The sequence below is a fragment of the Variovorax humicola genome, from assembly GCF_037889915.1.
Lineage (GTDB): Bacteria > Pseudomonadota > Gammaproteobacteria > Burkholderiales > Burkholderiaceae_C > Variovorax > Variovorax humicola.
Genome location: NZ_JBBKZV010000004.1, coordinates 1 through 113,163, shown reverse-complemented (window position 1 = coordinate 113,163; position 113,163 = coordinate 1). Strand labels below are relative to the sequence as shown.

Annotated in this window: 99 protein-coding genes, 1 tRNA gene and 2 pseudogenes (1 of these 102 only partly in view); 61 read left to right on the top strand and 41 right to left on the bottom strand. The window is 65.6% G+C overall.

The window, feature by feature from the left end:
* Positions 1 to 266 carry the 5' portion of a hypothetical protein gene (locus WKW80_RS09260; protein ID WP_340363276.1) on the bottom strand. 1 nt of this gene lie to the left of the window's left edge, so 266 of the gene's 267 nt are visible here — the first part of the coding sequence; it begins with the start codon at positions 264 to 266; the stop codon is cut by the window's left edge — 2 of its three bases fall inside, at positions 1 to 2.
* A 189-nt stretch (positions 267 to 455) separates the two neighbouring features.
* Here WKW80_RS09260 and WKW80_RS09255 point away from each other — a divergent pair, with 189 nt between their 5' ends.
* The 4 genes from WKW80_RS09255 to WKW80_RS09240 all read left to right on the top strand — a co-directional run bounded on the left by WKW80_RS09255 (position 456) and on the right by WKW80_RS09240 (position 4,334).
* The gene (locus WKW80_RS09255) at positions 456 to 1,370 is read left to right on the top strand and encodes an abortive infection family protein (protein ID WP_340363275.1); all 915 of its coding nucleotides are present in this window, start codon (positions 456 to 458) and stop codon (positions 1,368 to 1,370) included.
* A 190-nt stretch (positions 1,371 to 1,560) separates the two neighbouring features.
* The gene (locus WKW80_RS09250) at positions 1,561 to 2,568 is read left to right on the top strand and encodes a TIR domain-containing protein (RefSeq protein ID WP_340363274.1); all 1,008 of its coding nucleotides are present in this window, start codon (positions 1,561 to 1,563) and stop codon (positions 2,566 to 2,568) included.
* Between the two features lie 252 nt (positions 2,569 to 2,820).
* Positions 2,821 to 3,081, top strand: coding sequence for a hypothetical protein (locus tag WKW80_RS09245; RefSeq protein WP_340363273.1), 261 nt, complete (start codon positions 2,821 to 2,823; stop codon positions 3,079 to 3,081).
* A gap of 767 nt (positions 3,082 to 3,848) precedes the next feature.
* Positions 3,849 to 4,334: a hypothetical protein gene (locus tag WKW80_RS09240; RefSeq protein WP_340363272.1), complete on the top strand. Its 486-nt coding sequence runs from the start codon at positions 3,849 to 3,851 to the stop codon at positions 4,332 to 4,334.
* A gap of 144 nt (positions 4,335 to 4,478) precedes the next feature.
* Here the strand turns inward: WKW80_RS09240 and WKW80_RS09235 are convergent, their stop codons facing one another.
* From WKW80_RS09235 to WKW80_RS09220, 4 genes are all read right to left on the bottom strand, one after another.
* Entirely contained in the window at positions 4,479 to 4,862 is a 384-nt protein-coding gene (locus tag WKW80_RS09235) for a BrnT family toxin (RefSeq protein WP_340363271.1), read from the bottom strand.
* A 171-nt stretch (positions 4,863 to 5,033) separates the two neighbouring features.
* Positions 5,034 to 5,513: a hypothetical protein gene (locus WKW80_RS09230; protein ID WP_340363270.1), complete on the bottom strand. Its 480-nt coding sequence runs from the start codon at positions 5,511 to 5,513 to the stop codon at positions 5,034 to 5,036.
* 486 nt (positions 5,514 to 5,999) lie between these two features.
* Positions 6,000 to 6,677: a hypothetical protein gene (locus WKW80_RS09225; RefSeq protein ID WP_340363269.1), complete on the bottom strand. Its 678-nt coding sequence runs from the start codon at positions 6,675 to 6,677 to the stop codon at positions 6,000 to 6,002.
* A gap of 93 nt (positions 6,678 to 6,770) precedes the next feature.
* Positions 6,771 to 7,094, bottom strand: a complete 324-nt coding sequence (locus WKW80_RS09220) for a hypothetical protein (RefSeq protein ID WP_340363268.1) — start codon at positions 7,092 to 7,094, stop codon at positions 6,771 to 6,773.
* Positions 7,095 to 7,205: 111 nt separating this feature from the next.
* Here WKW80_RS09220 and WKW80_RS09215 point away from each other — a divergent pair.
* The 3 genes from WKW80_RS09215 (at position 7,206) to WKW80_RS09205 (ending at position 9,271) form a co-directional block, all read left to right on the top strand.
* Positions 7,206 to 7,297 (top strand) — tRNA-Leu (locus WKW80_RS09215).
* A gap of 19 nt (positions 7,298 to 7,316) precedes the next feature.
* On the top strand, positions 7,317 to 7,949 hold the full coding sequence (locus WKW80_RS09210) for a DUF6806 family protein (RefSeq protein ID WP_340363267.1): 633 nt from the start codon (positions 7,317 to 7,319) through the stop codon (positions 7,947 to 7,949).
* An 8-nt stretch (positions 7,950 to 7,957) separates the two neighbouring features.
* Entirely contained in the window at positions 7,958 to 9,271 is a 1,314-nt protein-coding gene (locus WKW80_RS09205; RefSeq protein WP_340363266.1) for an MFS transporter, read from the top strand.
* Between the two features lie 261 nt (positions 9,272 to 9,532).
* On the opposite strand, the gene WKW80_RS09200 is transcribed toward WKW80_RS09205, so the two are convergent.
* The gene (locus WKW80_RS09200; RefSeq protein WP_340363265.1) at positions 9,533 to 10,009 is read right to left on the bottom strand and encodes a PaaI family thioesterase; all 477 of its coding nucleotides are present in this window, start codon (positions 10,007 to 10,009) and stop codon (positions 9,533 to 9,535) included.
* Complete coding sequence (locus tag WKW80_RS09195; RefSeq protein ID WP_340363264.1) at positions 10,006 to 10,470, bottom strand: PaaI family thioesterase; 465 nt, start codon at positions 10,468 to 10,470, stop codon at positions 10,006 to 10,008. The genes WKW80_RS09200 and WKW80_RS09195 overlap by 4 nt, the downstream gene beginning before the upstream one ends.
* A gap of 182 nt (positions 10,471 to 10,652) precedes the next feature.
* Here WKW80_RS09195 and WKW80_RS09190 point away from each other — a divergent pair, with 182 nt between their 5' ends.
* The gene (locus tag WKW80_RS09190) at positions 10,653 to 11,417 is read left to right on the top strand and encodes a bestrophin-like domain (protein ID WP_340363263.1); all 765 of its coding nucleotides are present in this window, start codon (positions 10,653 to 10,655) and stop codon (positions 11,415 to 11,417) included.
* Here WKW80_RS09190 and WKW80_RS09185 read toward each other — a convergent pair.
* Genes WKW80_RS09185 through WKW80_RS09165 form a run of 5 tightly spaced genes read right to left on the bottom strand, consistent with a single transcriptional unit; the run spans position 11,362 to position 16,045 of the window.
* The gene (locus WKW80_RS09185) at positions 11,362 to 12,273 is read right to left on the bottom strand and encodes a DMT family transporter (protein WP_340363262.1); all 912 of its coding nucleotides are present in this window, start codon (positions 12,271 to 12,273) and stop codon (positions 11,362 to 11,364) included. The genes WKW80_RS09190 and WKW80_RS09185 overlap by 56 nt on opposite strands.
* 18 nt (positions 12,274 to 12,291) lie before the next feature.
* The gene (gene trmB / locus WKW80_RS09180; protein WP_422822878.1) at positions 12,292 to 13,065 is read right to left on the bottom strand and encodes a tRNA (guanosine(46)-N7)-methyltransferase TrmB; all 774 of its coding nucleotides are present in this window, start codon (positions 13,063 to 13,065) and stop codon (positions 12,292 to 12,294) included.
* The gene (gene gluQRS, locus WKW80_RS09175; RefSeq protein WP_340363260.1) at positions 13,035 to 13,928 is read right to left on the bottom strand and encodes a tRNA glutamyl-Q(34) synthetase GluQRS; all 894 of its coding nucleotides are present in this window, start codon (positions 13,926 to 13,928) and stop codon (positions 13,035 to 13,037) included. Before gluQRS ends, trmB begins: the two co-directional genes overlap by 31 nt.
* A gap of 34 nt (positions 13,929 to 13,962) precedes the next feature.
* Complete coding sequence (locus tag WKW80_RS09170) at positions 13,963 to 15,033, bottom strand: NAD(P)/FAD-dependent oxidoreductase (RefSeq protein WP_340363259.1); 1,071 nt, start codon at positions 15,031 to 15,033, stop codon at positions 13,963 to 13,965.
* A gap of 58 nt (positions 15,034 to 15,091) precedes the next feature.
* Positions 15,092 to 16,045: a LysR family transcriptional regulator gene (locus WKW80_RS09165; RefSeq protein ID WP_340363258.1), complete on the bottom strand. Its 954-nt coding sequence runs from the start codon at positions 16,043 to 16,045 to the stop codon at positions 15,092 to 15,094.
* Positions 16,046 to 16,186: 141 nt separating this feature from the next.
* Here WKW80_RS09165 and WKW80_RS09160 point away from each other — a divergent pair, with 141 nt between their 5' ends.
* From WKW80_RS09160 to WKW80_RS09120, 9 genes are all read left to right on the top strand, one after another.
* The gene (locus tag WKW80_RS09160; RefSeq protein WP_340363257.1) at positions 16,187 to 16,888 is read left to right on the top strand and encodes a pirin family protein; all 702 of its coding nucleotides are present in this window, start codon (positions 16,187 to 16,189) and stop codon (positions 16,886 to 16,888) included.
* A gap of 119 nt (positions 16,889 to 17,007) precedes the next feature.
* A complete protein-coding gene (locus WKW80_RS09155; protein ID WP_340363256.1) occupies positions 17,008 to 17,457 on the top strand; it encodes a DoxX family protein in 450 nt (149 codons plus the stop codon).
* A 21-nt stretch (positions 17,458 to 17,478) separates the two neighbouring features.
* Positions 17,479 to 18,042, top strand: a complete 564-nt coding sequence (locus WKW80_RS09150) for a flavodoxin family protein (protein WP_340363255.1) — start codon at positions 17,479 to 17,481, stop codon at positions 18,040 to 18,042.
* Positions 18,043 to 18,111: 69 nt separating this feature from the next.
* Entirely contained in the window at positions 18,112 to 19,029 is a 918-nt protein-coding gene (locus tag WKW80_RS09145; protein ID WP_340363254.1) for a pirin family protein, read from the top strand.
* Positions 19,030 to 19,090: 61 nt separating this feature from the next.
* A complete protein-coding gene (locus tag WKW80_RS09140) occupies positions 19,091 to 19,438 on the top strand; it encodes a hypothetical protein (protein ID WP_340363253.1) in 348 nt (115 codons plus the stop codon).
* Between the two features lie 146 nt (positions 19,439 to 19,584).
* A complete protein-coding gene (locus WKW80_RS09135) occupies positions 19,585 to 20,877 on the top strand; it encodes a TolC family protein (RefSeq protein ID WP_340363252.1) in 1,293 nt (430 codons plus the stop codon).
* Positions 20,878 to 20,925: 48 nt separating this feature from the next.
* Positions 20,926 to 21,480, top strand: coding sequence for a hypothetical protein (locus WKW80_RS09130; RefSeq protein WP_340363251.1), 555 nt, complete (start codon positions 20,926 to 20,928; stop codon positions 21,478 to 21,480).
* Positions 21,477 to 22,604, top strand: coding sequence for an efflux RND transporter periplasmic adaptor subunit (locus WKW80_RS09125; RefSeq protein WP_422822877.1), 1,128 nt, complete (start codon positions 21,477 to 21,479; stop codon positions 22,602 to 22,604). Before WKW80_RS09130 ends, WKW80_RS09125 begins: the two co-directional genes overlap by 4 nt.
* Before the next feature lie 9 nt (positions 22,605 to 22,613).
* Entirely contained in the window at positions 22,614 to 25,733 is a 3,120-nt protein-coding gene (locus WKW80_RS09120; protein WP_340363250.1) for an efflux RND transporter permease subunit, read from the top strand.
* Between the two features lie 33 nt (positions 25,734 to 25,766).
* On the opposite strand, the gene WKW80_RS09115 is transcribed toward WKW80_RS09120, so the two are convergent.
* Complete coding sequence (locus WKW80_RS09115) at positions 25,767 to 26,552, bottom strand: sulfurtransferase (protein WP_340363249.1); 786 nt, start codon at positions 26,550 to 26,552, stop codon at positions 25,767 to 25,769.
* Positions 26,553 to 26,721: 169 nt separating this feature from the next.
* Between WKW80_RS09115 and dnaE the strand changes: the two genes are divergently transcribed.
* A complete protein-coding gene (gene dnaE, locus WKW80_RS09110; RefSeq protein ID WP_340363248.1) occupies positions 26,722 to 30,246 on the top strand; it encodes a DNA polymerase III subunit alpha in 3,525 nt (1,174 codons plus the stop codon).
* A 70-nt stretch (positions 30,247 to 30,316) separates the two neighbouring features.
* On the opposite strand, the gene WKW80_RS09105 is transcribed toward dnaE, so the two are convergent.
* Positions 30,317 to 31,564: a flagellar biosynthesis protein FlhF gene (locus WKW80_RS09105; protein WP_340363247.1), complete on the bottom strand. Its 1,248-nt coding sequence runs from the start codon at positions 31,562 to 31,564 to the stop codon at positions 30,317 to 30,319.
* A 173-nt stretch (positions 31,565 to 31,737) separates the two neighbouring features.
* Between WKW80_RS09105 and WKW80_RS09100 the strand changes: the two genes are divergently transcribed.
* Entirely contained in the window at positions 31,738 to 32,376 is a 639-nt protein-coding gene (locus tag WKW80_RS09100; RefSeq protein WP_340363246.1) for a GSU2403 family nucleotidyltransferase fold protein, read from the top strand.
* 27 nt (positions 32,377 to 32,403) lie between these two features.
* Here the strand turns inward: WKW80_RS09100 and tolA are convergent, their stop codons facing one another.
* Genes tolA through WKW80_RS09055 form a run of 9 tightly spaced genes read right to left on the bottom strand, consistent with a single transcriptional unit; the run spans position 32,404 to position 39,020 of the window.
* Positions 32,404 to 33,402 carry a cell envelope integrity protein TolA gene (gene tolA / locus WKW80_RS09095; protein ID WP_340363245.1) on the bottom strand — a complete coding sequence of 333 codons (999 nt, stop codon included), beginning with the start codon at positions 33,400 to 33,402 and terminating at the stop codon, positions 32,404 to 32,406.
* A 3-nt stretch (positions 33,403 to 33,405) separates the two neighbouring features.
* Complete coding sequence (locus WKW80_RS09090) at positions 33,406 to 33,843, bottom strand: ExbD/TolR family protein (protein ID WP_340363244.1); 438 nt, start codon at positions 33,841 to 33,843, stop codon at positions 33,406 to 33,408.
* Between the two features lie 15 nt (positions 33,844 to 33,858).
* Positions 33,859 to 34,557, bottom strand: coding sequence for a protein TolQ (tolQ, locus tag WKW80_RS09085; protein ID WP_340363243.1), 699 nt, complete (start codon positions 34,555 to 34,557; stop codon positions 33,859 to 33,861).
* A gap of 31 nt (positions 34,558 to 34,588) precedes the next feature.
* The gene (gene ybgC, locus WKW80_RS09080; protein ID WP_340363242.1) at positions 34,589 to 35,038 is read right to left on the bottom strand and encodes a tol-pal system-associated acyl-CoA thioesterase; all 450 of its coding nucleotides are present in this window, start codon (positions 35,036 to 35,038) and stop codon (positions 34,589 to 34,591) included.
* Positions 35,035 to 36,219, bottom strand: coding sequence for a pyridoxal phosphate-dependent aminotransferase (locus WKW80_RS09075; protein WP_340363241.1), 1,185 nt, complete (start codon positions 36,217 to 36,219; stop codon positions 35,035 to 35,037). Before WKW80_RS09075 ends, ybgC begins: the two co-directional genes overlap by 4 nt.
* Positions 36,216 to 36,746 carry a transcription antitermination factor NusB gene (gene nusB / locus WKW80_RS09070; RefSeq protein WP_340363240.1) on the bottom strand — a complete coding sequence of 177 codons (531 nt, stop codon included), beginning with the start codon at positions 36,744 to 36,746 and terminating at the stop codon, positions 36,216 to 36,218. Before nusB ends, WKW80_RS09075 begins: the two co-directional genes overlap by 4 nt.
* Complete coding sequence (gene ribH, locus WKW80_RS09065; RefSeq protein WP_340363239.1) at positions 36,743 to 37,207, bottom strand: 6,7-dimethyl-8-ribityllumazine synthase; 465 nt, start codon at positions 37,205 to 37,207, stop codon at positions 36,743 to 36,745. Before ribH ends, nusB begins: the two co-directional genes overlap by 4 nt.
* Positions 37,208 to 37,209: 2 nt before the next feature.
* Positions 37,210 to 38,367, bottom strand: coding sequence for a bifunctional 3,4-dihydroxy-2-butanone-4-phosphate synthase/GTP cyclohydrolase II (gene ribBA / locus WKW80_RS09060; protein ID WP_340363238.1), 1,158 nt, complete (start codon positions 38,365 to 38,367; stop codon positions 37,210 to 37,212).
* Entirely contained in the window at positions 38,364 to 39,020 is a 657-nt protein-coding gene (locus WKW80_RS09055; protein WP_340363237.1) for a riboflavin synthase, read from the bottom strand. The genes ribBA and WKW80_RS09055 overlap by 4 nt, the downstream gene beginning before the upstream one ends.
* 132 nt (positions 39,021 to 39,152) lie before the next feature.
* On the opposite strand from WKW80_RS09055, the gene WKW80_RS09050 reads away from it, so the two are divergent.
* Positions 39,153 to 39,374, top strand: coding sequence for a hypothetical protein (locus WKW80_RS09050; protein WP_340363236.1), 222 nt, complete (start codon positions 39,153 to 39,155; stop codon positions 39,372 to 39,374).
* 60 nt (positions 39,375 to 39,434) lie between these two features.
* Positions 39,435 to 39,975, top strand: a pseudogene (locus WKW80_RS09045) (transposase); the annotation flags it as partial.
* Here WKW80_RS09045 and WKW80_RS09040 read toward each other — a convergent pair.
* A pseudogene (locus WKW80_RS09040) lies at positions 39,968 to 40,243 on the bottom strand (DDE-type integrase/transposase/recombinase); the annotation flags it as partial. The pseudogenes WKW80_RS09045 and WKW80_RS09040 overlap by 8 nt on opposite strands.
* Here WKW80_RS09040 and WKW80_RS09035 point away from each other — a divergent pair.
* On the top strand, positions 40,139 to 40,399 hold the full coding sequence (locus WKW80_RS09035) for a hypothetical protein (protein WP_340363524.1): 261 nt from the start codon (positions 40,139 to 40,141) through the stop codon (positions 40,397 to 40,399). The pseudogene WKW80_RS09040 and the gene WKW80_RS09035 sit on opposite strands and share 105 nt — an antisense overlap.
* A 519-nt stretch (positions 40,400 to 40,918) precedes the next feature.
* Complete coding sequence (locus tag WKW80_RS09030) at positions 40,919 to 44,431, top strand: patatin-like phospholipase family protein (RefSeq protein ID WP_340363235.1); 3,513 nt, start codon at positions 40,919 to 40,921, stop codon at positions 44,429 to 44,431.
* A gap of 93 nt (positions 44,432 to 44,524) precedes the next feature.
* Here the strand turns inward: WKW80_RS09030 and WKW80_RS09025 are convergent, their stop codons facing one another.
* On the bottom strand, positions 44,525 to 45,052 hold the full coding sequence (locus WKW80_RS09025) for an alpha/beta fold hydrolase (RefSeq protein WP_340363234.1): 528 nt from the start codon (positions 45,050 to 45,052) through the stop codon (positions 44,525 to 44,527).
* Positions 45,053 to 45,406: 354 nt separating this feature from the next.
* Positions 45,407 to 45,955: a DUF924 family protein gene (locus tag WKW80_RS09020; protein ID WP_340363233.1), complete on the bottom strand. Its 549-nt coding sequence runs from the start codon at positions 45,953 to 45,955 to the stop codon at positions 45,407 to 45,409.
* 82 nt (positions 45,956 to 46,037) lie between these two features.
* Here WKW80_RS09020 and WKW80_RS09015 point away from each other — a divergent pair, with 82 nt between their 5' ends.
* From WKW80_RS09015 to WKW80_RS09005, 3 genes are read left to right on the top strand one after another with little or no spacing between them, the layout of a single operon-like run.
* Complete coding sequence (locus tag WKW80_RS09015; protein ID WP_340363232.1) at positions 46,038 to 47,012, top strand: ABC transporter substrate-binding protein; 975 nt, start codon at positions 46,038 to 46,040, stop codon at positions 47,010 to 47,012.
* A 22-nt stretch (positions 47,013 to 47,034) separates the two neighbouring features.
* A complete protein-coding gene (locus tag WKW80_RS09010; RefSeq protein ID WP_340363231.1) occupies positions 47,035 to 47,796 on the top strand; it encodes an SDR family NAD(P)-dependent oxidoreductase in 762 nt (253 codons plus the stop codon).
* A gap of 42 nt (positions 47,797 to 47,838) precedes the next feature.
* Positions 47,839 to 49,830, top strand: coding sequence for a D-apionate lactonase family protein (locus tag WKW80_RS09005; RefSeq protein WP_340363230.1), 1,992 nt, complete (start codon positions 47,839 to 47,841; stop codon positions 49,828 to 49,830).
* 268 nt (positions 49,831 to 50,098) lie between these two features.
* On the opposite strand, the gene WKW80_RS09000 is transcribed toward WKW80_RS09005, so the two are convergent.
* The 3 genes from WKW80_RS09000 to WKW80_RS08990 all read right to left on the bottom strand — a co-directional run bounded on the left by WKW80_RS09000 (position 50,099) and on the right by WKW80_RS08990 (position 53,682).
* Positions 50,099 to 50,851: a carbonic anhydrase family protein gene (locus WKW80_RS09000; RefSeq protein WP_340363229.1), complete on the bottom strand. Its 753-nt coding sequence runs from the start codon at positions 50,849 to 50,851 to the stop codon at positions 50,099 to 50,101.
* Between the two features lie 69 nt (positions 50,852 to 50,920).
* A complete protein-coding gene (locus tag WKW80_RS08995) occupies positions 50,921 to 51,805 on the bottom strand; it encodes a sugar phosphate isomerase/epimerase family protein (protein ID WP_340363228.1) in 885 nt (294 codons plus the stop codon).
* A gap of 365 nt (positions 51,806 to 52,170) precedes the next feature.
* Positions 52,171 to 53,682, bottom strand: coding sequence for an FGGY-family carbohydrate kinase (locus tag WKW80_RS08990; protein ID WP_340363227.1), 1,512 nt, complete (start codon positions 53,680 to 53,682; stop codon positions 52,171 to 52,173).
* 123 nt (positions 53,683 to 53,805) lie between these two features.
* On the opposite strand from WKW80_RS08990, the gene WKW80_RS08985 reads away from it, so the two are divergent.
* From WKW80_RS08985 to WKW80_RS08900, 18 genes are all read left to right on the top strand, one after another.
* Entirely contained in the window at positions 53,806 to 54,024 is a 219-nt protein-coding gene (locus WKW80_RS08985) for a hypothetical protein (RefSeq protein ID WP_340363226.1), read from the top strand.
* Between the two features lie 93 nt (positions 54,025 to 54,117).
* Positions 54,118 to 55,149, top strand: coding sequence for an aldo/keto reductase (locus tag WKW80_RS08980; protein WP_340363225.1), 1,032 nt, complete (start codon positions 54,118 to 54,120; stop codon positions 55,147 to 55,149).
* Positions 55,150 to 55,283: 134 nt separating this feature from the next.
* Positions 55,284 to 56,285 carry an autoinducer 2 ABC transporter substrate-binding protein gene (locus tag WKW80_RS08975; RefSeq protein ID WP_340363224.1) on the top strand — a complete coding sequence of 334 codons (1,002 nt, stop codon included), beginning with the start codon at positions 55,284 to 55,286 and terminating at the stop codon, positions 56,283 to 56,285.
* Between the two features lie 7 nt (positions 56,286 to 56,292).
* A complete protein-coding gene (locus WKW80_RS08970; RefSeq protein ID WP_340363223.1) occupies positions 56,293 to 57,777 on the top strand; it encodes a sugar ABC transporter ATP-binding protein in 1,485 nt (494 codons plus the stop codon).
* Positions 57,770 to 58,768: an ABC transporter permease gene (locus tag WKW80_RS08965; protein WP_340363222.1), complete on the top strand. Its 999-nt coding sequence runs from the start codon at positions 57,770 to 57,772 to the stop codon at positions 58,766 to 58,768. Before WKW80_RS08970 ends, WKW80_RS08965 begins: the two co-directional genes overlap by 8 nt.
* Positions 58,768 to 59,757 (top strand): ABC transporter permease, encoded by a 990-nt coding sequence (locus tag WKW80_RS08960; RefSeq protein WP_340363221.1) that lies wholly within the window; start codon positions 58,768 to 58,770, stop codon positions 59,755 to 59,757. Before WKW80_RS08965 ends, WKW80_RS08960 begins: the two co-directional genes overlap by 1 nt.
* A 441-nt stretch (positions 59,758 to 60,198) precedes the next feature.
* Complete coding sequence (locus tag WKW80_RS08955) at positions 60,199 to 60,744, top strand: hypothetical protein (RefSeq protein ID WP_340363220.1); 546 nt, start codon at positions 60,199 to 60,201, stop codon at positions 60,742 to 60,744.
* 9 nt (positions 60,745 to 60,753) lie between these two features.
* Positions 60,754 to 61,452 (top strand): zinc ribbon domain-containing protein, encoded by a 699-nt coding sequence (locus WKW80_RS08950; RefSeq protein ID WP_340363219.1) that lies wholly within the window; start codon positions 60,754 to 60,756, stop codon positions 61,450 to 61,452.
* Between the two features lie 229 nt (positions 61,453 to 61,681).
* Positions 61,682 to 62,689, top strand: a complete 1,008-nt coding sequence (locus WKW80_RS08945) for a sugar ABC transporter substrate-binding protein (protein ID WP_340363218.1) — start codon at positions 61,682 to 61,684, stop codon at positions 62,687 to 62,689.
* A gap of 48 nt (positions 62,690 to 62,737) precedes the next feature.
* Complete coding sequence (locus tag WKW80_RS08940; RefSeq protein WP_340363513.1) at positions 62,738 to 63,700, top strand: ABC transporter permease; 963 nt, start codon at positions 62,738 to 62,740, stop codon at positions 63,698 to 63,700.
* 1 nt (position 63,701) lies between these two features.
* The gene (locus WKW80_RS08935) at positions 63,702 to 64,505 is read left to right on the top strand and encodes an ATP-binding cassette domain-containing protein (RefSeq protein ID WP_340363217.1); all 804 of its coding nucleotides are present in this window, start codon (positions 63,702 to 63,704) and stop codon (positions 64,503 to 64,505) included.
* 24 nt (positions 64,506 to 64,529) lie between these two features.
* Complete coding sequence (locus WKW80_RS08930) at positions 64,530 to 64,985, top strand: RbsD/FucU family protein (protein ID WP_340363216.1); 456 nt, start codon at positions 64,530 to 64,532, stop codon at positions 64,983 to 64,985.
* Entirely contained in the window at positions 64,982 to 66,199 is a 1,218-nt protein-coding gene (locus WKW80_RS08925) for an ROK family transcriptional regulator (protein WP_340363215.1), read from the top strand. The genes WKW80_RS08930 and WKW80_RS08925 overlap by 4 nt, the downstream gene beginning before the upstream one ends.
* A 93-nt stretch (positions 66,200 to 66,292) precedes the next feature.
* Positions 66,293 to 67,303, top strand: coding sequence for an HlyD family secretion protein (locus WKW80_RS08920; RefSeq protein WP_340363214.1), 1,011 nt, complete (start codon positions 66,293 to 66,295; stop codon positions 67,301 to 67,303).
* The gene (locus tag WKW80_RS08915; protein WP_340363213.1) at positions 67,300 to 69,078 is read left to right on the top strand and encodes an ATP-binding cassette domain-containing protein; all 1,779 of its coding nucleotides are present in this window, start codon (positions 67,300 to 67,302) and stop codon (positions 69,076 to 69,078) included. The genes WKW80_RS08920 and WKW80_RS08915 overlap by 4 nt, the downstream gene beginning before the upstream one ends.
* Entirely contained in the window at positions 69,075 to 70,238 is a 1,164-nt protein-coding gene (locus WKW80_RS08910) for an ABC transporter permease (protein ID WP_340363212.1), read from the top strand. Before WKW80_RS08915 ends, WKW80_RS08910 begins: the two co-directional genes overlap by 4 nt.
* A gap of 164 nt (positions 70,239 to 70,402) precedes the next feature.
* Positions 70,403 to 71,533: an ABC transporter permease gene (locus tag WKW80_RS08905; protein ID WP_340363211.1), complete on the top strand. Its 1,131-nt coding sequence runs from the start codon at positions 70,403 to 70,405 to the stop codon at positions 71,531 to 71,533.
* Between the two features lie 15 nt (positions 71,534 to 71,548).
* Positions 71,549 to 73,066 (top strand): efflux transporter outer membrane subunit, encoded by a 1,518-nt coding sequence (locus tag WKW80_RS08900; protein ID WP_340363210.1) that lies wholly within the window; start codon positions 71,549 to 71,551, stop codon positions 73,064 to 73,066.
* A gap of 344 nt (positions 73,067 to 73,410) precedes the next feature.
* Here WKW80_RS08900 and WKW80_RS08895 read toward each other — a convergent pair whose 3' ends face one another.
* The 5 genes from WKW80_RS08895 to WKW80_RS08875 all read right to left on the bottom strand — a co-directional run bounded on the left by WKW80_RS08895 (position 73,411) and on the right by WKW80_RS08875 (position 83,079).
* Positions 73,411 to 75,060 carry a hypothetical protein gene (locus WKW80_RS08895; protein WP_340363209.1) on the bottom strand — a complete coding sequence of 550 codons (1,650 nt, stop codon included), beginning with the start codon at positions 75,058 to 75,060 and terminating at the stop codon, positions 73,411 to 73,413.
* A 160-nt stretch (positions 75,061 to 75,220) separates the two neighbouring features.
* On the bottom strand, positions 75,221 to 75,676 hold the full coding sequence (locus WKW80_RS08890; protein ID WP_340363208.1) for a RidA family protein: 456 nt from the start codon (positions 75,674 to 75,676) through the stop codon (positions 75,221 to 75,223).
* Between the two features lie 76 nt (positions 75,677 to 75,752).
* Positions 75,753 to 76,751 (bottom strand): transglutaminase family protein, encoded by a 999-nt coding sequence (locus WKW80_RS08885; RefSeq protein WP_340363207.1) that lies wholly within the window; start codon positions 76,749 to 76,751, stop codon positions 75,753 to 75,755.
* A gap of 29 nt (positions 76,752 to 76,780) precedes the next feature.
* Positions 76,781 to 79,486: a circularly permuted type 2 ATP-grasp protein gene (locus tag WKW80_RS08880; protein WP_340363206.1), complete on the bottom strand. Its 2,706-nt coding sequence runs from the start codon at positions 79,484 to 79,486 to the stop codon at positions 76,781 to 76,783.
* 53 nt (positions 79,487 to 79,539) lie between these two features.
* Complete coding sequence (locus WKW80_RS08875) at positions 79,540 to 83,079, bottom strand: transglutaminase family protein (protein WP_340363205.1); 3,540 nt, start codon at positions 83,077 to 83,079, stop codon at positions 79,540 to 79,542.
* Between the two features lie 177 nt (positions 83,080 to 83,256).
* Here WKW80_RS08875 and WKW80_RS08870 point away from each other — a divergent pair, with 177 nt between their 5' ends.
* The 7 genes from WKW80_RS08870 to WKW80_RS08840 all read left to right on the top strand — a co-directional run bounded on the left by WKW80_RS08870 (position 83,257) and on the right by WKW80_RS08840 (position 93,280).
* Positions 83,257 to 85,662 carry a DNA internalization-related competence protein ComEC/Rec2 gene (locus WKW80_RS08870; protein WP_340363512.1) on the top strand — a complete coding sequence of 802 codons (2,406 nt, stop codon included), beginning with the start codon at positions 83,257 to 83,259 and terminating at the stop codon, positions 85,660 to 85,662.
* 83 nt (positions 85,663 to 85,745) lie between these two features.
* Positions 85,746 to 87,251 carry a circularly permuted type 2 ATP-grasp protein gene (locus WKW80_RS08865; protein ID WP_340363204.1) on the top strand — a complete coding sequence of 502 codons (1,506 nt, stop codon included), beginning with the start codon at positions 85,746 to 85,748 and terminating at the stop codon, positions 87,249 to 87,251.
* A 20-nt stretch (positions 87,252 to 87,271) separates the two neighbouring features.
* Positions 87,272 to 88,225 (top strand): alpha-E domain-containing protein, encoded by a 954-nt coding sequence (locus tag WKW80_RS08860; protein WP_340363203.1) that lies wholly within the window; start codon positions 87,272 to 87,274, stop codon positions 88,223 to 88,225.
* A 239-nt stretch (positions 88,226 to 88,464) separates the two neighbouring features.
* A complete protein-coding gene (locus tag WKW80_RS08855) occupies positions 88,465 to 89,250 on the top strand; it encodes a hypothetical protein (RefSeq protein ID WP_340363202.1) in 786 nt (261 codons plus the stop codon).
* Between the two features lie 524 nt (positions 89,251 to 89,774).
* The gene (locus tag WKW80_RS08850; RefSeq protein WP_340363201.1) at positions 89,775 to 90,437 is read left to right on the top strand and encodes a T6SS immunity protein Tli3 family protein; all 663 of its coding nucleotides are present in this window, start codon (positions 89,775 to 89,777) and stop codon (positions 90,435 to 90,437) included.
* Positions 90,438 to 90,517: 80 nt separating this feature from the next.
* The gene (locus WKW80_RS08845) at positions 90,518 to 91,171 is read left to right on the top strand and encodes a T6SS immunity protein Tli3 family protein (RefSeq protein WP_340363200.1); all 654 of its coding nucleotides are present in this window, start codon (positions 90,518 to 90,520) and stop codon (positions 91,169 to 91,171) included.
* 3 nt (positions 91,172 to 91,174) lie between these two features.
* The gene (locus tag WKW80_RS08840) at positions 91,175 to 93,280 is read left to right on the top strand and encodes a T6SS effector phospholipase Tle3 domain-containing protein (protein WP_340363199.1); all 2,106 of its coding nucleotides are present in this window, start codon (positions 91,175 to 91,177) and stop codon (positions 93,278 to 93,280) included.
* Between the two features lie 634 nt (positions 93,281 to 93,914).
* Here the strand turns inward: WKW80_RS08840 and glpK are convergent.
* Together glpK and WKW80_RS08830 are read right to left on the bottom strand one after the other, a co-directional pair.
* Positions 93,915 to 95,411, bottom strand: coding sequence for a glycerol kinase GlpK (gene glpK, locus WKW80_RS08835; protein WP_340363198.1), 1,497 nt, complete (start codon positions 95,409 to 95,411; stop codon positions 93,915 to 93,917).
* Complete coding sequence (locus tag WKW80_RS08830) at positions 95,408 to 96,175, bottom strand: DeoR/GlpR family DNA-binding transcription regulator (protein WP_340363197.1); 768 nt, start codon at positions 96,173 to 96,175, stop codon at positions 95,408 to 95,410. The genes glpK and WKW80_RS08830 overlap by 4 nt, the downstream gene beginning before the upstream one ends.
* 108 nt (positions 96,176 to 96,283) lie before the next feature.
* Between WKW80_RS08830 and glpD the strand changes: the two genes are divergently transcribed.
* The 7 genes from glpD (at position 96,284) to WKW80_RS08795 (ending at position 104,250) form a co-directional block, all read left to right on the top strand.
* Positions 96,284 to 97,885 (top strand): glycerol-3-phosphate dehydrogenase, encoded by a 1,602-nt coding sequence (glpD, locus tag WKW80_RS08825; RefSeq protein ID WP_340363196.1) that lies wholly within the window; start codon positions 96,284 to 96,286, stop codon positions 97,883 to 97,885.
* Positions 97,876 to 98,949: an ABC transporter ATP-binding protein gene (locus tag WKW80_RS08820; RefSeq protein ID WP_340363195.1), complete on the top strand. Its 1,074-nt coding sequence runs from the start codon at positions 97,876 to 97,878 to the stop codon at positions 98,947 to 98,949. Before glpD ends, WKW80_RS08820 begins: the two co-directional genes overlap by 10 nt.
* Before the next feature lie 13 nt (positions 98,950 to 98,962).
* Positions 98,963 to 100,033, top strand: coding sequence for an ABC transporter ATP-binding protein (locus WKW80_RS08815; RefSeq protein WP_340363194.1), 1,071 nt, complete (start codon positions 98,963 to 98,965; stop codon positions 100,031 to 100,033).
* Between the two features lie 10 nt (positions 100,034 to 100,043).
* Positions 100,044 to 100,934 carry a carbohydrate ABC transporter permease gene (locus WKW80_RS08810; RefSeq protein ID WP_340363193.1) on the top strand — a complete coding sequence of 297 codons (891 nt, stop codon included), beginning with the start codon at positions 100,044 to 100,046 and terminating at the stop codon, positions 100,932 to 100,934.
* Positions 100,935 to 101,285: 351 nt separating this feature from the next.
* Positions 101,286 to 102,098 (top strand): carbohydrate ABC transporter permease, encoded by an 813-nt coding sequence (locus WKW80_RS08805; protein WP_340363192.1) that lies wholly within the window; start codon positions 101,286 to 101,288, stop codon positions 102,096 to 102,098.
* A 13-nt stretch (positions 102,099 to 102,111) separates the two neighbouring features.
* Complete coding sequence (locus WKW80_RS08800) at positions 102,112 to 102,420, top strand: DUF2160 domain-containing protein (RefSeq protein ID WP_340363191.1); 309 nt, start codon at positions 102,112 to 102,114, stop codon at positions 102,418 to 102,420.
* A gap of 99 nt (positions 102,421 to 102,519) precedes the next feature.
* Entirely contained in the window at positions 102,520 to 104,250 is a 1,731-nt protein-coding gene (locus WKW80_RS08795; RefSeq protein WP_340363190.1) for an ABC transporter substrate-binding protein, read from the top strand.
* A gap of 51 nt (positions 104,251 to 104,301) precedes the next feature.
* On the opposite strand, the gene WKW80_RS08790 is transcribed toward WKW80_RS08795, so the two are convergent.
* The 5 genes from WKW80_RS08790 to WKW80_RS08770 are packed head-to-tail and all read right to left on the bottom strand — an operon-like array spanning position 104,302 to position 109,958.
* The gene (locus WKW80_RS08790; RefSeq protein WP_340363189.1) at positions 104,302 to 104,925 is read right to left on the bottom strand and encodes an HD domain-containing protein; all 624 of its coding nucleotides are present in this window, start codon (positions 104,923 to 104,925) and stop codon (positions 104,302 to 104,304) included.
* Positions 104,926 to 104,927: 2 nt separating this feature from the next.
* On the bottom strand, positions 104,928 to 106,022 hold the full coding sequence (gene mltB / locus WKW80_RS08785; protein WP_340363188.1) for a lytic murein transglycosylase B: 1,095 nt from the start codon (positions 106,020 to 106,022) through the stop codon (positions 104,928 to 104,930).
* A gap of 57 nt (positions 106,023 to 106,079) precedes the next feature.
* Positions 106,080 to 108,059, bottom strand: coding sequence for a transglutaminase TgpA family protein (locus WKW80_RS08780; RefSeq protein ID WP_340363187.1), 1,980 nt, complete (start codon positions 108,057 to 108,059; stop codon positions 106,080 to 106,082).
* Entirely contained in the window at positions 108,053 to 109,027 is a 975-nt protein-coding gene (locus tag WKW80_RS08775) for a DUF58 domain-containing protein (protein ID WP_340363186.1), read from the bottom strand. The genes WKW80_RS08780 and WKW80_RS08775 overlap by 7 nt, the downstream gene beginning before the upstream one ends.
* 10 nt (positions 109,028 to 109,037) lie before the next feature.
* The gene (locus tag WKW80_RS08770; RefSeq protein WP_340363185.1) at positions 109,038 to 109,958 is read right to left on the bottom strand and encodes an AAA family ATPase; all 921 of its coding nucleotides are present in this window, start codon (positions 109,956 to 109,958) and stop codon (positions 109,038 to 109,040) included.
* A gap of 75 nt (positions 109,959 to 110,033) precedes the next feature.
* Here WKW80_RS08770 and WKW80_RS08765 point away from each other — a divergent pair, with 75 nt between their 5' ends.
* The 3 genes from WKW80_RS08765 to WKW80_RS08755 all read left to right on the top strand — a co-directional run bounded on the left by WKW80_RS08765 (position 110,034) and on the right by WKW80_RS08755 (position 113,148).
* Positions 110,034 to 110,987 (top strand): histone deacetylase family protein, encoded by a 954-nt coding sequence (locus WKW80_RS08765; RefSeq protein WP_340363184.1) that lies wholly within the window; start codon positions 110,034 to 110,036, stop codon positions 110,985 to 110,987.
* Between the two features lie 20 nt (positions 110,988 to 111,007).
* Positions 111,008 to 112,285 carry a mechanosensitive ion channel family protein gene (locus WKW80_RS08760; protein WP_340363183.1) on the top strand — a complete coding sequence of 426 codons (1,278 nt, stop codon included), beginning with the start codon at positions 111,008 to 111,010 and terminating at the stop codon, positions 112,283 to 112,285.
* A 113-nt stretch (positions 112,286 to 112,398) separates the two neighbouring features.
* Complete coding sequence (locus tag WKW80_RS08755) at positions 112,399 to 113,148, top strand: electron transfer flavoprotein subunit beta/FixA family protein (protein ID WP_340363182.1); 750 nt, start codon at positions 112,399 to 112,401, stop codon at positions 113,146 to 113,148.
* Positions 113,149 to 113,163: the final 15 nt, after the last annotated feature.

Below are 113,163 nucleotides of genomic sequence, written 5' to 3'. Positions count from 1 at the left end.
TAGGCAGGAATTTGCTGGAACATCGTGGCTTCAATTGCCCCGGTGGCGGCGCAGAACGCTTGCAGTTCATCGGGTGCGGAGAACCCATAGACGATTGCGTTCCCGCCTATGGCACCTACCTCCGTCCAATTGCTGGGGAACGGTTGCATTGCAGGGACAAACGATTTGCCTTGGTGCCGTCGAGGTTGCGGCGACAGCGTTAGCCAGTGGGCGTCCGTGCGAGTCAAGTCTCCGACCTGCACGCACAGGTGAACGTCCAGATCCATGTCCTGTACGTGTGAGTTGGAATCAAGGAACACGAATTGACCGGGCCACGATGGGTCCGTCGTGCGGAAGAAAATGCGGTAGGTCATAAGCGTGAGCATAGCGTCCGCCGCGTGGCGGCGGGGCATGAGCTTTGCAGACCCGTGACGGCACGACCCACAATAGCGGCCCGCAGTCAATTCGCCCTGCCCATGGCTAAGCCTATTCCGTCCGCACTCCTCGCAATCGTTTCCGACATTGTCTCTACGGTCGAGACCCATGCCAGCATGGACAGTCTGTTCATTTATGCCGAGGCTCCGGGCGATCCTCCGGAGGGCAGCAAGCACGTCAAGGCCCAAGAATGGCTACGTAACACGAATAAGCAGCACCCCGAGCCGTTGGCGGTTGTCGGACGGATCATTAGCGGGTACATGGAAGACCCTGTGATGGCGGCCGACTACGCGCCGCCTGCTTGGACGAGGGAAGACGAATACACCTTGAAGAAGCGCGAGAGCGTTCGCAAGATTGAAACGGTACTTGCCAACAATGGGTTGCAATACCGGGTCGGCGGATTCATCACAGGCGGGGGTCTCGCGCCCAGCAAGACCCTGGGGCAACTGATCAAGGGTCGCGACATGCCGGCGATTCATCGCGAGTTTGATCGTGCAACGGAGACCGTGGAGGCTAAGCCTAGAGAGGCTGTGTCGGCCGCCTCAAACATCCTCGAATCGATTTTCAAGACGTACATCGACGACAACAAGCTGACGATGCCGGACAAGCAGGATTTACAGCCTGTATTCAAGGTCGTCCGTGCTGACCTCGGGCTCGAACCCGCGAGCATCGTGGACCGGGACTTGCAACGGATCATCACCGGGCTGTTTTCAATCGTTGACGGAATCGGCGCACTGCGTACCCATGCGGGGAGTGCCCATAGCGAAGGGCGCAGGGGCTACAAGCTTGAGCCACGTCATGCACGCTTGGCAGTCAACGCCGCACACACAGTCGCTACGTTTGTGATGGAGACATGGGATAAGAAGGTCGGGTTTCGGGCGACGCCTCCTGCGATCAAGCCGAAAGGACGACGACCACTTTCTTTCAGCGACCTCGACGACGACACGCCGTTCTAGTTCCCGAGTGGCGCTGGGGCCGCGTCGTGTCCGATGGTCGACCCCAGGGCATGGGGCATTGCGGCCGCGCGGGCGACGGTGGATCCTCGAATTTTTGGCATCGTGAATGGTCCAGCGGTTCTAGTATGCACAGTGCGGAGCAACGCAAGGGTTGAAAACATCATCGAGAGTAGTTTTGGGGGAAACTCAAATGTTCCAGTTGAGTCACCATCTCCGAAATCTAACTGCTCATTTCACGAGCAAGATGGAAGCCGAACGGGCAACCGTTTTTCTTTCTTACGCGTCAGAGGATAGGGATGTTGCGGAATCAATTCAGTTGGCGCTCGCATCATTGGAGTGTGATGTGTTCTTTGACGAGCGCAACCTTCCGCCTGGAGGGAATTTTTACGACCGAATTGAGCGAGCCATCAACCACTGTGATTTGTTCGTGTTCCTTGTCTCATCTGCATCGCTTTCCCCGGGCAAATTCACCCACAACGAACTCTCGTGGGCGCGGGATCGTTGGGCAAGCCCAGTAGATCGCGTTCTTCCCGTGAACCTCCACGGGCTGCCTTTGTCGGCACTGCCGCCTTATTTGCGAGCAGCCACGGTTCTCGCTGTCAAAGGTAACCCCGCAGCGGCAGTGCGAACCGCGGTCAAGGGGCTTCTCAGCAGGCAGATTCCAAGCAGGGAAAAGCGGCGACTTGGAAAGATCGCAATTACAGGCGCAGTGGGGGTCGCGGCAGTCACATGCTCATTCACGGTCACTATGCTAGGCCCTTCAGGCCCTGGTGGTCGCTTTCAACCTGCACTACCAATTTTTGTTCCTGCGCAGGACTACGTCCGAGGGATGAATGTCGCGATTGATCAATGCATTCCCGGTCCAGGCACACTTTCCAATGGGCCTCCGTGTAATCACGCGCCAAATGCCGCCGAATTTGAATTCGAAGCAAGCGAAGCTGGAACTTATCGAATGTCTATAAATTTCGCCGCTGACGAAGCGCGGCCGATAAAAGTGATTTTGAATGGAGATTTAATAAGCGACAATGCACTTGATGAAAAAACCGGGGGATGGCAGAACAACTTCTTGAAATGGGCAGAGGTCGGCGGGGTCGCTCTCAAGAAGGGTATTAACATCGTTCGATTAGAAAGGTCAGATGTATTTCCGCACATTCACGATCTGCGATTTGACCCTGTGATCGAGTTGCAGCGGCCTTGAGGCGACTTGCCGACCTCATCGGTCTCAACCAGTCGAGCGCAGCGTCTTCGGGCGCCATCTTTCGCAAGCGCTCGTCGTTCCACAGGCCCCGCGCGACCTCATCGAGTTCCTGGGGGTCTACGGTGTTGCGGTCGATCTGTCAATTGGGAATGGCCGCTGAGCAGAGCTAAATTTGCGAAGTGACTGTGATTTAAAACACGTACGTTCAGGCGCATACGACCTTAGAATAAGCCATTAACAATTGGAGACTACGTGCGTTCTACATTTACCCTATTCGCCGCCACATGCATTATCGCCCTTAGCGGCTGCGCAGCCGATGGGAGCGGCATCAAAACTGGCAACGATCAGCCCATGATCAACAATTTTGCGGTAGCGATGTTCGGCTTTCAAGAGAAAAAGTCCCCCGAGTATTTGGAGAAAATCAAGAATTGTGCCGATGGATCGCGTTCCTTTCCAGATGGAAATCCTTGCGCCGAGGACAAGGCAGCAGGCAAGACGACGGGCGGGAAATAAAGCCTCGGTCGCCGGCTCGACCCCGAGACCATCAAGGCCCGATCCCGGTTCGCGGAGGACATCGCAGATGCGGGCAAAACTCGACGCCGCTGGGAACGGCGCGACCGCTTCAATGAGTCGACTGGAGCACGGGAGCGTCTTGCCCGCTATGGACCTCGCGACCGCTACCCGCAAGAGCGCTGATGTCGAACGCCTTATCAAGTGCGTTCAACGAATCTTTCACTCCTTGCAAGGCGACGAGTTTCTCGGCGGCTGTTGCCGCTGGCGCCCCATTGGGCGGTTTCAATACATTCTGCAGGCGCTCACATGAGACTTCCCAGTGGAGCCTCGCGCGTAATTGTGCAGGTCTCATAGCCTTCCACCCCCCTTCCAGATGTAACCATTCAACAGATGCGGACGTCTGCAAACCAGGCCGCAGGACTTAGCACTTTAAGCTAAAGATTGGGCCATGCGTCCTCAAATGTGAAAAATTCACATTTGTTGCTCCGGGGTAGGACGAAGCCCAAATGTCACGCCAGGCGCTCACGGCTACGCATCCGCCCCGGGGGACCAAAGGGTCCGGGCCCGTCTACCCGCAATCTTGGTGGTGCGTCCTGCGCGGGGCGCCTGAGTGGACCCAGGTGACCCCGGCGGAAGCCAGGGCACTGGAGAGGCTCAGGGAGGCCAAGCGGATCGGTGCGTCGATGCACACCCACGGAAGTCGCCGAGCCTAAAGTCGAACTGGTATCGCACAAGAACTTTGCCTGTGCTCCCCGAGAATGGAAGGCATGGATTCCGATACCGTGAAGCTTGTGATCAGCGTCGTGTCTGCACTCGTTGCAGTCATAAGCGCGGTACTGGCCAATCGGACTCGGGTTCAAGCACGTAGCGACCTCTTCGAGAATCAGCGGGACTCGCTCGTACTTGCGATGGCCGACAACGACAACCGCATCGCGTACTTGGTCCTGAGTGCGGGCGCTCTCCGCCAGCAAATTTCCGATCTGCTTGAGCAGGCGAACAGCGATGACATTGCGGAGGCGAATCGGCTGATGAAAAATCTTGCGGAGATCGCGGCGGCAGCACAAGCGCTCGCCCGAAGGGAATACTCAGAAGAGTCACTGGAGCGCATCGCCTATTCCGAAGAATCAATTCAACTTCTTCGTCGGAACGCCCGCAGCGAGCAGATCATCGCCAAGTCGCTGCGGAATGAAGGTTATGGGCTCGTGTTCGACTACGCAAAAAACGTCATCGCGAAGCTGTCGCCCAGGCGGTAGCCCCCCCTCGGAGCGCCTGAGAGGACTCAAGTGTCCCCGGCGGAAGCGAGGGCACTGGAGAGAGCTAGGGAAGCCGGGGAAGCGGGGAGTCGATGCACTGTCACGCGGGGCGCCGGGGTCGCTGAGGGGCCGGCCCTGCAAGCCTCACAAATCCGCCTTTTCGCGGTACCCGGTAAGCTTAAATAACCGGTCTCGCTCCGAGGAACTCGCGCGGCGAAGCGAAATGACCCTTACCGATTCGTCTGGACGCATCGTCGTGACCATCAAAACCACCTTGCCCGAGTCGTCGGTGCATAGGTGCATGTGCCTAACTTCCCCCCCTTCGGCGAACCCGTCGCTCAAGGCATAGGGCGCCTTCGCGCCAAACCCGAGGAGAACGCGCTCTAAAAGAGAGGCAGCAAATTGGAGAGAATAACCATGCTTCTCCAAGTTCGCGGCATCCTTTGTTGGGTCGTACTCGATCCTGGTTGTGCCGAAAACGACCCGAAACTCCCATTCGGGGATACCCATCTTGAGCGGAATGTTCATTAGGACCGTCGGCTGTCAGAAGGCCGTCTACTTCATCGTTGAGCGCCGGCCCGTAAGGTCTGCACAGCACTGAGGGATGCGGCGAGCGTCACTGGACGTCTACGGGCTTGTGGGGGCCGGACCGACCTATCAGCCATAGCCGCGCTTGCTGCGTTGGGTTCGCGCGAGGACTCAGGGGAACCCGAAGGATCGCCGTGCCCTCGGGGAACGCTCGGGCTCCGGGTCGACCGGAAACGTCGCCTCGCACTTCTTGACTGTGCATCTGTACGTCCCCGCGTACACACGATTGTCCTGCAGGATCTCGATGCGGTCGTCGTTCATGCAATTGGGGCATGCGTAGTGCGCAGGCTCTCCTTTGAAACCCCAGACAAACGCGCCCCCGGCGGTCTTGGTGAGTTCGTATGCAGCCTTACGAGTCTCGAACGCCAGCCGCCGATCGGCCTCGCGCTTCAGCTTGTCGTTCTCAGTCTGGAGTCTGAACAACTCGTCGCGCATGACGTACAGCGCATCGGCGACTTCCCCAAGTTTCCCAAGCGCCTCGACTACTCTTTCGGACGACTTCGCGTCGACCTTGGCGTCAATGCCAAGCTTGACGATGTCTTGAAGCGCCTTCACTGAGGCGATACCCGCCTGAACCAACGACATGTCCATGTTGCGCCGTCTCCAACTGTTGTACAGCCCGCATTCTGGCCCATGCCGTAGGCTGTAGTCGCGGCCCCACCAGTGGCTCCGGCGATCTGTCGGGGCCATGGGAGTTCGGGACCCCATTGATTGCGACTGGCATGGCGACCACCAAGCAATACCACCACCAAGACAATCAATCAGGGGATGGTCGCCCAGCGACAGCGACCAAGGGGCTGCATGCGATTCGACCCATGCCCCTGGGTCAGCTTGGGTGGTCCCCGTTTTGGAACGGGGTGTGGTCGTGCAAAGGGTGCGGCGGTCAGCCGGGACCCGCTTGATCCTGCGGCGCCCGGCGGTCTGCCTGTCGAGCATTGATGCCAAAAGTGCAACAGTCGCACGCTCGCTGTCGCATTGCCCCATGCGTTGCTATAGCATCGGGCTGCAGGCCTTATGTATGCTCAATAGTTTGCTATCAAAAGTGTAGCAAACGGTTCATCATACCCCCGTTTTGATCTACACAAACACGCTTTCGCAGTGTTTGATTGTTGCAGTTTTGGCATCAATCCGTTCCTGCCGACAGCAGAAGTCACAGAAGCACGATGCATCGGCCCGCGCATTGGCCTGTCGGTTCTCCCAGAAACTGCCAACACTCGGCGGGCCCGCGAGCAGCGCCTCGAGGCCCCCGGGTCCCAGCGGTCTTCCAGGCTGCTCGGACGGGCTGCGGTTTTGCTCGGCGCTCCACTGGGCCTTGTGACCCATTGCGACGTACTGGCGGCGCGAATCGGCGCCGTCGATCAGGTCGCACCAGTTGAAGCCGGCGGTCAACTCTTCGGGCGCGGGGGCCCTGGCGGGCCATCGGCCCTTGTGGGGCACCTCCAGGATTGAGGTCGGTACGGTGTCGAACCCTTCCGGGCCCGAGCCGGGGACCATTCGGGTCTCTGTGCTCTGCAGCTGGGCGACCTCGGTAGCGATCTGCGCCAGGTCCTTGGCGACCTTGGCGACCCTGCGCCGCGCAGACACCCCGGCGGAGGTCTTGGCGTTCGTACACGGCCTGCAGCGGCCTTGCAGATACAGCGGCGGGCGTGAGGTGTCTCGGCCGAATCGATCCAGCGGCAGGGATGTCGAACAGGACGGGCAACGCTTGGTCGCAGGGGCGACCTGGGCGCCTTCGGTTGTCTCGGTGGGGGTCATGGGGCTCATGAAAGAGAAACCGGCCACGATGGGCCGGCTGGGTGATGTGAGGGGCCGCCGGGACCGTTGGGGTCACCGGGAGCCTGGGCGCGCCTAGTGGGCAGCGCGGCGCAGGGCACGCCATCCGCGCATAGCTGTGAACCGTGCGGCCTTGATGGCCTCCGGGAACTCCGAGCCCGGGGCGACGGCTGCGCCGTCAGGCGCCATGACCGCAGCGTCCCCCGGGACCCCGGGGCCGACCAGGATGGAGACCAAGGTGTCGGCGGACTCGTCGACGCACAACGCGGCCCATTGCTGGCCGCAGTCGGCTGCGCCGTATTCGGTCGTTATGAGTCGCTGGGTCCGCTGGGTGAGGTTGCGGCGCAGGGCTTCGATGTGATTGCGTTGGTCGGCGGTGAAAGCTATAGGTGTGGTCATGAGTTGCGGGGGAAATTGCGGGGGCTCGGGTCGAATTTCCACCGGTAATCCGTTGTTCACTAACCTAGGGCGCGGCTCAAAATCCAGCGATTACACTGGAGAGATACCTCCGCCCGGGTGGTGAAACTGGTATACACAGTGGACTTAAAATCCGCCGCTTCCTGCAAAGGGGCATGCCGGTTCGATTCCGGCCCCGGGCACCAACTTACAAGGGAGCAAGACATGCCACGCTACAACGCTCCGTTCGAAATACACGTGCACGGCGATGTGCCGCTGCGTGCCGACGTCAGCTTCGACCAGATCCAGGAGGCCTTGCGCCCGCTCTGGAAATACGCGGGCGCCAAATCACTGGCCGACGGCGCCGTCAGTGCCTATGAGGAAGAGCCCGGCATCCGCTTCGACCAGAAGGAGCACATGCTCCAGATGTGCTGGACCGTGCCCGGCGACGAAGATTTCCGCCAGGAACTCGACGAGATGTGCATGGCGCTCAACGAGTTGGCCGAGCAGGGCGCGGCCATCGAGGTCACGTTCTACGACACCGACTACGACGAGGAAGAAAGCGACTCCGAAGAAGAATCGCGCGACGACTTCATCATGCTGTTCGTTGGCCCGAACCCGGCCGCGATCATGCAAGTGCAGCGCGACTTGCTCGTGGAAGACGTGGTCGCGCTGATGGAGCGCCACTTCGACGGTTCGGAACTCGGCGGCGTGGTCGGTGAAATCGACAAGCTGTTCGGCGACCGCTTCGACGCACTGGTCAGCTCGCTTGAAATCGGCAAGCGCCCGCGCGGCAGCGGCGGTGCGCCGGGCGCGGGTGGCCACGGCGGCGGCCGTCGCCCACGTCACCTCCACTGATCCCGCGCTTGGAACTCTTCCCAACGTCCGCCCTGAACCCCGGCGTTCGCAAGCGCGAGGTGTTCGGCTGGGCGATGTACGACTTCGCCAATTCCGGCTACACCACGGTCGTCATTACGGCGGTGTTCGCCGCCTACTTCGTGGGTGACCTGGCCAAGGGCGCGCCCTGGGGGGCGTTTGCGTGGACGCTGTCGCTCAGCATCGCCTACGCGATCGTCATGTTCACCATGCCGGTCATCGGTGCATGGGCCGATTTGCGCGCGGCCAAGAAGCGGGTGCTGATGCTCGCGACCGCGGCTTGCGTCCTCAGTACCGCGGCGCTTGCGCTGACGCCTCGCGCCTCGGGCATCGCAGCAGTTGCGCTGGCGATGCTGCTGGTCGTGGTTTCCAACACCTTCTATTCGTACGGCGAATCGCTGACGGGGGCCTTCCTGCCTGAACTGGCCACGGCCGACGGCATGGGCAAGGTCAGTGGATGGGGTTGGGCCTTCGGCTACATCGGCGGCATGCTGACGCTGGGCCTTTGCCTGGCCTACGTCCTGTGGGCACAGGCGCAGGGCCTGCCGGCATCGCATTTCGTGCCGGTGACGATGCTGGTCACTGCCGCGATGTACGGCGTGGCGGCATGCGCAACCTTTGCGTTGCTGCCCGAGCGTGCGCGGCCCGTGGCGGATGCGGGGCGCGTCTCGTGGGGCGACTCGTGGCGCCAGTTGCGCCAGACCTTCGAGCAGGCGCGCGCGTTCTCGGACTTCATGTGGTTGCTGGCATGCACGGTGGCTTACCAGGGTGGCGTGGCAGTGGCGATCACGCTGGCCGCGGTGTATGCGGAGCAGGTGATCGGCTTCAAGCCGCAGGAGACGATGGTCCTGATCTTCGCGTTGAACCTCGCCGCGGCCATCGGGGCATTCGGCTTCGGTTATCTGCAGGACTGCATCGGCCACAAGGTCTCGCTCTCGGCAACCCTGGTGGCATGGATCGCGGTCTGCCTGATTGCAGGCTCGGTCACGAGCAAGGGCGGCTTCTGGTGCGCTGCCGCCATTGCCGGACTTTCGATGGGTTCGAGCCAGTCGGCCGGGCGCGCGATGACGGGGGTTCTGGCGCCGCCGCAGCAGCTCGGCCAATTCTTCGGCCTGTGGAGCTTTGCGACGCGCCTGGCCAGCATCATCGGGCCGCTGAGCTATGGCGTCATCACCTGGATGGCCGGCGGCAATCAGCGCGTTGCGATCTTCGCGACAACGGGTCTGTTCATTGCCGGCCTCCTGTTGTTGGTGCCGATCGACATGAGGCGTGGCCGCGTGGCTGCCCTGGGCGCGGCGCGCTGAAATCAAACACCCCCGATGCGCCTGCGGCGCCTCCCCCTCGAGGGGGCGATACCAGCGGCCCGGCGAAGCCGGTTCCGCGGTATCCCTGGTGAAATTGAGACACCCCCGATGCGCCTGCGGCGCCTCCCCCTCGAGGGGGCGATACCAGCGGCCCGGCAAAGCCGGTTCCGCGGTATCCCTGGCATTTGACGGCGCCGGTTTCATGGGCCGCGAGTCGGGCGAAGCGCGGCGGAGCAATTGATATGACGCGGCTGGCCCGGATCAGGGCGTCATCACCGACGCATCGGATGAGGAGTGCGCCACGTAAACGTGCGCGCGGCCAAGGGCCACCGGCGCATCGGGACTTTGCTGCCAGCAGCGAATGCCGACTGCCGCGATGCGCCTGCCGACGCGGTGCATCTCGCATTGCGCATACAGGTCCGCAGGCCCGGCGGAACTGAGGTAGTCGATCGAGAAATCGACCAGCTTCGGCGGCACCGCATTGCCCAGCGCCGCGCTGGTGGACAGCAACGCGGCGGCCTGCATAAGAGTGGCCAGCACGCCGCCGTGGATTGCGGGCAGGGAGGGATTGCCGACGAGGCGTGCGTCGAAGGGCAGGTAGAACGTCACCTCGCCGTCGTGCGCATCGGCTGCCAGGCGAATGCCGAGGTGGTGGAAATAGGGGACGGCCGCCAGTGCTGCTGCGGTGCGCTCGTGCATGCGCTGCACGGTTTTTTCGGGCTCGGTCAGCGGCGTCATGATGCTGCCCTTCGCGACGTGCTGGATGAAAGCATGAAGGTGCCCATCACGATGGCCACGACCTTCGCGGCGGGCCCCGCCATCAACTCGCAGCGCGTGAACGCCACGGTGCGCGTCATGCGGTAGCACTCGGCCTCGGCGTGCAGGTCCGCATCCATCGTTGCCGGGGCCAGGTGGTCGATGCGCATGTCCAGCGTGGCAATCGGCACGACGCGGTCAAGCGCCTTGAACACGGCCATGCCGCTGGCCGAGTCGGCCAGGCTGAACAGCACGCCGGGAAAGAAGAAGGCGCCGCAGTTGTCGCCCGCCAGGTACGGCTGCGGCGAGAGGCACATGCGTGTCTTGCCGTCCGCGCTCGCTTCCTCGAGCCGCATGCCGATGTCGTGGCCGTGCGGCATGCGCCGCGCAAAAGAAACGGCAAAGCCGCCGGCCGCGGCAGCCCCGCTTTGAGTCTCGTCCAATGTCATGGGTCCTGAATGCCGTTGAGATGTCCGACCGATGATGGCACGCAACCCACGCCTCATTCGCAGGGCAAGCGCCGGAAGGCAAGATATCGGCACGCCGGTGGCATAGTCCGGGCTGGGTGTCGCGCGCCGTCGGTGCGCCGCGATTCTTGTGCGACCTGACTCCGAAGGCATTGCCCATGACAACAGAATTCGACTATCCCGTGCTGCTGTTCCTGCTTGCAGTGCTCGTGCAGTGGTCCTCGGCAAGGATTGGCTTTTCGGTGCTCAGGCGCAAAAGCCCTCCCGACGAGAACGCCTCACAGGACTTCGGCGTGATCGTCGGTGCGACGCTGGGGCTGGCTGGGCTGATCATCGGATTCAGCTTCTCCATGGCCGCTGGCCGGTACGAGCAACGCAAGAACCTCGAGGAGGCGGAAGCCAACGCCATCGGCACCGAGTACGTCCGGGCCGATCTGGTTCCCGCCGCCGATGCCGCCCGGATTCGCGCATTGTTGAGCGCCTATGTCGACCAGCGCGTGTTGTTCTATACGACGCGCGACCGGCGCGAACTCCAGCAGGTCAACGAACGGACGGCCAGACTCCAGGGAGAACTGTGGAACGCGGTCAAGTCGCCCGCACCCGCCCAGCAAAATGCCGTCGGCGCGCTGGTGGTGGCCGGCATGAACGACGTGCTGAACTCACAGGGCTACACGCAGGCCGCATGGTGGAACCGGCTTCCGCCTGCTGCATGGATGCTGATGTTCGTCATCGCCATCAGTTGCAATGTCCTGATCGGCTACGGGCTGCGATCTACCACGAAGAATCGGTGGATGTTGCTGGTGCTCCCGCTGGTGCTGTCGCTGGCTTTCCTGCTCATCGCGGACATCGACACGCCGCGCGCCGGCTTCATCCACGTCGTGCCGCAGAACCTGCTGAGCCTGAGGGCCACGATGGTTCCGTAGTTGCAACCCAGATGCCGAGAAACACCGCCAGCAGGCCGACGATGAGATTCCATGCGATCGGTTCGTGCAGCAGCAGCGCGCCGACCAGCGCAGCCATGATCGGGTTCACCGTGATCGACACCGCAACACGCGTCGGCGTGGTTCGCTCGAGCGCATAGGCCCAGAGGATGAAGACGACGGCGCCGCCGAAGACGCCGAGGTACAGGATGGCGATCCACTGCACGGTGCCGAAGTTCGCGACCGATGCAAAGCCGCCGCGGAAAGCCGAGGCGGCGGTCAGGCAAATCGCTCCCACGCCCATTGCGATGCTGGTGAAAGCGACCGGTCCCGAGCGCGCCATCAGTGGCCTCGCGCTCACGCTGTAGAGCGCCATGCAAAGGGCAGCAGCCACCATCAGCAGGTCACCGCGCCACGCGCCTTCCGGTGCGTTGGCGAGCCCGGCCAGCAGCGCCAGTGCGACGCCGCCCATCGCGATCGACACGCCGGCGGACTTGCGCCGGGTCAGCCGCTCGACGCCGAACAGCGCAGCGATCAGCATGGTCAGGACCGGCAGCGTCGACAGCGCGAGCGCGCCGCGTGCCGCGGTGGTGTGGATCAGCGAGGCATTGAAGAGGACTGGAAACAGCGCAAAGAACAGCAGGCCCAGCGCAGCGACCGCAGGCCAGTCGCGCGCGCCAGGCCAGCGTTCTCGCCGCAGCAACGCCACCGGCAGCAACAGCACGACGCCAATGCCGAAGCGAAACGCACCGAGCGAGAGTGGATCGGTCAGCCCGATAAGGTACCGAGTCGCCCCGATGGCCGTGCCGCCAAGGCCGCTCGACACCAGGGCTGCAAGGACGCCCGCAATTTCACCCATGGCAGGCGGCCCGCGGGCTCACGCGGGCGGCTTGACGAACACCAGGTCCCACACGCCGTGCCCGAGTTTGAGCCCGCGGTTCTCGAACTTGGTCAGCGGCCGGTAGTCGGGCTTGGGCGCGTAGTCCGTGGCGGTGTTGCGCAGCAGCGGTTCGCCGGAGAGCACTTCGAGCATCTGCTCGGCATAGGGCTGCCAGTCGGTCGCGCAATGCAGGTAGCCGCCCGGCGCCAGGTGTTCGGCCAGCTTGCGCACGAAGGGCGTTTGCAGCAGGCGGCGCTTGTTGTGCCGCTTCTTGTGCCAAGGGTCCGGGAAGAACACATGCACGCCCGCGAGCGTGCCGGGCAGCAGCATGTGGTCGAGCACGTCGACGGCGTCGTGCGCCACGATGCGGATGTTGGTGATGCCTTGTTCGCCGCAGCGCTTGAGCAACTTGCCGACACCGGGCTCGTGCACTTCGCAGGCCAGGAAATTCTTCTCCGGCAGGACTGTGGCGATATGCGCCGTGGCCTCGCCCATGCCGAAGCCGATCTCGAGCACCGTGGGGGCATGGCGGCCGAAGGCGGCGTCGAAGTCGAGTGGCGCTTCGCTGTACGGCACGAGGAACCTCGGCCCGTAGTCTTCATAGGCCTTGGCCTGGCCTTCGGTGGTGCGCCCGCCGCGTTTGACGAAGCTCTTGAGTCGACGGTGCAGCGGATGCGGCTTGTCGTCGTCGGCTGATGGGGTTGCGGGCGGAAGGGCGTTGGGGGTGGAAGAGGGGTGGCTCACGGGGCCAAATTGTAGAGATCGCGCCATGCAGGCACCCATCCGGCAAGCGCCTCGTGGATCGTGAGGGCGGTGCCGGTGGGCAGGCCGAGCGCGACCGCGGCCGCTTTCAGGGCCGCCAGTGCCGCGCCGGGGGTTCGGGTGTCGAGCGCTTCGGCGCCGTTCTGCTTCGAGAGCTTCTGGCCGTCGGCGGCCAATACCAGCGGCGTGTGCAGGTAGCTTGGCGTCGGCAGGCCCAGGGCACGTTGCAGCAGGATCTGGCGGGCCGTGTTGTCGGCCAGGTCTTCGCCACGCACGATGTCGGTGATGCCTTGGTCGGCATCGTCGACCACCACCGCGAGTTGATAGGCCCAGGGGCCATCGGCGCGCTTCAGGATGAAGTCGCCGACTTCGGCGCTCACGTCCTGGTTTTGTGCGCCGAGCCGGCGATCGGTCCATCGAACGTCGCCATCCGGCACGCGCAAGCGCCATGCGCGCGCGGGCTTCCCATGCAACCCATTCCTGCACGTGCCGGGGTATATGCGCTCGCCGTGTCGCTGGTGTGCCTGGCCGAGCCGTGCCAGCGCCTGGTCGATGTCCTTGCGTGAGCAGCCGCAGGGGTAGGCGCGGCCGGCCGATGCCAGCCTGTCGAGCGCCCGCTGGTACAGCGAGACGCGTTGCGTCTGCCACAGCGGCGGCGCATCCGGCACCAGGTGGCAGGCTGCGAGTTGCTCGAGGATGGTGTCGCCCATGCCGGGCAGGCAGCGTTCGGTGTCGGCGTCCTCGACGCGCACCAGCCATTTCGCCTGCGGGCCGCGCGCCCGCACGTCGAGCCAGCTTGCAAGCGCCGCCACCAGGGACCCCGCGTGCAGCGGGCCGGTGGGCGACGGGGCGAAACGACCGGTCGAATTCACATCAACGACGCGTCCCTTGGCAATCGGCGTCGCCCTACATCACGTCAAGGGCGAGCGCGAGGCCCGAGAGAAAACCGTCTTCGACCCGATGCCCGGTACACCAGTCGCCGGCCAGGCCGATCTGCGACTTTGCATCCCAGAAATGAGACTTGCCCGCCGGCACCAGCGTTTGCGCTTCGGGCCAGCAACGGGCTTGCGCGTAGCTTGGGGTGGCAAGGATGCCGGTGATTTCCGAGAAGGCACGCAGCAGCTTGGCCTCCACGCGCTGGGCATCGTCGCGGATGTGTTCCTGCGACCAGGTGGGGCTGGCTTGCAGCGTCCAGCGTTCGATCGGCTCGCGGCCGGGCTTGGACGATTCACGCGCCAGCCAGGCTACGCGGTGGTGGTTGCTGCGCGCGGCATTCCATTGGGGTCCGAGGTGCGACATGGTGGGCTGGTTGGCCTGCGGGAATGCGATCATCAGCGTCCAGCACGGCGCGATGCGCACGCTTTCAATGGCCTTGCCCAGCGTGTCCGGAACCTTGCTGTTGGCGAGCAGCGTGCGCGCGAGGCCGGCGGGTATGGCGATCAGGACGCCGTCGAAATCGGAATACACATGGGAACTGTCGCCGGCGCCGGCGGTGCGGAGTTGCCAGCGCGCGGGATTGAGCGCGTCGCGCTCGATCTGAGTCACTTCGGTGTCGGTCACCAGCGCGTTGCCGAGCGGCTCCGCCCATCGGGCCACCAGTGCGTCCATGCCGGGCTGTGCGACCCAGTGTGGCTCCAGCGAAGGCAATGCCGCTTCGGCCACGCGGCCGTGCGCGTCGAGCACGCGGATGAGGTTGGCGCTCCATGGCTTGCACAGCGGATGCACGGTTTGCAGCGCGAGTGCGAAGCGGTCGTCGCGGATGGTGAAGTACTGCGCGCCGCTGTCGAAGCGGCCGAACTGCGTCACCTCGCTGGCCATTCGGCCGCCTGCGCCGGTATTGCGCTCGAACACCGTCACGCGGTGGCCGGCCTGAACCAGCGTGCGGGCGGCGGCGATGCCCGCGATGCCTGCGCCGACGATGGCGAAGTGCCTGGCGGGGGAGGGTCGATGGCGATCGGCGGGTGGGCGTACTTTCATGACGAGTCTCTTTCTTTGGCGACAATTTCGGGCACGCAGACTCTACATCGGGCGCGGTTCAGCGACCTCGATGGCGTTCCAGCAGTGCGCGACGCGTGCCTTCGTGTTCGAACTGCGCGAGCCACCATTCGAGTGCACGCCCGGGCTTGCCCGCGGAAGGTGCGCGCCATGCGACGTGCATCTGCCCGATCGGCATCACGCGCTCCGTCTGGCATTCGACGAGGTGGCCGGCCTCGATGAAAGGGCGCGCCATCGGTTCGGGCAGGAAGCCCCCGCCCAGGCCGTGCAGTTGCGCGGAGAGCTTGGTGTGCATCGTCGGGACGGTCAGGCGGTCCTGCCCGCCGACGAGGTTGACCGTCATGCTTGGCCCGGCGCGCGACGAATCGGCCACCGCCACGGCGCGGTGCGCGCGCATCACGTCGTCGCTGAGGGGTTGCCGCACTTTCGCCAGCGGATGGTGCGGCGCCACGGCGAACACGAAGCGCAACTCGCCCAGCGGGCGCGTGCGAATGCCGCTGGCGGTGAAGGCCAGCCCGGACGCATCGAGCACCGTGCCGATGGCCAGGTCAGCCTCGCCGCTGCTCAGCGCCTCGATGGTGCCGAGCAGTGTTTCGTTGCGCAGTTTCAACCGGGTCGGCGGCTCCAGTTCATAGAACTTGCCGATCATGTCCAGCACCGGGTCGCGCGCGATGACGCTGTCGAGCGCAATCGTCAGCTCCGGCTCCCAGCCTGTGGCCACGCGCTTGACGCGATTGGCCACGGCGTCGATGTCCGCCAGCAGGCGGTCGGTCTCGCGCAGCAGTTCGGCGCCGGCCTCGGTGAGACGCGCCTGCCGCGCGCTGCGGTCGAAAAGCAGCACGTCGAGCGCGTCTTCGATCTGGCGAACGCGGTAGCTGAGGGCGCTTGGCACCAGGTTCAAAGACCGCGCCGCACCGGCAAAGCTGCCGGCACTGCTAACGGCCTGCAGCATCGCGAGGGCGTCGGGGGTCAGGACTTCACGAGGGCTAGGCATGGCATTTATCGTTCAAATAATTCGAATGATGCCTTCAAACCGTCGCACTGGTGAGGCGGCTTGCCCGGCCTAAAGTTCTTCCCATCCGCTGCGCATACGGCGCGGCATTCGAAGAGGCCCGGATGGGCCAGGAGTTCAACGATGTTGCAAGTCCGTAAATCACAAGACCGCGGCTACGCCGACCATGGCTGGCTGCGCTCGTTCCACAGTTTCTCGTTCGCTGGCTACTATGACCCGGCCCACATGGGTTACGGGAACCTCCGCGTGATCAACGAAGACCGCGTGGCCGCCGGCGCCGGTTTCGGCACCCACGGCCACAAGGACATGGAGATCATCAGCTACGTGCTGTCGGGCGAATTGGCCCACAAGGACAGCATGGGCAACGTGAAGGCGATTCCGCCTGGCGACGTGCAGCGCATGAGCGCGGGGCGCGGCGTGATGCACAGCGAGTTCAACCACAAGTCCGACCAGGACACGCATTTCCTGCAGATCTGGATCGAGCCCAACGTGCGCGGCATCGTGCCCGACTACGAGCAGAAGCAGTTCGACGCGTCCCAGAAGCGCGGCAAACTGCGCCTGGTCGCCTCGCCGGACGGCGCCGACGGCTCGGTGAAGGTGCATGCCGATGCGAAACTGTTCGCCGGACTCATCGACGGTGATGAGCAGGCCAGCCTGGCGCTCGACCCGAAGCGCAAGAACTACGTGCACCTGGTGCGCGGCGAACTCGAGGTCAACGGCCAGAAGTTGAGCACGGGCGACGCCGCCATGCTCGAAGGCGAATCGCAGCTCACGCTCTCCGGCGGCAAGGACGCCGAAGTGCTGGTCTTCGATCTGAATCCGTAGTCGTTCACGGGCGCCGCGCATTGCATGGCGCTCCAATCCTGTCGGCCTGCCAGCGGCCCCCGGCCATGCCGGTTCCGCAGCAATCTTTTTTTGTTTTTTTGTAACCAAGGAGTTATCTCATGGCCTCAGCTACTGCCACCACCACCCTCTCGCCCTCGGGCGTCTCGACCAACTCGCTGCAAGACATCACGGCACTCGTCGGCCGGATCCTGATCGCGTACCTGTTCATTCCGGCCGGCATCGGCAAGCTCATGGGGTTTGCCGGTACCGTGGGCTACGTTGCTTCGGCCGGTCTGCCGCTGCCGGAATTGGGCGCGGCCCTGGCGATCGTTGTCGAACTCGGCCTCGGCATCGCGCTGCTGCTCGGCTACAAGACGCGTGTCACCGCGCTCGTCATGGCCGTGTTCACCGTGGCTACCGCGTTGTTCTTCCACAAGTACTGGTCGGCGCCCGACGCGATGAAAATGATGCAGCAGATCAACTTCAACAAGAACATCGCCATTGCTGGCGGACTCATCGCACTGGCAGGCTTCGGCGCCGGCCGCTTGAGCATCGACGGCAAGCGTTAAGGAAAGCATCCGAGGAGTTTCATGGCCGACATCGTCGTAGTTTTTCACTCGGGCTACGGCCACACCCAGCGCGTCGCGCAGGCTGTGGCGGACGGTGCCGGCGCCGCGCTGGTGCAGATCGATGGCGACGGCAACCTCCCGGCCGGCGGCTGGGAGATGCTGGCCGCTGCGGACGCCATCATCTTCGGCGCACCCACCTACATGGGCGGGGCCAGTTGGCAGTTTAAGAAATTCGCGGACGCGTCTTCCAAGGTCTGGTACGCCCAGGGCTGGAAAGACAAGCTCTTCGCCGGCTTCACCAACAGCGCGGCCATGAACGGCGACAAATACGCCACGATCACCTACCTGTGGACGCTCGCGATGCAACATCACGGCGTGTGGGTCAGCCAAGGGCTCATGCCCAGCAACAACAAGGCCGCCACGCGTGACTCGGTCAACTACGTCGGCGGCTACGGGGGCTTGATGACCACCTCGCCAACGGACGCAAGCCCGGGTGAAATGTCCAAGGGCGACCTTGAAACGGCACGCGTTTTTGGCGCCAGGGTGGCGAGCATCGCGATGCGCTGGGCATCGTCCAGGGCCTGAGCAGGCCACGCGCGTTTCGCGGCGCTTGCCCGCGTGCATTCAATGGCCGTTTCCAGCATGATCGCGGCCATGAACTCAGACTCGCTCCTGTTGCTGCATCCCGCCGACAAGGACATTGGCGGTGGCTTCAAGGTCAGGCGCCTGCTGCCTGCCGCAAAGCGCAGATCGGTCGGGCCTTTTGTCTTCTTCGACCACTTCGGCCCCGCCACCGAGCAGCCTGGCAACGCGCATGACGTACGCCCGCATCCGCACATCGGCCTGGCCACGGTCACCTATCTTTTCGATGGCGCGATGATGCACCGCGACAGCATCGGCAGCGTGCAGGAAATCCTGCCGGGAGCGATCAACTGGATGACCGCGGGGCGCGGCATCGTCCACTCGGAGCGCAAGCCCGAGCGGCTGCTCGAGGCGAATTACGTCAATCACGGCCTGCAGCTTTGGGCCGCGTTGCCGCAGGCCTTCGAGGAAACCGATCCAAGCTTCGAACACACGGCCGCGTCGGACATTCCCGAGGCCGTGGTGAAGGGCGTTCCCGTGCGCGTGCTGATCGGGACGGCCTTCGGCCTGACGTCGCCGGTGAAGACTTTCGCTCCGACGCTGTATCTCGACATTGCACTGCCCGCAGGCGAGTGGTTCGAGTTGCCGGCGCTGGCACAGGAGATGGCGATCTACGTCGTCGAAGGGGATCTCATGCTCGACGGCGCGCCCGTCCCGGAATACACCATGGCCGCGCTGGCCGACAACACCGGCGCCACGCTGGAGGCGCAGACGGCCGTGCGCCTGGTCGTGATCGGCGGGGACGCGCTGGACGGCCCCCGCTTCATCACCTGGAACTTCGTCTCCAGCCGACGCGAGCGCATCCTCGAAGCCGGCGCCGACTGGAAGGGGCAACGCATGGGCCAGGTACCCGGTGAAACGGAATTCATCCCGCTGCCGGGCCATCCGTTCGGGGTGCAGGAGCCGGGCGCAAAGTCCACGCCGGTCTGAGCGAGGAGCGCGTCGCCTGAGGCGGCGTAAGGTCAATCGGGCCGCTGCTAGACTCGCCGCGATGCGTCGTTGGCTCGCCTTGTTCATGCTGGTCTTGCTCCCGCTCCTGTCGGGCTGGAGCGCAGCCGCGGCCTATTGCGGCGACGAGCCTGTGGGCCGCCCCGCGCACCTCGGCCACCACGTCGATGCGCACGATCATGGCAACGCCGACGCGAAGCCGGACAATTTGAAAGACGGTCCGGCCGACGCCCATTGCGACCACTGCCACAGCCCCGGCGCATTGCTGCTGCCCGATGGCACAAACGGTCAACGCGCCGACCAGGCGCAACCTGCCCCGATGCCGAACGTGGCGTTGCGCGTGCCCCCCAAGTCCCCGCCCGATCGCCCGAAATGGGCGCGCCTCGCCTGATCGGCGGGGCGGCTTCTCACTTTTCCTGAGCACCGTTCGCGTCTGGCGCTGAGCCACGCGTTGCGTGGTCCTGCGCCTGCGTGGCGATCGTCCCTGATCGCACCTCGCCGATCTCTCGTGAATTTTTTTCATCACTGGAGAATCGGATGGACCGAAGAAGACGAAGCTTTGGCCTCGCGCACGCGCATCGCGGGGCGCTGGCCCTTATTTGTGCAGTTGGCGCCCATGGCGCCCTGGCCCAGGACGATGCGGCCGAAAGCCGCATGTCCGCCCCGGCGCTGAAGCAGGCATTCGATGCCGCCTGGTCGCGCCAGCCCGAAGCCGTTGCGCTGGGATTGCGCAGGGACGCCGCGCAGGCGCAGCAGAAGGCCGCGCAGGCCTGGACGCCGGAGCCGCCCGCGCTCACGGTATCGAACAAGACCGATCGCTTCAACCGCGACCTCGGTGCGCGCGAACTGGATGTCGGGGTTGCGATCCCGCTTTGGCTGCCGGGCGAGCGCGCACGCAGCGGCGCGCTGGCCGAAGCCGAACTCTGGAGCGTCGAAAGCCGTGCCCGGGCTGCGCAGTTGCGCCTGGCCGGCACGCTGCGCGAAGCCTGGTGGCAATGGCAGCGCGCGCAGGTCGATGCCGAGCTGGCCCGTGACCAACGGGACAACGCCAGCCGGCTCGCCGGCGACGTGGCAAGGCGCGTCAAGGCCGGCGACCTCGCACGCGCCGACCAGCACCAGGCCGATGGCGCGGTGGCCGCAGCCGAGTCCGCCGCGGCGCGAGCACAGGCCAGCCTGTCCAATGCGTCGCAGCAGTTGCGCGTGGCGCTCGGAGGCGCCATCCAGCTTGCCTCCGGTGCGCCAACGGCCGCGCCGGAGGCCGAGCCGCCCGACGATGCGGCCTCGATCCCCGACCCGTCCGCCCACCCCGCGTTCCAGGACCTGCAGGACCGCGCCACCATCGCCGAGCGTGCCGCGGCGCTCGGCACGGTGCGCGCGCGTGCCAATCCCGAGCTGACGCTCGTTGCCACCCGCGAGCGCGACTTCCGAGCCGAGCGCTACGACCCCTCGATCACGCTCGGCGTGCGAATTCCCTTCGGTGCCGGCAGCCGCCATGACGCACGCGTGGCCGCCGCGCAGGCGGAAGCGACCGAACTGCAGACGCAGCTCGCATTGGAGCGCGATCGCATCGCGGCCACGCAGGGCGCGTCGCGCGAGCGCGTGGCATCGGCGCGCGCAATGCTGGCTGCGGCGCAGCGGCGCGCGCAACTGGCCAGCGAGTCGCGCGGCTTCTTCGAGAAGTCGTTCCGCCTTGGTGAGACCGATCTGCCGACGCGCCTGCGGATCGAGGCCGAGGCGGTCGAGGCGCAACGCCAGGCCGCGAGCGCGCGCATCGAACTCGCCGCTGCCATTTCGCAGTGGCGGCAGGCACTGGGCCTGCTGCCCGACTGACAGCGCATCGCATCTTCGTCCCCGAAATTATTTTTGAAAGCATTCCCAATGACACCGCAATCTCTTCTGGCTGCGCTCGGCTTCGCGGCCATGCTGCTGGCCGCAAGCCCCGCGCTCGCCGGCGATGGCGACCATGGCGACACGCCTTCCGCTGGCGCTGGCCCCGTGCTGCCGCGTTTTGCCACCGTCTCCGAAATCTTCGAATTGGTGGGCGTGCTGAACGGCATGCACCTCACGATGTACCTCGACCGCTTTGCCGACAACAGTCCGGTGAAGGACGCCCGCATCGAACTTGAACTGGGCGGCGCAAAGGTCAAGGTCGAGCAGCACGGCGAGGGCGAGTTCGAAGCCGTGCTGGCCGAGTTGCCCAACGCGGGTGTCCTGCCGGTCAGCGCGACCGTCGTCGCCGGCAACGAGCGCGACCTGCTGACCGGCCAGCTGGACATCCACGAAGCGCCGCGCGCCGATGCGGTAGCCCATCGCCATGGGTGGAAGGAGATCGCGGGGTGGGTCGCGGGTGGCCTGACCGCCCTGTTTGTGCTGGGCTGGGGCATGCGTCGACTCGCGAGCGCCCGCCAACGCCGTGCCGGAGGTGCAGCATGAACTTCTGCAAGAGCCACTTTCGCATCCCACTGCTTGCCGGATTCACCCTGGCACTGATGCTCATCGCCATGCCCGGACAAGCCGGCGGAGACCATGACCAGGGCAACGCACCCGCCGCGTCCGGCAGCGAGGGCCCGCAGCGCCAGTCCGATGGCAGCGTCTTCCTGCCCAAGCCTGCGCAGCGCCAGTTGGGCGTGCGCACGTCGATGACGCAGGCGGGCGACCTGCCGCGCACGGTGGAGCTCAACGGCAAGGTGCTGATGGATCCCAACGCCGGCGGCCGCGTGCAGGCCATGCTGGCCGGCCGCATCGAGCCGGGGCCGGGCGGGCTGCCGACGGGGGGCCAGGCGGTGCGAAAGGGCGAGGTGCTGGCCTGGGTGCTGCCATCCGCTGCACCGATCGAGCGCTCGAACCAGGCGGCGCAACTGGCCGAGCTGAGAGCCGGCAAGGCGCTGGCCGACAAGCGCGTCGCGCGCCTCCGCGAACTGGCCGACACCGTGCCTCGCAAGGAGATCGAGGCGGCAGAGAGCGAGGCCGCGAGCCTGGCCGAACGTGCCGCGGCGGTCAGCGCCGGCCTGGGCAACCGCGACCCGCTGGTCGCGCCCGTGACCGGCGTGATCGCGTCGGCGAACGTGGTGGCGGGGCAGGTCGTCGATGCGCGCGAACTCGTCTTCGAGATCGTCGATCCATCGCGGCTGCGCATCGAGGCGCTGGCCTTCGATGCGGCGCTGGCTTCCGACGTCGGCAGCGCCACGCTGGCCATCGGCAACGAGCGCGTGCCACTGGTCTTCACCGGCGCCGCGCGCAGCCTGCGCGAACAGGCGCTGCCGATGGGTTTCCGCGCGGAAGGTGCGGCGCTGTCGAAGCTGGCCGTCGGCCAGCCGGTGCGCGTGTTCGTGCAGACGAAGCACACGGTCAAGGGCGTCGCCGTCCCGGTGGCTTCGCTGGTGAAGACCTCCGCCAACCAGACCATCGTGTGGGTGAAGTCGGGGCCCGAACGCTTCGAGCCGCGCCCGGTGACGACGGAGCCGCTGGACGGCGTGACAGTCGCCGTCACCTCCGGCCTCGGTGCCGGGGAGCGTGTCGCCACGCAGGGCGCCACCTTGATCAACCAGGTTCGTTGAGGAGTCCCGATGTTCAAGTGGCTACTCGACAACAGCCTGCGAAACCGGCTGCTGGTAATCATCGGCAGCGTGGTGCTCATGGCCTATGGCGCGTTCACGCTGTCGCGCACGCCGGTGGATGTGTTTCCGGACCTCAACAAGCCGACCGTCACCATCGTCACCGAGGCCGGCGGCATGGCGCCGGAAGAGGTGGAGCAGCTCATCACCTTCCCGCTCGAGACGACGATGAACGGCCTGCCGGGCGTGGAGTCGGTGCGGTCCGTGTCTTCGGCCGGCCTGTCCTTCCTCTACGTGACCTTCGACTGGCGCACCGACATCTTCCGCGCGCGCCAGCTGGTGTCGGAGCGGCTGGCCTCCATGGAGGAGGGCATCGCCGCCGGCGTGACGCCGCGCATGGGACCCATCAGCTCGATCATGGGCGAGATCATGCAGATCGCGATCCCGGTCGACACCGCGAAGATCAGCCCGATGGCCGTGCGCGAGTACGCCGACTGGGTGCTGCGCCCGCGGCTGCTGTCGGTGCCGGGTGTGGCGCAGGTCATCCCGATCGGCGGCGAGGTGCGCCAGTTCCAGGTGCAGCCGCAGACCGCGCGCATGGCCGAGCTCGGCATCACGCATGCGCAACTGGAGGACGCGCTGAAGGGCTATGCGGGCAACACCTCGGGCGGCTTCCTGGAGCTGAACGGGCGCGAGTACCTGATCCGAAACCTGGGCCGGACCTCGCGGCTCGACGACCTCGGCAACATGCCGCTCGCGGTGAAGGACGGCCAGCCGATCCTGCTGCGCCAAGTCGCCGACGTGGCCTTCGCCGCCGCCACGAAGCGCGGCGATGCGGGCTTCGAGGGCAAGCCGGCAGTGATCCTCGGCATCCAGAAGCAGCCTGCGGCCGACACCATCGCGCTCACGCTGGCGCTGGAAGAGGCGCTGGCCGGCATGAAGGCATCGCTGCCGCCGGGCATGGAGGCTCCGAAGGTCACTTTCCGGCAGGCCAGCTTCATCGAGGCGTCGATCACCACGCTGCAGGGCAAGCTGATCGGCGCGTCGGTGTTCGTGGCGGTGATCCTGTTCTTCTTCCTGGGCACGCTGCGCCCGACGGTGATCGCGCTCACCGCGATTCCGGTGTCGATCTTCATCACGGCGCTGGTCTTCAAGTACTTCGGCCTGTCGATCAACACGATGACGCTGGGCGGGCTGGCGATCGCCATCGGGGGATTGGTCGACGATGCGGTGGTCGGCGTCGAGAACGTGCTGCGGCGGCTGAAGGAAGACCGCGCCAAGCATCCGCAGTACCAGCTCAGCCCGGTGGAACTGGTCGGCCGCGCGACCATGGAAGTGCGATCGGCCATCCTCTACGCCACGGTGATCATCGTGCTGGTGTTCATCCCGCTGTTCGCGTTGCCGGGGCTGGAGGGCAAGCTGTTCGTGCCGCTGGGCATCGCGTTCATCGTGTCGACGCTGGCTTCGCTGGTGGTGTCGGTGACGGTGACGCCGGTGCTCGGCTACTACCTGCTGCCGCGCATGAAGTCACTGCATCGCGGCGACACGAAGATGCTGGCCTGGTTGAAGGCGCGCTACAGCCGCGGCCTCGAGCGCGTGCTCGACCGGCCGAAGGCGGCGCTCGCCGCGGCAGCGCTTGCGGTGCTGGCAGCGGGCGTGGCGGTGCCGTTCTTCCCGACCACCTTCCTGCCGCCGTTCAACGAAGGCACCTTGCTGATCGGCTTGCGGCTGAACCCCGGCGTCACGCTGGCAGAGTCCGCGGCGCTCGCGCGGCAGGCCGAGGTGCTGGTCAAGCAGGTGCCGGAGGTAACGCACGTGGGCCGGCGCAGCGGCCGAGCCGAACTCGACGAACACGCCGAGGGCGTGCATGTGAGCGAACTCGACGTGGGCCTGAAGCCCGCCGCGGAACTGGCGCGCAGCATGGACGAGATCAAGGCCGACATCCGCGCGCGCCTGGTCAACCTGCCGGCCGCGCTGGAGATCGGCCAGCCCATCTCGCACCGCATCGACCACATGCTTTCGGGCGTGCGCTCGCAGATCGCGATCAAGATCTTCGGCGAGGACCTCGACGCGCTGCGCGGCCAGGCCGATGCGCTGCGCGCGAAGCTGGCGGCCATTCCCGGAATTGCCGACCTGCAGATCGAGAAGCAGGTGCTGGCGCCGCAGATCAAGGTGCGGGTGGACTATGCCGCGGCCGCGCAATACGGCGTGGCGGCGCCGCAGGTGCTGGCGACGCTGCAGAGCCTGGTCGAGGGCGAGAAGGTGGCGCAGATCGTGGAGGGCAGCCGCCGCTTCGCGCTCGTGGTACGGCTGCCCGAATCGGCGCGCTCGGTGGAAGGCCTGGGCCGGATGCTCGTCGAGACGCCGGCCGGGCGCATCCCGCTGTCAAAGATCGCAACCATCGAAGACAGCGACGGGCCGAACCAGATCAGCCGCGACGACGGCAAGCGCCGCATCGTGCTCTCGGCCAACGCGCAGGGGCGGGCGCTATCGGACGTGGTTGCCGACATCCGCGCGGTGGTGGCCGGCACGAAGTTGCCGGAAGGCACGTTCATCACGCTCGGCGGGCAGTTCAAGGCGCAGGAGGAGGCGTCGCGCCTGGTGGGCCTGCTGTCGATCGTGTCGCTCGCGCTGATGTTCGTGGTGCTCTACAGCCGCTACAAGTCGGCGGTGCTGTCGGCGCTGATCATGGGCAACATCCCGCTGGCGCTGGTGGGTGCCGTGGTCGGGCTGTGGCTCGCGGGCCAGCCCTTGTCGGTGGCCGCATTGGTGGGCTTCATCACGCTGGCGGGCATCTCGGTGCGCAACGGCATCCTGAAGGTCAGCCACTACATCAACCTGATGCGCCTGGAAGGCGAGGACTTCGACCGGAAGATGATCGTGCGCGGCTCGCTGGAGCGCCTGGCGCCGGTGCTGATGACCGCGCTGGTCACCGCATTCGCGCTCGCGCCGCTGCTGTTCGAGGCCGAGCGGCCCGGCACGGAGGTGCTGCACCCGGTGGCGGTGGTCATCTTCTCGGGCCTGATCAGCTCGACGCTGCTCGACACCTTCCTGACGCCGGCGATGTTCTGGTTGTTCGGCCGCAAGCCCGCCGAGCGGTTGATGGACGACAAGGACGTCGAGGCGCTGTGATGCGCCGGCCTGCTCGCCGGCCTGTCCGGCAGGCTATTGCTTGATCGCGATGTCGGGATCCTCGGCCGCGCGGGCGCTGGCCGCATGGCCGCTGGCGGCGAGGTTGGCGTCGAGCGTGCGGCGGCCATCGAAGACGAAGCACTCGCCGCGGTAGTGGGCACCGCCCACTTCCTCGAAGTACTTCAGGATGCCGCCTTCGAGCTGCAGCACGTCGGGCAGGCCGACTTCGTGCATCAGGATCGCGGCCTTTTCGCAGCGGATGCCGCCGGTGCAGAAGCTCACCACCGTCTTGCCGGCCAGCTCGTCGCGATGCGCGAGCAGGGCGGCCGGGAATTCGGTGAATTTCGTGATGCGCCAGTCGACCGCGTCCTCAAAGGTGCCGTGGTCGACCTCGAAGGCGTTGCGTGTGTCGAGCAGCACGACTTCCTTGCCGGCGTCGTCGTGGCCCTGGTCGAGCCAACGCTTGAGCGTCTGCGCCTCAACGCCGGGCGCGCGGCCGGCGGCGGGCTGGATCGCCGGATGGTCCATGCGGATGATCTCGCGCTTGAGCTTGACCAGCATGCGCCGGAAAGGCTGCGCGGCGGACCAGCTCTCCTTGGTTTCGAGATCGGCGAAGCGCGCATCGGCCCGCAGCGACGCCACGAACTCGCGCACGGCATTGGCCGTGCCCGCGAGGAAGAGGTTGATGCCTTCCGGCGCCAGAAGGATGGTGCCCATGAGGCCGAGCGCCTGGGCTTGCGAGAGCAGCCGCTCTCGCAGTTCGTGCCCATCGTCGATGCCCACGAACTTGTAGGCGGCTATGTTCAGGATGTCATTCACGGGGCGGAATTCTAGGTGGGCATGCACTTCCCCCTCATGCAAGGCCTTGAAAACGCGCCTTCTTGAAATTTTTGGAAAGAATCGTCAATAAGGGCAGGGCCTCATCGGGACAACCCTTTGGGCGACCGCGAATGCATCTTGTGAAAGGCGCGCTTCCTACAATGAAGGCATGTTTGTTCACCTGCGCCTGCACACCGAATTTTCCGTTGTCGACGGCACCAACCGCATCGACGAAGTCGTCAAGGCTGCCGCCAAGGACAAGCAGCCCGCGCTGGCCATCACCGACCTGAGCAATCTCTTCGGCGCGATCAAGTTCTACAAGGAAGCGCGCGGCAAGGGCGTCAAGCCTGTGATCGGCGCCGAGGTCTTTCTCGAAGGGCTCGGCCATGAGCCGGGCGTGCTCACGCGCGTGGTGCTGCTGGTGCAGGACATGCAGGGCTACCTGCACCTGTCGGAGTTGCTGGCGCGCGCCTGGACGCAGAACGTCGGCCGCGGCCAGGCGCAAGCCGCCTGCAAGCTGGCGTGGCTCGAAGAGCTGAACGGCGGGCTGATCCTGCTGTCCGGCGCCCAGGCCGGACCGCTCGGCCATCCCCTGCTGCAAGGGGGCGCGCATGGTGATGCGCGCGCGGCCGAGATCGCACTGCAGCTTGCAGGCATCTTCCCGCATCGCTTCTACATCGAGCTCCAACGTGCCGGCCGTCCGGAAGACGAGCCGCACGTCATCGCCGCCGTGCAACTGGCCGCGCGCCTGCAACTGCCGGTGGTCGCCACGCATCCGGTGCAGTTTGCCGCTGCCGAGGATTTCGAGGCGCACGAGGCCCGCGTCTGCATCGCGGAGGGCGAGATCCTCGGCAACCAGCGCCGCGTCCGCAAGTTCACGCAGGCGCAGTATTTCAAGTCGTCGGCCGAGATGCAGGCGCTGTTCGCCGACGTGCCGAGCGCCATCGCCAACACCGTCGAGATCGCCAGGCGCTGCAGCCTGACCCTGACGCTCGGCAAGCCGCAGCTGCCGGACTTTCCGACGCCGATCATCGACGGCGTGCGCATGCCGATCGACGAATTCTTCCGCCAGGAATCCTTCGAGGGGCTGGAGCAGCGCCTTGCGCATCTGTACCCCGACGTGGCCAAGCGCGACGCCGAGCGCCCGCGCTACGTGGAGCGGCTCGAGTTCGAGATCAACACCATCCTCAAGATGGGGTTCCCGGGCTACTTCCTCATCGTGGGCGACTTCATCAACTGGGCCAAGAAGAACGGTTGCCCGGTCGGCCCGGGCCGGGGCTCTGGCGCGGGCTCGCTGGTGGCCTATGCGCTGAAGATCACCGACCTCGACCCGCTCGAATACAACCTGCTGTTCGAACGCTTCCTGAACCCCGAGCGCGTCTCGATGCCCGACTTCGACATCGACTTCTGCCAGGGCAACCGCGACCGCGTGATCGACTACGTGAAGGACAAGTACGGCCGCGACGCCGTGAGCCAGATCGCCACCTTCGGCACCATGGCCGCACGCGCCGCCATCCGCGACGTGGGCCGCGTGCTCGACATGAGCTACATGTTCTGCGACGGCATCAGCAAGCTGATCCCGAACAAGCCGGGCATGTCGGTCACGCTGCAATACCCGCCCGAGAAGAAGATCGAGGGCGACAAGAACAACTACGCGATCGAGATGGAGCCGCAGCTCGCGGCCCGCATCGAGAAGGAAGAAGAAGTCAAGATGCTGGTCGAGCTCGCGCAGAAGCTCGAAGGCATGACGCGGAACATCGGCATGCACGCGGGCGGCGTGCTGATCGCGCCGGGCAAGCTCACCGACTTCTGCCCGCTGTACCAGCAGCCCGGCAGCGACTCGGCCGTGAGCCAGTACGACAAGGACGACGTCGAAGCCATCGGCCTCGTGAAGTTCGACTTCCTGGGCCTGGCGACGCTGACGATTCTCGAGATCGCCAAGGAATTCATCGTCAAGCGCCACAAGGGGCAGGAAGACTTCGCCTTCGAGAACATCCGGCTCGACGATGCAGCCACCTACAAGCTCTTCGCCGAAGGCAAGACCGAGGCCGTGTTCCAGTTCGAATCGCGCGGCATGCAGGGCATGCTGAAGGACGCGCGGCCTACTCGTCTGGAAGACCTGATCGCGCTCAACGCGCTGTATCGCCCGGGCCCGATGGACCTGATCCCGAGCTTTGTCGCGCGCAAGCACGGCCGCGAGCCCGTGGAGTACCCGCATCCACTGGTGGCCGACATGCTCGGCGAGACCTACGGGATCATGGTCTACCAGGAGCAGGTGATGCAGACCGCGCAGATCCTGGGCGGCTACTCGCTCGGCGGCGCCGACCTGCTGCGCCGCGCGATGGGCAAGAAGAAGGCCGAGGAAATGGCCGAGCACCGGCTGATCTTCCGCGCCGGTGCTGCGAAGAACAACATCGGCGAAGAGAAGGCAGACGAAATCTTCGACTTGATGGAGAAGTTCGCGGGCTACGGCTTCAACAAGTCGCACGCCGCCGCCTACTCGCTGCTGGCCTATCACACGGGCTGGCTCAAGGTGCACTACTGCGCCGAGTTCTTCTGCGCGAACATGACCGTGGAAATGGACGACACCGACAAGCTCAAGGTGCTGTTCCAGGACGCGATGAAGAACTTCGGGTTGACCTTCGAGCCGCCGGACGTGAACCGCGGGCGCTACCGTTTCGAGCCGGTCACGGACAAGGTGATCCGCTATGGCCTCGGCGCCGTCAAGGGCACGGGCCAGCACGCCATCGACGCGATCGCGGCGGCGCGCGAGGAGGGCGGCCCGTTCAAGAGCCTCTACGACTTCTGCGTGCGCGTGGACCGCACGCGCATCAACAAGCGCACGGTCGAGGCGCTGATCAAGGCCGGCGCCTTCGACCTGATCCAGCAGAACCGCGCCTCGCTCGTCGCATCGATCGACCGCGCTTTCGACTTTGCCAACGCGACCGCCGCCAATGTGGCACAGGTCGACATCTTCGGCGACAGCGAGCACGGCTCGGCGACGCAGGAGCCCGAACTGGTCACCGCCACCCCGTGGGGCGTGAAGGAGCGGCTGACTTACGAAAAGACCGCGATCGGCTTCTATCTCTCGGGCCACCTGTTCGATGAGGTCGAGCACGAGGTGCGCCGCTTCTGCAAGCGCGAGATCACCGACTTGCTCGATTCGCGCGAACAGCAGGTGATTGCCGGGATCGTGAGCGACCTGCGCATCATCAACGGGCAGCGCGGCCGGCTCGTGCTGTTCAAGCTGGACGACAAGAGCGACGCCATCGACGCCACCTGCGACGAAGCGACCTACAACGCCAATCGCAACTTGCTGAAGGACGACGAGCTTGTCATCGTCAGCGGCAAGCTGCAACCGGGACGCGGTGGCTTCGAGGCGCGCTTCAACGTCGCGCAGGTCTGGAGCCTGGCCGCGGCGCGCTGCCGCTTCGGCAAGTTCCTGCGCGTGGCGGTCAACGGCAAGGCGCCGGACATCGCGCGCATCGCCCGCGACTTCCCGCCGCGCAAGCCCGAGAACAGCGAGCCCGACGAGCCGCGCATCGGCTTGGCGGTGCGCCTGTCACTGGCCCGCGCCGGGGCCCAGGTCGAACTTCAGCTCGGCGAGGCTGCGCGATTCTTCCCGGAGGACGCGGCGCTGGCGAGCTGGACGGCGCAGGCCGAGGCGGGGAATGCGGTGGTCGTTTACGACTAGGGTGAAACACCCCCGAAGCGCCTGCGGCGCCTCCCCCTCGAGCATAGGTATCTACACATCCTGTCCACCCTCAAGGCGGCATGGCGCGAGCCTCGCGCACGAACTGTGCGATCTGCTCGGGGGAGTAGTGTTGCAGCGTTTCGTTCATCGCGAACAGCATGTACAGGCCACTGAGCAGCGCGCTGGCAGTCACTGGCGTGTTGCGTTTCATCTGGCGCCCCGACAGCCTGATGAGAAACGCGCGCGTCTGCTCGGCGAATTCACCTTGGGCGCGCATCAAGCGCCAGGCCAGCGCGCACGCCTGCGAGGCAATCAGCAGGCGCTTGAAGATGGCCTCTGCGCTCTCCTGCTCCCAGTGTTCGATCTGCTGGCCTGCACCCTTGAGCAACTTGAAGTACGACTCGATGCGCCACCGCCAGTAGTACCACAGCGCCAGGGTGGCGGCCTGCACGCTGTCATCCACGTTGCTCAGCAGATACCACTGCGCCAGCACCTTGCCCGATGCCTCGCGCACCTGGCTGACCACCAGGCGCGCGGTCAACGGCGCGCCCGGCACTGTGCCGCCAATGCATCGGCCCTGGGCATCGAGCCTTTTCTTGGGCTTGGCCTTCTTGCTCACCACCACGCTCGTGCTGGCCACCCATTGCTCGGCTTCGCGGCCTTGATGCTGCACCATGCGCACCCGTTCATAGCTCAATTGCTGACCCACTTCACTGAGCTTGACTGTGCGCTCGCCCCACTGCACCGGGCCGCTGTCCTTGACCCGTACCAGCCACAGACTGCCTTGGGCGTTCCAGGCCCGCAGGTGCCTTATCGAATCAGCCTCCCGATCCACCACATGCACCAGCGCGCGCCCAAGGCCTTGCCGATCCAGCCAGAGAAGGCGCAGGCTCAACTCGTCCAGATGCGATGCCGGCTCCTGCGCGCCTTCCCAGCGGCTGCTGAGCAATCCCTGCGCGGTGCGCAGGTTCTGCGTGGGCGCCCCGATGGGCGAGCCATCACGGTCGGCCACCAGCACGGTGCTCTGCAACTCGTAGCCCACGTCGGTGTCATGCGTCATGCGCACGCGATCACGCTTGCTGGTGTGGGTGCGATAGTTCAACCTCGACCAGTCGTGCACCGCCAGCGCGTAGCCATCACACCCTTGCTCGATGCCCAGTTTGGCCAGCGCCAACACCGGGGCGGCCAGATCCGTGGGCTTGACCCGCGGGTTGCTCAAGAAGCGCCACAACGCCTGCGTGTCGGCAAACGCCGCGTCTGCCGCGGGCAGCGACTTCATGCCTGCGGCCAAGCTCACAGCGCTGTTGGAGTGCTGCATGACCAATCGATGTGCCCGCTTGCGCAGCCGAGCATCCATACCCACAAAATCAGTGACATACGCTCAATTATTCATGCACCGCATGAGATGTGTAGATACCGATGCCCCTCGAGGGGGCGCACCCGGCGGCCCGGCAAAGCCGGTTCCGCGGGTGCCCACGAACAGACTTCGCAGTGCTCGTCCTGGATTCTTGCGTCACGGGTCACGCGATAGCGTGTGGAAAACCGGACAACTCCGCTCGCCAGGCCATTGATTCCGCTACGATCTATGGCGAATTCTCGCGGGTGCAAGCGCAGGCTCACCAATACATTCGGCCGCATGTACGGAAGCAGCAGGGCGGGGATGAATACCTCGTCAAGACGCAGCCCGACAACACACAAAAACGTGTCGGACCGCGCTCGGTGGACACCGAAAAGATCTACGCCGACTTCACCTCGCGAAAGAACGAAACCGCCATCAGCGCGAGCGGCTTCGAGGTCGACATCCTGCGTCGACAGCCCGAAGGCGATGACCCGCACCCGTTCCGCTTCTCGGACGACGAAGACGACCTGTGGCCTGTGCAGGCGATTCGTGCTTCGACGTTGACCAGTGCGCCGCGGTTTGAGCACCTCGTAGTCTCGGCGACAGGCCGGATGGCTTTGATGCGAACGATAGCGCCTGAAGCCTTTGTAGAGTTCAAGCGCTGGATGGCGGAGAAGGCCAAACAGCGGCCCGAGGCCAAGCGCAGGCGCGACCGCCGTCAGGCGGACATCGTGCAAGCGATGCTGGAGGACGGCCTGTTGCCTCGGGCGGGTCGCGAGGCGGCCACCTGACGACCGCGCGCGCAACATGACGGAGCGTCAGCCTTTCGGCCGCAGCACAACGATCATCGGCGTTGGTACCGTGCCGTCGATGTCCCTCGGCATCCGATCCGTCTTGATGATGGCGCGCTGGGCGGCCTCGTCCCATGAGGGCACGCCGCTCGACTTGAGGATGCGCGGGGTGCCGATGATCGATCCGTCGGGCGCAGTACGCACTTCGATCTCGACACCGGGGTTGCCATTGACCAGGTCGGCATCCGCGTAGGTGATATTGGGCCGGACGGCCTGCTGCACCTTGCCGTTGTAGCTTGCCGATGGGCCACTGCCTGCGCCGCTGCCCTTTCCCTTGCGCGGCGCCGATGTTTGATCGTCGGACCCCGATATCCCGGCCATGGCCTGCATCCGCTTGAGCGTGGCCGCGCGCTCGGCCGCTGCCTGCTTTGCCGCGTCGGCAGCAGCCTGCTTGGCCGCCTCTGCCTTCTTCGCTTCCGCGTCTTCGCGCTTCTTCTGTTCGGCGAGTTTTTGCTGCTGTTCGTCTTTCTTGCGCTGGGCTTCCTGTTCGGCGCGCTGCTTTGCGTCGCGGTCCTTCTGCTCCTGCGCTTTCTTCGCGGCAAGCTGTTCGCGCTTGAGTTTTTCCTGGCGCTCGTCCTCGGCCGCTTCCTGGCGCTCCCGCTCCTTCTGCTCCTTGAGCTTCTTCTCTCGCTCCAGCGCGATGTCCGGCGGACGTGGTGCGGGCTCCGGCGGCTTTACCGCCGGCGGCGGTGGCGGAGGTGGCGGCTGGGGTGCCGGCGTGGGTGCGGGAGGGGGCGGCGGAGGCACGGGCGCTGGCGGCGGCACGGGTCGTGGCGCGGCCTGCTGCACCGTCGACGACCAGAGTTCGGCCTCGATCGCAGCGTCGTCGGCTTCACGCTTCCAGTGCACGCCCCAGGTCAGCGCAGCGATCAGCAGCGCGTGGGCAATCAGCGCGAGCGCCAGCGCGCGCGGCGTGCCGCGCTGCGGCGGCGGCGCAAATTCGGGGCGGTCGGCGGCCAGTGACATGCGTTACTTGCCGCCCGTGGTCGTCACGGAGAGGCCGACGCGTTCGATGCCGCCGCGCTTCAACTGGTTCATCGCCTTGACGACGGTTTCGTACTTGACCGACTTGTCGGCGCTGATGACCACCGGGCGCTGGTCGTTGTCGCCTTGTGCATCCTTCGCGGCCTTCCCGATCTGCGTCATCGGCAGCGACGTTCCGCCGGTGCCCATCGACGGATCCTTCTTGATCATGATCTCGTCGTCGCTCTTGATGACGATCTCGATCGGCTTGTCGGGCTGCTTGTTGGCCCTGTCGACGCTCGGCAGGTTGATCACGCTCGGCGTGATGAGCGGGGCCGTGACCATGAAGATGATCAGCAGCACCAGCATCACGTCGATGAACGGGACCATGTTGATCTCGTTGATCGTGCGGCGGCCGCGGCCGCGGGATGACATGGCGGGCATGGCGTGCGGCTCCGTTTACCGGTTCGTCGCCGCAGCGACGTTGGCCGACAGGTTGCGCTGCAGGATGTTCGAGAACTCCTCGATGTAGGTTTCGAGGGCGATCGCGATCTTGTCGATCTCGCGCGCGAAGCGGTTGTAGGCCACCACCGCCGGGATGGCGGCGAACAGGCCGATGGCCGTGGCCACCAGCGCTTCGGCGATGCCGGGCGCGACTGTCGAAAGCGTCACCTGCGCCAGCGCGGCGAGGCCGGTGAACGCATGCATGATCCCCCACACCGTGCCGAACAGGCCCACGTAGGGCGACACCGAACCGACTGTGGCCAGGAACGAAAGGTTCTGCTCCACCGCATCGAGCTCGCGCTGGAAGCTTGCGCGCATCGCGCGTCGTGCGCCGTCGAGCAAGGTGCCGGCATCGATGATGTTGCGCTCGCGCAGCTTCTGGTATTCGCGCATGCCGCTGGCAAAGATGCGTTCCATCGGGCCGGCGAGCTTGGCATTCTGCGCGGCGGCGGCAAAGAGTTCGTTGAGGCTGGTGCCCGACCAGAACTCGCGCTCGAACTCATCGTTGAGCGCGCGCGTGCGCTTCAGCGAAAAGTACTTGCGGAAGATGGCGGCCCAGCTTGCGACCGACACGACGATCAGCAGCAAGACGACCAACTGCACCGGCAGGCTGGCATGGATCAGGAGGGCGAATATCGAGAGGTCTTGATTCATGGCTTGAAGTTATGTGAGGTCCCCCGGCTGCTTATTCGCGAAGGTCGCCCGGAGATTCGTTGAAACATGGAGCCGCTGGAGCGCGGAGGGTTCCCGTCACCCGGGCCGGAATGCGCGCGGGCCGCAAGGTGGTGGCGTCGACCCAACCGATGCGGATCGTGCCTTCGCAGAGCAGCTTGCCGTGCTCTGTTTTTGATAGCACGCGCTGGCCGATTATCAATGACGCCGAGCCGATTTGTTGAACATCGGCTGTAACCAGGAGTTCGTCGTCGAGGCGGGAGGGCAGGTGGTACTTGATCTGCGTTTCGCTGACGACGAACTGGCAGCCCGTTTCCTCGCGCAACTTGCGCTGTTCGATACCGAGCGAGCGCAGCCATTCGGTGCGCGCACGCTCCATGAACTTCAGGTAGTTGGCATAGAACACGATGCCGCCCGCATCGGTGTCTTCCCAATACACGCGAATGGGAAACTGAAAACTCATGCGGCCAATACCTTCAGCCGCTCGATGGCCTCTTGAAGATGCGCCATCGAACTCGCAGTCGAGAAACGCACATAGTTCGCCGTCTCGGCCGTGCCGAAATCACGACCCGGCGTGACCGCGACGTGTGCGCGCTTCATCGCCTCGAAGGCGAAGTCCCAGCTCCCGTCGATGCCAAGCTTTCTGGCGAGCGAACTGCAATCGGCCCAAGCGTAGAAAGCGCCGTCCGGCACGACGGGCACCGTCAAGCCCAGGGCGTTCAACTGCGGAATGAACCAGTCGCGCCGTGCCTTGAACTCGGCGCGCCGGCGTTCGTACTCGGCAATGCTCTCGGGCTCGAAGCAGGCCAGCGCCGCGTACTGCGACACCGTGCTGGCGCAGATGAACAAGTTCTGCGCAAGGCGTTCGATCACGGGCACCAGCGCCTCGGGCACGACCAGCCAGCCGAGTCGCCAGCCCGTCATGTTGAAGTACTTGCTGAAGCTGTTGATGCTGATGACGTCGTCGTCGATGGCCAATGCGGTCTGGCCGAAAGCGTCGTCGTAGGAGAGGCCCAGGTAGATTTCGTCGATCAGCGTGATGCCGCCGCGCTTCGTCACCACCTCGTGGATGCGGCGCAGTTCATCCGGCGCTATCGACGTGCCCGTCGGATTGGAGGGCGAAGCAAGCAACACGCCGCGCGTCTTGTCGGTCCACGCCGCCTCGACCTTGGCCGCGCTGAGCTGGAAGCGCTCTGCCGCGGTGGTCGGCACCAGCACCGCCTTGCCTTCCGCCGCGCTGACGAAGTGGCGATTGCAGGGGTAGCTCGGGTCCGGCAGCAGCATCTCGTCGCCGGCCTCGATCAGCGCCAGGCAGGCCAGTTGAAGTGCGGCGGAGGCGCCGGCCGTCACCACGATGCGGCGCGCCGGCACGTCGACGCCGAAGCGCTGGGCGTACCAGTCGCTGATGCGCCCGCGCAGGGCGTCCAGCCCGACGGCATGCGTGTAATGCGTGGCGCCGCTGCGCACGGCCCGCATGGCTGCCTCCTGCACCAACGGCGGCGCGGTGAAGTCGGGTTCGCCGATGTTCAGGAAGATCATCGGCCGATCGGTGTTGGCCACCTCGCGCGCAAGCGCGCTGGCGGCCTTGGCCACCTCCATCACGTAGAACGGTTCGATGCGCTCAGCGCGCGCCGAGACCCTCATCGGGTCTTTCCCTTGGCCCGATCGGCCTCGACCTCCGCGGTGCGCAGCTTTGGCGCCAGCCCGTTGAGCACGGCATTCACATACTTGTGCCCGTCCGTCCCGCCAAACTCCTTGGTCAGTTCCACGCATTCGTTGAGCACCACGCGCCACGGCACGTCGAGGCAATGCTGGAACTCGTAGACGCCGATCCACAGCACCGCGTGTTCGATCGGCGAGATCTCTTCCATCTTGCGGTCCAGCAGCGGAACGATCAGCGCGTCCATCTCCGACGCCTGCTCGATCGAGCCGTGCAGCAGCGCGTCGTAATGCGCGGCGTCGGCCTTGTGAAAGCCCGCCAGGTCGCGCGTGAAGTGGTCGATCGCGGTCGCGTCATTGCGCCCGACCAGGTGCTGGTACAGCGCCTGCAATGCGAATTCGCGTGCGCGGCTGCGGTTGGACTTGGCCGACGCCTTGCGTGCGCCGGTGCTGGTCAGGCCGGTAGGTGATTTCCGTGGCGGCTTGTTCTTGCTGGGGGTGGGTTCGGTCATGACAGTTGCGCGAGCAGTTGCGCCATCTCGACAGCCACGCGCGCCGCATCGCGGCCCTTGTCGGTCTGTCGGGCCACGGCTTGCGCGAGGTTCTCGGTGGTGATGATCGCGTTGGCGACCGGAACGCGGTAGTCGAGCGCCACGCGGCTCACGCCTGCGCCCGACTCGTTGGCCACCAGCTCGAAGTGATAGGTCTCGCCGCGGATGATGCAGCCCAGCGCGATCAGCGCGTGGTAGCCGCCGCGCTCGGCGAACGCCTGCAGGGCCATCGGCACTTCGAGCGCGCCGGGCACGAAGACATGGTCGATGTCGCTGTCGGACACGCCGAGCGAGGACAGTTCGGCCAGGCAGGCCGTGGCCAGCGCGCCGGTGATGTCGTCGTTGAAGCGCGCCTGCACGATGCCGATGCGCAAGCCCTTGCCATCGAGCGCGCCCGAGGCGCCCTTGTTCGCGTTCAGCATCTTCAGCAGTCCTTGTGGGTGTAGCCGACGATCTCGAGGCCGTAGCCGGGCGTCATGCTCGGCATGCGGCGCGGGTTCGCCATGAGGTTCATCTTGTGCACGCCGCAGTCGCGCAGGATCTGCGCACCGACGCCGTAGTTGCGCAGGTCCATGCGGCCGCGCTCGGGCGCCTGCGCCGGGCGTGCGGTGCCGTCGAACTGGCTCAGCAGCTCGGTGGCCGACTCGCCGCAATTGAGCAGTACCGCCACGCCCTTGCCCTCGGACGCAATGTGCGCCAGGCTGGCATCGAGGCTCCAGGAATGCAGCGAGCGATTGACTTCGAGCGCGTCGAGCACCGACAGCGGCTCGTGCACGCGCACCGGCACCGCGTCGTCCGCCGCCCATGCGCCGCGCACCAAGGCCAGGTGCACGCCGTTGCTCGGCTTGTCCCTGAACGCGTGCGCGGTGAATGTGCCCCAGGAGGTGTTGATGTCGCGGCTGCCGACTTTTTCGATCAGCGTCTCGGTCTGTGCGCGGTGTTCGATCAGGGCGGCGATGGTGCCGATCTTCAGGCCGTGTTCGGCCGCAAAGACCTGCAGGTCGGGCAGGCGCGCCATGGTGCCGTCTTCATTCATCACCTCGCAGATCACCGAGGCGGGCGAGCAGCCTGCCATGGCCGAGAGATCGCAGCCCGCTTCGGTATGGCCGGCGCGCATCAGCACGCCGCCATCCACCGCCTGCAGCGGAAAGATGTGGCCCGGTTGCACGAGGTCAGTCGCCACGGCATCGCGTGCCACGGCGGCCTGCACCGTGCGTGCGCGGTCAGCGGCGGAGATGCCCGTGGTGACGCCTTCGGCCGCCTCGATCGACACGGTGAACGCCGTCGAATGCTTGGCGCCGTTGCGCGCAACCATCGGCGGCAGGTTCAGGCGCTCGCACATTTCGCGCGACAGGGTCAGGCAGATCAGGCCGCGTGCATGGCGGGCCATGAAATTGATGGCCTCCGGCGTGACGTGGTCGGCCGCGATGACGATGTCGCCTTCGTTCTCGCGGTCTTCCTCGTCGACCAGGATGACCATGCGGCCGGCGCGCAGGTCGGCCACGATGTCTTCGACCGGGGAAATGGGGGCAGGCGTTCGCCCGTTGGCAGGCGCGCCTATCGGCGTGACGGAGGCGTTCATGATTTCTTTGTCTCGGAGGTGGGGAGGGGGATGGCGCCGGCCTGGAGCATGCGCTCCACATAGCGGGCCACGGTATCGATTTCGAGGTTCACGCGGCTGCCGTCGAGCAGGCCGCCCAGCGACGTGTTTTCCACGGTGTGCGGGATCAGGTTGATGCTGATCTCGCTGCCCTGAGGGCCGTCGGTCACGGTGTTGACCGTCAGGCTCACGCCGTTGACCGTGATCGAACCCTTGTAGGCGAGGAAGCGAGCGAGGGCAGGAGGCGCGACGATGCGCAGTTCCCAGCTCTCGCCGACCGGCGCAAAGCGGCTCACAGTGCCGATGCCATCGACGTGGCCCGATACGATGTGTCCGCCCAGGCGGTCACTGGCGCGCAGCGCCTTTTCGAGGTTGATGCGCGCGCCGGGTTCGGTCAGGCCGGCCGTCTTGTCGAGCGACTCGGCGGAGATGTCGATGGTGAACTGCTTGTCGGCGGGGTCCAGGGTGGTGACGGTCATGCAGGCGCCGTTGAGCGCAATGCTGTCACCGAGCCCCACGTCGTCGAGATAGCCGTCAGGCGCGGCGATGCTGAGTCGCTTGCCGTGGGAAGAAGAGCTGCCGAGGTCGTGGATGGCGGCGATGCGCCCCACGCCGGTGATGATTCCGGTGAACATCCGCACATTGTATTTGGCCTATTGCTCGCCCCCCAGGCTCCGCGCATTTCGTGCGCTCCTTCTACCCCCTGCCGGGGGCTAGGACGCTCATAACCTTGCGTTCCGCTGCAAACGGATTTTCGGAATTCCCCAATGAAAAACCGATTTTTCGTGCTCAGCAAGGCGCGGGTCGATTCCATCTTTTTATCCCGCCTTACGGATACCGTTACGGATACCGGCCAGCGCCATGTTCAACCCTTTTCGATGGACGAAGAGACCGGACCTCATCACCGCGGGCGTGGCGCCCATGACCATCGCGAAGATGGCCGGCACCTCGGTCGAGCAAATCGAGAAGACCTATCACCACCCGATTGACCTTGCCCCCGAAAAACGTATCCCTTGCTGAGAGTTTCAATGCAAGCAAGGAGAACGGACATGACGAAGGCGACGAGAGCGCGCTACACGCTGGAGTTCAAGAAGGAGGCCGTGCGGCGGGTCGAAGGTGGCCAGAGCATCGCGGCGGCGGCGCGCACGTTTTGTGGTCGAGCAGACCCTGTTCAACTGGGTCAAGACACAGCGCCAAGGCAAGCTCACCGGGGCTGACAGCAAGGCGGTGAGTGCCGAGCAGATGGAGATCAGTCGGCTGCGTGCCGAACTGGCGCGCGTGAAGATGGAGCGCGACATCCTGGAAGAAGCGACGGCGTACTTCGCGAAAGCGCAGTTGAAGTACGCCTATGTCCAACGCCACCGACGTGTGTGGCCGATCTCGGTGCAATGCCGGGTGCTGCAAATCAGTATGACGGGATACCACGAGCACTTCGTGCGCAAAGCCAGCGGCGCGCAGCGCCGCCATCTGATCGACGATGCCTTGCTGGTTCACATCAAGGCCATCCATGCCGAGACCCGTGGCGGCCACGGCTGGCCGCGCATCTGGAAGGAAGTGCTGACCCGCGGCATCCGCGTGGGCCCCAGGCGACGGTTTCGTCCTTGGCCTCGCGTCTAGTCTTGAAGCCTTGTCCGTGCAGCCGCTCGACTTTCAGTGACCCGAACAGAATCTCCCTGCAGGCGCTGTCCCAGCAGTTGCCCTGGCGACTCATCGAACTGGTGATGCCGTACTCGCCAAGCACCCTCCTGAAATCATGGCTGGCGTACTGGCTGCCACGGTCGCTGTGGAAGATCAGCCTGGACTGCTTGTCAGGATGACGCTTGAACCACGCCATGCGCAGCGCATCGATCACGAATTGGGCGAGCAAAAGCTGATGCAACGCCACGGCATTCGCGCCCGTGGCAAGCGTCGTTTCAACAACCGCACTCGACTTCACTCGACGCTGGCCTACGTCAGCCCGATGCAGTTCGAGCAAAACTGGTTTGCCAATCAACCACGGCAAGCCAACTCATGAGCTCGGCTATGGGATACGGATTCCAGGGGCAACATCACTGGCTCGGGATCCTACCGGGCCGGTCGTTGCTGCGCATCGACTTCGTTGCGGTGCTCGGGCGCGGGGCGGCGGCGCGGAACTCACTGCTTTCGCTTCGCTCACCGCGTTCAAACAGTCACACCGAGCTAGACCACGAAGCGCGCGTGTCCTTCGGCACGCGCGCCGCCCCGCGCCCTGCGCTCCTCGTCGCCCCGGAAATAGCCCGCGCCAGAGGCCACCTGCCGCGGCTGGAACCGGTGTGCGGCATCCAACGTCGGAATCACCTGGGTCCAATCCACCGGCGCGCCACTCCAAGCCCGCAGGCACCATTGCGGCAGGGCGCACTCAACGGACCAACAAACAAAAGGCCGCTTATCTTTTGAATGCGAAGTCGCATTAGCACTATGCCTGGCGATCCAGCGAAATGCGCAATAGGCCGTATGTCAAATTGTCGCGCTCGATTCACAGTGAAATAGTCAAGACTCCACACCGAGGAACCGGATGGACGAGACGCTGCGTGAGCTTGTCAAGACACGGCGCGAGGCATTGCATGGCGCGGACGATGGTCATCGCGCCTGGGGTTTGGCGCTGTCGGGTGGTGGCATCCGCAGCGCTACTTTTTGCCTGGGACTGATCAAGTCCCTGGCCGCACACCGGCAGTTGCTGAAGTTCGACATGGTGTCGACGGTTTCCGGTGGCGGCTACGTCGGTGCGACGCTGGGCCGCCTGTGCACCGATGCGAAATCGGCCGACGAAGTGCGCGACATCGAGCGCGCCTTCGGCGATGTCGACCGTGCGCGCTTCGGCTGGTGGCTGCGGGCCAATGGCCGCTACCTCATACCCGGCGGCATGCGCGACACGCTGTTCGCCGCCGCGCTCTACCTGCGCAACCTGCTGGGCACGCACATCGAGCTGGCGATCGCGGCCTGCCTGGTCGGCATGGCGCTGGCCGCGAGCAACCTGTTGATGTGGGACGCTGTTTTTCGCGCGGTCGACCTCAACAACACGCAGCCGACCACCGCGCAGGCAGCGATCGGCCTGCTGGTGAAAGGCGCCACGCAGTTGCCGACGCTCTGGTTCGCGGCGGCGGGGCCGTTCCTTGCATCGATCGTGTTGTCGTGCGCGTATTGGTCGGTGCGCGACAAGCCTTCGCTGAAGTTCCTGCTGGTGCAGGTGGGAATGTGGTGCGCGTTGATCGTCGGCGCCTGCACCCTCGGACCCATGCTTGTGACCTATGCCGGTGGGCCGGCATGGCTGTCGGCCGCGTTCGTCGGCTTTGCGCTGTGCTGGATCGTCGCGCTGTTGTGGGTGATGCATCGCAGCCGACAACGCACGGCCGCGCAACAGCGCAATGAGCTGACCGAGGCGCTGGCCGGAGTGCTCAACACCACCTTGCTGATCGGCGTGCTTGGACTGCTCGACCGCACCGCATGGTGGCTTGCCGCGGACAACCAGCAGATGCGGGCCTCCTACGGCGCGGGATTGCTGGTGGTGGCCGCGGTGCTGCGCGCGGTGCTGCCGGTGTTGCTCTCGCAAAAGCATGAGGCGCCCAGCGTGGGCAAGAGCATGCTGGCGGCCATGGCCAGCGTGCTCGGCATGGTGCTGGCCTTTTGCCTGGCCGCCTGGTGGATCGGGGTGGTGTATGCGGCGACGCTGCTGCAGGTGTTCCAGCCCGAGGGCCTGGAGTTCTGGCGGGGCTGGGCATGGTTGTGCGCGATGTTCGTGGTGCTGGGTGCGTATGCGACGCTGACGGGTTCGAACTTTGCGTTTCTCAACATCTCGTCGCTGCACATGTTCTACAAGGCGCGCATCGTGCGCGGCTACCTCGGCGCGGCGAATGCGAGGCGGCTGGGCGCCAGCCCGACCGATGAAGTGTCGGGCCTTCTGCCGCCGCAGATACCGGTGGGCGAGGTGGACGTGCAGGACGACGTCTCGCTGCTGAAGTACAGCCCGCACCAGCACGGTGGGCCGGTACACCTGGTCAACGTCTGCATCAACCAGACGCATGACCCGAAGCAGAAGCTTTTCAATCGCGACCGCAAGAGCCTGCCGATGACCGTGGGCCCGCTCGGGTGGATGCAGGCGGGCGGTTCCGAATGGGCGAAGGCGCATGGCGATGGCGCGATGACGCTGGGCGCTTGGTCGGCCATTTCAGGCGCCGCGTTCGCACCCGGCTTCGGTCGACTGACCAAGCGTGGCATTGCCGCGCTCACCGTGTTCGCGGGGCTGCGGCTCGGCTACTGGTGGAACAGCGCCGAGGCCGGCATCCTGCAGCGCGGCGCGGCCGTGCGCGGCACCAAGCTGCTGACCAAGACGCGCTTCCTGATGCTCGAATGCTTTGGCGCATTTCCGGGCAGCAGTTCGGCCAACTGGTACCTGAGCGATGGCGGGCATTTCGAGAATACCGGCGCCTATGCGCTGTTGCGGCAAGAGGCCGCGCTGGTCGTGATTGCCGACTGCGGCGCGGATCCGGACTACCGCTTCTGCGATCTCGAAATCCTCATCCGGCGCGCCCGCATCGACCTCAACGCCGAGATCACCTTCATGAAGCCGCGTCCCGGCGCCGATCTCCCGCAGCTCGAAGCTTTCGGCTCGCTGAATGACCTGGCATCGCCGTCCAGCCAGGCTTGCCTTGCGCTGGCCCATGTGCGCTACACGAGCGGTGCGACGGGGCAGATCATCCTGGTCAAGCCCAATGTGTCGGCCGCTTTGCCGGTGGACCTGGTCAACTTCAAGGCAGCCAACCCGCTGTTTCCGCAGCAACCGACCACCGACCAGTTCTTCGACGAGGCGCAGTGGGAGAGCTACTTCCGCCTGGGTGCCGAGATCGGGACCCGGCTCGACGGCGAACTGCTCGACATGGTGGCGAACGGCGCCCCGGGCCTGTTCATGCCCGACGACGGCCAGGCGGCGCAGGCCGCGGCAGGCCCGCGCGCTGCAGCGGGGGGTGCGACCCCCGCCGCCACCGCCAGCACTATGGTGGCGACGGTGAGCCGGCTGCAGGCGCGCGTGATCCGCGCCGGTGCCGTCACGGCCACCGTGGGCCTTGGCACGGCCGCCACATTTGGCGTCGCGGCATGGCAAGGAATCGACAGCTGGCGGGCCCAACGAGCCGAAGCCGAGAAGTCGGAGAACGCGGCCTTCAAGGACCTGTCGCAACTGTGGGCGCGGCTGAAAAATGGTGCCGGCACCAGCGGCGACGCGCCCGCTTTGCTGGCCGCGGAGCTGCTGCGCACCGGCGACCTGCTGTGCCGCGACGGCGGCGACAACTTCATGGCGAAATTTCGCCTGTCGGTGCGCATCGTCGACGATGCCAAGGCCGCCTGCACGCGTGAGCCGGTGGAGCAGCGCACGCCGGCCTGTGCGCGCCTGCTCGACCCGGCCAATGGCATCGACTGCCTGCAACCCGTCCAGGCGCCCCCGTGCGCCCCGCGCTACTGGGCGCGCGACTACACCGGGCTCACTGCGCCGTCGGAGAACTGCAGCGGCACGCTGCCGACGCCCTGGCCTGTGGTGGTATGGCTGCACGACATGCTGACCAGCGAGCCGCCGATCGCCGTGGCCACGAAGCCCGCGCCTCAACCCGGCGACCCGGGCTACGTGGCTCCGCCCGCCGGGACCGAGGCACCGGCCGGGCCGCAACCGTCGCCGCCCGCGATCAACAGCGCCGCGTGCGCCGGCACCGTCGTCTATGTGCAGATCTACGGGCCCGCGATGCGCGACCAGGTCCGCGAATGGCGCTGGCGCTGGCGCGAACTCGGCGCCTCGGTGCCGCCCACGGAAGACCTGCTCAGCACCGCGCAAAGGGCGGGGCGCTCGCCGCCGCGCGGCCATCCGGTTCCGACCATGGTCATCCACGACGAAAGCGCACGCCCCTGCACCGAAGTGCTGCGACTCGCTGCCCCGTTGCCGAACGGCCAGGCATGGACGGTGGTGAAGTTGCCGCCGTCGCTGAAGAGCACGCCGGGCGCGATCGAGGTGTGGTTGCCGCGGAGCCGGGATACGACATACTGAAATCGGCGCAGCGAGCGGCGCCCAACGGATGCGTCCGCGGCTGCCTTTTCCACCACGCGATCGCATGACCCGCGACGCATGAAACGGGCGCCATCAAATGCCAGGGATACCGCGGAACCGGCTCCATGCCGGCTGGGAAACTGCGCCGCCGAGTGCATCCACGCCCCAAGGCACCTGGGAGTTGGCCATGAACGCGGCGGTCTCGGGCTTCACGTCCGCTGCAAAAGAGGCAGCAAACTTCGTCTTGTCGAGCAGCAGGAAGCCGTCTTGGGGAGGCAGGATCGGCGGCACGGGCGCGCCCGGCTTCGGGTCCTTGATCAGCGAGTTGACCGACTCGCCCTTGTCCGGTGCGAATGCGGCAATGTAGACGAGGCCCGCGACCTTCTCGTCGTTGCCAGCCTCGGTGATCACGACGCCTCCGTAGGAATGCCCTACCAGCACCACCGGTCCCGGTTGCGCCGCAATGACGCGCTTGGTGACCGCCACATCATCGGCGAGCGAAATCGTCGGGTTCTGGACGACGGTCACCTCGTACCCGTCCTTCTTCAGGATCTTGTGAACGCCTTCCCAGCCGGAGCCGTCCACAAAGCCGCCATGAACGAGAACGATGGCTGGCTTCACCGCATTGCCTGCGGGCGCCGCGGTGGCTCCGCCGGCTGCAAGCACGGTCGCGCTCAGCTGCGATGGAGACGAACCTGGAGAACTTGCGCATGGACATTCGAGAACTCTTTGCTGGCGCACTGGATGCGCGCTTGATACACACGATTGCGAAGGATGAACGCCCTTGAAAGCGGCACCCGAATCTCTCAACGGTGACTGAAGTAGATATGAATAGTTTAAGTGTCAAGTAAAATGCGATGGCAGTTCGGCGATGCGGAAAGCCGATGCGGCAGCGGGTGAAGGCGTGCAGGCCCCCTTGCCGGACCTCGTCGCGAGAAGACGCTTCAGTCTCCGGATCCGATCAAGAACGGGGCGTCAGCCAGTGAACCCACCATCGTCGAGGAACTGCTGCTCCTCATTCGTGGTGCTTCGCCCCAGCGCCGCATTGCGATGCGGGAAGCGGCCGAAGCGTTCGATGATCTCGCGATGGTGCACGGCGTAGCGCGCCTGGTCTTCGTTCAGCGCGGCGCAGAGCGCGACGCAACGGTGCTGGTCGTCCAGCGACTCCGAGTGCATGAACGGCATATAGAAAAACGCGCGCATTCCCGCGTCGTCGATCTGCTGGTCGAAGCCGGCGACGACCGCCGCGAGTGCGACCGACCGGGCCTTGCCATCGGTCGCGTACATGTGGCCGCTGCCGCGCCATGCGTTGCGCGGCAATTGGTCCAACAGGATCACGAGGGCCAGCGCGCCTTCGGCATCGTGAACCCAGTGATCGAGATCGCCTGTGGCGGCAGCATGGTGTGCGGCCTCGAAGCGCGACCTGAACTCGGCGTCGAAGGCCGCGTCTTTTGCGAACCAGCGCTTGGGGCCGGCGTCGCGCCAGAAGGCCACGACATCGCGAGCGGAGGGGAGGGCGTTCATGCGGCGGATGATGCCATCCGCTCTTGGGCCGTGATGCGTGCGGACGTACACTGGCCCTCCACTTTGTCCGCGAGGTGCGTCCATGACGGATCGGCGAGCGTTCATCGGCGGCGTCGCGGCAAGCATCCTCGCGCCGCCTTCCATGGCCTTTGCGCAACCGCGCACGAAAGTCTGGCGCATCGGCACGCTCGCCAGCGTCGACGGAACGGGCTGGGATGCGTTTCGGCAGGCACTACTCGACCTGGGATATGCAGAAGGCCGCAACATCGCGATCGAGTCGCGGCGCGCGCAGGGAAGACCCGAGCGGTTTCCCGAGCTTGCGGCTGAACTGGTCGCCCTGGGCGCGGACGTGATCGTCACGTCGAGCACCCAGGCCAGCCTGGCGGTCAAGCGGGCGACGGGAACGATCCCGATCGTCATGGCGATCTCCGCATACCCCGACAAGATCGGTCTGGTCGAAAGCCTCGCGCGTCCCGGCGGCAACGTCACGGGCTTCACCAACGTCGCGCCGCAGCTTTCCGGAAAGCGCCTGGAATTGCTCAAGCAGATGGCACCGAAGGCTTCGCGCCTCGCCGCCATGTGGGACCCGTCCAGCCAGATCGAGGCATTTGCCTTTCCGGACCTCAAGGCCATCGCGGCCGCGGCCGGGTTGGAGATTCTGTCGATCGAGGTGCGCCAACCCGAACAATACGCGGCGGCCTTTGCCGCAGCGATCGCGGGTCGCGCAGATGTCATGCATGCGACGGGCAATCCCATCAGCTTTGCGAACTCGAAGCTGATTGCCGACTTTGCGCTCGGCAATCAGCTCCCGAGCATTTTCGACTCGCGGTTGTTCGTCGACGCCGGCGGCCTCTTGTCGTATGGGCCGGACCTTGTCGACCTATTCAAACGCGCCGCAGGTTACGTCGACAAGATATTCAAGGGTGCAAAACCCGGTGAGTTGCCGGTCCAGCAGCCGACAAAGTTCGAACTGGTGGTCAACGCCAGGTCGGCGAAGGCACTGAACCTGGCCATGCCCAGCGAAATGCTGCTTCGCGCCGATGAGGTGATCCAATGAATCTTCTGAAAGCCGGCAAAGCATGAATGCTGCAGTGCCTTCACGCGTCGCCGTCGTCACTGGAGGCGCAAAGGGAATCGGATGGGCCACCGTCCGGGCACTGGTGGAAACAGGCGCGACGCCAGTCCTGTTCGACCGTGACGAGAAGGCGCTTGCGGTTGCCCACGACACGCTGACTGCGGAAGGCGTCGACCACCTTGCGGAGAACGTCGACATTACTGGCGAGTCGGCCGTGGAAGCCGCATTCGACAAGGTGATGGCGCGCTACGGGCGCATCGACGTGCTCGTGAACAACGCGGGCATCGCGCTGCGCCATCCGACCATCGAGATGCCCGTTTCGCATTGGCAGGCGGTGCTGGATGTGAACCTCACCGCGGTCTTCCTGTGCAGCCGCGCCGCGGCGCGACGGATGCTCCCGGCGGGCGGCGGGGCCATCGTCAATGTCTCGTCCATCATGGGCTTGTCCGGCGGCGGGCTCTATCCGAACGTGTCCTATCAAGCGACCAAGGGCGCGATCGTCAACCTGACGCGGGCGCTGGCCGTCGAGTGGGCCGCGAACGGCATCCGCGTCAACGCGGTGGCGCCGACATGGGTGCGCACTGAACTCACGGTCGGCCTGTTCAGCAACGCGGAGCTGCTCAACCGCGTGCTGGACATGACACCGATGCGCTGCCTCGCCGAACCCGCCGATGTGGCGGAGGCAATCGTCTTCCTGGCGTCGGGCAAGGCACGCCTGATCACCGGGCACACCCTGCCCGTGGACGGTGGATTTCTGGCGCAATAGCTGGCAAGGTTCGCCCTCAGGTTTTTCCTGAAAGGCGAAGCGATGAAGTCTGGCAGTCCCTCGCGCCCGGCGCGGAGTTCCCGAGCGGTCAAGCTCTGCGGTACCGAACAACCCGACGGCGTGGGCCGCGTCCTGCGCGCCGGCCCGCTCGCGGTCGAATTGGACAACGGCAACCTGCGCTACCTCCGTGTCGCAGGCATCGAGGTATTGCGCGGCCTGGCCTTCCTGGTGCGGGACGAAAACTGGGGAACATACGTCCCGACGCTGAGCAAGCTGGTCGTCGAGCAGCGCGACGACGGCTTCAGCGTGCGCTACCGCGCGGACTGCCAGCGCGCAAGCCAATCCATCAGCTACGAGGCGCGTATCGAGGGTCGCGGCGACGGCAGCCTGTCGTTCACCGGCACAGCGACGCCGGCGACCGACTTCCTCACGGCGCGCACGGGATTTGTCGTGCTGCATCCGTTGAAGGGCGTGGCCGGGCATGCGGTGGAAGTCGAGCACACGGATGGCGTGGTCGAGACGTCGACGTTCCCCGCGCTGGTCGATCCGGTGCAGCCCTTCCTGGACCTGCGTTCGCTCACGCACGAGGTGATGCCCGGCCTGAAGGCCATCGTGCGAATGGAGGGCGATACCTTCGAGATGGAGGACCACCGCAACTGGACCGACGCCTCGTTCAAGACCTACGTGCGCCCGCTGGCGCGCCCGTGGCCCTACACGCTCAAGGCGGGAGAGGCGGTACGGCAATCGGTCAGCATGTCATTGGTGGGATCGGCTCCGCGGGAGGGCAAGGGCGGCGACGACAAGGCGGTCGAGATCGTGCTGGGCAAGGCAACGGGCCACCGCATGCCCGCGATCGGGCTCGGGATGCCGGCGCGGGAGATCGACGCGGCCATCGCCTCCCTCGACCTGCTCAAGCAAGTGGCGCCACGGCTGTTGATTTGCCAGTTCGACCGGCGCGAAGGACATGGCTACAAGCAATTGCAGGGCTATCGGCGCTTGTGCGAAGAGACCGGCGCGGAATGCGAACTGGAGGTCGTGGTCAAGAGCCTCGTGGCCTTTGACGTCGAGCTTGCCAATATTGCGTCGTGGGTACGCGATGCGGGACTCAGGCTGTCGGCGCTGGCTGTATGCCCCGTGGGCGATCTCAAGTCCGTGCTGCCCGGCGGCATTCGCCCCCCTGCGCCGCCGCTGGCGGACCTGTACCGCGCTGCGCGGGAGGCCTTTCCGGGCGTGCGTCTCGGCGGCGGCATGTTCTCGTTCTTCACGGAATTCAACCGCAAGCGACCGCCAGCCGAACTGCTGGATTTCGCGCACAACAGTACTTGCCCGATCGTGCATGCGGCCGACGACCGCTCAGTGATGGATACGCTGGATGCGCTGCCGTTCCAAGTGCAAACCGCGCGCAGTTTCATCGGCGACACTGACTACCGCATCGGCCCCAGCGCGATCGGTTGCCGTGACAACCCGCATGGCAAGACCTTCACGCCCAACCCGGACAATGAACGCCTTTGCCTGGTCAACAGCGACCCGCGGCAGCGCGGCCTGTTCGCAGCGGCATGGACGCTGGGCTATGCCGCGAGCCTGGCCGCGACGGGCGTCGAGGCCGTGTGCTTCGGTGCGCCGACCGGGCCGCTGGGCATCATCCATCGGCCCGGTGACTCGAAGCTGCCGTACTTCGATGCGTTGGGACGCAGCGCGGTCTATCCGGCGTTCCACGTCGTAGCGGGGCTGACGCGTGCCGCCGGCGCTGCATTGGTGGACGCCAGGTCTTCGAACGATGCGCGCGTTCGCTGCCTCGCCTATCGCACCGAGGGGGCGACGCTGCTGTGGCTTGCCAACATGACTGCGCGGGAGCAGTCGGTAAGCGTTGCACATCGCGGAGTCAATCCGTTCGGCATCGTGCTCGACGAGGTCAGCTTCGATCAGGCGACCACCCAGCCGGCTGTATTCGAGGCGAATGTGAAGCCGCTCGACATCCACAAGTTGTCGTTGAGCGCGTATGCCGTGGCGCTGGTCTGCATCAACGACCGTTGAAGTTCCGTTCGCGCCGCCGACGACTTGCTTGCCGGCACTGCAGCCGACGCGACGCGCACTTCGGTGTCCATGCTGCAGCACATCGATGGTTCGCTGAAGCCGGCGGCGCCCGAGGCGCTGTCTTTCGTGGTGCAGCCGTTCGACCAGAAGCCGTTCGCGGGCGCCGACTCGAGCGTGGACTCGGTCAGATGGCGGCTGTCAAGGCGATGGTCGATCGTCTCTCGGCGCCGAAGTGACGACCCGCGCGACAGCCATTGCGCGCTCGCGCTCAGCCAAGGAAAGTCACAAGGCCGTTGGACAAGTCATACATCGCCCCGGCGATCTTGATGTTGCCCTTCTTCTCCAGGTCCGCCAGGACCGGGCTGCCGCTGCGTATCGCGTCGATCGTCATCTTTACGTTCGTGCGCGCCACCATGTCGACGAACTGCGCGTTCTTGCTCGACCGCTCGCCCGTGTAGGTCGTGCCTTCGACGGCGGGCTTGATGACCTCGAGCAGGCCGGTCAGGTTGCCGAGCTCCACCTTGTCGATGGCGCCCTTGATGGCGCCGCAGGATGTGTGGCCCAGCACCAGCACGACCTTCGCGCCTTCGACGGCGCAGGCGAACTCCAGGCTGCCCATCACATCCTTGTTGGAGATGTTGCCGGCGATGCGCGCGTTGAAGGTGTCGCCGATTCCCATGTCCATGACGATCTCGGCCGGCGCGCGCGAGTCGATGCAGCTCAGAATGACCGCGGCCGGGTATTGCCCCGCGGCGCTCGACCGCTTCTGCGCGATGTAGTCGTGCGGAAGCATCTTTCCGGAGCGAAACCTGGCGTTGCCTTTTTTCATCAGGTCGATGATGCGGTCGGGCGTCAATGCATCGCGCTGCGCCTTGCTCAGCGACGCCGCTTCGGCATCGTCCGTTCGAAGCCCAAGCCCGGCGATCGCGACCGCGGTGCCGGCGCTGGCCTTGAGCCACGCCCGCCGTCCATTGCCGGCCACGTTGCGGTCTGCGCCGCAGCATTCGTTCATTGTTTTCATGGAGTCTTTCTGAAAGTTGAGGATGCAATGGGTGCGAATCACAGACAGTAAACGTGGGCCTCCTTTCAACTACACGGATGACTGCCGCGCATGCGCTTCCCGCGCCGCCTTCATCCCGTGCTCGATGAATCCCTTGGCATGCCGCGCCAGATCGGCACCGTCTTCCCACAGGTTGCGCCAGATGCCCAGGATGCCCTGCAACTGCTTGTTGACTACCGCCGACGAGAAAGACTCGAAGGTGATCGGGCCTTCGTAGCCCGCCTTGGCCAGCCCACGGAACACTCGGTCGAAGTCGATGTTGCCGGCGCCGAGGTAGCCGCGCCCCGATTCGCCGATATGGAAGTAGCCCATCATCGTGCCGGTGTCGATCAGCGCCGATTCGAGGTCGGCCTCCTCGATGTTCATGTGATAGGTGTCGAGGTGCACCCTGACGTTGGGCAGGCCCACGCGTTTCGCATACGAGACCGCCTGCGCTGCGGTGTTGAGTACGTTGCTTTCATAGCGGTTGACGACTTCCAGGCCGATCGTGATGCCGTCTTTTGCCGCGCGCTCCCCGATGCGCCGCATCACCTCGACCGAGCCCGCGATGCCCGCCTGTGTCGGCGGCTCGAAATACTTCTGGAAGGCGGAGTAGAGGATGCCGCAGACATGCGTGGCGCCGATGTCTCGCGCCACTTCGAGCACCTGCATCAGGCGTGCCTCGCCGCGCGCCTGCTTGCCGGGGTCGCCGCTCGATATGTCGGTGGAGTCATCCAGGCCGAGCGACATCGTGGTGCCGAGCCTGTAGCGGTCGAGCATCCTGCGCGTGAAGGCGCTGTCGATCGACGACGGGTCGAGTGCGGGTATCTCGATCAGGTCGAAGCCGATCTCGGCCGTCTGCGCCATCGCGCGCTCGCATTCGTCATGGCTCCAGCCGCCGACCCAGACCAGCGCATGGACTCCGAGCTTGTTCATAACGGTGTCTCCTTGGCAATGCTCACGAGGCCCCCACGCTCGGCACTTCGTGTCCTCGCTGCCCCCCGAGGGGGTGCGAGCTTGCTTGGGGCGGCCCGGCGCGGCGCTCATCGAAGCCCCCACGCTCGGCACTTCGTGTCCTCGCTGCCCCCCGAGGGGGTGCGAGCTTGCTTGGGGCGGCCCGGCGCGGCGCACATCGAGGCCCCCACGCTCGGCACTTCGTGTCCTCGCTGCCCCCCGAGGGGGTGCGAGCTTGCTTGGGGCGGCCCGGCGCGGCGCTCATCGAGGCCCCCACGCTCGGCACTTCGTGTCCTCGCTGCCCCCCGAGGGGGTGCGAGCTTGCTTGGGGCGGCCCGGCGCGGCGCTCATGCCGAACCCTGCCGGCTCGCAAGCCGGTGCACGACGCGACGCGAATCCTGGTAGAGATCAAGGTAGTCGCGATACAGCGTGTCGTAGGTTGGGCGCAGGGCGGTTGCGGGCTCGATGATGCGACCGGGCTTCACCCAGTCGGTGATCTGCTCGCGCCGCAATATGCCGGCCGCACAGCCCGCCAGGAAAGCATCGCCGTAGCACGCGCCGAGCGTGATGGTGGGAACCTCCTGCCGCAGGCCCGACACGTCGGACACGATCTGCAGCCAGGTATCGGTCTGCGCACCACCGCCGACGGCGACCACGCGCCGGGTTTGCGCGCCGAGGTGCGCCAGCGTATCGATGTTGTGACGCACGCCGCATGCAACGCCTTCGAGGATGGCGCGAAAAAGCTGGTCGCGCGTGTGCGCGAGGCTCAGGCCGGCGATCACGCCGCGCGCCTGCGGGTCGTTGAGAGGCGTGCGCTCGCCGCTGAAATAGGGCAGGAAGACCAGGCCGCCAGCACCGGGCTCCACACGCGCCGCCGCTTCGAACAGCGCCCCCGCATCGCCCTCGGGCAGGTCGCGCGCGAGCTGGTCCTGAAACCAGCGCGTGAGGCTGCCGGTGGTGCTCATGCCGGCGGCAAGGTTGAACTGTCCGGGGTATGCGCCGGCGACCGTCCACATGCGCTCGTCGGGCGTCGGTTCCGACTGCACGAGGATGAAGAAAGTCGTGCTGCCGTACATCACCATCAGATCGCCTGGGTGGACCACGCCGACGCTGATCGCCTCGCTCAGCGCATCGACCGCGCCGACGGCCACCGGCGTGCCGACCGCGAGGCCGGTCGCCTGCGCCGCGGCTTGCGTGACGGTGCCCGCGATATCGTCGCTCCATCCCGGCGCGGGCAGCATCGAGGCGGGCGCGACGTGATGCGCATGGCGCTCGTCCCATTCGCCGGTGCGCGGGTCGTACAGCGGCATGAAATGGCTGGCGGTGTGGCGATCGATGCGGTGTTCGCCGGTCAGGCGCCAGACCAGGTAGGCGCTGGCGGTGGTGAGCCGATGCGTCCGGCGCCACACATCGGGCTCGTGCTTGCGCAGCCAGCGGATCTTCGGGCCGATGGCCTGGCTGGTCAGGCTCATCAGCGAGAACTGCCGGACCTGCTCGCGGCCGATCAGCGCGTCGAGCTCCGCGATCTCATCGGTCGCGCGAACGTCCACGCCGTAGAGGATGCCCGGGCGAAGCGGCTGCCCGGCCGCGTCCAGCGGCAGGAGGCACGGACCGATGGCACTCACGGCCACGGCTGCGACGTCGTTGCGGCCATAGGGCGCCCCATCGAGCAACTGCCGGCACAACGCACAGACGTCGTGCCACCAGATGCCGTCGGCATCCTGCTCGACATGGCCCGGCGCCGGTGTGGAAATGCCGTGCGGCAGGACCGCCGCGCGCAACACCTCACCCGCCGGCGTGACCAGCGCGGCCTTGCTGCTGAAGGTGCCGACGTCGATGCCGAGCAGGTGTGAGCCCATGGAGGCTGCGTTTCTACAGGGTCGTGACGTTCTGCACAACTGTCCGTGTGAATTGCGGCAGGCAGGTTCGTTCTTGATTCAAGCGCACAGGGCGGCAAGTGCTGCCCGGCGAAGGAGGCGATCATGCAGCGTTCTTGTCCCATGCAGCCTGCGGCAGCATTCGAGATCCGGTTCGAATCGCTGGTGCACGGAGGCGTGGCCATGACCTTTCCCTGCGACAGCGAGGGTCAGGTCGATCTCGATGCCATGAGCGAGCGGACGAGGAACGACTACTTCTTTGCCCGCGGGATGATCGGGCGCCAGTACGCGATGCCGCAGGTCGTGCGGCGGGAGTTGCACTGACGAATTGATGAAACGGGATGCTGCGCGCTATGCTCGCGCCGGGTGGCCACCGGCCCATGGCGCCGGCAAGCGACATCCGCACAGGAGACATCGATGAAGTCACGCAACTTCCAGACGCGCAACGGCACGAACCTGGCGTTCTCCGCCATCGGCCTCGGCACCGCGCCCATGGGCGACCTCTACGAACTGCTCGATGAGAAGACATCGATCGCCACGATCGAGCAGGCGTATGCCAGCGGCGTGCGCGTGTTCGATACCTCGCCGCACTACGGCAACGGGCTTGCCGAATCGCGCGTCGGTGCGGGGCTGCGCCGTGCCGGGCGGGACGGCCTCATCGTCTCGACCAAGATCGGCCGCGTGATGGACCCCTTCACGAGGCCGCCGCCGAAGAACCCCGACGTGTTCTCGCCGGGCTTTGCCGGTGGTTATCCGCATGCGCCGCGCTTCGACTATTCGTATGACGGCGCAATGCGCTCGGTCGAGCATTCGCTGCTTCGCATGGGCCTCGACCGGATCGACGTCCTCCTGATCCATGACTGCGACGTCTGGACGCACGGCAGGGCGGATGCGCCGGTGCGTTTCGAGGAGGCGATGGACGGTGCCTACAAGGCGCTCGACAAGCTGCGCAGCGAGAAGACGGTCGCCGCCATCGGCTTCGGCATCAACGAGGCCGACACCTGCGTGAAGTTCGCCAAGGCCGGCGACTTCGACGTGGCGATGATGGCCGGCCGCTATTCGCTGCTGATCCAGAACGGCCTGGCGGAATTCCTGCCGCTGGCGCTGGAGAAGAAGATGGGCGTGATGCTGGCGGGCGTGTTCAACTCCGGCATCCTGGCGACCGGCGCGCGGCCGGGCGCCAAGTTCGAATACGGGCCGGCGCCCGAGGACATCATGGAGCGCGTGCGCAAGATCGAGGCGATCTGCGCCCGGCATGGCACGTCGATCCGGCGCGCCGCCCTTCAGTTCGCGATGGCGCATCCGGCGGTCGTGTCGGTAGTGCTTGGCGGCGTCAAGCCGGAGGAGGTCGAGGCGAATGCCGCCGATGCCGGCAAGACAGTGCCTGCTGCGCTGTGGAGCGACCTGAAGTCAGCCGGCTTGCTGGACCCCGCCGCGCCCACCGCCTGATCCTCCCGTCTTCATGCCGTGAGGACCCCGTTGTCAACAGTCGGCGGCGGTACTAGCATCAGTTCAGCTTTCGCGTTCTACCCTGGGAGGACAAACATAGCCCGTCAAGGCGCGGGACAACATGGAGACAACCAGTGAACAGACGCAAGACTCTCAAGACCTTGGGAAGCGCGGCCATGGCTGGCGCAACCGGCCTGACCAGCCGCCTCGCGTTCGCGGCGAACCCGTCGATGGTGACCGTGGTCAAGATCGCCGGCATTCCATGGTTCAACGCCGTGGAAAAGGGCATCCAGAAAGGCGCCAAGGATTTCAGCATCGACGCCACCATGGTCGGCCCGGCCAACGTCGATCCCGCGCAGCAGGTCAAGCTGCTCGAAGACCAGATTGCCAAGAAGGTGACCGTGATCGGCCTGGTGCCGCTCGACGTGAAGGTCTGCGAGCCGGTGCTCAAGCGTGCACAGGCCGCGGGCATCAAGGTCATCACGCACGAAGGGCCGGAACAGGAAGGGCGCGACTGGAACGTCGAGCTGATCGACTCGGTGCGCTTCGGCGAGGTGCAGATGCAGCGCATCGCCAAGGACATGGGGGAATCGGGCGACTATGTCGTCTACGTCGGCACGCTGACCACGCCGCTGCACAACAAGTGGGCTGACGCGGCCATCGCCTATCAGAAGAAGAACTATCCGAAGATGAAGCTCGTGGCCGACCGCTATCCCGGTGCCGACGAGATCGACACCTCGTACAAGACCACGCTCGACGTGATCAAGGCGTATCCGAACCTCAAGGGCATCCTCGCCTTCGGATCCAACGGGCCGATCGGTGCGGGCAATGCGGTGCGCGAGAAGCGGCTCGGCAAGAAGATCGCCGTCGTCGGCACGGTGCTGCCTTCGCAGGCCAAGGACCTGATCGCCGACGGCATCATCCGCGAAGGCTTCCTCTGGAACCCGACCGATGCCGGCTACGCGATGGTCGCGGTCGCGCGGCTGATGCTCGACGGCAAGCCGATCACGGACGGCGTCGAAATCCCGGGCCTGGGCAAGGCGGCGGTCGACGTGCCCGGCAAGCTGATCAAGGTCGACAAGATCATGCGTATCAACAACGAGACGATCGCAGGCTTGATCGCTGGCGGGCTTTGAGGCTCGGTTGGCCAACTTTCTTGATCTGCAGGCGATCTCCAAGCACTTCGGCGGCGTCGTTGCGCTACACGACGTCGACCTGTCGTTGCCGGGCGGCGAGGTGCATTGCCTGGTCGGCGAAAACGGATCGGGCAAGTCGACGCTGATCAAGATCATCTCGGGCGTGCTGGCGCCCGAGCCCGGTGGGCGCATCGTGATCGAGGGGCGGGAGTATCCGCACCTGAATCCCGTGCAGTCCACCGCCTGCGGCATCCAGGTGATCTACCAGGATCTCTCGCTGTTTCCGAACCTCACGGTGGCGGAGAACATCTCGATCGCGAGCCATCTCGGCGCGCCGCAGGTGGTGAACTGGAAGAAATTGCGCACGACGGCCGAGGCCGCGATGGCGCGCATCGGTGCGTCGCTCGACCTGGATGCGCGCGTCGAGGATCTCTCGATCGCAAATCGGCAACTCGTCGCCATCTGCCGCGCGATGGCGGCCGACGCCAGGCTCGTGGTCATGGACGAGCCGACCGCGTCGCTCTCGCGCCACGAGGTCGACGGATTGATTCGCCTGGTCGCCGACCTGAAGCGCGCCGGCATCTGCATCGTGTTCGTCTCGCATCGCCTTGACGAGGTCATGGAAATTGCCGAGCGTGTGACGGTGCTGCGCGACGGCGCGAAGGTGGGCGAGTTTCCGGCGCGCGACATGGACGACAAGAAGCTCGCCACGCTGATGACCGGCAAGTCCTTCGCATACAAGACGTCGCTGGCCGATTCCACGAATTCGCAGCTTGTGCTGTCGGTGAGCCATCTGTCGCGCACCGGGCAGTACGAGGACATCAGCCTCGACATCCGCGCGGGCGAGATCGTCGGCCTGACGGGATTGCTCGGGTCTGGCCGCACCGAGTTCGCGCTGTCGCTGTTCGGCATGAACACGCCGACTTCGGGGGAGATTCGCCTGAATGGCAAGCCGCTCGCGCTCAAGACGAACGCACAGGCCATCGAGGAGGGCATCGCGTACGTGTCCGAAGACCGGCTCAACCTGGGGCTGGTGCTGGAGCAGCCGATCTCCTCCAACATCCTGGTGACGGTGCTCGACAAGCTGACCAACGGCCTGGGCCTGGTGCCGGAGGCCACGCGGCAGCGCACCGCCCGGCACTGGATCAGCGAACTCGCCATCAAGGCGCCGGACCCCGACAACGCCGTGCGCACCTTGTCCGGCGGCAACCAGCAGCGCGTGGTGCTTTCGAAGTGGATGGCGACGCAGCCCAAGCTGTTGATCCTCGACAGCCCGACCGTGGGCGTCGACATCGCGGCCAAGGACGGCATCTACGAAGTGGTGCGCGCGCTGGCGGCGAAGGGCGTTGCCATCCTGCTGATCTCGGACGAGATTCCCGAGGTGTTCTATCACTCGCACCGGGTGCTGGTGATGCGTGGCGGGCGGCTCGTCGGCGAGCGCGTGCCGCACGCGTCGTCGGAGGAGGAACTGCAGGCGATGGTCGATGCCTAGCACGTCCGCGATCCAGCGATTCCGGCGCAGCCACGAGTTCTGGCTGCTGGCGGTCATTCTGGCGCTGTCGCTCGCGCTCTCGCTGGCGACCGACAGCTTCCTGACAGTCCAGAACCTCTACGACCTGCTGACGTCGAATGCCTTCATCGGCATCCTGGCCTCGGGGTTGCTGGTGGTGTTGATCTCCGGCGGCATCGACATCTCGTTCACGGCCACGGCATCGATCGCGCAGTACATCGCGCTGACGATCGGCATCAGGCACGGGCTCGGCTGGCTTGCGTTGTTCGGCATTGCCGCGGCGGTGGGCGTGGTCTGCGGCGTGATCAACGCTGTGTTCATCACCAAGCTGCGCATCTCGTCGATCATCGTGTCGATCGCCACGCTCAACATCTTCTACGGCCTGCTGATCTTTTCCACCGGTGGCAGGTACATCACTTCGCTTCCCAAGTTCTTCCGCGACGGCATCTGGTGGTTCGAGCAGGAAGACGCCAGCGGCGTGCCCTATGCGCTGAACCTGCAGATCATCGTGCTGGTGCTGTCTTTCGCGATGGCCTGGCTGCTGCTGAACCGGACCAACATCGGGCGGCAGATCTATGCGATGGGTGGCAACAAGGATGCGGCGCAGCGACTGGGTTTCCACGTGTTCCGGCTCAACGTGCTGGTGTATGGCTACCTCGGCTTCGTCGCGGGCGTGGCCTCGCTGGTGCAGGCGCAACTCGCGCAGTCGGTGACGCCGACGGTGCTGGTGGGCAAGGAACTGGATGTGCTCGCGGCCGTGGTGCTTGGCGGCGCGAGCCTGACCGGCGGCGTGGGCACGGTGTTCGGCGCGATCCTCGGCGTCGCGCTGCTGGCGATCCTGCAGAACGGGCTGGTGCTGATCGGCGTGTCCTCTTACTGGAACCAGTGGTTCGTCGGGCTGACCATCCTGGTGGCGGTGTCGATGACGGCCTGGTCGGAGCGCCGGCGCCGCGCGGCAAAGGCGATCAACTGATGGTCGTGCTGCCACGCTTCCTGCGCGGCGGCACGGTGCCGATGCTTTCGCTCGTGCTGGTGGCGCTGTTCGCGGTATTCGGCCTGTTGCTCGGCGAGCGCTTTTTCAGCGTCGGCTCGCTGCAATCGATGGCGTTCCAGTTGCCGGAGCTGGGCATCCTCTCGCTCGCGATGATGGTTGCCTTGCTGTCAGGCGGGCTGAACCTCTCGATCATCGCGACGGCCAATCTCTGCGCGCTGACGATGGCCTGGATATTGACGACCCATGTGCCCGGCGCCGAGGGCTTCATGTGGGTCGGATGGCAGGCCGTCGCGATCCTTGCGGGCGTCGGCGTGGCGCTGGTGGTGGGCCTCATCAACGGCTTCGTGATCGCGTACCTCGGCGTGTCGCCGATTCTCGCCACGCTCGGCACGATGACGATGTGCAAGGGCCTGTCGATCGGGCTGACGCGGGGCAATGTGATCTCGGGCTTTCCGGAGCCGATCGTGTTTCTCGGCAATGGCACGCTGGCGGGCGTGCCGGTGGCACTGCTCATCTTTGCCGCATTGTGCGTGCCGATGGCCGTGCTGCTCGGCAAGAGCCCGTTCGGCCACAAGATCTACATGCTCGGATCGAGCGAGAGGGCCACGCGCTACTCCGGCGTCGACACCCGGCGCGTGCTGCTGGGCGTGTACGTGCTGTCGAGTCTGCTCGCGGTCGTGGCAGCGCTGGTGATGATGGCGCGCTTCAACTCGGCCAACGCGGCCTACGGCGAGAGCTACCTGCTGGTGACCATCCTTGCCGCCGTGCTCGGCGGGGTCGATCCGTTCGGCGGCTTCGGCAAGGTCGGCGGGCTGGTGATGGCGCTGATCCTGCTGCAGGTGATCTCGTCTGCCTTCAACCTGCTCGACTTCAGCCCGTTCCTGACGCTGGCGATCTGGGGCGCGCTGATCATTGTCGTGACGGCGCTTGGCGTGGTGCTCGAGGGCTTCGGCGGCGCGAAGCGGTGAACGGCGTCTGAATGCGCATCGGCGTTCGGCAGGTTTCCAGATGTTGCGTTGCCCGGTGGCAATGGACAGTGCGATCAGTCGCTGTCTTACACCGAAGGTTGATGCGAGGTAGCAGCTTGAGTGGCAAAATTTCACTGCGATTGCTCGACGAGCAAGGAGCCTAATCATGTTGTTCAGCATCCGTGTCGAAACGGTCTGCGTCGCGGGCCCCGAACTGCGCTGGCGATGATCATGGCTGTCGTAATGTCCACCTCGTTGAACGCCGGACCGGCGATCGCCTTTGGCGACTTGCTGGACCTTGCCAGGTTCCACAAGGAATTCTTTCCCAATGAAATTTGCGACGTTTGCCAGACGATCAACCTGGGTTCGCGTCGCTTCTGCAAGGGATGCACTGGCAGGTTGCCAGCGTATTACGCCACGAGCGACGCCACGAGCGGCGCCGTGGCCGCATTGCAGCAGCCGGTGTCGCGCGCGCGGCTTCAGGCCCGGCGGCCACCGCTGGCATCGGCCTGCCTGGGTGCGCTGGTGCTCGTCGTGGCCGCCGCTGCCGGATTGCCGATGATCGCGTCGGCGCCGTCCTCCGACGCGCTGGCCCATGGGGACACGCTGACGCCACTCCCCGCCGTCGAATTGACGGAGCAGGCTGCTTCGACCGTGGTGGTTCAGGCGGAGCCGAACCGGGCTGCCATTCAGACGTCACCCGAGCCGAACGCGATCGCGCTCTACGATGAAGACGATTCCGAGGCGGCGCCGGATCGCTGGTCGAAGAAGGGCGGGGCGATTCGACGCACGGTGCGGCCGCAACACGTCTTGTCCGCCACCTCGGCCAGGGTGGCGAGATGCGAGGAGATGAACTTCCTTTCCCGCGCCGTGTGCATGAACCGCGAATGCGCGCAGCCCTCCGCGGTACACATGTCGTCCTGTGCGCAGGCGATTCGCCAGCGCCGGCTGGATGAAGCGCGGCGCAACCCGACTCAGGTCGGTTGAGCCGGGGACATGTCAACCGCTTGTCCAGCGTGCGGCACCGACAACCGTGACAACGCGATGTTCTGCCGTGGCTGCCTCGGCAAGCTGCCTGCGTTCCGCCCCACGGCGCCCTCGCTGCTGGAGACCCTGCCGCCGGCGCCCCCGGGTGAATCCGGCGCCCGCGGGCAGGCCGCTTCGCCGATCCAGTTCCTGGGCGCGGAAGTCATCGCCTCCTGGCTCTGTCTTGGCGTGTTGTTGCTGGTGAGCGCGCTGGGCCTCGTGGTTTGGCATGCGACGTCGGTGCGCGTGCCGCAGCCACTGCGTGCGGCCGCCCGCGTGCCGCCCGCCCCGTCCGTGGTCCCGCCGGCGCGATTGAACGAGGAAGTCGAGGTGCTGGCAGCTGCCCATTTGCGTGAGCCATCGCCACCCGAGGAATGGACTGCCACGACGCCGGACGCCGTGAGCATTCCGGTGGGTGGGCCGCCCGGCCGCGAGGGTCCCGCGATCGGGGCCCGCCCCGGCGCGGGCATGCCGGCGACCGCCGTCAACGTCGCCAAGGCGCGCAGGGAACACAAGGACCGCAAGCTGGTGCCGGTGGTCGCCCCGATGTCCGGTGCGCGCGCGGCATGCGACCGCTACAACCCGTACGGCGAAGTCCTGTGCACGCAGGGCGGATATCCATACCGATACGCGACCTGGTCGAAGCCACGCCGCTCCGGCTCGCGCTGATTCGCTCGGTCGTCCGAAGCGTGGCGCCGCGCATGGCGCGCGGCTTCGCCGGCTTTTTTTGCCTGCGCTCGGCGAGCCGTATCCGGGAAACTACTTAATAAATCTAATTGATTTATTAAGTCGACACGCCCACAATCCGACCACGCCGACAGGCATGAAGTCCTGACGGCGCAAGCCCCTCAAACCTTCCGCGGTCCTTGCGACCGCTCCACGCCACATGGAGACACTCATGCTGAAGACCCAGATCCGCACCGCCCTCACCATCACCGCTGGCCTCTGCGCCGCAGGCTTCGCTGTTGCGGCGGACCAGCCGGTGGTGGGCCTCATCACCAAGACGGACACCAATCCGTTCTTCGTCAAGATGAAGGAAGGTGCCCAGGCCGCGGCCAGCGCAAGCGGTGCCAAGCTGCTGAGCGCCGCGGGCAAGGCCGATGGCGACAACGCCGGCCAGGTGACGGCCATCGAGAACATGATTGCGGGCGGGGCCAAGACCATCCTCATCACGCCCAATGATTCGAAGGCCATCGTGCCGGCCATCAAGAAGGCGCAGGCGCAGGGCGTGATGTTCATCGCGCTCGACAGCCCTACCGACCCGGTCGACGCCGCAGACGCGCTCTTCGCCACCAACAACTACACGGCCGGCGAACTCATCGGCAAGTACGCCAAGGTCGCGATGGCCGGCAAGCCCGTCAAGATCGCCACGCTCGACCTGTTCCCGGGCCACCCGGTCGGCGCGCAACGCCATAACGGCTTCATGTCCGGCTTTGGCCTGAAGGCGCTCGATGCCAAGAGCAACGAACTCTCGAAAGATGCGGCGGTCGTCTGCATGGCCGACAGCTTCGGCGACCAGGCCAAGGGCCAGACGGCGATGGAAAACTGCCTGCAGAAGAACCCCGACATCAACCTCGTCTACACCATCAACGAGCCCGCCGCGGCCGGCGCCTTCCAGGCACTCAAGAACGCAGGCAAGGAGAAGGACGTGATGATCGTGTCGGTCGACGGCGGCTGCGCCGGCGTCAAGAACGTCAAGGCCGGCATGATCGCCGCCACCTCGCAGCAGTACCCGCTGAAGATGGCGTCGATGGGCGTCGAGGCTGGCGTTGCCTACGCCAAGACCGGCACCAAGGCCAAGGGCTACACCGACACCGGCGTCACGCTGATCACCGACAAGCCCATGACGGGCGTCGACAGCAAGGACACGAAGGTCGGAACGGACCTTTGCTGGGGCAACAAGTAAGGCAGGCACATCGTGTCCACCGCCGCCTCCAACACCTCGGGAACCTCCATGACAACCGGCAAGACATCGAAGCTGCCACCCATCTCGACGCTCGGTCCGCTGATCGCGCTGTTGATTGCAGTGGTCTTCTTCGCAACGCAAAGCGACCGATTCCTGTCGGTGCAGAACTTCTCGCTGATCCTGCAGCAGGTGATGGTGGTCGGCACGATCGCGATCGGCCAGACGCTGGTCATCCTCACCGCGGGCATCGACCTGAGTTGCGGCATGGTGATGTCGCTGGGTGGTATCGTGATGACCAAGCTGGCGGTGGCCAGTGGCATGAACGAGTACCTGGCCATCCTGTGCGGACTGCTCGCGTGCATGGCCTTCGGGCTGGTCAACGGCCTGCTGGTCACGCGGATCAAGCTGCCGCCGTTCATCGTGACGCTGGGTACGATGAACATCGCGTTCGCCATCACGCAGCTCTACTCGGGCGCGCAAACCATCACCGACCTGCCGCCCGCGATGACTTTTTTCGGCAATACCATTTCCCTGGGCGGCGCGGCCCTCAACTACGGCACGATCTTCATGATTGTGTTGTATGTCTTCATGTGGTGGGGCCTGCGTGACACGCAGCCGGGACGCCATGTCTACGCCGTGGGCAACAACCCCGAAGCGACGCGCCTCACCGGTATCGCCACCGACAAGGTGTTGCTGATGGTCTACGTGACGGCCGGCCTGTTCTACGGCGTTGCCGCGCTGCTGTCAGTGGCCCGCACCGGTGTCGGCGACCCCAACGCCGGGCAGACCGAGAACCTCGACGCGATCACCGCGGTGGTGCTCGGCGGCACCAGCCTCTTCGGCGGTCGCGGGATCATCCTGGGCAGCCTGCTGGGTGCAGTGATCGTGGGCGTGTTCCGCAACGGCCTGACGTTGATGGGCGTGGCCTCGGTCTACCAGGTTCTGATCACCGGTGTGCTCGTCATCCTCGCCGTCGCCACCGACCAACTTTCACGCAAGGGAGCACGTTGAAATGACCACGCCAGCACATTCCCACGCACCCTTCGTCATTGAAGCGAAGGGCCTGGTCAAGCGCTACGGCAACGTCACGGCCCTCGACGGCGCGGACTTCGAACTGCGCGCCGGCGAGATCATGGCAGTGATCGGCGACAACGGCGCCGGCAAGTCCTCGCTGATCAAGGCGCTGTCCGGCGCGACCATTCCCGACGAGGGCGAGGTCAAGCTCGACGGCAAGGTGATCCACTTCAAGTCGCCGATGGATGCGCGCCGCGAAGGCATCGAAACGGTGTATCAAGACCTGGCCGTGGCGCCCGCGATGACGATTTCCGAGAACCTCTTTCTGGGCCGCGAGATCATCAAGGATGGCTTCTTCTCCAAGCTGCTGCGCATCATCGACAAGAAGAAGATGCTCGATGAAAGCATCGCCCGCATGAACGACCTCAAGGTGGGGATCCGCTCGATGACGCAGGCCGTCGAAACCCTCTCCGGCGGGCAAAGGCAGTGCGTGGCGGTGGCACGCAGCGCGGCGTTCGCCAGGCACGTCGTGATCCTGGACGAGCCCACGGCGGCACTCGGCGTGAAGGAGGGCAACATGGTGCTCGAACTCATCCGCCGCGTGCGCGACAAGGGCCTGCCGGTGATCCTCATCAGCCACAACATGCCGCACGTCTTCGAGATTGCCGACCGCATCCACATCGCACGGCTGGGCAAGCGGGCCTGCATCGTCAACCCGAAGAACATCAGCATGAGCGACACGGTCGCGGTGATGACCGGCGCCATGCGCCCCGACGAGTTGCCGCAGCAGGCACTGGCCTGAGTCTCGCGATCAGGCGAAGCGATCATGCTGAAGAACATCGACCCGCTTCTCGCACCCGACCTGCTGAAGGTTCTGTGCGAGATGGGGCACGGTGACGAGATCGTGCTGGCCGACGCCAACTTCACCGCGCAATCGCTCGGCCGGGGCAAGCCGATCATCCGGCTTCCCGGCGTGGGCATGCGCGAGGCTTGCGCCGCCGTGTTGTCGGTGTTGCCGCTCGATGCCGCTGTCGCGCAGCCGGTCGCGTTCATGCAGGTCAGCGACACGCCAGAGGGCTATCGCACGGCCCTGCAGCGTGAAGTGATCGGGCAGATGTGTGCGCGCGGCGATGCGCAGCCCTCGCAGTGCGAAGCGGTGGAGCGCTTCGCCTTTTACGATCGCGTCGGGCGGGCCTACGCGATCGTGCAAACTGGAGAGATGCAGGCTTTTGCGAATTTCGTTTTCAAGAAGGGCGTGATTGCGCACGCCCTGGTGCCATGACCATTGCAGAAGCCACGCCGCGATTGCGCCCGCGCGGCTCCAACCAGGTCGGCATGCGCCAGTTCAACGAGCGCGTGGTGCTGCAGGCCATTCGCCTGCACGGCGCGTTGCCCAAGGCCGAGATCGCACGGGTCACCAACCTGACCGCACAGACGGTGCAGATCATCATCGCGCGGCTCGAAGCCGACGGCCTGGTGCTCAAGCATGCGCCGGTACGCGGCAAGATCGGCCAGCCCTCGATTCCGATGGCCCTGAACCCCGACGGCGCCTACTCGATCGGCATCAAGATCGGGCGGCGCAGCCTTGACGTGCTGCTGGTCGACTTCACCGCGCAGGTGCGGGAGCGGCTCACCCTCGACTATGAATATCCCGACCCCGACACGCTTTTCGACGAGATCCGCATGCGCCTTGGCGCGCTGCGCAAGTCGCTCGGCGCCAGGCGCGCGCAGTTGCTGCACGGCATCGGCATCGCGGCACCGCTGTCGCTCGGCGGCTGGCAATCGTTGCTCGGTGTCGCGCCAGAGCGGGCGGGCAAGTGGAGCAGCATCGACATCCAGGCCAAGGTTGCGGCCATGTCGTCATTGCCGGTGGAGGTCGTGAAGGACACGGCCGCTGCCTGCGTAGCCGAACTGGTGGCCGGGCGCGGGCGCAGCATCCGCAGCTTCCTCTACATCTACATCGACACCTTCATCGGCGGGGGCCTCGTCATCGACAGCCACCTGCGCCATGGCGTCACCGGCAATGCAGGTGCCGTGGGATCGATGCCGCTCGGCCTCGGCGGCGCCGACGGCGCGCCGCCGCGCCAGTTGCTGAGCGTGGCGTCGCTGTTCACATTGGAGGCGATGTACGCGAAGGCGGGGCTTGACGCGGGCGCCCTTGCCGACGAGCGTGCGCTTCAGTCGCCGTGGTTGCCTGTCACGCAGGCATGGATGCAGGATTCCGCATTGGCCATCGCGCTGGCGGTCGACAGCGCGGCCGCGCTGCTCGACCTCGACGGCGTGATCATCGATGGCTCGTTCACGCGCGAGATGCTGGCCGCCTTGCTGGCGGACGTCGGCAAGGCATTCGATCGCTACAGCTGGGAGGGCGTGACCCGGCCGCAGATCCTGGCCGGCGCCATTGGCGCCGACGCCCGTGCCATCGGCGGGGCGCTATTGCCGCTGTATGGAAATTTCGCGCCCGACCGGGATCTGTTCCTGAAGGTCGATCGGTAGTCTTTCGAACCCCGGCCCCGCCCTGCGCTGCCGTAGCTGCGCGGAACCGATGTAGTCCATACACTTCGGCCAGGTGTTCAAGACAATAAACCGATGACCAAAAAGCCCGTTCTTGCCGGTGCCGTCGTCCTGCTGGCAGCTGTCGCGATCTCGGTCTGGTACTTCGACCGAAAGCCGGCCGATGCCAATACGCTGGTGCTCTATGGCAATGTCGACCTGCGCCAGGTAGCGCTCGCCTTCAACGAGAACGAGCGCATCGCGACGCTCGGCGTGCAGGAGGGCGACCATGTCAAGGCGGGGCAGGTGCTCGGCGAACTCGACACGCGCACATTGCAATTGCGCATTGCGCAGGCCGAGGCGCAGATTCGCGTGCAGCAACAGGCGCTGCAGCGACTGAAGTCCGGCAGCCGTCCCGAAGAGATCGCCCAGTCGCGCGCCCAGGGCGATGCTGCCGCGGCGGACGCCGCCCTGGCCCAGCAGCAGCTCGATCGATTGCAGTCGATCCGCCAGACCACCTCGGGCCGGGCTGTCAGCCAGCAGGATCTCGACAATGCACTGGCCCGCCGCAAGGTGGCCGAAGCCCAGCTGGCAAGCGCGCGCAAGGCGCAGCAGTTGGTGGTGAGCGGGCCGCGCAAGGAGGACGTCGCGCAGGCGCAGGCACAGCTGGATGTGTCGGAGGCCGCACTGGCGTTGCTGCAGCACCAGTTGACCCAATCCGTACTCAAGGCGCCGATCGATGCCGTGGTGCGCGCGCGCCTGCTCGAGCCGGGTGACATGGCCTCTCCGCAACGGCCGGTGTTCACGCTGGCAATCACCGATCCCAAATGGGTCCGCGCCTATGTGGCCGAGCCCGACCTGGGACGCATCAAGCCGGGCATGCCGGCCACGCTGAGCACCGACAGCCACCCCGGCGAAGCGCTCGACGGAAAGATCGGCTACATCTCGTCGGTCGCCGAGTTCACGCCGAAGACCGTGCAGACCGAGGAACTGCGCAGCAGTCTGGTCTATGAAGTTCGCGTTCTCGTCGATGACACCAATGACCGGCTGCGCCTTGGCATGCCGGCGACGGTTCGCATCGCGTTGAATGCCGGGCCGAAGCCATGACGCACGGTGCGGCGCCGGCGTTGATTGCAGAAGGCCTGCGCAAGGTGTTTGCGACCAAGGGACGCGCCGCACCCAGCCAGGCGCTCGACGATCTGTCGATCACCGTTGCGGCGGGTGCGCTGACGGCGCTCGTGGGCCCGGACGGTTCGGGCAAGACAACCTTGCTGCGGCTGGCAGCAGGACTGTTGCGGGCAGACAGTGGCTCGCTCCATGTGCTGGGCATCGATGTCGCGAAGAGCCCGCAGGCGGTGCAGGACCGCATCAGCTACATGCCGCAGCGCTTCGGCCTCTACGAAGACCTGAGCGTGCAGGAGAACCTCGATTTGTACTCCGACCTGCACGGCGTTCCGGCGGACCTGCGGCGCGAGCGCTATGCACGGCTGCTCGAGATGACCGACCTCGGCCGCTTCACGAAGCGGCTGGCTGGCAAGCTCTCGGGCGGAATGAAGCAGAAGCTCGGCCTGGCCTGCACGCTGGTGCGCTCGCCGGAACTCCTGCTGCTCGATGAGCCCACCGTCGGTGTCGACCCGCTGTCGCGCCGCGAACTCTGGCAGATCGTGCAGCAACTCGTGGAGGCGCAACACCTGAGCGTGATCGTCAGCACCGCGTACCTCGACGAAGCCGAGCGCTGTGCGCAGGTCTTCGTGATGCGCGAAGCGAAGCTGGTTGCAAAGGGCACGCCAGCCCAGATCCGCGACAACGCAAAAGACCTGTGCTTCATCGCGAAGCCGGGGCAGGGCCTGCATGCGCGCACGTTGCAGGCGCGCCTGCTGGATGCGCCCGCTTGCATCATCGACGCCGTGCCGGAAGGCGGCGAAGTGCGCTTCATCCGAAGACCGCAGGCCGACATCCAGGACATTGCCGCGCTGCTTGGCGGCGCACCGATGGAGCCGGTGCCGGCGCGGCTCGAGGACGGCTTCATGGTGCTGCTGCGTTCGCAGGTTTCACCTTCCCGCGAGCCCGCGGCGCCGACCCCGGTTGCAGTGGCCGCGAACGAAGGCGAGGTCGTCATCGAAGTGAAGGACCTGGTTCGCAAGTTCGACGACTTCGTTGCCGTTGCGAGCACCAGCTTCGACGTCCGGCGCGGCGAGATCTTCGGCCTGCTCGGCCCCAACGGCGCCGGCAAGACGACCACGTTCCGCATGCTGTGCGGCCTGCTTCCCGCAAGCAGCGGCTTCCTGCAGGTGGCGGGCGTCAACCTGCGCCATGCACGCGCACAGGCGCGGGCGAAGATCGGCTACGTCTCGCAGAAGTTCGCGCTCTATGGCAACTTGACGGTGGCCGAGAACCTCTCGTTCTTCGGTGGTGCCTATGGCCTGCGTGGTGCGCGACTGCGACAGCGCATCGGGGCCGTGCTGAAGGAGTTCGAACTCGGCGGGCAGGAGGATGCGCCGAGCGGCCAGTTGCCGGGCGGCTTCAAGCAACGCCTGGCCATGGCGACGGGCCTCCTGCACGAGCCGGAGATCCTGTTCCTCGACGAACCCACCAGCGGTACCGATGCGCTCGCACGGCGCGAGTTCTGGCGTCGCATCACGGCGCTGGCGGCAGGCGGCGTCACCGTCATCATCACCACGCATTTCATGGAAGAGGCCGAGTACTGCGATCGCATCGTGATCCAGGATGCCGGCAAGCTGCTCGCCATCGGCACGCCGCACGAGGTGCGCGCCCGTGCCGCGAGTGCGCCGGGCCAGCGCCTCAACATGGAAGACGCATTCATCGGCATCGTCCAGCAGGCGCGGGACCACGACCGTGCGCCGGCCGTCGCAGCGGCATGAACACCTCCGGGCAACAACGCAAGTGGCAGGGAGGGCGCAGGCTCGTCGCGCTCACGCGCAAGGAGACTCGCCAACTGCTGCGCGACCCGAGCAGCCTCGCCATCGGCATCCTGCTGCCGATCGTCCTCATCCTGATCTTCGGCTACGGCCTGTCGCTCGACGTGAAGAACGCGCCGCTCGCGGTGGTGATGGAAGATAGCTCCCCCACTGCCATGCAGGCAGTCTCGGGCCTGCAGCTCACGCCCTATCTTTCGCCGATCGTCCTCGGCTCGATGCCTGAGGCCGAGGTATTGCTGCGCGAGCACAAGGTGGACGGCATCGTGCGCGTGCCGGGCGACTTTGCCAGCCGGCTGGGCGCTTCGAGTGCGCGCATCCAGGTCGTGGTCAATGGCGCGGACGCCGCGAAGGCCTCGATCATCATGCGCTATGCCACCGCGGCGCTGGGCCAGGCTTCGCTGCGACAGGGCGACCTCGACGGCGTGGCGGCCGGTGCGCCGAACCGATCGGGCATCGGCGCGGTCACCGTCGAGGAGCGCCTGTGGTTCAACAGCGCGAACACCAGCACGTGGTACCTGGTGCCGGGCTTGATCGTGCTGATCATGACGCTGGTGGGCGCCTTTCTCACGGCGCTGGTCATGGCGCGCGAATGGGAGCGCGGCACGCTCGAAGCGCTGTTCGTCACGCCGGTTCGGCCGGTCGAGATCCTCGTTGCCAAGATCCTTCCGTACTTCGGCATCGGCATGGCCGGCCTCGCGCTTTGCCTGCTGGCCTCGAAGTACCTTTTCGGGGTGCCCATGGTCGGATCGCTGGCGGTGCTGGTGCTGAGTTCGATGCTTTACCTCATCGTCGCGGTCGGCGTCGGGCTCGTCATCTCGTCGGTCACGCGCAACCAGTTCCTGGCGAGCCAGATCGCCTTGATCGCGACCTTCCTGCCCTCGCTCATGCTCTCCGGCTTTCTGTTCGACCTGCGCAACGTGCCGGCCGTTGTGCGATTCGTCGGCCAAGCCTTGCCCGCCACCTATTTCATGGAACTGATCCGCACGCTCTTCCTGGCCGGTGACATCTGGCCGCTGGTGTTCAGGAACTGCGCGATCCTTGCCGCCTACGCCGTGGTCCTGCTGAGCCTTGCGCGCTTCGTCACGCGCAAGCGCCTCGATTGAGACCAGGATGAAAACCCCCCGATGCGCCTGCGGCGCCTCCCCCTCCAGGGGGTGCACCCGGCGGCCCGGCAAAGCCGGTTCCGCGGGTGCCCACGAACGGAGTTCGCCGTGCTCGTGCTGGTTTCATGCGTCGCGCAAGACGCTCTGCGTCGTGGAGCACTGACGTGCAAAGCTCCCTCATCGACTTCGTGCTGCGTGTCGCCAACCTTTGCCGCAAGGAGTTGCTGGCGGTCCTCAAGGATCCGGCCACGCGCGTGATCCTCGTCGTGCCCGCGCTCATGCAGAGCCTGCTGTTCGGGTATGCCGCGACCTATGACCTGCAACGCATCGACTATGCGCTGCTCGACCAGAGCCACGGCGCGGCATCGTCGGCGTTGATCGCCAGGCTCGACGGCGCCGGGGTGTTCCGCCGCACCGCGACGCTGCGTTCACAAGCCGATATTGCCGCGCCGATCGATGCTGGCAAGGCGCTTCTGGTGGTCGGGATCGGTCCGCGCTTCGAGCAGCAACTCGAGGCCGGCGAGAACGCTCCGGTGCAACTCATCGTCGATGCGCGCAACTCCAACACCGCAGGCTCCGCCGTGGGCTATTTCGCCTCGGTGGTCGCCGCATTCAACGACGATTGGCGCCAGCGCCATGGCGGCGGACGGCCGGCCGTCACCGTGGATTCGCGCGCCTGGTACAACCCGAATCTCGAAACGCGCTGGAACTTCATGCCCGGCATGATCGCCGCGCTCAGCATGATCCAGACCTTGCTGCTGACCGCGCTGTCGGTCGCGCGCGAGCGGGAGCAGGGCACCTTCGACCAGTTGCTGGTGACGCCGCTGTCGCCCACCGAGATCATGATCGGCAAGGCCATCCCGCCGGTGATGATCGGGCTGGTGCAGTCCACCATCGTGCTGCTGGTCACGTCGCTCTGGTTCCGGATACCGATGGCGGGCTCGCTGTTCACGCTGTACGCCGGGCTTGTTTTCTTCACGGTGGCAAGCGTGGGCATCGGCCTGTCCATCTCCGCCGTGTCGGCCAGCATGCAGCAGGCCATGCTCTACACCTTCGTGCTGATCATGCCGATGATGCTGCTGTCGGGGCTGACCACGCCGATCAGCAACATGCCCGCGGCGCTACAGGTCGCCACGATGGCCAACCCGCTTCGCTTTGCGATCGACCTGGTGCAGCGCGTGTACCTCGAGGGCGTCGGCATGGGCACGGTGTGGCCGAACCTCGTTCCGCTCGCCGTCATCGCGGCCGTCACGCTTCCGCTGGCGGCATGGCTATTCCGCAACCGCCTTGTTTGAAGGAGGAGACACGTCATGAACTTCCCCCTGAATTCCGCCTTGTCGTTCGCGGCGATCGCATTCCTCGCCGGTTGCGCGGTCGGGCCCGATTTCCAGCCCACGACGCCGGAAGCGCCGGCTGATTTCGCGGCATGGCACGGCGGCTCGCCTGAACTCATCGGGCTACAGGGCGGGTCCGTGTCGGGAGCCGCGCCGTTCGGGTGGAGCGTGTTCGCGGATCCGGTGCTGGAGAGGCTGGAAGCGCGAGCGCTCGTTGCCAACAACGACCTGAAAACCGCGACCTTGCGATTCGCTCAGAGCCGCGTGCAAAGCAGCGTGGTCCGATCGCAGCAATGGCCCCGCGTCGACGCCGGCGCCGGCGTGCCTCGCCTGCGCGAGAGCGAAGACGGCGATTTCACCCGCTTGCTCGGTGCGCTGAATCCGGCCAATCGCGAGCAGTTGATCCAGGTCTTGAGCGAACCGCACTACCTTTACCAGGCGGGCTTCGACGCCTCGTGGGAGCTTGACCTGTGGGGCCGTGTGCGCCGATCGATCGAATCCGCCGACGCCGATGCAGCCGCGTCGCAGGCGATGCTCGCGCAGGTGCAATTGAGCGTGCAGGCCGAGCTCGCGCGCCACTACTTTCAACTGCGTTCGGCTCAGCGGCAGATCCGCATAGCGCGTGCGGATATCGCTGCCGGTGAAGAGACACGCAGCCTTGTCTCGGCGCGCGCCAACGGCGGCCTCACGACCGATCTCGACGTGACGCGCCAGGATGCGCAACTGGCCGACGTGCGGTCCCGCCTGCCGCAACTGCTCGCGCAGGAGGTGCTGGAAAGCAACCAGATCACGCTGCTGGTCGGCGAGCGGCCGGGTGCGCTCGCCGCGGAGCTAGCCGCGCCGCCCGACACCGCTGCCGCGCCCTTGCCCGATTTCTCCCTCGGCCTGCCTTCCGAGGTCGCGTTGCGCCGCCCCGACGTCCAGCGGGCCGCAGCGCAATTGCATGCCGCGACGGCAAGCGTCGGGGTTGCCGTGGCCGACCTGTATCCGCGCATCACGATCGGTGCGCACTTCGGGTTCGAGTCGGTCGATGCCAGCACCTTCGGCGAATGGGGCAGCCGGAAATGGTCGATTGGCCCGAGCCTGGAACTGCCGGTCTTCGACGGCGGTCGTCGGCGCGCCACCGTCACGGTGCGCACGCTGCAACAGCAAGAGGCCGCCGTGGCCTGGCAGCAGACCCTGCTCAAGGCCTGGCACGAGATCGACGATGCGCTGAGCGGCTACGCCGCCGAGCGGCAACGCAACGTGCAACTGGCGCAGAGGGAGCGCAGCAGCCGCGATGCCCTACAACTGGCGGGCGTGCGTTATGAGCACGGCCTGACGGACTTCCTCGTGCAACTCGACGCGCAACGCACCTTGTTGCAGGCACAGCGTGACTATGCGGAAAGCTCGGCGCGGCTGGCGATAGGACTGGTGTCGATCTCGAAGGCGCTGGCCTTGCCTTCGCAACTGCCCGCGGATGAAGTGCGAGTCGGCACCGCACTTGTTCGTTAGCTCCGTTCCATGGAGAGGCCCGCAGATGCTCCGGATCAGTTTTCCACCGCGTTATCGCGTGACCCGCGACGCGTGAAACCCAGGACGAGTACGGCGAAGTCTGTTCGTGGGCGCCCCCTCGAGGGGGAAGCGCCGCCGGCGCTTCGGGGGAAGGGCTCATCCTGGTCTGTTCGTGGGCACCCGCGGAACCGGCTTTGCCGGGCCGCCGGGTGCGCCCCCTCGAGGGGGGAGCGCCGCAGGCGCTTCGGGGGTGTTTGATTTCCCCCGCGGAACCGGCTTTGCCGGGCCGCCGGGTGCGCCCCCTCGAGGGGGAAGCGCCGCAGGCGCTTCGGGGGTGTTCGTTTTCATTCGGCCCCGGGCCTCCACACGTGTATCAGCGCCTTCAGCTTGCCGCCCAAGGTCAGCCGGTCATTCGACAACGCATCGAGAAAATCCGACAGCCGCTGCGACTTGACCATCGTGTAGACCGTGAGCCAGGTCGTCAGGCCGAACACCACGAAGAACCAGATCAGCTTGGTCATCAGCGGCGACTCGGCTTCGGCAAGCAGGTTCATGCCGAGGAAACCGGTCGTGATGGTGCCGATCAGGCCGAACAGCGTGACCACGGTGAGCCGCACCACGGTGTTGGCTTGGCGGCGCAGGCTGTCGGCGTCGAGGTAAGTGTTCATCTCGGCGATGCGGTCCTTGACCTCGTCGTAGAGCGGGTCGAGGCCGAGGTGCGTGGCGCACATGCGCGAAAGCGCGCGCACCTGCGCCTGCTCGGAGATCTCGTGGAACCAGTAGCGGTGCGTGAAGCGCAGGAAGCGTTCGAAGTTGTGCCGGATGGCGCGCTTGAACCGCTTCACGCTCGGCGTGTTGCGCACGTCGAGCTTGCCCAACGCCTCCACCAACTGGTCGGAGAACAGCAGCAGCGACGCCTTCTGGAAATGGCAGATCAGGAACAGCAGGAAGTGCTGGTGCCTGAACTGCGCCAGCACGCCGCGATCGCGGCAGCAGAAAAAATCGGAACGCGCGTCGCCCACCACCACCAGCGAATAGCCGCTGCACATGTAGCGCGTATTGGGCGCGCTGCCGCCGTCGACCCAGAAGCGGTCGTAGCAATACTTGCGCTCGAAGTCCTCCAGGTGCTGTTCGGCATAGGGCAGGGTCGCCTCGCTTTCGCCCACGCCGGTGACCAGGCCCAGGCGCACGTAGTCGCTGCGCGTGAGCAGGGTGGGGTCGCTGAGTGACAGGTAGGCCATCGTCGGCATACGGTAGTACTCGATCTGCCGGTAGCGCAGCCTGCCGGGCTCCCCGGAATGGTCGCTCACGAGCGGTTGCATCATGAAGGCCCAGTGCGCCGAGAAGCGCGGCGCGCGGTGCTCGGCAACGTGCTGCAGGAAAGCCTCGCGATTCTGAGCATCCGAGCACGACAACACGTTGCCGTCGGCCGCCAGCCATTCGATGCTGTGCAGGCAGTGCAGCGGCAAGCCGTTGGCATCCCAGCCGGCTGGAAAGGCACGGCCGAAGCGGTAGAGGACCTCCTGCGCCTGCGTGAGGAGAAGGTTGTCCACGCCGACTTCGATGTTGAGGATTACCACATCGAGGTCGAAGAAGAAGCACAGGTCCGCATGAACGACCTGCAGCGTCACCGGCGCGTCGCCGGGGCGCGTGACGAGGCGCACGGCCGCGATGTCATGGCGGCGGAAGACGCGCATGGGCGAGTCGCCGTCCTTGTCCACGGTGCCGCGCGCCCGGCCCTCGCCGTACAGGAAGCGCTGCACGTACGGCAGGAAGCTCACGAATTCGTTGTAGTGGCGCTCATGGAAGCGGCTGCTGTCGCCGGTGTATTCGTCGACCTCTTCCTTCCAGGGTGACTTGTCGCCCAGTTCGCGCAGCACCTGCCAGGGGCTGGCATTGCCGCTTTTCGCGTCGGGGATCGGCATGAGGCGCAGCGGCCAGAGCAGGGTCTGGCGAAGATGCCGGACTTCGGGCGGCGAGTGGGTAGGGGACATGGCCTCAGTGTAGGCAGGGACTTGTGCAGGCGGAATCCCCAGCGCCGTCTGAAACCGGTTGTTTGCAATGAAGCTCCCGGCATGTAAACGCGTGACGCCGCTGCCGCACGTCGGCACGCGCGCGCGGCGCATTGCCTTGCCAGCCACCTGGACTCCGGACTCAGGCGACTTCCGCAATCATGTCGATCTCGACGCAGGCGCCCAGCGGGATCTGCGACACGCCGAATGCGCTCCGGGCATGGGCGCCCTTGTCGCCAAACACCTCGGCCAGCAACTCGCTCGCGCCGTTGGTCACCAGATGCTGTTCGGTAAAGCTGGCGGTCGAGTTGATCAGGCTCATGAGCTTGACGATGCGCGTGACCTTGTTGAGGTCGCCCACGGCTGCGTGCAGCGTGCCCATCATGTCGATGGCAACCGCGCGCGCCGCCAGCCTGCCCTCCGCCGTCTCCATGCCGGCGCCAAGCTGCCCCACCCACGGCTTGCCGCCCTTCTTGGCCACGTGCCCAGAGAGGAACACCAGGTTGCCCGAACGCACGAAAGGCAGATAGGCGGCGACTGGCACGGAAACGGGGGGAAGGGTGATGCCGAGTTGGCTCAGCTTGTCGTAGATGCTCATGACTGGTTCTCCGGATATTCGATGGACATGGAAAGGCGTCGGCGTGCGCGCCTGCGGGCGGCGTGACGCCGGCGGATCAGGATTGTGATTGGGATTGCGATGGAATCTGCGGCGGGTCCTGCGTCGGCATTGCCGCAGTCGAGGCCGACTGGGCTTGCGCGGCAAATCGCGCGTCGGCGGCCAATTCCTCGAGCGGCATGACCGTCACGCCCACCTTGAGCGTGTGGCGCGCGCCGCCATGCAGCACGCCGCGCATGGGCGACACGTCGGAGTAGTCCCGGCCGATGGCGAGCGTCACGTAGTCCTCGCCGGGAGGGCGGCCATTGGTCGGATCGAACTCGGCCCAGTCGCCGGGGCCGTCGGTGCCCGGCAGATAGACGGAGACCCAGGCATGCGACGCGTCAGCCCCCACCAGGCGGGGCTCGCCGGGCGCCGGCTGCGTCAGCAGATAGCCGCTCACGTAGCGCGCCGGCAGACCCATCGTGCGCAAACACGCAATCATGATGTGGGCAAAGTCCTGGCATACGCCGCCGCGCTGCGCGAGCGCTTCGACCGCGGGCGTGCTGACCTCGGTGCTGGTCGTGTCGTAGTCGAACTCGTTGTAGATGCGCAGGCACAGATCCATTGCCGCGTCGAAGGTCGGCCGGCCCGGCGTGAAGCTCGGGCGGGCAAAGGCCGCGAAATCCTCGTGGCGCGGCACGTAGGGCGAGGGATACACGAAATCGGATGCCGCGTCGTACAGCGAGCCCTTGCGATATTGAAAGCGCTCGCGCACCTGCTCCCATGGCAAGGAAACCGCCGCGTCGGACCCCAGCACCGGTTTCGAGGTCTCGACCACGCTTTCCGCCGTCACCACCAGTTTCTGATGCGTGGAGTCGAGCGCAAAGAATGCGCGTGCGTTGCCGTAGATGTCGGGTGACTCGCTGCGTTGCGCCGGCTCGGGCGTGATCACCAGCTTGTGGCTCACCAACCGCTGCGAGGGTGTGACCAGCGGCTTCAGATGCGCAAGATGCTGAGCGGTTTCGACCGGCGGCGTGTAGTCGTAGCGGGTTTCGTGGGTGACGTGAAGGAGCATGGGTGGATTTTGCGCCTGCGCGCTCGTCCTCAAGCCCCGACGGATCGCAACGATTCCGAAGTCAGGGTGAAGTAGCGCGTACCGATTGCATCCGACACATGGTACGCAGCGGTTTCGCAGGCACTGAACAGCTGGACCAGCGCGGGGTAGTCCGCATGCGGGCCGGGGTCGCAGAGCTTTTCCAGCGTCCATGTCGCAGGGTCGGGCAACTCGTGCGACAGCGCCGTCAACTTGCCCGGCGCGCTGCCGGCGAGCCTCGCGATGCGCCCGCGCAGCGTTTGCGTGACCCATGCCAGCGAGCGCGGGTTGTCGCCGTCGAGTACGAGCAGGTCGACCATGGTCGCCACGTCGCGGCGCTGCTGGTAGCGCGCGTGGAAGGTGATGGTGCTGTCGAACAGCGCGACCATCGCTTCGAAGCCCGCGACCTCGTGCACCGCGCCGTTGTCGAAGCCGGCGGCCAGCGCGCTCGCCAGGAAGGCGAGCCGTTCGATGTGCCGGCCGATCGACAACAGGCGCCATGCATCGTCGCGCGTCATGCGGTCGGTTTGTGCGCCCGTCACGGCCGAGAGCGCATTGCTGGCGCCTTCGAGCGAGCGCAGCGCGGCGCCGGTGGCATAGCTGCCCTCGCCCAGTTCTCCGGCCTGCTCGGCCGCACGGCGCAGGAAGTCGGATTCGGCGCGCACGATCAGGCTCCAGTGGTCTTGCGACAGGCGCTCGCGCACCGCCGCAGCCGCGTTCCGGATGCAGCTCAGGCTGAACCCCACGCTGGCGCCTTTGGTCACATCCCCGAGTTCCGCGATCAACGCGCGTTCGAACACGCGCCGCGACTTGGGCGCACTGGGCACTTCGCGCGGCACCAATGCGTTGCGCAATGCAAGACGATGCAGCCAGCCGAGCAGTGGGCGCGAGGACTGGTCTTCGCCGCCCAGCAGGTCGAGCGTGAGTCGTGCGAGACGAATCGCGTTCTCGGCGCGTTCGGTGTAGCGGCCGAGCCAGAACATGTTCTCGGCGGCGCGGCTGGTCACCGGTGCGCGATGCCGCGCGAGCGAGGCCGGCGTGGCATGCGGCTGCAGCAGGGTGGTGCGGTCGACTTCGCCGCGCGTCTGCACCCAGACGTCGGCGCTGCTGCCGCCGCGCTGCATCGACGCGATCTGCGCATCGGCGCCCGCAAGCCGTGCCAGGCCGCCCGGCAGCACGCGCCACGACTGCGCCCCGTCGCTGACCGCGAACACGCGCAGCAGCACCGCGCGCGGCGCGATGTGACCAGGCCCGAAGTCCTGCGCCCAGGTGGGCATCTGCGAGAGCGGGAGCTGGCTTTGTACCGTGTGGGCATCTCCCTGGCGCACGATGCGGCCCGCCCATTCGTCCAGCTCGCGCCGGCGCAACTGGCTGCCCAGCACCGCCTCGAACGTGTCGTGCGAATACGATCCCGTGTAGGTCGGCTTGATGGCGCAGTCGCCGAGTTGCGGCAGCACCGCTTCCATGGCCGCACGTTCGCCGCACCACCATGTCGGCAGCGCAGGCAATTGGAGTTTTTCGCCGATCAGGTGGCGCGCCAGGCCGGGCAGGAAGCCAAGCAGTGCGGGCGATTCAAGGAATGCCGAGCCCGGCATGTTGGCCACCAGCACGTTGCCGGCGCGAATGGCCTGCAGCAGGCCGGGTACGCCGAGCGTGGAGTCGGGCTTGAGTTCGAGCGGGTCGAGGTACTGGTCGTCGAGCCGCTTGATCAGTCCGTGCACCGGGCGCAGGCCCTGCAGGGTCTTGAGGTAGAGGCGTTGGTCACGCACCGTGAGGTCATTGCCCTCGACCAGCGTGATGCCGAGGTAGCGCGCCAGGTAGGCATGCTCGAAATAGGTCTCGTTGTAGGGGCCGGGCGTGAGCAGCGCGACGTGCGGCGGGGCGCCGGCCGGGCACATCGCCTGCAGGCCCTCCATCATGGCGCTGTAGGTCGCAGCCAGGCGCTGCACGTGGAGCGCATCGAATGCCTGCGGAAACTGGCGCGAGATGGCGAGGCGGTTTTCCAGCAGGTAGCCCAGGCCCGAGGGTGCCTGCGTGCGTTGCGACACCACCCACCAGTTGCCGTCGGGCCCGCGCGCCAGGTCGAAGCCGGCGATGTGCAGCCAGGTGTCGCCCGGTGGCTTCACGCCGTGCATCGCACGCAGGTAGCCGGGATTGCCGTGAACCAGCGCGGCGGGCAGCAGGCCCTGGGCCAGCAACTGCTGCGGCCCGTACACGTCGGCGAGAACGCGGTCGAGCACGCGCGCGCGCTGCTGCACGCCGGCTTCGATCTGCGCCCAGCTCTCGGGCGAGATGATCAGCGGGAACAGGTCGAGCGACCAGGGGCGCTGCGGCCCGTCGCCATCGGCATAGACGTTGTAAGTGACGCCGTTGTCGCGGATCTGGCGCGCCAGGCTGACGGAACGGCGCGGCAGGTCGCCGAAGCCGCCTGTACCGAGTTCGTCGAAGAACTGGGACCATGCGGGCGCCAGCGGCGGGCGCGAAGGCGCTTGGGGTGCTTCGGGCTGCTGGGAGGCGGGGGGCGCTTCGGCCGTGGCATCGTACAGAGGCACGGCGGGCTGCGCTGGCGCGGCTGCGCGCGGCGAGACGAGCGGCGTTGCAAGGCCCCTCAGCTCATCGAAATGGCCGGCATGCGCGGGCGGTGCAAGCGCCGACGCAAGGGCGGCAGGCGCCTCGAGGGAGGCGTTGCCAAAGAGGGAGTCGTTCAAGGGTTCCACAGGTGCCCGATTGTCACACTGCCGCCGTGGGCATCGACTATCGGGCCACCAGATCAGCGCCTCAAGTCAAGTGTGAACGGGAATTCTCGACTCCCTGCCAGCTCGATCGTCGCCGGCGGCGTGCGCATCAGGCCCGGGGTGTGGCCCATCCGCGTAAAGCGCGAATGGCGGCGGCTCTCGGCCTCGTAGGCGTTGACCGGGAAGGTCTCGTAGTTGCGCCCGCCCGGATGCGCGACGAAGTACTGGCATCCCCCGAGCGAACGCTTCATCCAGGTGTCGACGATGTCGAAGGTGAGCGGCGCATGCGCAGGGATGCTGGGATGCAGGGCCGATGGCGGGTTCCATGCCTTGTAGCGCACGCCGGCCACGAACTCGCCCGCCGTGCCTGTGGGCTGCAGCGGCAACACCTTGCCGTTGACGGTGACCACATGGCGGCTTTCGTTCAGGCCGGTGACGCGCACTTCGATGCGTTCGAGCGACGAGTCGACATAGCGCACCGTGCCGCCGGCCGAACCTTCCTCGCCCATCACGTGCCAGGGCTCCAGCGCGTTGCGCAGCGAAAGCTCTACGCCCATCGCCTGCACCTGCCCGACCAGCGGGAAGCGGAACTCGAAGTGCGGCGCGAACCAGTCGGCATCGAAGGCGAAGCCGGCCTGCTGCATCTCGGTGATGACGTCGTCGAAGTCCATCTTGACGAAGGTCGGCAGCAGGAAGCGGTCGTGCAGTTCGGTGCCCCAACGCGTCACTGGCGCCTTGTAGGGCTCGTCCCAGAAGCGGGCGACCAGCGAGCGGATCAGCAATTGCTGCGCGATGCTCATGCGCGAGTGCGGAGGCATCTCGAAGGCGCGTAGCTCCAGCAGGCCGAGGCGGCCGGTGCTGGAGTCGGGCGAGTAGAGCTTGTCGATGCAGAACTCGCTGCGGTGCGTGTTGCCCGACACGTCGATCAGGATGTTGCGCAGCGTACGGTCGACCAGCCAGGCCGGCATGTTCTGGCCATGGATCTCGCGGTTCTTCGCGATTTCCTTGAGCGCGATCTCGAGCTCGTAGACCTGGTCGTTGCGGGCCTCGTCCACGCGCGGCGCCTGGCTCGTCGGGCCGATGAACATGCCCGAGAACAGATACGACAGCGACGGGTGGTTGTGCCAGTACAGCAGCAGGCTGGCGAGCAGCTCGGGCCGGCGCAGGAAGGGGCTGTCCGCCGGGGTGGCGCCGCCCATCACGAAGTGGTTGCCGCCGCCGGTGCCGGTGTGGCGGCCGTCGGTCATGAACTTCTCGGCCGACAGGCGTGTTTCGAAGGCGGCGTTGTAGAGGAACTCGGTGTGGGCCACCAATTCCTTCCAGTTGTGGGCCGGGTGGATGTTGACTTCGATCACGCCGGGGTCGGGCGTCACGGCCAGCACCTTCAGGCGCGAATCGCGCGGCGGCGGATAGCCCTCCATGACGATCTTCATGCCGAGCTGCGCAGCAGTGCCTTCGACGGCAGCGACCAGGTCGAGGTAGTCCTCCAGGCGGGCCAGCGGCGGCATGAAGACGTAAAGCACGCCCGAGGCCTTGCCCAGCTTTTCGGCGGCGGGGCCGTTGGCGCGGCGTGGGTCGCGCACTTCGACGCACAGCGCGGTGCGCGTGACCCAGTGGGCCGATTCGCCGCGGCGTGGCTGGCGCGTGACGTCGGCGGCGCTGGTGCCCGCGTCCACGGGCGCGGGCTTGCCGGACCCTTGCATGCGCAGTTGCGCGGCCGTGGCAGGCGGCGTGCCGAAGGCATAGGGCACGCTGGAGAGTTCGACCGTCTGGGTCGCGCCCGGAACGGCGGCCGGCATCGTCGCCGCGCCCGAGCCCCCCGGCGCGGTCGAGGTGGCGTAGCGCGCGAGGTATTGGGCTGCGGTCGGCAGCGCGGCGCGCGGCGCCGTGGGGTCGCGGTCGACGAGATACGGGTAGTCGCCCTTGCTCGCCCACGGCTGCGAATCGAGTGGCAGGCGGTAGCCCATCGGCGAATCGCCGGGGATCAGGAACAGGCGGTCGTCGCGCAGGAACCAGGGGCCGGTCTTCCATCCGGGGCCTTCGAGCGGCGGTGCATCGTGTTCGGCACTTGCCGGCTCGATCGGCAGCATGTAGCCGATGACTGAATCGAGCTTCTGGGTGAACACGCGGCGCAGGCGCACGCGTTCCATTTCGTCCTCGAGCTTCGACTCGAACACGTCGACGTTGACCGGCAGCCGGCGCTCGCGCCACAGGTAGTAGTAGATGTCTTCGTAGCCGGGCTGGATGTAGCGCTCGGTCAGTCCGAGCTTGTGCGCCAGCACGGTGGTGAAGCGGCGCGCGTCATCGCTCGTGTAGTGGGTGGGCACGCGTTCGTCGGCGAACAGTTCGGGGTCATGCCACACTTTCTGGCCGTCCGCGCGCCAGAAGATCGACAGTGCCCAGCGCGGCAGTTGCTCGCCCGGATACCACTTGCCCTGGCCGAAATGCAGGAAGCCGCCGTCGCCGTATTCGGCGCGCAGGCGGTGCACGAGTTCAGTGGCGTAGCCGCGCTTCGTGGGGCCGAGTGCATCAGTGTTCCATTCGGCCGCGTCGCGGTCGCTGGTGGCCACATAGGTAGGCTCCCCGCCCATTGTCAGGCGCACGTCGCCGTCCACCAGGCGCTTGTCGACGGCTTCTCCCAGCTTGAGCACGTCGGCCCATTGCTCTTCGGTGTAGGGCTTGGTGACGCGCGGCGATTCGTAGATGCGCGAGACCTTCATTTCATGGCCGAAGTCGACCTCCGCATCATCGACGACGCCCTCGATGGGCGCAGCGCTCGAGGGTGTCGGCGTGCAGGCGAGTGGGATGTGGCCTTCGCCCGCCAGCAGGCCCGACGTGGCGTCGAGGCCGATCCAGCCGGCGCCCGGCAGGAACACCTCGCACCAGGCGTGCAGGTCGGTGAAATCGACCGTGGTACCGCTCGGGCCGTCGAGCGCCTTCACGTCGGGCGTGAGCTGGATCAGGTAGCCCGAGACGAAGCGCGCGGCCAGCCCGCAGTGGCGCAGCAGTTGCACCAGCAGCCAGCCCGAATCGCGGCAGGAGCCGCTGCCGTTGGTGAGCGTTTCTTCCGGCGTCTGCACGCCGGGCTCCATGCGGATCAGGTACGTGATGTCTTGCTGGACCTGCTGGTTGAGCCCGACCAGGAAGTCGATGGTGCGCTGCTCCTTGCGGTCGACCTTGGCGAGATAGGCCTCGAGCAGCGGTGTCGGCGTTTCGGTGACGAGGTAGGGCGCCAGCTCGTCGGCCTGCGATTCGGTGTACTCGAACGGGAAGTTTTCCGCTTGCGGCTCGAGAAAGAAATCAAACGGGTTGTAGACCGCCATTTCGACGACGAGGTCGACGGTAACCTTGAACTCGCGCGTCTTGGCAGGGAAGACGAGCCGTGCCTGGTAGTTGGCAAACGGGTCCTGCATCCAGTTGATGAAGTGGTCGGCGGGCTCGACCTGGAGCGAATACGAGATGACGTTGCTCCGGCAATGGGGCGCGGGCCGCAGGCGAACAACCTGGGGACCCAATTGCACGGGGCGATCGTATTTGTAGTGGGTGACGTGGTGGAGCGCGGCGTGAATAGACATGTTTTGAGGTGTCGTGAAGATGCGCCAATGGCGCACGCATACTAGCCGACAAGCAAGCAATTAATGCGCCAAAGCGCAAACGGATGGGGTGGTAAACGTGGGGAGGAAGAAACGTTGACGAGGGCCGGCGATGCATATGACGATGCCGCCCGGCGCCGCCCGTGGGCCTTCGCGGCCATGGCTGGCTCGGTGCTGGGCGCAGCACTGCAACTGCAGCAGCAGGCGCTGTGGCCGCTGCCGGCCTATGCGGCGATGTTGCTGGCGGCCATGCTTGCGTTGTGGGTCCTGGCTCGCCTGCGCCGTCGCGGCGGCCGCTCGACCGGGCTGTTGGCGCTGATGCTGGGTGTCGCGCTGGCGTTCGCTGCGGTCGGCATGCGGGCCGTGCTTTGTGCCGAAGGGGCGCTCGACCCGGCCCTTGAAGGACGCGACCTGCAAGTGATCGGCGTGGTCGCGCAGATGCCGCAACGAGGCGAAGGCGCCTTGCGCTTTCGGCTCGACGTCGAGTCGGCGCGCTGGGCCGGCAAGGATGCATCGCCCGATGCGCCCGGGCCCTCGCGATGGCCCACGAGGCTGGCGCTCGGCTGGTATGCGGAGAACACCGGCTTGTGGGCCCGCCCGGCGCGCATTGGCGGCCAGGCCCCGGTCGCGTCGGTACCGGCCGAACTGCATGCGGGCGAACGCTGGCGCATGACGGTGCGGCTGAGGGCGCCGCATGGCAACCTGAATCCGCACGGCTTCGACTACGAGTTGCTGATGTGGGAGCAGGGGGTACGTGCTGCCGGCTACGTGCGCACGGGCAGCAACGATGTCCCGCCCGAGCGGCTCGGCTCGACCTGGCAGCACCCGGTCGAACGTGCGCGCGAGGCCGTGCGCGACGCCGTCTTCGAACGGGTGGCCGACAAGCGGCTGGCGGGTGTCATCGCCGCACTGGTCACCGGTGACCAGGGTGCCATCGATCGCGCCGACTGGGATATCTTTCGTGCCACCGGCGTGGCGCACTTGATGAGCATCTCGGGCCTGCACATCACCATGTTCGCATGGCTCGCCGCGGCGCTCGTGGGTGCGCTGTGGCGACGCAGCACGCGAGGCATGCTGTGGTGGCCGTCTCCCCATGCCGCACTGGTGGGCGGTGTGCTGCTGGCCACGCTGTACGCCCTGTTCAGCGGCTGGGGCGTGCCGTCGCAGCGCACGGTGAGCATGCTCGCGACCGTGGCGCTGTTGCGCCTCACCGGCCGGCGGTGGCCGGCGCCGAATGTGTGGCTGGGCACTTGCACCGTGGTGGTGGCACTCGACCCGTGGGCCTTGATGCAGGCCGGCTTCTGGCTCAGCTTCGTCGCCGTCGGCGTGCTGTTCGCGACCGATTCGGGCGAGTCGCCGGCCGGCAGGACGAGTCTTGTGGCGCGGTTGCTCCGAATGCTTCGCGAGCAATGGGTGGTCACGCTGGCGCTCGCGCCGCTCACCCTGCTGCTGTTCCAGCAGGTTTCGCTGGTGGGCCTGCTGGCCAACGTGCTGGCGATTCCGTGGGTCACGCTGGTGGTGACGCCGCTGGCAATGCTGGGCGTGGCGATCCCGCCTTCATGGGATTTGGCAGCCTGGGCCGTACAAGTTCTTGCCTGGTTCCTGCAATGGCTGGCGGGCTGGCCCCTCGCCACCATTTCCACCGGGGCGCCACCGGCATGGCTGGCGCTCTGCGGTGTAGCGGGCGGGGTACTTCTCGCCATGAGGCTGCCGCTGGCGCTTCGGGCGCTCGGTCTGCCGCTCCTGTTGTCTGCGCTGCTCTGGCAGCCGGCACGTCCCGCGGCTGGCGAGTTCGATCTGCTGGCTGCCGACATCGGCCAGGGCAATGCCGTGCTGGTACGCACCGCGCACCATGCCTTGCTGTATGACACCGGCCCCCGCTACAGCCTCGAAAGCGACGCTGGCCTTCGGGTGCTGGTGCCTTTGCTGCGCGCGCTGGACGTACGGCTTGACACCCTGGTGCTCAGCCACCGGGACGCCGACCACACCGGCGGCGCACCGGCCGTGCTGGCGATGCAGCCCCAGGCCGGCCTGCGCAGTTCGATCGAGGACACCCATCCCTTGCAGGACTTGCGCCAATCGGACAGGTGCGTGGCAGGCCAGCAGTGGGAGTGGGATGGCGTACGCTTCGATTTCCTGCACCCGGTCGCGAGCGACTACGAGACCGCCGCCAAGCCCAACGCGATCTCATGCGTGCTGCGCATCGGCAACGGCCGCGCCAGTGCCTTGCTGGCTGGCGACATCGAGCGCAATCAGGAAAGCGCGCTCGTCCAGCGCGAACCCGGGCTTCGGGTCGACCTGTTGTTGGCCCCGCACCACGGAAGCAAGACCTCCTCGAGCGCGCTGCTGCTCGACACCCTGAAACCCGGCATCGTGTTCGTGCAGGCGGGCTACCGCAATCGCTTCGGCCATCCGGCCGAGGAGGTGAGGAAGCGATACGAGGCGCGTGGCATTCCGGTGGTCGACTCGCCCCACTGCGGCGCCGTCGGCTGGCAAAGTGTTTCACCAAAGGAGTGGAAGTGCGAGCGCACGGCCGCGCGACGCTATTGGCAACACCAGCAGTAGCCGTTGAGTGCGAAATCGGGCTCAACCAGGGGGTCATTTGGCCTTGAACTTGCTAAGCTATGGCGAAGGAGATTGGTCGCTCTATGCACAAATTTGACGAGATGTACGAGTCGCAGCCTTACGCGGGCGCCGCGATCCGAAGCCACTACCAGCGCTACGACCAATGGCTGGCGAGGCAACCGGGTGAATTGATGCGCTCGCGGCGCGAAGAGGCGGAGATGATTTTTCGCCGTGTCGGCATCACCTTTGCGGTGTACGGCGCGAAAGACGAGGACGGCTCAGGTACCGAGCGACTGATTCCATTCGACCTGTTGCCGCGGATCATTCCGGCCGATGAATGGGCATCGATGGAAAAAGGCCTGGTGCAGCGTGTGAATGCGCTGAACCGCTTCATCCACGACGTGTATCACGACCAGGAGATCGTCAAGGCCGGCATCGTTCCGGCCGGGCAGATCCGCGACAACGCGCAGTTCCGCCCCGAGATGATGGGCGTGCACGTGCCCCACAACGTCTATTCGAGCATCGCCGGCATCGACATCGTGCGCGCCCCCGACGCCACCGGCAGCGGCGAGTACTACGTGCTCGAAGACAACCTGCGTGTGCCCAGCGGCGTCAGCTACATGCTCGAAAACCGCAAGATGATGATGCGGTTGTTCCCCGAACTGTTCAACCAGAACCGCGTTGCGCCGGTCGCCCACTATCCCGATCTGCTGCTGGAAACCCTGCGCGCCATCGCGCCGCCGGCCACACCGGAGCCGACCGTGGTGGTGCTCACGCCCGGCATGTACAACAGCGCCTATTTCGAGCACGCCTTCCTCGCACAGCAGATGGGTGTCGAGCTGGTCGAAGGGCAGGACCTGTTCGTCAAGGACGACTTCGTCTATATGCGCACCACGCGTGGGCCAAGGCGTGTCGACGTGATCTACCGTCGCGTGGACGACGACTTCCTCGACCCCGAGGTGTTCCGGCCCACGTCCACGCTGGGTTGCGCCGGCCTGATGCGCGCCTACCGCGCCGGCAACGTCGCCATCTCGAATGCCGTGGGCACTGGCGTGGCCGACGACAAGTCGATCTACCCGTACGTGCCGAAGATGATCGAGTTCTACCTGAACGAGAAGCCGATCCTCAAGAACGTGCCGACCTACATGTGCCGCAACAAGGACGAGCTGGCCTACGTCGTCGCGAACATGAAGGACCTCGTCGTCAAGGAAGTGCACGGCGCCGGCGGCTACGGCATGCTGATCGGCCCTGCCGCGACGCAGGCCGAGATCGAGGACTTCAAGAAGGCCGTGCTGGCCAAGCCCGACGGCTACATCGCGCAACCCACGCTGAGCCTGTCGAGTTCGCCGACTTTCGTGGATGCCGGCATCGCGCCGCGCCACATCGACCTGCGGCCCTTCGTGCTGTCGGGCAAGGTCGTGCAGATGGTGCCGGGCGGACTCACCCGCGTGGCGCTCAAGGAAGGATCGCTGGTCGTCAATTCTTCGCAGGGCGGCGGCACCAAGGACACGTGGGTGCTGGAGGCAGACCGGCGGCCGGCCGCGAAACCGGCCGCCTCGCCGTCCCAATCGCAGACCCAATCGGCATAACAACCCGGAACGAAAAAAAGATGCTGTCTCGCACCGCCGATCACCTCTATTGGATGTCGCGCTACACCGAGCGCGCGGAAAACACTGCGCGCATGCTTGACGTCAACTACCAGACCTCGCTGCTGCCGCAGTCGGCCGAAGTGGCCAAGCACGGCTGGCAAGGGTTGCTCTCCATCAGCGAGTTGCTGCCGTCGTACAGCAAGACGCACGACCAGATCGTGCCGGCGCAGGTCATGGAGTTCATGGTCAAGGACGAGGACAACCCATCGTCGATCCTGTCGTGCCTGCGGGCCGCGCGCGAGAACGCACGGGCCGTGCGCGGTGCGCTCACTACCGAAGCCTGGGAAACGCAGAACACGACCTGGCTCGAAGTCAACCGCATGCTTCGCGCGGGCGACTTCGAGCGCGACCCGGGACAGTTCTTCGAATGGGTGAAGTTCCGCTCGCACCTGTCGCGCGGCGTCACGCTGGGCACGATGCTGCAGGACGAGGCATTCTATTTCTCGCGCCTCGGCACCTTCCTGGAGCGGGCCGACAACACCGCGCGCCTGGTGGATGTGAAGTTCCACGCGATGAACAGCGAGTTCTTCGGCCAGGCCGCCGGCGACCAGGAGTACGACTTCTATCACTGGAGCGCGATCCTGCGCAGCGTTTCGGCCTTCGAGGTGTACCGCAAGGTGTATCGCGACGTGATCAAGCCGGAGCGCGTGGCGGAACTGCTGATCCTGCGCGCCGACATGCCGCGTTCATTGCACGCGAGCCTGGTCGAGGTGGTGAACAACCTGGCCAAGGTGGCCAACGATCAGAGCGCCGAAACGCAACGGCGCGCCGGCAAGCTGCTGGCTGATCTGCAGTACGCGCGGGTTGACGAGATCCTGGCGACCGGCTTGCATGCCTATCTGACGCAGTTCCTCGACCGGGTGAACGAACTCGGGTGGCGCATCAGCCAGGATTTCCTGGTGCCTACGCACTGAAACTGGCTCGGCCCCGGGCTCCGCGCACTTCGTGCGCTCCTTCTACCCCCTGCCGGGGGCTAAGACGGTCATAACCTTGCGTTTCGCTTGCAAACGGATTTTCAGGTTTCCCCAATGAAAACCCGATTTTTCGTGCTCAGCGAGGCGCGGGTCGATTCCATCTTTTTATCCCGCTTTACGGATACTGTTACGGATACCGGCCAGCGCCATGTTCAACCCTATTCGGTGGACGAAGAGACATGGCCGCCTACAGGATCGATACGCCCGCCGGCCGCGCGAAGCTCGCGCCGCGCCGCAAGCCCTATTTCCTCAAGAGTCTGACGAACCGCTTCGTCGGCTTCCGCTACATGACTCCCGGCACGCCCGGGACCTGGGGCGCGAAACGCCAGGAAGGCCGCAAGGAGGTCGACCTGGCGCTTGGCGCTCTCGACCACCTCGCTGATAAGGAGCGCTTTGCCGTCGCGCTCAAGGCTGCGCAGGCGTGGTTCGACGAGCAGGACCGGGTCACCAAGGGCCAGACGATCATTCCCTCGAAGATGACGCCGCGCCAGGTCATCCAAGCCTACATCGTCGAGCAGGGCAAGAAGACGAAGAACGGCGAGGTGGCGCCCGGTCGACGCGCTCCGCTTCAACCTCCTGGTCGTCCTCTACGCCGACGAGAGTGGCCGCCGCTGGATCGACACCCCGATGGCCAAGATCACCACGGCCGAGTTCGGCGCCTGGCGCGATTGGATCACCCAACTGCCCGTCACCCGCGCAGGCGGCATCGCCGGCAAGCCGCGCAAGGCCTCGACGGCGAACCGCGACGTCGCGAGCTTCCGGGCCGCGCTCAACCTCGCCGCGAAGGTCCATCGTATCCACGACCGCTGAACGGAAGCCCTCAAGCGCGACCTGGTCGGCGACGAAGCGGCGGCCACTGGAAGGCCTACGCCTGGAACGACGCGATCAAGGAGGTCGCTGTCGCCGCGAAGCTGCCGAGTGCGTTGACGATCCACTGGCTGCGACACTCGCGCACACGGACCTGATCACCGCGGGCGTGGGGCCAATGACCATCGCGAAGATGGCCGGCACCTCGGTTGAGCAGATCGAGAAGACCTATCACCACCTGATCGACGACACCGCGCGCGAGGCGCTCGTGAGGGGCGCGGGGTATTGACAGGCGCGCAAGGAGCCAGGACCCCGGGGGGCCTCAAGTGGACGAAAACGAAAAGCCGAAAAGCGCGATTTCCGCCACATTTCAAGACAAGTCCGATGGACGCCAATGGGGGGCGCTTCTAGAGTGGGCGCGAGGAGACCCGCTTACTGAGGCCGCCTAACAAGAAGGATTCGGAGGCATTTCATTTCCAACGCCCAGCGTTGCGCGAAGCAGTTCGCCTCGAGACAAGACGAAGCTGCGTACGCCAGCGCGTGGCCGATTCATGGAATTTGCGCGTCCGTGCCATGTCATGGCATCGGCGGAAAACAACAATTTTCGGGGGGTAAGAACAAAGGCAACAAACACGCGCATGACGAGCAGAACACAACGAAAAGACTCAGGGAAATAGCAAAGATGAAATACACAAGAACCATCGCAGTCCTCGCAGCAATGACCGGGAGCATTCTTCTGACGGCCTGCGCCCTTCGAGCGGGACCCTATCCAGGCGTGCCCGAGCTACTTTCGGCAAGCAGTGTTGACCAGCGTGGTCGCCCGGTTGCGCCGCCACAGGTGGTCTACCGAATCGACGAGAACAGGTACTTCGAGTTGGTGCCGCGCGGTGAAGGCGCATGCACCGATGCGACCGTCTTCTATGTCGACAAGAAGAAGGGAATTCGCTCCTTGGTCGTGAAATGGGACCGAGGCGCGATGGGCGGCAGCGCCTTCATCATCGACGCGGCCAACGATCAGTACTTGGTCGGCCCTGTCACAAGAGGCAATACCGACTGTTCGTCGGGTGGGGGCAGTTGCGGAGGCGCGCGCTTGCCTTACTCGACGGATGCAGGCCGAACCTGGAAGAGAGCCGAAGCGTTGTCACCCACAGATCCAATGAGCGTAAGCGGATCCATCGTCTACGAGGTTGATTCGGGATTCGACACGACGCAATCGCTTGACCTCAGCAAGGATTCCCCATCGAGGCGGGATTGGCGCGTTGTTTCGAAGAACGGGCAACTCCCTCAATCCAGAAAAGCCCCCATCGACAACATCTTCCACTGCACCGCAAACGGCAAGGAATAAGCAATGAGCGATCTCAGCAAGCTCGACCGATACCGCACCGATTGACGAGCGAGTAACCGTAAACCAGGGAGAAAGAAAAGATGAACTACACGAGAACCGCCGCAGTCCTCGCGGTGATGACCGCCAGCATGCTTCTGACAGCCTGCGCCCTTCGCGGCGGACCGTATCCGGGCGTGCCGGAGCTGTTGCCGGCAGACAGCGTTGACCAGCGTGGACGCCCTGTTGCACCGCCACAGGTGGTCTACCGAATCGACGAGAACAGGTACTTCGAATTGGTACCGCGCAGTGAGGGCGCATGCACCGATGCGACCGTCTTCTACGCCGACAAGAAGAAGGGAATTCGCTCCTTGGTCGTGAAATGGGACCGAGGCGCGATGGGCGGCAGCGCCTTCATCATCGACGCGGCCAACGACCAGTATCTGATCGGCCCTGTCACAAGAGGCAATACCGACTGTTCCTCAGGCGGGGGCAGTTGCGGAGGCGCGCGCTTGCCTTACTCGACGGATGCGGGGCGGACGTGGAAGAGGGCAGATGCGTTGTCGCCCACCGCACCAATGAGCATCAGCGGCTCTTTCGCATATTCGATCGGGAATCGAAAACTCGTTAGCAGCCTCGACTTGTCTCAATCCAATGTTGCCGAAGGTGAGTGGACATATCTGCCGAACTTCGCGTTCGTGCCACGCAAGTTTCCCATCGACAACATCTTCCACTGCGCCGGGAACGGCAAGGAATAAGCAATGAGCGACCTCAGCAAGCTGGACCCCGTCGCGTTCGACCAAGGCAAAGGCCAGTGGGTCGAAGGCGTCATGACCGGCATCGACAGGGACAACCCCGTGCGCACCCATACCGTGGGCATCCCCCACCTGATGCCCGGCACCATCATCTTCGTGCACGGCGTGAATTCCGATGGCGAGTGGTATCGCGATGCCGCCGGGCAGTTCGCGCGTGGCTTGAATACCCGCCTCGGTCGAGACGATCTCGAACAACTAGAAGCCGACCTGAGCAAAAAGCGATTCCTCAGGTACAACAAGGATGGCACCCGCGCGCGCTCCCCCATCATCCCCTTCTACTGGGGCTACTGCGCCTCCCCTGAGGATGTGCGGTGCTGGGTAGACCGTCCGGACGTCATCGTCGATCGCTACGGTAATGCCTTGCGCAAGGACAGCAGCTGGGGCGGCGGCCCCTTCCAGAACGGCACCGGCGACCTCTCGCCCTTCTGGCACCGCGAAGGCTTCCGGCGCGAGGTCTTCTTCGACCTCTTCGACATCAACCTCATCAACTCCATCGAGGGTCGCACGCTGCTCGACTGCCCGGATCGCCTCTACTACGTGCACGCCGCGCGCCGCCTGGCGAATCTGGTCAGGACCATTCGCACCGACCTGCCCAACGAGCCCATCAACATCATCGCCCACAGTCAGGGCACCATGATCGCGCTGTGCTCGCTGTTCTACCTCGATGGCGTGCGCAGCCCCGACACGCTGATCCTCAACAGCTCGCCCTACCGCTTCGACACCGGCATCACCGACTATCTCGCGGCCGCAGGGGGCACCCAGAAGGTGGCGAGTACGGAGGCCCGCGTCGCCACCTTCGCCAAGGCGGCCGAGATCATGCAAAAGGCCAAGGACGAGTTCAACTACACCCCCGCCCCAAAGACCGAGTGCACACACCAGCCCGTGCACCGGCACAAGTACGACGACAAGATCTTCGTGCACCAGCCGCCGGACAACCCCGACTGGAAAGCCGAGATCGGCGCACGTGACATCGACAGGGAAGGCCGCAAGTGGTGGCAGGACCGGCAGCGTGACCGCGACAACCGGGGCAAGCTGTTCGTGAACTTCGACCCCGGCGACCGCGTGATCGGCGTCAGCGTGGTGGAGGGGATCGGCTGGCGCGGCATTCCCAGCCGCTACCTTGACGAAGGCAAGAGCGCGTTCGGTCCCAATGTGATGCAGCGCATGTTCGCGCGCGGCTCCAATGAAGAGAACAACCCGCCGGTGGGCAGCAGGACGAACTTCAAGATGGCGTACTTCTATACGCAGATCGATCGCCAGCGGGTCCAGTCCGAGTACGGCCTGACGTGGACCACGGGATCGGGCGAGCCGTTGCAGGCAGCGGTCACCGAGAACTGGCGTTATCTGGATGGCGGTTCGGCCAGCGGCTTCTGGTACGTCGCGTCCGAGAAGACTCTGGGTCTGATACCCGCGATGGGCAGCATCCGCCCGCCGGGCGATGGCGGGCGCTCTGAATATGTCTGGATCAATGCGCCGAAGGTGCCGGAGGGAGCCAAGCTGGACAAAGACTTTGACGGCAAGCTCATACGCTATGACGGGCAGGCCGACCTGGAGCGAGGCATTGAGGCCGATCCAGAGCAGCAGGAGGACTTCAAGGATCGCGTGAACTACGAGAAGCGTGATGCCTCTTCCTGCATGCCGCAGGAAATCCAATGCGTCGACGAGAAGGGCTTCAAGACGAAGCGGCTCGAGACCACCGAGGAGGTTGAAATCCGCCTGCGCGAGGCGGTGGGACACAAGCTGGTGTCCCCCACCAATCACTCGCAGATCCTTCGCTATGGCATCGGCGGAAGAAATGGTCCCGTCGAACGCGTCCTCAGCTACGACCTCACGGTCGGCCAGGGCTACGCCTGGGGCCATCAGGAGTACTGGGAGTACTTGCTCAATCTCGCGGACTGGAAGAAGAGCGACCCCTACTACTTCGGCGAGCAGTTGGAGGAAAAGCACGACGACATTCCGCCCGGCATCGTTACCGCCACCGCGCCAGCGGACGACAGACCAGCGCCGCGGCGGGTGGGCGCTGAGAAGGCTGCCAGCGGAGGCATGCGGTGAGCGAGCGCCGCGAATGCTACTCGCCCTGGATGCCGGGGCAGACCCATGCGACCGAGTTGGCGGTGATCGGGTGTCGGGCTGAGTCTCGACCAGCATCCCGCGCACACGCTGTGAGCGCAGGTCGAGCGCGCGGCGGGTGTCCGCATTCCGCCTCAACGCCCGCCGGATCGCTGGCCCGATGCCGGGCGCAGGCCGAACTGTTTCGCGCGGCGGCGCTCAGGGGTGCGCTGCGCCACTGGCCGGCGGATGGCAGCGCACCGGCCGAGTTCATCGAGGGCTATCCGCTGCCGGCCATGGTCTTCGCTCCCTCGACACCACGGGACGCGAGCAAGTTGGGAGGCTGGGTCAATCAGAACCGCACATTCACGGATACCTTTCTCGGATTCTTGACGGAGGATCGAGCCTGAAAAACAACAGTTTTCCCAATGAAAACGATATTTTTGGCTTTATTTTCACGAAGCCCCTGCCAGGGCAACACCGGCGGCCCGGAAGGCTTGAAGCTCGCCCCCAGGCTCCGCGCACTTCGTGCGCTCCTCCTACCCCCTGCCGGGGCAACACCAGCGGCCCGGCAAATCCGGTTCCGCGGTGTTTCACGAAAAGCCATGGTGAGTCAAGGTGAATCAGGGTCGGCGGCTCAGGGCGCGATGGTCTGGCGGATGGCGTGTTCCCAGCGTGCCATTGCCTCATCGGCCTGCGCGCGGCTCCACGTCGGCAGGAAGCGGCGCTCCACCTTCCACAGGGTGGAGAGCTGCGACACATCGCTGTAGACGCCGGTCGACAGTCCCGCCAGATACGCCGCACCCAGGGCCGTCGTCTCTGTCACTTCCGGCCGTACGACCGGGATTCCCAGCAGGTCGGCCTGGAACTGCATCAGCAGATCGTTGACGCTGGCGCCCCCGTCCACGCGCAGTTCGGCGACCGGCCTGCCGCCGGCCGCGACGGCATCGCGGCTCATCGCCAGCAATAGCGCTGCGCTTTGGTACGCGATGCTTTCCAATGCCGCACGCGCGACGTGGCCGAGCGTCGTGCCGCGCGTGAGGCCAGTGATCGTGCCCCGGACATCTGCGTTCCAGTACGGTGCACCGAGGCCCGTAAAGGCGGGGACCATCATCACGCCGCCTGAATCGGGCACGCTCTCGGCGAGTGCCTGCACCTGCGCGCTTCCCTGAATCGCCTTGAGTCCGTCGCGCAGCCACTGGACGACTGCGCCGCCGACGAACACGCTGCCTTCCATCGCGTACTGCGGCTGGACGCTGGTTTGTGCCGCGCTGGTCACGAGGAGCCCGTTTTCCGATGGCTGGAAGTCGGCGCCCGTGTGCATCAACATGAAGCAGCCGGTGCCATAAGTGTTCTTGGCCATCCCGGCCTCGAAGCAGGCCTGGCCGAAGAGGGCGCTCTGCTGGTCGCCGGCGACGCCGCCGATCGGGATGGCCCGGCCGAGCGATGCGACTTCCACGTCCGCGAAATGCGCGCTCGAAGGTTTCACCTGCGGCATCAACGACTCGGGAATGTCGAGCGCCTCGAGCAGTTCGGGATCCCAGGTGTTGGTGAGCACGTTGAAAAGCATCGTGCGCGAGGCGTTGCTCACGTCGGTGACGTGGACCTTGCCGCCGGTGAGCTGCCAGATGAGCCAACTGTCGACGGTGCCGAAGGCGAGTTCGCCACGGTCGGCCGCCGCGCGTGCGCCGGGCACGTTGTCGAGCAACCAGCGCAGCTTGGTGCCGGAGAAGTAGGCGTCGATCACGAGGCCGGTCTTGTCGCGGATGGTGCCGGCCAGCCCTTGCTCACGCAGTTGCGCGCACATCGGTTCCGCGCGGCGGTCTTGCCAGACGATGGCGTTGTGCACGGGCTCGCCGGTCTTGCGGTTCCACAGCACAGTCGTCTCGCGCTGGTTCGTGATGCCGATGGCGTGAATGTCCTTCGGCGTGATGGCCGCCTTTGCAAGGACTTCGCGCGCGGTGGCGAGCTGGCTCTCCCAGATCTCGCGCGGATCGTGCTCGACCCAGCCGGGTTGGGGGTAGATCTGCGTCAGCTCGCGCTGGGCCATCGCGACGATGCGGCCGATGCGGTCGAACACGATGCTGCGCGAACTGGAGGTGCCCTGGTCGAGGGCCAATAGATAGGCGGTCATGCGATTTCCAGGCGAACTTGCGCGCGTGCCAGCAGGTCGGGGTAGGGCTGTGGCGGCGGCGCGTCGGTGAACAGGCGGTCGATTTGCGACAAGTGCCCAAGCTGGATCATCGCAGGGCGATTGAACTTGCTGACGTCGGTGGCAAGCCAGACTTCGCGCGCCTGCGCAATGATGGTCTGCGCCACCTTGACCTCGCGCAGGTCGAAGTCGCGCAGCGAGCCATCGGATTCGATGCTCGACACGCCGATCAGTGCAATGTCGACCTTGAACTGGCGAATGAAATCGATCGTGGCCTCGCCCACGATGGCGCGGTCGCGCGGCCGTACGGAACCGCCCGCCACGATCACCTCGGACTGCGGGTTGTCGCTGAGGATCGCAGCCACGTTGAGGTTATTGGTGATCACGCGCAGGCCGATATGGCGCAGCAGCGCCTTGGCAATGGCTTCCGTCGTGGTGCCGATGTTGAGGATCAGCGAGCAGTTGTTGGGCACCTGGCTTGCCACGGCGCGTGCAATGCGCGCCTTGCCATCCGCATGCAGCGTCTCGCGCTGCTGGTAGCCGATGTTCTCCGTGGTCGAACTCGGCACGCGCACGCCGCCATGGAAGCGCGTCAGCAGGCCCTCGTCGGCCAGCCGCTGTACATCGCGGCGCACCGTCTGCAGCGTGACGTCGAGCATCTCCGCCAACTCGTCGACCGTGACCGAACCGCGCTCGCGCACGGTGTCCAGGAGGTGGATCTGGCGGGGATTGGGGTTGGAAGACATGGGGAGCGAAGGTGGCCAAACTTTATAAAACGAAAAGAAACGAATACGTCTAAGGGAAAACTCCGACGAGAGTCGAGCGCAAAGGAATAAAAATGAACAAAATCGCAAATGCATTGCACCCCGACCGTGAGCGCCGATCCATCCATTCAGCCAGGTCGCGACATCGATTGCGACGTACTGATCGTGGGAGGAGGCATCAATGGTTGTGGCATTGCGCGGGACCTGGCCGGGCGGGGCTGGCGCGTGGTCCTCTGCGAGAAAGACGACCTGGCCTCGCACACGTCATCGTCCTCTACCAAGCTGATTCATGGCGGCCTGCGATATCTCGAGTACTACGAGTTTTCTCTTGTGCGAAAGGCATTGCAGGAGCGCGAGGTGCTGCTCAAGAGCGCGCCGCACATCATGTGGCCGCTGCGCTTCGTCATGCCGCACGACCCGTCGATGCGGCCGGCCTGGATGATCCGGGTCGGGCTCTTCATGTACGACCACCTTGCCAAGCGGGAAGTGCTGCCGGGTTCGCGCACGGTCAGGCTGCGCCAGCACGCGGCCGGCGCGCCGCTGAAGCAGAGCTACAGGCGCGGCTTCATCTATTCCGACGGCTGGGTCGACGATGCGCGACTGGTGGTGCTCAATGCGCTCGATGCGCGCGAGCGCGGCGCACAGGTCTTCACGCGCACGCGCTGCACGGCGGCGCAACGCGGCAGCGACGGTTGGGTCGCGACGCTCGACGGTGCGGGCCGATCGCGCACCGTGCGCGCCCGCGCCGTGGTCAATGCGGCAGGTCCGTGGGCCGAATCGTTCCTGCGCAACGTCGCCCATTCGGCGCGCGGCGAGACGCTGGCCACCAAGAGCCTGCGCCTGGTGAAGGGCAGCCACATCGTGGTACCGCGCCTGTTCACGCATGACCACGCCTACATCTTCCAGAACCCCGACAAGCGGATCATCTTTGCGATTCCCTACCAGGACGACTTCACGCTGATCGGCACCACGGACATCGAGATCGAAGGCGACGACCCCGCCGGCGCACACATTACCGAGGACGAGATCGCCTACCTGTGCACCCAGGCCAGCCGCTATTTCGACAAGCCCGTCCTGCCGGCCGACGTGGTCTGGACCTACTCGGGCGTGCGCCCGTTGCTCGACGACGAATCGGGCGATCCGTCCGCCGTCACACGCGACTACCTGCTCGAATCCAACACCGAGGCCGCGCCGCTGATGTCGGTCTGGGGCGGCAAGATCACGACCTTTCGCAAGCTCGCGGAGGACGCGGCCGACGAGGTCAGCCGCATGCTCGGCGAAGCGCGCGGCGCGTGGACCGATGGCGCGTTTCTCGCAGGCGGCGACCTCTCGGCCTGGATCGGCAAGCCGCACCGCCCCGACCGCGACTTCGAGCGATTCGTCGCTGCGCTGCAGAAACGCCATGCATGGCTGCCGCCGGCACTGGCCCGCCGTCTCGCCCGGGCCTATGGTGCGCGCGTCGATCTCGTGCTCGGCGCCGCGGCATCGATGGCCGAGATGGGCGTCGAGGTGGCGCCAGGGCTTCATGAGCGCGAACTTCGCTATCTGCAATCCAGCGAGTGGGCGACCTCGGCGGATGACGTGCTGTGGCGCCGGTCCAAGCTGGGCCTGCACTACAACCCTGCGGAACGGGCGGTGGTCGAAGCCTGGTTCGACACAAGAGAAACCGAGGGGATCAACGCATGCAACTGAAACTGGAGCGTGTCACCAAGAAGGTGGGCGCACAGACGTGGCTCTACGAGCAGAGCATCGCGCCGACCACGGGCGCGGTCACCGTGTTGCTGGGCGCCACGCAGTCCGGCAAGACGAGCCTGATGCGTCTCATGGCCGGACTGGACGCGCCGACCCAGGGCAAGGTGACGGTCAACGGTGCGGACGTGACCGGCATGCCGGTGCGCCAACGCAACGTGGCCATGGTCTACCAGCAGTTCATCAACTACCCGTCGCTCACCGTGGCAGACAACATCGCCTCGCCTCTGAAGCTGCGAGGCGAGCAGAACATCGAGGCGCGCGTGAAGGCGCTCGCTGACAAGCTGCACATCGGCATGTTCCTCGATCGCTATCCGCAGGAGTTGTCGGGCGGGCAGCAGCAGCGGGTGGCACTGGCCCGCGCGCTCGCCAAGAATGCGCCGCTGATGCTGCTCGACGAGCCGCTGGTCAACCTCGACTACAAGCTGCGCGAGGGACTGCGCGAGGAACTCACGCAGTTGTTCGCAAGCGGAGACTCGACCGTTATCTACGCCACCACCGAGCCCGGCGAGGCATTGCTGCTGGGTGGCTACACCGCCGTGCTGGATGCCGGCGAACTGTTGCAATACGGGCCCACGGCCGAGGTGTTCCACGCGCCGCGGTCGCTGCGTGTGGCGCGTGCCTTCAGCGATCCGCCGATGAACCTGCTGGCGGGGCGCGTGGCCGCGGGCGGTGTGCAACTCGAAGGCGGACCCTTGCTCCCCTTGGCCCTGCCGGCAGGAATGGATGGCACGGTCACGGTCGGGCTGCGCGCGAGTGCGTTGAACGTGAATGCGGGCGAGGGCGATATCTTGCTGCCCGGCAAGGTCGAACTCGCCGAGATATCAGGCTCCGACACCTTCGTGCATGTGCACAGCGTGATGGGTGAACTCGTGGCCCAGCTCACCGGCGTGCACAAGTTCGACCTCAACGAAGCCATCACGCTGTACTTCAGTGCGAGCCGGGCCTACGTGTTCGACGCCTCGGATCGGCTTTCGGTTGCGCCGTCATGGCGCAAGGCGCAATGAGGTAGCCGCAGTCATGTCCCGCATCGACCTCGACCTCGCCCATGCCTACCGGCCCAACCCTCGGCAGGAGAGCGACTACGCGCTGCTGCCGCTGAAGATGAGCTTCCGCGACGGCGGCGCGTATGCGCTGCTCGGGCCTTCGGGCTGCGGCAAGACCACGATGCTCAACATCATCTCGGGCCTGCTCAAGCCATCGCAGGGAACTGTGAGCTTCGATGGCCACAACGTGACCGACGCGACGCCGCAGGACCGCAACATCGCGCAGGTCTTCCAGTTCCCGGTGATCTACGACACGATGACCGTGGCGCAGAACCTGGCCTTTCCGCTGCGCAACCGCAAGCTGCCGGAAGACCAGATCAAGAAACGCGTCGGCGAAATTGCCGAGATGCTGGAGATGAGCGGCCAGCTCAACCAGCGTGCTGCCGGGCTTGCGGCGGATGCGAAGCAGAAGATCTCGCTGGGTCGTGGGCTGGTGCGCAGCGACGTCTCGGCCGTGCTGTTCGACGAGCCGCTGACCGTGATCGACCCGCATCTCAAGTGGCAACTGCGGCGCAAGCTCAAGCAGATCCACCGCGAGTTGAAGCTCACGCTGATCTACGTCACGCATGACCAGGTAGAGGCCCTGACCTTTGCCGAGGAAGTGGTCGTGATGACGCGCGGCAAGGCGGTGCAGGTCGGCAGTGCCGAGGCGTTGTTCGAGCGGCCGGCCCACACCTTCGTTGGGCATTTCATCGGCTCGCCGGGCATGAACTTCCTGGCGGCGCAGAGCGCGGGAGGCGTGCTCGAAGTCGCCGGCATTCGGCTGCCCGCGCCGCGGCAACTGCCCGAAGGCGAACTCAAGATTGGCGTGCGGCCGGAGTACGTCCGGCTTGCCGCGCCCCAGGCGCCGGGTGCCGTGCCGGCCGTAGTGACGCTGGTGCAGGACGTCGGCACGCACGTGATGCTGACCGCCGACGCGGCCGGCGTGCTGCTCAAGGTGCGCCTGCATTCCGATGCGCAGGCGCCAGCCGTGGGCGAGGCCGTGTGGCTGCAGGTGGTCGATGGCCATACCTGCTACTACCAGAACGAAGAACTGGTCGCATAAGGGGAACGACATGAGCACGACCACCAAACCAATCAACCAGAAAGCATGGTGGCTGGTGCTGCCCGTGCTGATCTGCGTGGCCTTCTCGGCCATCGTGCCGCTGATGACGGTGGTGAACTACTCGGTGCAGGACATCATCTCGCCCGAGCGCCGCGTGTTCGTCGGCACGGAATGGTTTGCCTCGGTGATGCGCGACGACGAACTGCATTCGGCGCTGTATCGGCAACTCGGCTTCTCGCTGGCGGTGCTCGCGGTCGAGATCCCGCTGGGCATCCTGCTAGCGTTGTCGATGCCGGCCACTGGCTGGAAGGCATCGGCGGTGCTGGTGATCGTCGCACTGTCGCTGCTGATCCCCTGGAATGTGGTCGGCACCATCTGGCAGATCTACGGGCGTTCCGACATCGGCCTGCTCGGCCACATGATCCAGTTGATGGGCATCGACTACAGCTACACCGGCAACGCGGCCCATGCCTGGTTCACGGTGCTGGTGATGGACGTGTGGCACTGGACTCCGCTGGTGGCGCTGCTTTGCTATGCGGGCCTGCGATCGATCCCCGATGCCTATTACCAGGCGGCGCGCATCGACGGCGCCAGCAAGTTCGCGGTGTTCCGCTACATCCAGCTCCCGAAGATGCGCGGCGTGCTGATGATCGCGGTCCTCTTGCGCTTCATGGACAGCTTCATGATCTACACCGAGCCCTTCGTACTCACGGGTGGCGGGCCGGGCAATGCGACCACTTTCCTGAGCCAGTACCTGACGCAGAAGGCGGTCGGCCAGTTCGACCTCGGGCCGGCGGCGGCGTTCTCGCTGATCTACTTTCTGATCATTCTTTTGCTGTGCTTCGTGCTCTACAACTGGATGCAGCGGGTGGGGACGCAGGAAGTGGAGGGGGAGCAATGACGCATCACTCTTCGGGGCGCGATCACGCTGCCGCCGTGGTCTGTTCGGGGCGCGATCACGCCGACGGCGTACTCTGCTCCGCGAATGTCCCCCGGCCTTCGGCCTCCTCCTTTATTTCGCTGCGCAGAGCACGCCATCGACGTGATCCGGACGCGCGGTCGTCGATCGGCCGGTACCCCCGACCGTTCCACGTGCCGAGGGTGCTGGGTGTCCCCCGCAGCGAGATAAAGGAGGAGGCGAAGCCGGGGGACATTCGCGCAGGGGGATACCCAGTGCCCTCGGCACGCCTCCCGAACCCGCGCCTCCCGAACAACGCCAACCTGCGCCAAATCCCGCGGCGGAGCAACTGACATGACGGAAAAGACTTCCCGCAAGCGCAACATCTTCCTGCTGCTCTACATCGTGTTCGCCCTGTTGCCCATCTACTGGATGGTCAACATGAGCTTCAAGACCAACGAGGAGATCCTGTCGAGCTTCTCGTTCTTTCCGCAGCAGTTCACATGGGCGAACTACGCGCGCATCTTCACGGACGAGTCGTGGTACTCCGGCTACATCAACAGCCTGATCTACGTGGGCATCAACACCTTGATCTCGCTCACCGTGGCGCTGCCGGCGGCGTATGCGTTCTCGCGCTATTCGTTCCTCGGCGACAAGCACGTGTTCTTCTGGCTGCTCACCAACCGCATGACGCCCCCGGCCGTATTCCTGCTGCCGTTCTTCCAGCTCTACAGCACGGTCGGCCTGATGGACACGCACCTCGGCGTCGCGCTGGCGCACCTGCTGTTCAACGTGCCGCTGGCGGTGTGGATCCTGGAAGGCTTCATGAGCGGCATTCCGCGCGAGATCGACGAGACGGCCTACATCGACGGCTATTCATTCCCGCGCTTCTTCCTCACGATCTTCCTGCCGCTCATCAAGGCCGGCGTGGGCGTGGCGGCGTTCTTCTGCTTCATGTTCAGCTGGGTCGAGTTGCTGCTCGCACGCACGCTGACCAGCGTCAACGCCAAGCCGATCGTGGCGACGATGACGCGCACCGTGAGCGCGTCGGGCATGGACTGGGCGACGTTGGCCGCTGCCGGCGTGCTCACCATCGTGCCCGGCGCGATCGTGATCTGGTTCGTGCGGCACTACATCGCGAAAGGGTTCGCGATGGGCCGCGTTTGAGGAGAGATTCGAGATGTTCGACTGGATGGTCTGGACCACGCCCGTGGCGGTGTTCTTCACCTGCATCGGCCTGATGCTCGTCGGCATGACCGTGTGGGAAATCAAGTCGCCCACGGTCATGCGCAAGGGCTGGCTGCCGATCGAAACCACGCGCGGCGACCGCCTCTTCATCGGCTTGCTGGCCGCGGCATACGTCAACCTCATGTTCATCGGCATCGCCGGCCAACTGCAGCAGTGGATGGGCCTCGAGGCCGAACCTTCGATCTGGGTCAGCTTCGTGCTGTCGATGGGCGTGCTGGCCCTGATCATGCGCAAGGGCTGAAGACAGCGACTCTTTGTTACGTCGAATCCGGCTCCCTGCCGTCCCAGGGCCGAATGAGATTCAACCGGTTGGGGCGGCACAGCAACGAGGAGACAACTCATGAAGAAGCGCTATACGGCATTGGCACTGGCAGCGGCGATGTTCGCTGCGCACAGTGCGTCGGCCGGCGAAGCCGAAGCCAAGAAATGGATCGACAGCGAATTCCAGCCGTCGACGCTGAACAAGGACCAGCAGGCGGCCGAGATGAAGTGGTTCATCGACGCGGCGACGAAGTTGCAGGGCAAGGGGGTCAAGGAAATCTCGGTGGTGTCGGAAACCATCACCACGCACGAGTACGAGTCGAAGACGCTGACCAAGGCATTCGAGGAGATCACCGGCATCAAGGTCAAGCACGACATCATCCAGGAGGGCGACGTCGTGGAGAAGCTGCAGACCTCGATGCAGTCGGGCAAGTCGATCTACGACGGCTGGATCTCCGATTCCGACCTGATCGGCACGCACTACCGGTACGGCAAGATCATGTCGCTCACCGAGTACATGGCTGGTGCCGGCAAGGAGTGGACCAATCCCGGCCTGGACGTGAAGGACTTCATCGGCACCAGCTTCACGACCGCACCCGACGGCCAGCTCTACCAGTTGCCTGACCAGCAGTTCGCGAACCTCTATTGGTTCCGTGCCGACTTGTTCGCGCGCAAGGACCTGCAGGACAAGTTCAAGGCCAAGTACGGCTACGACCTGGGCGTGCCGCTGAACTGGAGCGCTTATGAGGACATCGCTGAATTCTTCAGCGCCGACGTGAAGACCATCGACGGTAAGCCCATCTACGGCCACATGGATTACGGCAAGAAGGACCCGTCGCTCGGCTGGCGCTTCACCGATGCGTGGCTGTCGATGGCTGGCACCGCCGACAAGGGCATTCCCAACGGCATGCCGGTCGACGAATGGGGCATCAAGGTCGCGGCCGACAAGTGCACGCCGGTGGGCGCCAGCGTCGCGCGTGGCGGCGCGACCAATTCGCCGGCGGCCGTCTATGCGCTCACCAAGTACATCGACTGGATGAAGAAGTACGCGCCCAAGGAAGCCACCGGCATGACCTTCGGCGAGGCCGGTCCGGTGCCCGCACAGGGCCAGATCGCGCAGCAGATCTTCTGGTACACCGCCTTCACCGCCGACATGACCAAGGCGGGCTTGCCCGTGGTGAACGCCGACGGGTCGCCGAAGTGGCGGATGGCGCCCGGCCCGAACGGCCCGTACTGGAAGCAGGGCATGCAGAACGGTTACCAGGACGTGGGCTCGTGGACTTTCTTCAAGGGCCACGATGCCAACAAGACGGCGGCCGCCTGGCTCTATGCGCAGTTCGTCACGTCGAAGACGGTGTCGGCCAAGAAGTCCGTGGTGGGCCTGACCTTCATCCGCGAGAGCGACATCCGGCATGACTACTTCACGCAGAACGCGAACAAGTACGGCGGCCTGATCGAGTTCTATCGCAGCCCGGCCCGCGTGGCATGGACGCCGACCGGCACCAACGTGCCCGACTACCCCAAGCTCGCGCAGCTCTGGTGGAAGAACGTGGCCGAAGCGGTCACCGGCGAAAAGACGCCGCAGAAGGCCATGGACAACCTGGCCGACGAGATGGACCAGGTGATGGGACGCCTGGAACGCGCCGGCATGGCCAAATGCGCGCCCAAGCTCGCGGCCAAGAGCGACCCGGCCAAGATGTTGAGCGACGACCACGCCCCGTGGAAGAAGCTGGACAACGAGAAGCCCAAGGGCACGACCATCGACTATGAAAAGCTGCTGACCGCGTGGAAGGAAGGCAAGGTGCGCTGATCCGCGCTTCGCAGCAAGAAACAAGGCCGATGCCGTCGCACCGGCCTTTTTTCATTGCAACGCGCTGATCGAACGCTGCAGGTTTTCGCGCGCCCGCGCTTCCAGGTGCGCGTGCATGCGCGGGGTCGAATAAATCGCGGGCCGGTCCAGAAAACGCTGCAGGATCGCGCCCCGCTGTGGCAGGCGCACTTCATCCGGTACGAAGCTGTATTCGGCATGCACCTGCCGCTCGTATTCGTCGAAGCGTTCGCGCTCGGCGCCGAGGATCGACAGGTCGATGTCGACGAGCAGTTCTGCATCCATGCCCCGCGGCACGGCGTCGTGTTTCGTTGCCATGACCAGGTCGTGCACACGTCGGGCAGCGTCCGCTGCGACGCCGCTTGTCAACAGGGCGCGATGTGCCCAATCCGCGCTGCGATGTTCGTTGTCGTGCGCATGAACGTCGTAGATGGCGTCGTGGAACCAGAGCGCCAATGCAACTTCGCCGGGGCGCTCCGCCGCCGCCTGTTCGCGCTGGAGCCATGCGATGCATTCACCGAGGTGCTGCAGCGTGTGGTAGTGCCGATGCGGCTCGCGGTAGCGTGCCAGGAGTTCATCGAACAGCGGGCCGCGAGGCGCGTCCGCTCCGATCGCCGCCCATGCCTCGCGCCACGAATCCCGTAGCAGTTCAAGCATCGCTACTGCTCCATCGACGTCTTGACCTCCCGGCCCAGGTCGAGCACCGACATCGCGTAGTAGCTGCTCCAGTTGTAGCGTGTGATCACGTAGAAGTTCTGCGTTCCGGCAACGTAGGTCGGTGCATCGGCGCCGTTCTGCAGTTCGATCAGCGCGAGCAGGCCCTTGTAGTTGGCGGAATCGCCGTCGAGCACCGCGCCCGCGGCAACGAAGCTGTCGGCGCCGAAGGTCGGCAGGATGTCGGGCGCCAGCAGGATCGCCTTCTGCAGGCGGGCCTCGTCGAACCGAACCGGAAAGGTCGACGGCATGCCGCGCTTCCAGCCGAAGGCCTTGAAATAGTTGGCCACCGAGCCGATCACGTCGGCCGTGTCGTTGACCAGGTCGATCTTGCCGTCGCCATCGAAATCGACCGCGTACTTCGCGAGGCTGCTCGGCATGAATTGCGGCATGCCCATTGCGCCGGCGTAGCTGCCGAGCGGGCGCATCGGGTCTTCGTGCGTGCGGCTTTCCATGCTCAGGAAGCTTTCGAGTTCATCGCGAAAGAAAGCCTGCCGCTCGGCGGCGCGCGGGTGGGCTTGCGGAAAGTCGAAGGCCAGCGTCGACAGCGCATCGATCACGCGAAAGCTGCCCATGTTGCGGCCGTAGATCGTTTCCACGCCAATGATGCCGACGATGATTTCCGCCGGCACGCCAAATTCCGCCTCGGCCCGCGCCAGCGTGTCGGCGTTGTCGCGCCAGAAGCGCACGCCCGCCGCGATGCGCACCGGATCGATGAAGCGGGCACGGTAGGCGTTCCAGTTCTTCGGTGTGCCCTTGGCGGCCGGCAACATCAGGCGCGGCACGTTCGGCAGCATGCGCGCACCGCCGATGGTGGCGCGCACCCAATCGCGGTCGAGGTTGCGGCGCGCCGCCACTTCGTCGGCGAACTGCATCGCGTCGTCATGCGTCGCATAGGTCGGGCCGAAGCGAACTGCCGTCGCCTGCTTTTGAGCGACAGGTTTTGCCTTGGCCTTGGGAGAGGCGGTGGAGGGGAGGGTGGCACAGGCCAGCGTCAGGCAGACAGTGGCCGGCAGGGCAAGGGAAATCAGTCGTCGCATGAAGCTGGATTGTGAGGGCGCGGCGAGTCGTCTCGGCGATCGTTGTCGTCAGTTTGATCACGGCCAGGCCAGTTGCCGGAATTCGGCGCGCAGACGCGACAGTTCGGTGACCGGCGTCCTGGCGTAGCGCTGCGCTTCCAGCCGCAGCAACCAGTCGCGCACCGCCTGGCCACCCGGTCCGAATCGCTCGCTCACGCGCGCGGCCATCTGGCGCGGCGGCGTGGCTTCGGGCAGTTCGAGCCCGGCCTTCCTCAGTCGCGTGCGGGCCTTGCCGAGCAGGCGCAGCCACGGGTCGTGCTGGCTGCGCTCCCACAGCGTCCAGCCGGCGCCGGCGATGCTCACGATCACGACCAGCCAGATCAGCACGGTCGCCAGGTCCTGCAGGCTCGGTGCGTCGAATCCGATGTTCTTCAGCAGTTGGAGCTGGCGGCTCTGGGTGTAGTTGAGCACCCACTGGTTCCATCCGTTGTTCACCGCTTCCCATGCGGCGCGGATGTTCTGCGCCAGTGTGGGGCTCATGGCGCCGATGGCTCCCGCGAAGAATCCGGGCTGCGCCGCCAGGCGATTGAGCGAGCCGATCCGGCCCGGCGACACCGCGCCGGTGGGATCGACGCGAATCCAGCCCGTGCCTTCCTGCCACACCTCGGCCCAGGCATGGGCATCGCTCTGCCGCACCACCCAGTAGCCGTCGACCGAGTTGGGCGCGCCGCCCTGGTAGCCGGTGACGATGCGCGCCGGAACGCCCAGTGCCCGCATCAGCACCACGAACGACGACGCGATGTGCTCGCAGAAGCCTTGCTTGCGATCGAACCAGAACTCGTCGGCCGTGTTGTCGCCGAAGATCCCGGGCTCGAGCGTGTAGCTGTAGCCGCCGGTGCGCAGGCGCTGCAGCGTGGCTTCGACCAGCGCGCGCGTGTCGGCACCGGACATCTCGCTGCGCATCTGCGCGGCCAGTGCGACGGTGCGGGGATTCGAACCCGCCGGGAGGCCGAGATAGGCTTGCAAGGCGCCGGTGCGCCGAACCGGCCCGCTCTGGTATTGCGTGTAGCTCTCGGCGCGATAGCGCAGCAGGTCGTTGACGGGCCGGTTCAGGAGCCATTGCAGGTCCGGCATGGAAAAAACCTCGTAGCCCGGCACATCCGGCCTGGCTTGCACCGCGTCGAGTGTCAGCAGCCACGGCTTGTTGCTGGCTTCCAGCGTGACCTGGTAGCGCACCGGCGGCCCTTGCACACGCAGGTTGGCTGGCACCGAGGCGCGTGCCCAGGGCTCCAGGACGCTCCATTCGCGGCCATCGAAGCGGCCGAGCACTGGTCCGCGGAAATACATGTCGCTTTGCGCCGGCGGCGGCCCGTCGAAATTGACGCGCGCCGCGATCGAGTCGTCGAGCGCCAACTCCGCGATGGTGCCGACGCGCATCGAGCCCGACAGCCCGCTGCGTCCCGCCATCGCATCGCCCGGCGTTCCCCACAGTGGTGCAAGCCGTGGAAACAGCATGAAAAGCGCGAGCATGATGGGTGCGCCGAGGAGCGCCATCCATCCCGCCGTGCGGGCCGCCTGCATCAACGGCGGCCGGCCGACCGGCATGTGGGCATTGACCAGTGCGGTCAGCAAGCCGAGCAAGGCGAGCAGCATCGCAAGCGCCGTCAGCAATGATTGCGAATAGAAAAAGTTCGTGAGCATCGCAAAGAAGCCCAGGAAGAAGACGACGAAAGCATCGCGCCTCGCGCGCAGCTCAAGGGTCTTGAGCGCCAGCAGGACCACCACCATGGTCACGCCGGCGTCGCGCCCCAAAAGCGTGCGGTGTGTCGCGAAGGTCGCGGCCAGCGTGACGGCCAACAGCGTCCCGATCCACCACCGGTTTGGCAGCGGCCTGGCCTGCACCGCAAGGCTTCCGCGCCACGCCAGCACCACGGCCGTCAGCCCGCTGCACCAGATGGGCAGGTTGCCGACTTGCGGCAGCACGATCAACGCGATAACCGCCAGCAGGAACAGGGTGTCGCGCGCATCGCGCGGCAGGGCGCGGAGTTGCTTCAGCATGTGGCCAGCACCTCCAGGCAGCGCCGGCGATGCGCCTCGCCCTGAGCGGGCTTCACGCTGTACGAACCGACACGCAGGCCGTAGTCGACGCCGAGCCGGTCCGCCATCAGCACCCAGGCGCACAGCCTCGACATGCGCGCCTCGGTGTCGGGCAACGCGGCGGCTTGCGCGTCGAGCCACAGCTCTTGCCGCTGTGCCTGCTGGGTGTCGCGGCTCACCAGTTCGTGGGAGCCGGCCGCCTGCGCGCGCGCGGCCTTCTTCCAGATCACCAGCTTCAACGGATCACCGCGCCGATAGGCCCGCACCCCGTCATATTCACCTGCCAACTGCGCCACCACCACGGCAGACGCCGCCTGGCCTGCGATCGGTTCACCCGGCGGCAGCGGCGGCGGATGCAACTCGGGCGCCGGGTACACCAGCACCTGCGCCGCGGGACGCCACACCGTCCACACGCGAAAAGTGCCCAGCGGAAAGCGCGTCTCCGCGGTGAGCGGCGGCACTGCATGCAGGCCGCGCGTGGTCGGCTTGAACGCCACTTCGACCGTCTCGCTGCCTTGCGACGGTACATCGGCCCAGGCCCATTGCCCGCTGCCGCGAACGCTGAGCCCGATCCCATAGCGCACGCTGCGCCGCGCGTTGTGCAGCACCACGCGAAACACCGCCGCAGCGCCTGCATACTGGGCATCCGGCGCGATCAGGTGCATGGCCAGGCCGCGCAATGTGGCATGGCACACATGCATGCCCACGGCCACGCTGCCGGCCAGCAGGAAGGTCAGCAGGTAGCCCAGGTTGAGCTGGTAGTTGATCGACCCGACCAGCAGAACCAGCAAGGTGAGAGCCAGCATCCAGCCGGCGCGCGAAGGCACGATATAGACGTTGCGCTGCGTGAGTTCGATCGTGTCGGAAGGTGGCCGGCGCGAGAGGAACCAGCCATCGATGCGCCGTCGCAGGGCCGCTGCCGGGTTCATCGTCGCCCGATCAGGGGAGGGGCACCGCCGCGATCATGGCGCGCACCTGCTCGACGGCGCCGCGGCCCGCGTCGCCCACCGGCGTCATGCGGTGCGCCACGGTCTGCGGCAGCACGGCCTGCACATCATCGGGCGCCACGTAGTCGCGGTTGGCCAGCAGCGCCTGCGCCTTCGCGGCGCGCAGCACCGCAATGCCGGCGCGCGGCGACAGGCCTTGCAAGAACCAGCGGCCATTGCGCGTGGCTGCAACCAGGTCCTGCACATAGTTGAGGAGCGGATCGGCTGCGTGGACCTGCTGCACGCGCTGCTGCAGCGCGGTCAGCTCCTCGGCGCTCAGCAATGCGGGCAGGCTGGCCAGCAGCTCGCGCCGGTCGGCGCCGGCCAGCAATTCGCGTTCGGCCGCCCGGTCGGGATAGCCCAGCGATATTCGCATCAGGAAGCGGTCGAGCTGCGACTCCGGCAACGCAAAGGTTCCAAGCTGGTCGTGCGGATTCTGCGTGGCGATCACGAAGAACGGCGTGGGCAGGGGACGGGTTTCGCCTTCGATGGATACCTGCTTTTCTTCCATGGCCTCCAGCAGCGCGCTCTGGGTCTTGGGGCTCGCCCGGTTGATCTCGTCGGCCAGCAGCACCTGCGCAAAGATCGGCCCGGGATGGAACACGAAGGCCTGTTGCCCGCGGTCGTAGATGGCCACGCCGGAGAGGTCGCCCGGCATCAGGTCGGCCGTGAACTGCACCCGCGAAAACTGCAGCCCGAAGGTGTGCGACAGCGCGTGGGCGAGGGTGGTCTTTCCGACGCCCGGCACATCCTCGATCAGCAGGTGGCCGCCAGCCAGAAGACACGCCACGCAGTCGCGTACTTGCGCTTCTTTGCCAACGATCACCGTGTTAAGCTGCCCGAGCAGACTGGCTAGCTTCGCAGCGACGTCCATTTTTGTATCCATATGCAAACCATACCGTAAGGCTGGCAGCCCTTGGCTGCATAAGGTCGGCACGCGACAAGAGACATGGCCAAGACCGGTTACCTGATACACCGCGATTTCTGGAAGCATGAAATGGGCGCAGGGCACCCGGAGTGCCCTGCGCGCCTCGATGCCATCGAGGACCGCCTGCTCGCCTCAGGCGTCGGCGATGCACTCCAGCGCATTGATGTACCCATTGCCACGTTGCCGCAGATCACGTTGGCGCACAGTGTGGCGCATGTAGAGCGCCTCGAGGAACTGAGCCAGCGGCTGGTGGCCGACGCACCGGCAGGCGGACCCGATCATGCGCAGATCGACCCCGACACCACGCTCATGAAGTTCACCATGCTCGCCGCCCGGCGTGCCGCGGGTGCGGCCGTTGCGGCGGTCGATGCAGTCATGAAAGGCGAGGTCGAGAACGCCTTCTGCGCGGTGCGCCCCCCGGGCCACCATGCCTGTCGCGACCAGGCGATGGGCTTTTGCTTCCTGAACAACGTCGCCATCGCGGCCCGGCATGCGCTGGAAGCGCACGGGCTCGAGCGTGTGGCGATCGTCGATTTCGACGTGCATCACGGCAACGGCACCGAAGACATTCTGTCCAACGACCCGCGCGTGCTGATGGTGAGCTTCTTTCAGCATCCGTTCTATCCGTACAGTGGTGCCGACCATCCTGCGTCGAACATGCTGAACATTCCGGTGCCGGCGTACACCAAGGGCATGGACATTCGCGAGTTGGTGGAGGCGATGTGGATTCCGCGGCTGGAATCGTTCAGGCCGCAGATGATTTTTTTCAGCGCCGGCTTCGATGCGCACTATGACGACGACCTCGGCCAGCTGCGCCTCAACGAGAACGACTACGCCTGGATCACCGGCCGCGTGCGGGACGTGGCGCGCCGGTTTTCCGACGGTCGCATCGTTTCGCTGTTGGAGGGCGGCTACAACTTCCATGCGCTGGCGCGCAGTGTGGAAGCACATATCCGGGCGCTCGCCGACCTTTGAGTGAGCGGCGAATCACGTAGATGTCCGGCGACTCCAGTCTGCTCCTGAGCGAAATCCACCTTCGCACGATCTCGGTCGAACTTGCGGCGTTGAGTGGTTGCCTGGCACTGGCCTGGGCCATCTGCCGCTGGTTCGGCCGTGACCAGCCGAACGATTCGATCTGGTTTGGCAGGTACACCATCGACGGCCTGCTGTTCCCGCTGCTGGCGTTGATGTTCTCCGACCTCGCACGCCGCGCCGTCGTGGGCTTTCAGCCCGTGCTGTTGCTGCGGATCGCCGTGCCGGTGCTGCTGTCGCTGGTGGCCATCCGCCTGTTTGCGCGCGTGCTGAAGACGGTGTTCCCCAAGTCCACCCTGGTCAGCCTGATCGAACGCACCATCTCCTGGCTCGCGTGGATCGGTGCGGTGCTGTGGATCGTCGGGCTGTTGCCGCCGGTGCTGGCCGAACTCGACGCGATCAACTTGGCCTTCGGCAAGTCTCACGTGAGCGTGCGAACCATCTTCGAAGGCCTCTTCTCGGCCGCCGTGGTGCTGGTCATCGCGTTGTGGATTGCGGCCACCATCGAGAAGCGCATCCTGCAGGAGGCGGTCACAGACCTGTCGATGCGCAAGGTGGCGTCGAACGCGATTCGCGCCTTCCTGCTGCTGATCGGCCTGCTGTTCGCGCTGTCGGCGGTGGGGGTGGACCTCACCGCGCTGTCGGTGCTGGGCGGCGCATTGGGCGTAGGTCTCGGCCTGGGTCTGCAGAAGCTGGCGGCCAACTATGTGAGCGGATTCGTGATCCTGCTGGAGCGCTCGATCCGCATCGGCGACAACGTCAGGGTCGACACCTTCGAAGGCCGCATCACCGACATCAAGACCCGCTATACGCTGGTGCGCGCGAGCAATGGGCGCGAGTCGATCGTCCCGAACGAATCGCTCATCACGAGTCGCGTCGAGAATCTCTCGCTGGCCGATCGCCGCTTCAATCTCACGACCAGCATCGTCGTTGGCCATGCCAGCAATGTGTCGCAGGTGCAGGGCATCATGACCGGGGCGGCCGCCGCACAGGCGCGCGTGATTGGCGACCCCGCGCCCGTCGCCTTCCTGATGAACTTCACGCCGGACGGACTGGAGTTCACCTTGAACTTCTGGATCGCGGATCCGGACCTGGGCAAGGACAATGTGCGTTCGGCCATCAACATCGCAATCCTCGAGGGCCTGCGGGAAGCAGGCATCGAGATCGCGCAACGGCTGCAGATGCTGCGTGTCGAGAACTTGCCAAACAACGGTTCACCAGCGGCGGACTCTCGCCTATAATCTACTAAAAAGCACGATCGTTCGTTTTCCATCGATCGCAGCTGGCCAGCCGCCTAGAATGCGCAGTTGTTCCGTAAATCCCCGGTTTTCGTAATCCCCTGGAGGTCAATCCAATGAAGGTTCTCGTAGCGGTCAAGCGGGTCGTTGACTACAACGTCAAGGTTCGCGTCAAGTCCGATGGCACTGGCGTCGACATTGCCAACGTCAAGATGAGCATGAACCCCTTCGACGAAATTGCCGTCGAAGAAGCCGTGCGTTTGAAGGAGAAGGGCATCGTGACCGAAGTCGTCGCCGTGTCCTGCGGCGATGCCAAGTGCCAGGAAACCCTGCGCACCGCGATGGCCATCGGGGCCGACCGCGGCATCCTGGTCGAAACCGCCGAAGAACTGCAGCCGCTGGCCGTGGCCAAGCTGCTGAAGGCGCTGGTCGACAAGGAACAACCGTCGCTCGTGATCCTTGGCAAGCAAGCCATCGATGACGACGCCAATCAAACGGGCCAGATGCTGGCGGCGCTGGCCGACCTGCCGCAAGCCACCTTCGCCTCCAAGGTCGAAATGTCCGGCGACAAGCTCAACGTGACGCGCGAAGTCGACGGCGGCCTCGAAACCATCTCGCTGAGCCTGCCCGCCGTCATCACCACCGACCTGCGCCTGAACGAGCCGCGCTACGTCACCTTGCCCAACATCATGAAGGCCAAGAAGAAGCAGCTCGACACCGTCAAGCCCGAAGACCTCGGCGTGGACGTCAAGCCGCGCCTGAAGACGCTGAAGGTCAGCGAGCCGCCCAAGCGCGGTGCCGGCATCAAGGTGCCCGACGTTGCCACGCTGGTGGACAAGCTCAAGAACGAAGCCAAGGTTATCTGAGGAGACACGACAACA

Excerpts from the sequence above, each read along its gene's own strand:
- WKW80_RS09255 (WP_340363275.1), top strand. The coding sequence starts at position 456 with ATGGCTAAGCCTATTCCGTCCGCACTCCTCGCAATCGTTTCCGACATT.
- WKW80_RS09250 (WP_340363274.1), top strand. The coding sequence starts at position 1,561 with ATGTTCCAGTTGAGTCACCATCTCCGAAATCTAACTGCTCATTTCACG.
- WKW80_RS09240 (WP_340363272.1), top strand. The coding sequence starts at position 3,849 with ATGGATTCCGATACCGTGAAGCTTGTGATCAGCGTCGTGTCTGCACTC.
- WKW80_RS09235 (WP_340363271.1), bottom strand. The coding sequence starts at position 4,862 with ATGAACATTCCGCTCAAGATGGGTATCCCCGAATGGGAGTTTCGGGTC.
- WKW80_RS09230 (WP_340363270.1), bottom strand. The coding sequence starts at position 5,513 with ATGGACATGTCGTTGGTTCAGGCGGGTATCGCCTCAGTGAAGGCGCTT.
- WKW80_RS09225 (WP_340363269.1), bottom strand. The coding sequence starts at position 6,677 with ATGACCCCCACCGAGACAACCGAAGGCGCCCAGGTCGCCCCTGCGACC.
- WKW80_RS09220 (WP_340363268.1), bottom strand. The coding sequence starts at position 7,094 with ATGACCACACCTATAGCTTTCACCGCCGACCAACGCAATCACATCGAA.
- WKW80_RS09210 (WP_340363267.1), top strand. The coding sequence starts at position 7,317 with ATGCCACGCTACAACGCTCCGTTCGAAATACACGTGCACGGCGATGTG.
- WKW80_RS09200 (WP_340363265.1), bottom strand. The coding sequence starts at position 10,009 with ATGACGCCGCTGACCGAGCCCGAAAAAACCGTGCAGCGCATGCACGAG.
- WKW80_RS09190 (WP_340363263.1), top strand. The coding sequence starts at position 10,653 with ATGACAACAGAATTCGACTATCCCGTGCTGCTGTTCCTGCTTGCAGTG.
- WKW80_RS09185 (WP_340363262.1), bottom strand. The coding sequence starts at position 12,273 with ATGGGTGAAATTGCGGGCGTCCTTGCAGCCCTGGTGTCGAGCGGCCTT.
- trmB (WP_422822878.1), bottom strand. The coding sequence starts at position 13,065 with ATGGCGCGATCTCTACAATTTGGCCCCGTGAGCCACCCCTCTTCCACC.
- WKW80_RS09170 (WP_340363259.1), bottom strand. The coding sequence starts at position 15,033 with ATGAAAGTACGCCCACCCGCCGATCGCCATCGACCCTCCCCCGCCAGG.
- WKW80_RS09165 (WP_340363258.1), bottom strand. The coding sequence starts at position 16,045 with ATGCCTAGCCCTCGTGAAGTCCTGACCCCCGACGCCCTCGCGATGCTG.
- WKW80_RS09160 (WP_340363257.1), top strand. The coding sequence starts at position 16,187 with ATGTTGCAAGTCCGTAAATCACAAGACCGCGGCTACGCCGACCATGGC.
- WKW80_RS09155 (WP_340363256.1), top strand. The coding sequence starts at position 17,008 with ATGGCCTCAGCTACTGCCACCACCACCCTCTCGCCCTCGGGCGTCTCG.
- WKW80_RS09150 (WP_340363255.1), top strand. The coding sequence starts at position 17,479 with ATGGCCGACATCGTCGTAGTTTTTCACTCGGGCTACGGCCACACCCAG.
- WKW80_RS09145 (WP_340363254.1), top strand. The coding sequence starts at position 18,112 with ATGAACTCAGACTCGCTCCTGTTGCTGCATCCCGCCGACAAGGACATT.
- WKW80_RS09140 (WP_340363253.1), top strand. The coding sequence starts at position 19,091 with ATGCGTCGTTGGCTCGCCTTGTTCATGCTGGTCTTGCTCCCGCTCCTG.
- WKW80_RS09135 (WP_340363252.1), top strand. The coding sequence starts at position 19,585 with ATGGACCGAAGAAGACGAAGCTTTGGCCTCGCGCACGCGCATCGCGGG.
- WKW80_RS09130 (WP_340363251.1), top strand. The coding sequence starts at position 20,926 with ATGACACCGCAATCTCTTCTGGCTGCGCTCGGCTTCGCGGCCATGCTG.
- WKW80_RS09125 (WP_422822877.1), top strand. The coding sequence starts at position 21,477 with ATGAACTTCTGCAAGAGCCACTTTCGCATCCCACTGCTTGCCGGATTC.
- WKW80_RS09120 (WP_340363250.1), top strand. The coding sequence starts at position 22,614 with ATGTTCAAGTGGCTACTCGACAACAGCCTGCGAAACCGGCTGCTGGTA.
- dnaE (WP_340363248.1), top strand. The coding sequence starts at position 26,722 with ATGTTTGTTCACCTGCGCCTGCACACCGAATTTTCCGTTGTCGACGGC.
- WKW80_RS09105 (WP_340363247.1), bottom strand. The coding sequence starts at position 31,564 with ATGCAGCACTCCAACAGCGCTGTGAGCTTGGCCGCAGGCATGAAGTCG.
- tolA (WP_340363245.1), bottom strand. The coding sequence starts at position 33,402 with ATGTCACTGGCCGCCGACCGCCCCGAATTTGCGCCGCCGCCGCAGCGC.
- WKW80_RS09090 (WP_340363244.1), bottom strand. The coding sequence starts at position 33,843 with ATGCCCGCCATGTCATCCCGCGGCCGCGGCCGCCGCACGATCAACGAG.
- tolQ (WP_340363243.1), bottom strand. The coding sequence starts at position 34,557 with ATGAATCAAGACCTCTCGATATTCGCCCTCCTGATCCATGCCAGCCTG.
- ybgC (WP_340363242.1), bottom strand. The coding sequence starts at position 35,038 with ATGAGTTTTCAGTTTCCCATTCGCGTGTATTGGGAAGACACCGATGCG.
- WKW80_RS09075 (WP_340363241.1), bottom strand. The coding sequence starts at position 36,219 with ATGAGGGTCTCGGCGCGCGCTGAGCGCATCGAACCGTTCTACGTGATG.
- nusB (WP_340363240.1), bottom strand. The coding sequence starts at position 36,746 with ATGACCGAACCCACCCCCAGCAAGAACAAGCCGCCACGGAAATCACCT.
- ribH (WP_340363239.1), bottom strand. The coding sequence starts at position 37,207 with ATGCTGAACGCGAACAAGGGCGCCTCGGGCGCGCTCGATGGCAAGGGC.
- ribBA (WP_340363238.1), bottom strand. The coding sequence starts at position 38,367 with ATGAACGCCTCCGTCACGCCGATAGGCGCGCCTGCCAACGGGCGAACG.
- WKW80_RS09055 (WP_340363237.1), bottom strand. The coding sequence starts at position 39,020 with ATGTTCACCGGAATCATCACCGGCGTGGGGCGCATCGCCGCCATCCAC.
- WKW80_RS09050 (WP_340363236.1), top strand. The coding sequence starts at position 39,153 with ATGAAAAACCGATTTTTCGTGCTCAGCAAGGCGCGGGTCGATTCCATC.
- WKW80_RS09035 (WP_340363524.1), top strand. The coding sequence starts at position 40,139 with ATGGCTGGCGTACTGGCTGCCACGGTCGCTGTGGAAGATCAGCCTGGA.
- WKW80_RS09030 (WP_340363235.1), top strand. The coding sequence starts at position 40,919 with ATGGACGAGACGCTGCGTGAGCTTGTCAAGACACGGCGCGAGGCATTG.
- WKW80_RS09020 (WP_340363233.1), bottom strand. The coding sequence starts at position 45,955 with ATGAACGCCCTCCCCTCCGCTCGCGATGTCGTGGCCTTCTGGCGCGAC.
- WKW80_RS09015 (WP_340363232.1), top strand. The coding sequence starts at position 46,038 with ATGACGGATCGGCGAGCGTTCATCGGCGGCGTCGCGGCAAGCATCCTC.
- WKW80_RS09010 (WP_340363231.1), top strand. The coding sequence starts at position 47,035 with ATGAATGCTGCAGTGCCTTCACGCGTCGCCGTCGTCACTGGAGGCGCA.
- WKW80_RS09005 (WP_340363230.1), top strand. The coding sequence starts at position 47,839 with ATGAAGTCTGGCAGTCCCTCGCGCCCGGCGCGGAGTTCCCGAGCGGTC.
- WKW80_RS09000 (WP_340363229.1), bottom strand. The coding sequence starts at position 50,851 with ATGAAAACAATGAACGAATGCTGCGGCGCAGACCGCAACGTGGCCGGC.
- WKW80_RS08995 (WP_340363228.1), bottom strand. The coding sequence starts at position 51,805 with ATGAACAAGCTCGGAGTCCATGCGCTGGTCTGGGTCGGCGGCTGGAGC.
- WKW80_RS08990 (WP_340363227.1), bottom strand. The coding sequence starts at position 53,682 with ATGGGCTCACACCTGCTCGGCATCGACGTCGGCACCTTCAGCAGCAAG.
- WKW80_RS08985 (WP_340363226.1), top strand. The coding sequence starts at position 53,806 with ATGCAGCGTTCTTGTCCCATGCAGCCTGCGGCAGCATTCGAGATCCGG.
- WKW80_RS08980 (WP_340363225.1), top strand. The coding sequence starts at position 54,118 with ATGAAGTCACGCAACTTCCAGACGCGCAACGGCACGAACCTGGCGTTC.
- WKW80_RS08965 (WP_340363222.1), top strand. The coding sequence starts at position 57,770 with ATGCCTAGCACGTCCGCGATCCAGCGATTCCGGCGCAGCCACGAGTTC.
- WKW80_RS08960 (WP_340363221.1), top strand. The coding sequence starts at position 58,768 with ATGGTCGTGCTGCCACGCTTCCTGCGCGGCGGCACGGTGCCGATGCTT.
- WKW80_RS08950 (WP_340363219.1), top strand. The coding sequence starts at position 60,754 with ATGTCAACCGCTTGTCCAGCGTGCGGCACCGACAACCGTGACAACGCG.
- WKW80_RS08945 (WP_340363218.1), top strand. The coding sequence starts at position 61,682 with ATGCTGAAGACCCAGATCCGCACCGCCCTCACCATCACCGCTGGCCTC.
- WKW80_RS08940 (WP_340363513.1), top strand. The coding sequence starts at position 62,738 with ATGACAACCGGCAAGACATCGAAGCTGCCACCCATCTCGACGCTCGGT.
- WKW80_RS08935 (WP_340363217.1), top strand. The coding sequence starts at position 63,702 with ATGACCACGCCAGCACATTCCCACGCACCCTTCGTCATTGAAGCGAAG.
- WKW80_RS08930 (WP_340363216.1), top strand. The coding sequence starts at position 64,530 with ATGCTGAAGAACATCGACCCGCTTCTCGCACCCGACCTGCTGAAGGTT.
- WKW80_RS08925 (WP_340363215.1), top strand. The coding sequence starts at position 64,982 with ATGACCATTGCAGAAGCCACGCCGCGATTGCGCCCGCGCGGCTCCAAC.
- WKW80_RS08920 (WP_340363214.1), top strand. The coding sequence starts at position 66,293 with ATGACCAAAAAGCCCGTTCTTGCCGGTGCCGTCGTCCTGCTGGCAGCT.
- WKW80_RS08915 (WP_340363213.1), top strand. The coding sequence starts at position 67,300 with ATGACGCACGGTGCGGCGCCGGCGTTGATTGCAGAAGGCCTGCGCAAG.
- WKW80_RS08910 (WP_340363212.1), top strand. The coding sequence starts at position 69,075 with ATGAACACCTCCGGGCAACAACGCAAGTGGCAGGGAGGGCGCAGGCTC.
- WKW80_RS08900 (WP_340363210.1), top strand. The coding sequence starts at position 71,549 with ATGAACTTCCCCCTGAATTCCGCCTTGTCGTTCGCGGCGATCGCATTC.
- WKW80_RS08895 (WP_340363209.1), bottom strand. The coding sequence starts at position 75,060 with ATGTCCCCTACCCACTCGCCGCCCGAAGTCCGGCATCTTCGCCAGACC.
- WKW80_RS08890 (WP_340363208.1), bottom strand. The coding sequence starts at position 75,676 with ATGAGCATCTACGACAAGCTGAGCCAACTCGGCATCACCCTTCCCCCC.
- WKW80_RS08885 (WP_340363207.1), bottom strand. The coding sequence starts at position 76,751 with ATGCTCCTTCACGTCACCCACGAAACCCGCTACGACTACACGCCGCCG.
- WKW80_RS08875 (WP_340363205.1), bottom strand. The coding sequence starts at position 83,079 with ATGTCTATTCACGCCGCGCTCCACCACGTCACCCACTACAAATACGAT.
- WKW80_RS08870 (WP_340363512.1), top strand. The coding sequence starts at position 83,257 with ATGGCTGGCTCGGTGCTGGGCGCAGCACTGCAACTGCAGCAGCAGGCG.
- WKW80_RS08865 (WP_340363204.1), top strand. The coding sequence starts at position 85,746 with ATGCACAAATTTGACGAGATGTACGAGTCGCAGCCTTACGCGGGCGCC.
- WKW80_RS08860 (WP_340363203.1), top strand. The coding sequence starts at position 87,272 with ATGCTGTCTCGCACCGCCGATCACCTCTATTGGATGTCGCGCTACACC.
- WKW80_RS08855 (WP_340363202.1), top strand. The coding sequence starts at position 88,465 with ATGGCCGCCTACAGGATCGATACGCCCGCCGGCCGCGCGAAGCTCGCG.
- WKW80_RS08850 (WP_340363201.1), top strand. The coding sequence starts at position 89,775 with ATGAAATACACAAGAACCATCGCAGTCCTCGCAGCAATGACCGGGAGC.
- WKW80_RS08845 (WP_340363200.1), top strand. The coding sequence starts at position 90,518 with ATGAACTACACGAGAACCGCCGCAGTCCTCGCGGTGATGACCGCCAGC.
- WKW80_RS08840 (WP_340363199.1), top strand. The coding sequence starts at position 91,175 with ATGAGCGACCTCAGCAAGCTGGACCCCGTCGCGTTCGACCAAGGCAAA.
- glpK (WP_340363198.1), bottom strand. The coding sequence starts at position 95,411 with ATGACCGCCTATCTATTGGCCCTCGACCAGGGCACCTCCAGTTCGCGC.
- WKW80_RS08830 (WP_340363197.1), bottom strand. The coding sequence starts at position 96,175 with ATGTCTTCCAACCCCAATCCCCGCCAGATCCACCTCCTGGACACCGTG.
- glpD (WP_340363196.1), top strand. The coding sequence starts at position 96,284 with ATGCATTGCACCCCGACCGTGAGCGCCGATCCATCCATTCAGCCAGGT.
- WKW80_RS08820 (WP_340363195.1), top strand. The coding sequence starts at position 97,876 with ATGCAACTGAAACTGGAGCGTGTCACCAAGAAGGTGGGCGCACAGACG.
- WKW80_RS08815 (WP_340363194.1), top strand. The coding sequence starts at position 98,963 with ATGTCCCGCATCGACCTCGACCTCGCCCATGCCTACCGGCCCAACCCT.
- WKW80_RS08810 (WP_340363193.1), top strand. The coding sequence starts at position 100,044 with ATGAGCACGACCACCAAACCAATCAACCAGAAAGCATGGTGGCTGGTG.
- WKW80_RS08805 (WP_340363192.1), top strand. The coding sequence starts at position 101,286 with ATGACGGAAAAGACTTCCCGCAAGCGCAACATCTTCCTGCTGCTCTAC.
- WKW80_RS08800 (WP_340363191.1), top strand. The coding sequence starts at position 102,112 with ATGTTCGACTGGATGGTCTGGACCACGCCCGTGGCGGTGTTCTTCACC.
- WKW80_RS08795 (WP_340363190.1), top strand. The coding sequence starts at position 102,520 with ATGAAGAAGCGCTATACGGCATTGGCACTGGCAGCGGCGATGTTCGCT.
- WKW80_RS08790 (WP_340363189.1), bottom strand. The coding sequence starts at position 104,925 with ATGCTTGAACTGCTACGGGATTCGTGGCGCGAGGCATGGGCGGCGATC.
- mltB (WP_340363188.1), bottom strand. The coding sequence starts at position 106,022 with ATGCGACGACTGATTTCCCTTGCCCTGCCGGCCACTGTCTGCCTGACG.
- WKW80_RS08780 (WP_340363187.1), bottom strand. The coding sequence starts at position 108,059 with ATGCTGAAGCAACTCCGCGCCCTGCCGCGCGATGCGCGCGACACCCTG.
- WKW80_RS08775 (WP_340363186.1), bottom strand. The coding sequence starts at position 109,027 with ATGAACCCGGCAGCGGCCCTGCGACGGCGCATCGATGGCTGGTTCCTC.
- WKW80_RS08770 (WP_340363185.1), bottom strand. The coding sequence starts at position 109,958 with ATGGACGTCGCTGCGAAGCTAGCCAGTCTGCTCGGGCAGCTTAACACG.
- WKW80_RS08765 (WP_340363184.1), top strand. The coding sequence starts at position 110,034 with ATGGCCAAGACCGGTTACCTGATACACCGCGATTTCTGGAAGCATGAA.
- WKW80_RS08760 (WP_340363183.1), top strand. The coding sequence starts at position 111,008 with ATGTCCGGCGACTCCAGTCTGCTCCTGAGCGAAATCCACCTTCGCACG.
- WKW80_RS08755 (WP_340363182.1), top strand. The coding sequence starts at position 112,399 with ATGAAGGTTCTCGTAGCGGTCAAGCGGGTCGTTGACTACAACGTCAAG.